Source organism: Streptomyces prunicolor NBRC 13075 (assembly GCF_000367365.1).
In the GTDB taxonomy this organism is placed as follows: Bacteria; Actinomycetota; Actinomycetes; order Streptomycetales; family Streptomycetaceae; genus Streptomyces; species Streptomyces prunicolor.
In genome coordinates, this window is the sequence record NZ_BARF01000004.1 from 1 (window position 1) to 111,383 (window position 111,383).

At 69.9% G+C, this 111,383-nt stretch carries 106 protein-coding genes and 6 pseudogenes (1 of these 112 running past the window's edge); 50 read left to right on the top strand and 62 right to left on the bottom strand.

The genetic code is table 11. From position 1 onward, the window contains the following. The 5 genes from SPR02S_RS02385 to SPR02S_RS02405 all read left to right on the top strand — a co-directional run. Positions 1–202: phosphopantetheine-binding protein (locus SPR02S_RS02385; protein WP_019055331.1), on the top strand; the 202-nt coding region annotated here is incomplete at its 5' end. After that, a complete protein-coding gene (locus SPR02S_RS02390; protein WP_019055332.1) occupies positions 202–1,437 on the top strand; it encodes a beta-ketoacyl-[acyl-carrier-protein] synthase family protein in 1,236 nt (411 codons plus the stop codon). The genes SPR02S_RS02385 and SPR02S_RS02390, both read left to right, overlap by 1 nt. An 84-nt stretch (positions 1,438–1,521) precedes the next feature. After that, positions 1,522–2,517, top strand: coding sequence for a 3-oxoacyl-ACP synthase III family protein (locus SPR02S_RS02395; protein WP_019055333.1), 996 nt, complete (start codon positions 1,522–1,524; stop codon positions 2,515–2,517). Between the two features lie 56 nt (positions 2,518–2,573). After that, complete coding sequence (locus tag SPR02S_RS02400) at positions 2,574–3,377, top strand: ferredoxin (RefSeq protein ID WP_019055334.1); 804 nt, start codon at positions 2,574–2,576, stop codon at positions 3,375–3,377. After that, positions 3,374–4,567, top strand: a complete 1,194-nt coding sequence (locus SPR02S_RS02405; protein ID WP_019055335.1) for a cytochrome P450 — start codon at positions 3,374–3,376, stop codon at positions 4,565–4,567. The genes SPR02S_RS02400 and SPR02S_RS02405 overlap by 4 nt, the downstream gene beginning before the upstream one ends. A gap of 13 nt (positions 4,568–4,580) precedes the next feature. Here SPR02S_RS02405 and SPR02S_RS02410 read toward each other — a convergent pair whose 3' ends face one another. The 4 genes from SPR02S_RS02410 to SPR02S_RS02425 are packed head-to-tail and all read right to left on the bottom strand — an operon-like array spanning position 4,581 to position 8,666. Further along, positions 4,581–5,312 carry an ANTAR domain-containing protein gene (locus SPR02S_RS02410; RefSeq protein WP_019055336.1) on the bottom strand — a complete coding sequence of 244 codons (732 nt, stop codon included), beginning with the start codon at positions 5,310–5,312 and terminating at the stop codon, positions 4,581–4,583. Positions 5,313–5,324: 12 nt separating this feature from the next. Next, complete coding sequence (locus tag SPR02S_RS02415) at positions 5,325–6,179, bottom strand: GAF and ANTAR domain-containing protein (protein WP_019055337.1); 855 nt, start codon at positions 6,177–6,179, stop codon at positions 5,325–5,327. Positions 6,180–6,201: 22 nt separating this feature from the next. Continuing rightward, complete coding sequence (locus SPR02S_RS02420) at positions 6,202–8,067, bottom strand: CheR family methyltransferase (RefSeq protein ID WP_019055338.1); 1,866 nt, start codon at positions 8,065–8,067, stop codon at positions 6,202–6,204. Further along, positions 8,067–8,666 (bottom strand): chemotaxis protein CheB, encoded by a 600-nt coding sequence (locus SPR02S_RS02425; protein ID WP_019055339.1) that lies wholly within the window; start codon positions 8,664–8,666, stop codon positions 8,067–8,069. Before SPR02S_RS02425 ends, SPR02S_RS02420 begins: the two co-directional genes overlap by 1 nt. Positions 8,667–9,003: 337 nt before the next feature. On the opposite strand from SPR02S_RS02425, the gene SPR02S_RS02430 reads away from it, so the two are divergent. Then, complete coding sequence (locus tag SPR02S_RS02430) at positions 9,004–9,375, top strand: STAS domain-containing protein (RefSeq protein ID WP_019055340.1); 372 nt, start codon at positions 9,004–9,006, stop codon at positions 9,373–9,375. Positions 9,376–9,461: 86 nt separating this feature from the next. Here the strand turns inward: SPR02S_RS02430 and SPR02S_RS65635 are convergent. After that, positions 9,462–9,749 (bottom strand): annotated as a pseudogene (locus SPR02S_RS65635) (GMC oxidoreductase); the annotation flags it as partial. Between the two features lie 69 nt (positions 9,750–9,818). Here SPR02S_RS65635 and SPR02S_RS02435 point away from each other — a divergent pair. Beyond that, positions 9,819–11,768, top strand: coding sequence for a serine/threonine-protein kinase (locus tag SPR02S_RS02435; RefSeq protein WP_019055342.1), 1,950 nt, complete (start codon positions 9,819–9,821; stop codon positions 11,766–11,768). Position 11,769: 1 nt separating this feature from the next. After that, the gene (locus SPR02S_RS02440) at positions 11,770–12,636 is read left to right on the top strand and encodes an FHA domain-containing protein (RefSeq protein ID WP_019055343.1); all 867 of its coding nucleotides are present in this window, start codon (positions 11,770–11,772) and stop codon (positions 12,634–12,636) included. A gap of 190 nt (positions 12,637–12,826) precedes the next feature. Here the strand turns inward: SPR02S_RS02440 and SPR02S_RS02445 are convergent, their stop codons facing one another. Both SPR02S_RS02445 and SPR02S_RS64480 read right to left on the bottom strand, forming a co-directional pair. Beyond that, positions 12,827–14,167 (bottom strand): alpha/beta fold hydrolase, encoded by a 1,341-nt coding sequence (locus SPR02S_RS02445; protein WP_026150139.1) that lies wholly within the window; start codon positions 14,165–14,167, stop codon positions 12,827–12,829. A gap of 159 nt (positions 14,168–14,326) precedes the next feature. After that, positions 14,327–14,479, bottom strand: a complete 153-nt coding sequence (locus SPR02S_RS64480) for a hypothetical protein (RefSeq protein ID WP_019055345.1) — start codon at positions 14,477–14,479, stop codon at positions 14,327–14,329. Positions 14,480–14,577: 98 nt separating this feature from the next. On the opposite strand from SPR02S_RS64480, the gene SPR02S_RS02455 reads away from it, so the two are divergent. Further along, complete coding sequence (locus SPR02S_RS02455; RefSeq protein WP_019055346.1) at positions 14,578–15,573, top strand: alpha/beta fold hydrolase; 996 nt, start codon at positions 14,578–14,580, stop codon at positions 15,571–15,573. A 68-nt stretch (positions 15,574–15,641) separates the two neighbouring features. Continuing rightward, complete coding sequence (locus SPR02S_RS02460) at positions 15,642–16,193, top strand: hypothetical protein (RefSeq protein WP_245607480.1); 552 nt, start codon at positions 15,642–15,644, stop codon at positions 16,191–16,193. Positions 16,194–16,372: 179 nt separating this feature from the next. Here SPR02S_RS02460 and SPR02S_RS64650 read toward each other — a convergent pair whose 3' ends face one another. Together SPR02S_RS64650 and SPR02S_RS65930 are read right to left on the bottom strand one after the other, a co-directional pair. After that, on the bottom strand, positions 16,373–16,507 hold the full coding sequence (locus tag SPR02S_RS64650) for a beta-propeller fold lactonase family protein (RefSeq protein ID WP_245607481.1): 135 nt from the start codon (positions 16,505–16,507) through the stop codon (positions 16,373–16,375). A 94-nt stretch (positions 16,508–16,601) separates the two neighbouring features. After that, positions 16,602–16,919: pseudogene (locus SPR02S_RS65930) on the bottom strand (beta-propeller fold lactonase family protein); the annotation flags it as partial. Between SPR02S_RS65930 and SPR02S_RS02475 the strand changes: the two are divergent. The 3 genes from SPR02S_RS02475 (at position 16,872) to SPR02S_RS02485 (ending at position 18,381) form a co-directional block, all read left to right on the top strand. Beyond that, entirely contained in the window at positions 16,872–17,297 is a 426-nt protein-coding gene (locus SPR02S_RS02475) for a hypothetical protein (protein WP_019055349.1), read from the top strand. The pseudogene SPR02S_RS65930 and the gene SPR02S_RS02475 overlap by 48 nt on opposite strands. A 47-nt stretch (positions 17,298–17,344) precedes the next feature. Next, positions 17,345–17,554: a hypothetical protein gene (locus tag SPR02S_RS02480; protein ID WP_019055350.1), complete on the top strand. Its 210-nt coding sequence runs from the start codon at positions 17,345–17,347 to the stop codon at positions 17,552–17,554. A gap of 170 nt (positions 17,555–17,724) precedes the next feature. Continuing rightward, entirely contained in the window at positions 17,725–18,381 is a 657-nt protein-coding gene (locus SPR02S_RS02485; RefSeq protein WP_158697764.1) for an LAETG motif-containing sortase-dependent surface protein, read from the top strand. 634 nt (positions 18,382–19,015) lie between these two features. Here the strand turns inward: SPR02S_RS02485 and kilB are convergent. Further along, complete coding sequence (gene kilB / locus SPR02S_RS02490) at positions 19,016–19,480, bottom strand: plasmid transfer protein KilB (RefSeq protein ID WP_019055352.1); 465 nt, start codon at positions 19,478–19,480, stop codon at positions 19,016–19,018. Positions 19,481–19,880: 400 nt separating this feature from the next. On the opposite strand from kilB, the gene SPR02S_RS54990 reads away from it, so the two are divergent. Next, positions 19,881–20,579 (top strand): DUF4145 domain-containing protein, encoded by a 699-nt coding sequence (locus SPR02S_RS54990; RefSeq protein ID WP_078622791.1) that lies wholly within the window; start codon positions 19,881–19,883, stop codon positions 20,577–20,579. 550 nt (positions 20,580–21,129) lie between these two features. Here SPR02S_RS54990 and SPR02S_RS62805 read toward each other — a convergent pair. The 4 genes from SPR02S_RS62805 to SPR02S_RS02505 are packed head-to-tail and all read right to left on the bottom strand — an operon-like array spanning position 21,130 to position 24,132. Then, positions 21,130–22,506, bottom strand: a complete 1,377-nt coding sequence (locus SPR02S_RS62805) for a hypothetical protein (RefSeq protein ID WP_158697765.1) — start codon at positions 22,504–22,506, stop codon at positions 21,130–21,132. 42 nt (positions 22,507–22,548) lie between these two features. Further along, entirely contained in the window at positions 22,549–23,247 is a 699-nt protein-coding gene (locus tag SPR02S_RS65935; protein ID WP_306305708.1) for a hypothetical protein, read from the bottom strand. Then, positions 23,241–23,669 (bottom strand): ATP-binding protein, encoded by a 429-nt coding sequence (locus SPR02S_RS02500; protein ID WP_019055354.1) that lies wholly within the window; start codon positions 23,667–23,669, stop codon positions 23,241–23,243. The genes SPR02S_RS65935 and SPR02S_RS02500 overlap by 7 nt, the downstream gene beginning before the upstream one ends. A 46-nt stretch (positions 23,670–23,715) precedes the next feature. Beyond that, on the bottom strand, positions 23,716–24,132 hold the full coding sequence (locus tag SPR02S_RS02505; RefSeq protein WP_019055355.1) for an NUDIX hydrolase: 417 nt from the start codon (positions 24,130–24,132) through the stop codon (positions 23,716–23,718). 110 nt (positions 24,133–24,242) lie between these two features. On the opposite strand from SPR02S_RS02505, the gene SPR02S_RS02510 reads away from it, so the two are divergent. Then, positions 24,243–25,031, top strand: a complete 789-nt coding sequence (locus SPR02S_RS02510) for a GntR family transcriptional regulator (RefSeq protein ID WP_019055356.1) — start codon at positions 24,243–24,245, stop codon at positions 25,029–25,031. Between the two features lie 264 nt (positions 25,032–25,295). On the opposite strand, the gene SPR02S_RS02515 is transcribed toward SPR02S_RS02510, so the two are convergent. After that, positions 25,296–26,411, bottom strand: coding sequence for a DUF1152 domain-containing protein (locus SPR02S_RS02515; protein WP_078622792.1), 1,116 nt, complete (start codon positions 26,409–26,411; stop codon positions 25,296–25,298). A gap of 85 nt (positions 26,412–26,496) precedes the next feature. Here SPR02S_RS02515 and SPR02S_RS02520 point away from each other — a divergent pair, with 85 nt between their 5' ends. After that, complete coding sequence (locus SPR02S_RS02520) at positions 26,497–27,237, top strand: GntR family transcriptional regulator (protein ID WP_019055358.1); 741 nt, start codon at positions 26,497–26,499, stop codon at positions 27,235–27,237. Positions 27,238–27,382: 145 nt separating this feature from the next. Then, on the top strand, positions 27,383–27,823 hold the full coding sequence (locus SPR02S_RS02525; RefSeq protein WP_019055359.1) for an ATP-binding protein: 441 nt from the start codon (positions 27,383–27,385) through the stop codon (positions 27,821–27,823). A gap of 86 nt (positions 27,824–27,909) precedes the next feature. Here the strand turns inward: SPR02S_RS02525 and SPR02S_RS02530 are convergent, their stop codons facing one another. Further along, positions 27,910–28,740 (bottom strand): alpha/beta fold hydrolase, encoded by an 831-nt coding sequence (locus SPR02S_RS02530; RefSeq protein WP_019055360.1) that lies wholly within the window; start codon positions 28,738–28,740, stop codon positions 27,910–27,912. 195 nt (positions 28,741–28,935) lie between these two features. Between SPR02S_RS02530 and SPR02S_RS54995 the strand changes: the two genes are divergently transcribed. Together SPR02S_RS54995 and SPR02S_RS02540 are read left to right on the top strand one after the other, a co-directional pair. Beyond that, positions 28,936–29,640 (top strand): RNA polymerase sigma factor, encoded by a 705-nt coding sequence (locus SPR02S_RS54995; RefSeq protein WP_245607482.1) that lies wholly within the window; start codon positions 28,936–28,938, stop codon positions 29,638–29,640. Continuing rightward, the gene (locus SPR02S_RS02540; protein ID WP_019055363.1) at positions 29,637–30,557 is read left to right on the top strand and encodes a hypothetical protein; all 921 of its coding nucleotides are present in this window, start codon (positions 29,637–29,639) and stop codon (positions 30,555–30,557) included. The genes SPR02S_RS54995 and SPR02S_RS02540 overlap by 4 nt, the downstream gene beginning before the upstream one ends. Positions 30,558–30,644: 87 nt before the next feature. On the opposite strand, the gene SPR02S_RS02545 is transcribed toward SPR02S_RS02540, so the two are convergent. The 4 genes from SPR02S_RS02545 to SPR02S_RS02560 all read right to left on the bottom strand — a co-directional run bounded on the left by SPR02S_RS02545 (position 30,645) and on the right by SPR02S_RS02560 (position 33,807). Next, a complete protein-coding gene (locus SPR02S_RS02545) occupies positions 30,645–31,268 on the bottom strand; it encodes an NADPH-dependent F420 reductase (protein ID WP_019055364.1) in 624 nt (207 codons plus the stop codon). 39 nt (positions 31,269–31,307) lie between these two features. Further along, the gene (locus tag SPR02S_RS02550) at positions 31,308–32,042 is read right to left on the bottom strand and encodes an SDR family NAD(P)-dependent oxidoreductase (RefSeq protein ID WP_019055365.1); all 735 of its coding nucleotides are present in this window, start codon (positions 32,040–32,042) and stop codon (positions 31,308–31,310) included. A 129-nt stretch (positions 32,043–32,171) separates the two neighbouring features. After that, positions 32,172–33,113: an SDR family oxidoreductase gene (locus SPR02S_RS02555; protein ID WP_019055366.1), complete on the bottom strand. Its 942-nt coding sequence runs from the start codon at positions 33,111–33,113 to the stop codon at positions 32,172–32,174. Positions 33,114–33,174: 61 nt separating this feature from the next. Continuing rightward, on the bottom strand, positions 33,175–33,807 hold the full coding sequence (locus SPR02S_RS02560) for an NADPH-dependent F420 reductase (RefSeq protein WP_019055367.1): 633 nt from the start codon (positions 33,805–33,807) through the stop codon (positions 33,175–33,177). A gap of 240 nt (positions 33,808–34,047) precedes the next feature. Here SPR02S_RS02560 and SPR02S_RS02565 point away from each other — a divergent pair, with 240 nt between their 5' ends. Then, positions 34,048–34,950: a LysR family transcriptional regulator gene (locus SPR02S_RS02565; RefSeq protein ID WP_026150142.1), complete on the top strand. Its 903-nt coding sequence runs from the start codon at positions 34,048–34,050 to the stop codon at positions 34,948–34,950. Positions 34,951–35,043: 93 nt separating this feature from the next. Here SPR02S_RS02565 and SPR02S_RS02570 read toward each other — a convergent pair whose 3' ends face one another. The 8 genes and pseudogenes from SPR02S_RS02570 to SPR02S_RS64490 form a co-directional block, all read right to left on the bottom strand. Further along, on the bottom strand, positions 35,044–35,970 hold the full coding sequence (locus SPR02S_RS02570; protein ID WP_043258022.1) for a hypothetical protein: 927 nt from the start codon (positions 35,968–35,970) through the stop codon (positions 35,044–35,046). A gap of 2 nt (positions 35,971–35,972) precedes the next feature. Next, positions 35,973–37,703 (bottom strand): diflavin oxidoreductase, encoded by a 1,731-nt coding sequence (locus SPR02S_RS02575; protein WP_043258029.1) that lies wholly within the window; start codon positions 37,701–37,703, stop codon positions 35,973–35,975. A 5-nt stretch (positions 37,704–37,708) separates the two neighbouring features. Next, positions 37,709–43,231 (bottom strand): glutamate synthase-related protein, encoded by a 5,523-nt coding sequence (locus SPR02S_RS02580; protein ID WP_019055371.1) that lies wholly within the window; start codon positions 43,229–43,231, stop codon positions 37,709–37,711. Between the two features lie 226 nt (positions 43,232–43,457). After that, positions 43,458–43,763: a PASTA domain-containing protein gene (locus SPR02S_RS55000; protein ID WP_019055372.1), complete on the bottom strand. Its 306-nt coding sequence runs from the start codon at positions 43,761–43,763 to the stop codon at positions 43,458–43,460. A 224-nt stretch (positions 43,764–43,987) separates the two neighbouring features. After that, positions 43,988–44,299 carry an Ohr family peroxiredoxin gene (locus tag SPR02S_RS55005; RefSeq protein WP_019055373.1) on the bottom strand — a complete coding sequence of 104 codons (312 nt, stop codon included), beginning with the start codon at positions 44,297–44,299 and terminating at the stop codon, positions 43,988–43,990. A 141-nt stretch (positions 44,300–44,440) separates the two neighbouring features. Further along, entirely contained in the window at positions 44,441–45,223 is a 783-nt protein-coding gene (locus SPR02S_RS66060) for an amino acid ABC transporter ATP-binding protein (protein ID WP_373283259.1), read from the bottom strand. Between the two features lie 69 nt (positions 45,224–45,292). Beyond that, positions 45,293–45,946 (bottom strand): annotated as a pseudogene (locus SPR02S_RS66065) (amino acid ABC transporter permease); the annotation flags it as partial. Between the two features lie 6 nt (positions 45,947–45,952). After that, a complete protein-coding gene (locus tag SPR02S_RS64490) occupies positions 45,953–46,786 on the bottom strand; it encodes an ABC transporter substrate-binding protein (RefSeq protein ID WP_019055375.1) in 834 nt (277 codons plus the stop codon). A 174-nt stretch (positions 46,787–46,960) separates the two neighbouring features. On the opposite strand from SPR02S_RS64490, the gene SPR02S_RS02605 reads away from it, so the two are divergent. Continuing rightward, entirely contained in the window at positions 46,961–47,683 is a 723-nt protein-coding gene (locus SPR02S_RS02605) for a GntR family transcriptional regulator (RefSeq protein WP_019055376.1), read from the top strand. Then, positions 47,680–48,591 (top strand): urea carboxylase-associated family protein, encoded by a 912-nt coding sequence (locus SPR02S_RS02610; protein ID WP_019055377.1) that lies wholly within the window; start codon positions 47,680–47,682, stop codon positions 48,589–48,591. Before SPR02S_RS02605 ends, SPR02S_RS02610 begins: the two co-directional genes overlap by 4 nt. A 54-nt stretch (positions 48,592–48,645) precedes the next feature. Here the strand turns inward: SPR02S_RS02610 and SPR02S_RS02615 are convergent, their stop codons facing one another. The 3 genes from SPR02S_RS02615 to SPR02S_RS02625 form a co-directional block, all read right to left on the bottom strand. After that, complete coding sequence (locus tag SPR02S_RS02615) at positions 48,646–49,833, bottom strand: serine hydrolase domain-containing protein (RefSeq protein ID WP_019055378.1); 1,188 nt, start codon at positions 49,831–49,833, stop codon at positions 48,646–48,648. Between the two features lie 142 nt (positions 49,834–49,975). Further along, complete coding sequence (locus SPR02S_RS02620) at positions 49,976–50,635, bottom strand: response regulator transcription factor (protein ID WP_019055379.1); 660 nt, start codon at positions 50,633–50,635, stop codon at positions 49,976–49,978. 74 nt (positions 50,636–50,709) lie between these two features. Next, entirely contained in the window at positions 50,710–51,993 is a 1,284-nt protein-coding gene (locus SPR02S_RS02625) for a sensor histidine kinase (protein WP_019055380.1), read from the bottom strand. A 194-nt stretch (positions 51,994–52,187) separates the two neighbouring features. On the opposite strand from SPR02S_RS02625, the gene SPR02S_RS02630 reads away from it, so the two are divergent. The 5 genes from SPR02S_RS02630 (at position 52,188) to SPR02S_RS02650 (ending at position 57,726) form a co-directional block, all read left to right on the top strand. Continuing rightward, positions 52,188–52,433 (top strand): hypothetical protein, encoded by a 246-nt coding sequence (locus SPR02S_RS02630; protein WP_019055381.1) that lies wholly within the window; start codon positions 52,188–52,190, stop codon positions 52,431–52,433. Next, on the top strand, positions 52,430–53,182 hold the full coding sequence (locus SPR02S_RS02635) for an ABC transporter ATP-binding protein (RefSeq protein ID WP_019055382.1): 753 nt from the start codon (positions 52,430–52,432) through the stop codon (positions 53,180–53,182). The genes SPR02S_RS02630 and SPR02S_RS02635 overlap by 4 nt, the downstream gene beginning before the upstream one ends. 3 nt (positions 53,183–53,185) lie before the next feature. Next, positions 53,186–55,729 carry an ABC transporter permease gene (locus SPR02S_RS02640; protein WP_019055383.1) on the top strand — a complete coding sequence of 848 codons (2,544 nt, stop codon included), beginning with the start codon at positions 53,186–53,188 and terminating at the stop codon, positions 55,727–55,729. A 114-nt stretch (positions 55,730–55,843) separates the two neighbouring features. Next, complete coding sequence (locus SPR02S_RS02645; RefSeq protein WP_026150145.1) at positions 55,844–57,088, top strand: hypothetical protein; 1,245 nt, start codon at positions 55,844–55,846, stop codon at positions 57,086–57,088. Continuing rightward, positions 57,085–57,726, top strand: a complete 642-nt coding sequence (locus tag SPR02S_RS02650; protein ID WP_019055385.1) for a hypothetical protein — start codon at positions 57,085–57,087, stop codon at positions 57,724–57,726. Before SPR02S_RS02645 ends, SPR02S_RS02650 begins: the two co-directional genes overlap by 4 nt. A gap of 27 nt (positions 57,727–57,753) precedes the next feature. On the opposite strand, the gene SPR02S_RS02655 is transcribed toward SPR02S_RS02650, so the two are convergent. After that, complete coding sequence (locus SPR02S_RS02655; protein ID WP_019055386.1) at positions 57,754–60,204, bottom strand: tetratricopeptide repeat protein; 2,451 nt, start codon at positions 60,202–60,204, stop codon at positions 57,754–57,756. A 178-nt stretch (positions 60,205–60,382) separates the two neighbouring features. Here SPR02S_RS02655 and SPR02S_RS02660 point away from each other — a divergent pair, with 178 nt between their 5' ends. The 4 genes from SPR02S_RS02660 (at position 60,383) to SPR02S_RS02675 (ending at position 66,635) form a co-directional block, all read left to right on the top strand. Further along, positions 60,383–63,481: an AfsR/SARP family transcriptional regulator gene (locus tag SPR02S_RS02660; protein ID WP_019055387.1), complete on the top strand. Its 3,099-nt coding sequence runs from the start codon at positions 60,383–60,385 to the stop codon at positions 63,479–63,481. A 621-nt stretch (positions 63,482–64,102) separates the two neighbouring features. Then, complete coding sequence (locus SPR02S_RS02665; RefSeq protein WP_019055388.1) at positions 64,103–65,344, top strand: serine hydrolase domain-containing protein; 1,242 nt, start codon at positions 64,103–64,105, stop codon at positions 65,342–65,344. A gap of 147 nt (positions 65,345–65,491) precedes the next feature. Continuing rightward, complete coding sequence (locus tag SPR02S_RS55010; RefSeq protein WP_019055389.1) at positions 65,492–66,166, top strand: dienelactone hydrolase family protein; 675 nt, start codon at positions 65,492–65,494, stop codon at positions 66,164–66,166. Between the two features lie 232 nt (positions 66,167–66,398). Continuing rightward, positions 66,399–66,635, top strand: a complete 237-nt coding sequence (locus SPR02S_RS02675) for a winged helix-turn-helix domain-containing protein (RefSeq protein ID WP_019055391.1) — start codon at positions 66,399–66,401, stop codon at positions 66,633–66,635. A gap of 71 nt (positions 66,636–66,706) precedes the next feature. Here SPR02S_RS02675 and tgmC read toward each other — a convergent pair whose 3' ends face one another. The 6 genes from tgmC to SPR02S_RS02705 all read right to left on the bottom strand — a co-directional run bounded on the left by tgmC (position 66,707) and on the right by SPR02S_RS02705 (position 70,268). Further along, complete coding sequence (gene tgmC / locus SPR02S_RS02680; protein ID WP_019055392.1) at positions 66,707–67,828, bottom strand: ATP-grasp peptide maturase system methyltransferase; 1,122 nt, start codon at positions 67,826–67,828, stop codon at positions 66,707–66,709. Continuing rightward, positions 67,821–68,780: an ATP-grasp ribosomal peptide maturase gene (tgmB, locus tag SPR02S_RS02685; protein WP_019055393.1), complete on the bottom strand. Its 960-nt coding sequence runs from the start codon at positions 68,778–68,780 to the stop codon at positions 67,821–67,823. Before tgmB ends, tgmC begins: the two co-directional genes overlap by 8 nt. 11 nt (positions 68,781–68,791) lie before the next feature. Further along, positions 68,792–69,064, bottom strand: coding sequence for a putative ATP-grasp-modified RiPP (tgmA, locus tag SPR02S_RS55015; RefSeq protein ID WP_043258024.1), 273 nt, complete (start codon positions 69,062–69,064; stop codon positions 68,792–68,794). Positions 69,065–69,250: 186 nt separating this feature from the next. Beyond that, positions 69,251–69,664, bottom strand: a complete 414-nt coding sequence (locus SPR02S_RS02695) for a hypothetical protein (RefSeq protein ID WP_020684154.1) — start codon at positions 69,662–69,664, stop codon at positions 69,251–69,253. A gap of 77 nt (positions 69,665–69,741) precedes the next feature. Beyond that, positions 69,742–70,017 carry a DUF7848 domain-containing protein gene (locus tag SPR02S_RS02700; protein WP_043258025.1) on the bottom strand — a complete coding sequence of 92 codons (276 nt, stop codon included), beginning with the start codon at positions 70,015–70,017 and terminating at the stop codon, positions 69,742–69,744. Then, positions 70,014–70,268, bottom strand: a complete 255-nt coding sequence (locus tag SPR02S_RS02705; protein WP_019055397.1) for a hypothetical protein — start codon at positions 70,266–70,268, stop codon at positions 70,014–70,016. Before SPR02S_RS02705 ends, SPR02S_RS02700 begins: the two co-directional genes overlap by 4 nt. 193 nt (positions 70,269–70,461) lie before the next feature. On the opposite strand from SPR02S_RS02705, the gene SPR02S_RS02710 reads away from it, so the two are divergent. The 5 genes and pseudogenes from SPR02S_RS02710 (at position 70,462) to SPR02S_RS02730 (ending at position 72,318) form a co-directional block, all read left to right on the top strand. Next, positions 70,462–71,256, top strand: coding sequence for a helix-turn-helix domain-containing protein (locus tag SPR02S_RS02710; protein ID WP_245607483.1), 795 nt, complete (start codon positions 70,462–70,464; stop codon positions 71,254–71,256). Next, positions 71,246–71,458: a DUF397 domain-containing protein gene (locus SPR02S_RS02715; RefSeq protein ID WP_019055399.1), complete on the top strand. Its 213-nt coding sequence runs from the start codon at positions 71,246–71,248 to the stop codon at positions 71,456–71,458. The genes SPR02S_RS02710 and SPR02S_RS02715 overlap by 11 nt, the downstream gene beginning before the upstream one ends. Before the next feature lie 115 nt (positions 71,459–71,573). After that, a pseudogene (locus SPR02S_RS02720) lies at positions 71,574–71,867 on the top strand (Scr1 family TA system antitoxin-like transcriptional regulator); the annotation flags it as partial. Continuing rightward, the gene (locus SPR02S_RS02725) at positions 71,864–72,073 is read left to right on the top strand and encodes a DUF397 domain-containing protein (RefSeq protein WP_019055401.1); all 210 of its coding nucleotides are present in this window, start codon (positions 71,864–71,866) and stop codon (positions 72,071–72,073) included. The pseudogene SPR02S_RS02720 and the gene SPR02S_RS02725, both read left to right, overlap by 4 nt. Positions 72,074–72,108: 35 nt before the next feature. Continuing rightward, complete coding sequence (locus tag SPR02S_RS02730; RefSeq protein ID WP_019055402.1) at positions 72,109–72,318, top strand: DUF397 domain-containing protein; 210 nt, start codon at positions 72,109–72,111, stop codon at positions 72,316–72,318. Between the two features lies 1 nt (position 72,319). Here the strand turns inward: SPR02S_RS02730 and SPR02S_RS02735 are convergent, their stop codons facing one another. The 6 genes from SPR02S_RS02735 to SPR02S_RS02755 all read right to left on the bottom strand — a co-directional run bounded on the left by SPR02S_RS02735 (position 72,320) and on the right by SPR02S_RS02755 (position 76,509). Next, positions 72,320–73,201: a YihY/virulence factor BrkB family protein gene (locus SPR02S_RS02735; protein ID WP_019055403.1), complete on the bottom strand. Its 882-nt coding sequence runs from the start codon at positions 73,199–73,201 to the stop codon at positions 72,320–72,322. Positions 73,202–73,237: 36 nt separating this feature from the next. After that, complete coding sequence (locus SPR02S_RS62810) at positions 73,238–73,438, bottom strand: hypothetical protein (protein WP_158697767.1); 201 nt, start codon at positions 73,436–73,438, stop codon at positions 73,238–73,240. Further along, positions 73,435–73,620, bottom strand: a complete 186-nt coding sequence (locus SPR02S_RS02740) for a hypothetical protein (protein ID WP_019055404.1) — start codon at positions 73,618–73,620, stop codon at positions 73,435–73,437. Before SPR02S_RS02740 ends, SPR02S_RS62810 begins: the two co-directional genes overlap by 4 nt. Before the next feature lie 164 nt (positions 73,621–73,784). Beyond that, positions 73,785–74,945, bottom strand: coding sequence for a lactonase family protein (locus SPR02S_RS02745; protein ID WP_019055405.1), 1,161 nt, complete (start codon positions 74,943–74,945; stop codon positions 73,785–73,787). A gap of 235 nt (positions 74,946–75,180) precedes the next feature. Continuing rightward, a complete protein-coding gene (locus tag SPR02S_RS02750) occupies positions 75,181–75,699 on the bottom strand; it encodes a cupin domain-containing protein (RefSeq protein ID WP_019055406.1) in 519 nt (172 codons plus the stop codon). 33 nt (positions 75,700–75,732) lie between these two features. Beyond that, on the bottom strand, positions 75,733–76,509 hold the full coding sequence (locus SPR02S_RS02755; protein ID WP_019055407.1) for an MBL fold metallo-hydrolase: 777 nt from the start codon (positions 76,507–76,509) through the stop codon (positions 75,733–75,735). 103 nt (positions 76,510–76,612) lie between these two features. On the opposite strand from SPR02S_RS02755, the gene SPR02S_RS02760 reads away from it, so the two are divergent. Next, entirely contained in the window at positions 76,613–77,248 is a 636-nt protein-coding gene (locus SPR02S_RS02760; RefSeq protein WP_019055408.1) for a TetR/AcrR family transcriptional regulator, read from the top strand. Here the strand turns inward: SPR02S_RS02760 and SPR02S_RS02765 are convergent. The 3 genes from SPR02S_RS02765 to SPR02S_RS02775 form a co-directional block, all read right to left on the bottom strand. Further along, on the bottom strand, positions 77,238–77,579 hold the full coding sequence (locus SPR02S_RS02765) for a hypothetical protein (protein ID WP_019055409.1): 342 nt from the start codon (positions 77,577–77,579) through the stop codon (positions 77,238–77,240). The two genes, SPR02S_RS02760 and SPR02S_RS02765, sit on opposite strands and share 11 nt — an antisense overlap. Before the next feature lie 170 nt (positions 77,580–77,749). Continuing rightward, positions 77,750–79,495: a transglycosylase domain-containing protein gene (locus SPR02S_RS02770; RefSeq protein WP_019055410.1), complete on the bottom strand. Its 1,746-nt coding sequence runs from the start codon at positions 79,493–79,495 to the stop codon at positions 77,750–77,752. Beyond that, entirely contained in the window at positions 79,492–80,577 is a 1,086-nt protein-coding gene (locus tag SPR02S_RS02775) for a sigma factor-like helix-turn-helix DNA-binding protein (RefSeq protein WP_019055411.1), read from the bottom strand. The genes SPR02S_RS02770 and SPR02S_RS02775 overlap by 4 nt, the downstream gene beginning before the upstream one ends. A 158-nt stretch (positions 80,578–80,735) precedes the next feature. Here SPR02S_RS02775 and SPR02S_RS02780 point away from each other — a divergent pair, with 158 nt between their 5' ends. Both SPR02S_RS02780 and SPR02S_RS02785 read left to right on the top strand, forming a co-directional pair. Further along, entirely contained in the window at positions 80,736–81,260 is a 525-nt protein-coding gene (locus SPR02S_RS02780; protein WP_019055412.1) for a SigE family RNA polymerase sigma factor, read from the top strand. Continuing rightward, a complete protein-coding gene (locus SPR02S_RS02785; RefSeq protein ID WP_019055413.1) occupies positions 81,250–81,951 on the top strand; it encodes a hypothetical protein in 702 nt (233 codons plus the stop codon). The genes SPR02S_RS02780 and SPR02S_RS02785 overlap by 11 nt, the downstream gene beginning before the upstream one ends. Positions 81,952–82,413: 462 nt before the next feature. On the opposite strand, the gene SPR02S_RS02790 is transcribed toward SPR02S_RS02785, so the two are convergent. Then, the gene (locus tag SPR02S_RS02790; protein WP_019055414.1) at positions 82,414–83,379 is read right to left on the bottom strand and encodes an NADP-dependent oxidoreductase; all 966 of its coding nucleotides are present in this window, start codon (positions 83,377–83,379) and stop codon (positions 82,414–82,416) included. A gap of 38 nt (positions 83,380–83,417) precedes the next feature. After that, positions 83,418–84,197 (bottom strand): SDR family NAD(P)-dependent oxidoreductase, encoded by a 780-nt coding sequence (locus SPR02S_RS02795; RefSeq protein ID WP_019055415.1) that lies wholly within the window; start codon positions 84,195–84,197, stop codon positions 83,418–83,420. Between the two features lie 289 nt (positions 84,198–84,486). Here SPR02S_RS02795 and SPR02S_RS02800 point away from each other — a divergent pair, with 289 nt between their 5' ends. The 5 genes from SPR02S_RS02800 to SPR02S_RS02820 all read left to right on the top strand — a co-directional run bounded on the left by SPR02S_RS02800 (position 84,487) and on the right by SPR02S_RS02820 (position 89,912). Next, complete coding sequence (locus SPR02S_RS02800; RefSeq protein ID WP_026150149.1) at positions 84,487–85,863, top strand: AAA family ATPase; 1,377 nt, start codon at positions 84,487–84,489, stop codon at positions 85,861–85,863. Further along, positions 85,860–86,747, top strand: coding sequence for a DUF7192 family protein (locus tag SPR02S_RS02805; protein WP_019055417.1), 888 nt, complete (start codon positions 85,860–85,862; stop codon positions 86,745–86,747). The genes SPR02S_RS02800 and SPR02S_RS02805 overlap by 4 nt, the downstream gene beginning before the upstream one ends. 184 nt (positions 86,748–86,931) lie before the next feature. Beyond that, positions 86,932–88,098, top strand: coding sequence for an ice-binding family protein (locus SPR02S_RS55020; protein ID WP_078622793.1), 1,167 nt, complete (start codon positions 86,932–86,934; stop codon positions 88,096–88,098). A gap of 143 nt (positions 88,099–88,241) precedes the next feature. After that, positions 88,242–88,661: a DUF5819 family protein gene (locus tag SPR02S_RS55030; RefSeq protein WP_306305710.1), complete on the top strand. Its 420-nt coding sequence runs from the start codon at positions 88,242–88,244 to the stop codon at positions 88,659–88,661. Positions 88,662–88,769: 108 nt separating this feature from the next. Beyond that, a complete protein-coding gene (locus tag SPR02S_RS02820) occupies positions 88,770–89,912 on the top strand; it encodes an HTTM domain-containing protein (RefSeq protein ID WP_019055419.1) in 1,143 nt (380 codons plus the stop codon). Between the two features lie 209 nt (positions 89,913–90,121). Here the strand turns inward: SPR02S_RS02820 and SPR02S_RS02825 are convergent, their stop codons facing one another. Next, entirely contained in the window at positions 90,122–92,287 is a 2,166-nt protein-coding gene (locus SPR02S_RS02825; protein WP_019055420.1) for a serine/threonine-protein kinase, read from the bottom strand. A gap of 299 nt (positions 92,288–92,586) precedes the next feature. On the opposite strand from SPR02S_RS02825, the gene SPR02S_RS02830 reads away from it, so the two are divergent. Beyond that, a complete protein-coding gene (locus SPR02S_RS02830; RefSeq protein WP_019055421.1) occupies positions 92,587–93,039 on the top strand; it encodes a hypothetical protein in 453 nt (150 codons plus the stop codon). A gap of 45 nt (positions 93,040–93,084) precedes the next feature. After that, entirely contained in the window at positions 93,085–93,642 is a 558-nt protein-coding gene (locus SPR02S_RS02835; protein ID WP_019055422.1) for a hypothetical protein, read from the top strand. A 9-nt stretch (positions 93,643–93,651) separates the two neighbouring features. On the opposite strand, the gene SPR02S_RS02840 is transcribed toward SPR02S_RS02835, so the two are convergent. After that, positions 93,652–94,737, bottom strand: coding sequence for a sensor histidine kinase (locus tag SPR02S_RS02840; RefSeq protein WP_019055423.1), 1,086 nt, complete (start codon positions 94,735–94,737; stop codon positions 93,652–93,654). A 131-nt stretch (positions 94,738–94,868) separates the two neighbouring features. After that, positions 94,869–95,537, bottom strand: a complete 669-nt coding sequence (locus tag SPR02S_RS02845; RefSeq protein WP_019055424.1) for a response regulator — start codon at positions 95,535–95,537, stop codon at positions 94,869–94,871. Between the two features lie 232 nt (positions 95,538–95,769). Between SPR02S_RS02845 and SPR02S_RS02850 the strand changes: the two genes are divergently transcribed. Continuing rightward, complete coding sequence (locus SPR02S_RS02850) at positions 95,770–97,020, top strand: DUF418 domain-containing protein (protein ID WP_026150150.1); 1,251 nt, start codon at positions 95,770–95,772, stop codon at positions 97,018–97,020. Here SPR02S_RS02850 and SPR02S_RS62815 read toward each other — a convergent pair. From SPR02S_RS62815 to SPR02S_RS55035, 4 genes are all read right to left on the bottom strand, one after another. After that, positions 97,013–97,186, bottom strand: coding sequence for a hypothetical protein (locus tag SPR02S_RS62815; RefSeq protein WP_158697768.1), 174 nt, complete (start codon positions 97,184–97,186; stop codon positions 97,013–97,015). The two genes, SPR02S_RS02850 and SPR02S_RS62815, sit on opposite strands and share 8 nt — an antisense overlap. A 279-nt stretch (positions 97,187–97,465) precedes the next feature. After that, on the bottom strand, positions 97,466–98,206 hold the full coding sequence (locus SPR02S_RS02855; protein WP_019055426.1) for a DUF1775 domain-containing protein: 741 nt from the start codon (positions 98,204–98,206) through the stop codon (positions 97,466–97,468). A 55-nt stretch (positions 98,207–98,261) separates the two neighbouring features. Beyond that, on the bottom strand, positions 98,262–98,912 hold the full coding sequence (locus SPR02S_RS02860) for a hypothetical protein (protein WP_019055427.1): 651 nt from the start codon (positions 98,910–98,912) through the stop codon (positions 98,262–98,264). 105 nt (positions 98,913–99,017) lie between these two features. Then, complete coding sequence (locus tag SPR02S_RS55035; protein ID WP_019055428.1) at positions 99,018–99,335, bottom strand: hypothetical protein; 318 nt, start codon at positions 99,333–99,335, stop codon at positions 99,018–99,020. 238 nt (positions 99,336–99,573) lie between these two features. Here SPR02S_RS55035 and SPR02S_RS66070 point away from each other — a divergent pair. Continuing rightward, positions 99,574–99,998, top strand: a pseudogene (locus tag SPR02S_RS66070) (pentapeptide repeat-containing protein); the annotation flags it as partial. Positions 99,999–100,051: 53 nt separating this feature from the next. Then, positions 100,052–100,168, top strand: a pseudogene (locus SPR02S_RS66075) (IS5/IS1182 family transposase); the annotation flags it as partial. Positions 100,169–100,465: 297 nt separating this feature from the next. Here the strand turns inward: SPR02S_RS66075 and SPR02S_RS55040 are convergent. Genes SPR02S_RS55040 through SPR02S_RS02890 form a run of 4 tightly spaced genes read right to left on the bottom strand, consistent with a single transcriptional unit; the run spans position 100,466 to position 107,669 of the window. After that, positions 100,466–104,362, bottom strand: coding sequence for an nSTAND1 domain-containing NTPase (locus SPR02S_RS55040; RefSeq protein ID WP_052346900.1), 3,897 nt, complete (start codon positions 104,360–104,362; stop codon positions 100,466–100,468). Further along, complete coding sequence (locus tag SPR02S_RS02880; RefSeq protein WP_019055430.1) at positions 104,359–104,790, bottom strand: hypothetical protein; 432 nt, start codon at positions 104,788–104,790, stop codon at positions 104,359–104,361. Before SPR02S_RS02880 ends, SPR02S_RS55040 begins: the two co-directional genes overlap by 4 nt. A 16-nt stretch (positions 104,791–104,806) precedes the next feature. Then, positions 104,807–107,026 (bottom strand): outer membrane protein assembly factor BamB family protein, encoded by a 2,220-nt coding sequence (locus SPR02S_RS02885; RefSeq protein WP_019055431.1) that lies wholly within the window; start codon positions 107,024–107,026, stop codon positions 104,807–104,809. 10 nt (positions 107,027–107,036) lie between these two features. Then, entirely contained in the window at positions 107,037–107,669 is a 633-nt protein-coding gene (locus tag SPR02S_RS02890; RefSeq protein ID WP_043258026.1) for a toll/interleukin-1 receptor domain-containing protein, read from the bottom strand. Positions 107,670–107,793: 124 nt separating this feature from the next. On the opposite strand from SPR02S_RS02890, the gene SPR02S_RS02895 reads away from it, so the two are divergent. Then, positions 107,794–108,987 (top strand): helix-turn-helix domain-containing protein, encoded by a 1,194-nt coding sequence (locus tag SPR02S_RS02895; protein WP_026150151.1) that lies wholly within the window; start codon positions 107,794–107,796, stop codon positions 108,985–108,987. 215 nt (positions 108,988–109,202) lie between these two features. Here the strand turns inward: SPR02S_RS02895 and SPR02S_RS64295 are convergent, their stop codons facing one another. Then, positions 109,203–109,664 carry a hypothetical protein gene (locus SPR02S_RS64295; protein ID WP_158697769.1) on the bottom strand — a complete coding sequence of 154 codons (462 nt, stop codon included), beginning with the start codon at positions 109,662–109,664 and terminating at the stop codon, positions 109,203–109,205. A 79-nt stretch (positions 109,665–109,743) separates the two neighbouring features. Then, on the bottom strand, positions 109,744–111,383 hold the 3' portion of the coding sequence (locus SPR02S_RS02910) for a WD40/YVTN/BNR-like repeat-containing protein (protein WP_019055436.1). 1,036 nt of this gene lie beyond the right edge of the window; the window shows 1,640 of its 2,676 coding nt (coding positions 1,037–2,676); its start codon lies beyond the right edge, outside the window; it ends in the stop codon at positions 109,744–109,746.

The following is a 111,383-nucleotide window of genomic DNA, read 5'->3' on the forward strand; positions in this document are numbered from 1 at the left end:
ACTCACCGAGAAGTTCGAGGTCAGTGCCGAGAGCATTCGGCCGGAGGCCACCCTGGAGAGCCTCGATCTCGACTCGCTCGCGTTGGCCGAACTCGCCCTGGCGCTCCAGGAGCAGTTGGGGGTTCCGGTTGCGGAGGAAGAGACCGCCAAGCAGAGCACCGTGGGTGGACTCGTCGCTGCGCTGAACGCCAAGCGGTCGTGATGCGGGCACCCTGTACGCCCGTCTCCGTCACCGGCCTGGGGCTCATCACCCCGGCCGGGGTCGGCCGTGAGGCGACCTGGGAGGGGATGCTGAGCGGGCGGTCCGCCGCCGCCACGGATCCCGAACTCAAGGGCTGCGCCGTGGACTTGTCGTGTCGTATCCCGCTCATGACCCCGGAGCAGGCGCGGATCGGCGGCGGCAAGGCCTGGCGTATGGGCCGGTTCAGTCAGCTCGCCGTGCTCGCGGCGCGCGAGGCCGTCGCCGACGCCGGGCTGGATCCGGCCGGGTGGGACGGTGCGCGGGTCGCCGTGGTGATCGGTTCGGGGCTGGCCGGAGCCGTGCACCTGGAGGACCAGACGATCCGCCATCACCAGGGCGGTCCCGAGCTGGTGTCGCCCGCACTCGTGCCCATGCTGATCTCCAACATGGCCGCCGGGGAAGTGTCGTTGGACCTCGGCGCCCATGGCCCGTCCCTCGCGACCGAGACCGCGTGCGCGTCCGGGGCCAGCGCCCTGGCCGTCGCACGGGGGCTGCTGTCTGCCGGGCTGTGCGACATCGCGGTGGCGGGCGGCGCGGAGGCGGCCGTCACCCCGGTCATCGCGTCCGGTTTCCAGCGGATGGGCGCGCTGTCGTCCCGGGTCGACGAACCCGGCGCCGCCTCACGGCCGTTCGCGGTGGACCGGGACGGGTTCGTGATCTCCGAGGGGGCCGCGATCCTCGTCCTGGAACGGGAGGCGGACGCGCGCGCCCGTGGCCGGCGGCGGTACGCGCGGCTCGCGGGGGCCGGTCAGACCTCCGACGCGTATCACCCGACCGCCCCTGCCCCGGGAGGAGTTCATGCCGAGGCCGCGCTGCGGTCGGCGCTCGCGGAGGCGGGGCTCGGCCCGGCCGACGTCGATCACGTCAACGCGCACGGGACCTCGACCCCGCTCAACGACCTGACCGAGGCGGAGTTGATCGCTCGGGTGCTGCCGCACCGGCCAAGTGTCACCGCCGCCAAGGGAGTTCTCGGGCACAGTCTCGGCGCGGCCGGTGCGATCGAGGCGGCGCTCACCGCCCTCACCATCCATCGCTCCACCGTCCCGCCGATCGCCAACCTCACCCCGGACAACCTCCCCTTCGACCTGGACTGCGTCACGGGCGCACCCCGCGAGCAGCGCGTCCGGGCCGCCGCAAGCCACTCCTTCGGGTTCGGCGGACACAACGTGGTGCTGCTCTTCACCACCGAGGACTGACCACCGAGGACTGACGACCGAGGACTGACGACCCTGCGCACCGACCGAGCGCACCGACCGAGCGCACCGACCGAGGAGGGACCGATGACCGTTCACAGCACCATCGTTCACGCCACCGTCCACATCCCCGAGGGACGCCAGAGCGTGGCCGCCGTGGAGGACCGGTTCCGGGCGGGCAGCCCCGCCGTGCCTTTGTCGCGCGGGGTGCTCCAGCGGATGTACGGGCTGGCCGAACGCACCGTGGCCGACGACCTGGAGCAGCCCTCCGACCTGGCCGCGCACGCGGCCCGGCGCCTGTTCGAGGACACCGGTACCGATCCGGGCGAGGTGGACCTGCTCCTCTACGCCGGGATCCTCGCCGACATGGAGGAGCCGGCCACCGCCCATGTCGTCGCCGACAAACTCGGCCTGGGCTGCCCGGTGTTCGACCTGAAGAACGCCTGCAACGGAGTCCTCAACGCGCTGGAGGTCGCCGACGCGTTCATCCGCAGCGGGCAGTACCGGCGGGTGCTGGTGACCACCGCCGAGGTCAGCACCCGGGAGAGCCGCTGGCAACTGGACGACCCGGCCGACCTGTTGACCGCGCTGCCCAGTCTCAGCACCGGTGACATGGGCTCGGCGCTGCTGGTGGCGGCGGGGGAGCGGCCCGGCATCCTCGGCTCCCGGTTCTTCGCCAACTCCTGGGGCTGGCGCGCGGCAACCCTGCCCAACCCGTACGCGCAGCACCGCACACTCGGCCATCTCCGCATCGACTCCGCCCAGTTGGTGGGGTCGTTCGAGGGGCTGCCCGGCAAAGTGCGGGGCGCGATGCGGGAGTTGGGCGTCGAGGCCGGCGACCTCGACCTCGTCTGTGTGCACCAGCCCTCGGTGCCGTTCACCAAGGTCGTCTGCGACTGGGTGGGCGTGGACCCGGACCGCATCCTGGCCACCTTCCCCACCCACGGCAACGTGGCGACCAACACCATCCCGCTCCAACTCGCCGCCGCCCTCGACAGCGGACGTCTCCAACGCGGGGACCTGGTCGGCATGTTCGGCTTCGCGAGCGGGGCGAGTGCGGGGGTGGTCGTGTGCCGCTGGTGAACGCCGCCGACCCATCACGACAACTCCCCAGCCCCCGACACCGACACCGTACGAACGTGAAGGCACAAGGCACCGTGACCACGACCCGCACCCCCCACACCCCCCGCATCCCACCCCTCCCGCCCGCCCAATGGCCCCCGGTTCTCCGGTCGTTGCTCGCCGACTCCCGGCAGGACGGTCCCGGACGGGAGAACCTGTTCGGCACCCTCGCCCACCACCCCGTCCTCGCTCACGCCTGGCTCTCCCTCGCCCGGGTCCTCACCCACGAGGGCACCCTCGGCCACCGCAGACGGGAGTTGATCGTCCTGCGCGTCGCGCACCGGCTCGACGCGCCCTACGTCCACGGTCGGCACCGCACCCCGGCCGCGGACGCGGGACTGACGGCCATGGAGATCGACGCGACGGCGGCCGACCTGGCCACCGCCACCCACCCCTGGCAGCCGGAGGACCGCGCGCTCCTGGAGGCGGCCGACCTGCTGGCCGTCAACTCCTCTGTCCCCGAGAAGCTTTGGGACCGCCTGGCCCACGCCCTCACCCCCGAGCAACTCGTCGAACTCCTGGTCCTGGCCGGCCAGACCGCCACCATGTGCACCACGCTGAACACCCTCCGCACCCCCTCCGACAGTGCGGCCCGGCAGCCCTCGCTCACCGTGCTGCTGGACCGGGACCGCTGTTGCAGCGCGGGTCAGTGCGTCGGCGCCGCGCCCGAGGTGTTCGAGCAGGACGAGTCGGACGGTCGGGTCGCCCTGCTCGACCCGCACCCGGACGCGCGGTACGCCGACGAGGTGCGCTTCGCCGCCGACCTGTGCCCCGGCGGAGCCATCACGCTCCTCGACCCCGAGGAGACACCCCACCCATGACCGTCACCACCAGCACCATTAACCTCCCTTCCCCTTACGGCAGTTGCCCCTTCACTCCACCGCCCGCCTACACCGCCGCCGCCCGCGAGGCCGCCGTCATCCGTGCCGTGCTGCCGGACGGCACCGCGTGCTGGCTGGTCACCGGGTACGACGAGGTGCGGGCGGTGCTGGCCGACGCCCGCTTCAGCGCGGACGCGCGCACGCCGGGGTTCCCGTTCCTCTCCGCCGGGCAGCGCGAACTGGCCACCGCCAAGCCGAGTTTCATCCGCATGGACGACCCCGAGCACGCCCGGCTGCGCCGGATGGTCACCAAGGACTTCCTGGTCAAGCGGATCGAGGAACTGCGCCCCGGCATCCAGGACATCGTGGACCGGGCCGTGGACCGCATGACCGAGGGCCGCAGCTCGGCCGACCTGGTGGCGGACTTCGCGCTGCCGATCCCCTCGCTGGTCATCTGCCTGATGCTCGGGGTGCCGTACGAGGACCACGAGCTGTTCCAGTCGCTCAGCCGCACGCTCCTCGACAACCGCACCACCCGACCGGAGGCGGAGCGGGCGCACGCCCAACTCATGGGCTATCTGGCGGAGTTGGCGGAGCGCAAACGGCAGCATCCCGGTGACGACATCCTCAGCAGGCTCGCCGCGCGCGAGGATCTGACCGACCAGGAGACCGCATCGCTCGGCTTCCTGCTGCTGGTCACCGGGCACGAGTCCACCGCGAACATGACGGCCGTCAGCGTGCTCGCCCTGCTGCGCCGCCCCGACCAGGCCGAACTCCTGCGCCGGGACTCGGAGTTGGCGCGCGGTGCCGTGGACGAACTCCTGCGCCACCTCACGATCATCCACCTGGGCCTCGGCCGTGCGGCGACCGAGGCCGTGCGGGTGGGCGAGGTGACCGTCGAGGTCGGCGAGGGCGTGATCTGCATGCTGTCCACGGCCAACCGCGACGAGCAACTCTTCGGCGCCGAGCCCGACTTGGACCTCACCCGGGACGCCCGCCGCCATGTCGCCTTCGGCTACGGCGTCCACCAGTGCCTGGGCCAGACCCTGGCCCGCGTGGAACTCCAGATCGTCCTCACCACGCTGCTGCGCCGCTTGCCCGCCCTGCGCCTCGTGGTCCCTGCGGACCAACTCACCTACAACCGGGACAACATCGTCTACGGCCTGCGGGAGCTTCCGGTGACCTGGTAGCGGCGTGGCCGGTTCACTCCCCGGTCAGACCGGGATCGGCGTGCCCTTCGACCACCTCACGTGCCACGACGCTCACCAGCCGCTGACGTGAGCGCGCATGCGTGCGCAGGAGGGCGAAGGCGTCGTCCACGGTCATCTCCAGCCGAGCCGCGAGCACTCCCTTGGCCTGCTCGATGACGATGCGGCTGCTCAGGGCGAGTTCCAGCTGGGCCGCCAGGGTCCGGCTGCGGTCGGCCTCGCGCGCACGTTCCAGGGTGACGGCGGTGAAGTCCGCCATCGACTGGCCGAGCGTCAGTGTTCCCGGAGTGAGGACGCTCTGCCGGGCGTGGGAGAACAGCACGAGCGCACCGCTGATCCCGGTGTGTCCGCGCAGGGGGAGGGCCACCACGCGGGCGTAGCCGAGACCGAGGGCTCTGGGGGCGTAGTGCGGCCAGCGCTGCCTGGCCGACCGGCCGTCGAGCGCCGCCTGGGTCGGGGGCGTGCGGGTACGGCGACAGTCGTTGCCGGGACCTTCGCGCCAGCCGACGGCGTCGTGTTCCAGCCGGGACACCGAAGGGTCGGAGCCCGCCACCTGCGCCGCCTCGTACTCGTCGGGGGCGAACACCACGGCCGCGGCTCCGACGCCGAGCAGGGACGGGCTGCCGTGCGCGAGGACCTCAAGGGTTCCGGCAACGTCCGGGGGGCCGTCCGTCGTACAGCCGGCCAGGGCCACGAAGACGTCGGCCAGCCGCTGTTCGGGCGTCATGGTGCCTCTTCCTCAGTCGAGTTCCGGGTCTCCGCGCAGGATCCGCAGGGAGACCGCGTCGAGAGACAGCTCCCCGGCGAACGCCCGGGCCTTGATGAGCGCCAGCGCGTCGTCGACGGGACAACCGAGCCGTGCGGAGAGCATGCCCGCCGCCTGCTGCACGGTCGCCCGGTGGTCGGTGCCGCCGTAGAGGTCCGGGTCGGCGTCGGGGCCGAGCAGCACGATACGGGTGAGGGCTTCGGCGACCGCCGCGAGATCGGCCGGTTCGGCGAGGACGGGCCGCGGGTCGAACACCGCCAGTGCGCCGATGCAACCGGCCGCCGTCCCCAGGGGAACGGCGGCCACGGAGGTGATGCCCAGGGACGCGAGGGCACGTCCGTAACCGGGCCAGCGTGTCTCGATCGCCGGGCCGGACGCGTGGACCGGGCGGTGTGCCGACGCTGCGTCCCGGGACGGCCCTTCGCCCAGGACGTACTCCAACTCCTGGGCGGCCCGGGACTGTTCGTCGGACACGGCGACCGCGAGCTGGTTCCGGCCGGAGTCGACCAGGGTGAGCGCCGCGCTGTCCGTACCGCACGCCTCCGCGACACCGGTCATGAACCTGGGCTCGGCCCCCTGCCCCGGAGTCCATTCCGCCGTGCGACGGGCGAATGCCTCCTGGAGGCTTGCCGAGGAGCGATGGCACGCGGCCGATCGCCGGTGCGTGGCCGCGATCCGCGCGTGGAACTCGCGTCCGGGCTTCGCCGCCAGAAGTTCGTGATGGTCGGCGGCGGCTTCGGCACGCTCCGCGCGCTCGAGCGCCCGGGCGGCACGGCCCAGTGCCACCGCTGCCAGACCGAGGGCTTCTTCGTGCCCCTGCGGGTTCATGTCCGAAGCGTACGCCGCGGGGTCAGTCGGAGTCGCGGCTTCGACCTTCCTCCATCAGCAGGACGACGCCTCCGTTGTGGCTGTCGAACGGCGAGCAGAACACATCGCAGGTAATGGACCGGCCGATGCGGCTCAGGGCCTCCAGCGTGATCGGCCCGGTGCGTTCACGGGTCTCCATGCAGGTGCGCACTATGGGCAGCAGCACATCGGTGGGCAGTCCGAAGTCCAGCGCGAAGAACTCCTCGTCGAGGACCTCGTCCATCCGCAGCCCCCACAGGTCGACCGCGCCCCGGTTCCAGCTCTTGACCTTCAGGTCGTGGTCCAGGACCACCACACCGGCCTCGATGCTGGTCAGGACGGCCGTCAGGAAGGCCCTGGCCTCGTTCAGGTCCTCGGTGCGGATGCGCATCTCGTCGTTCATGGTCTCCAGTTCCTCGTTGCCGGACTGGAGTTCTTCGTTGGTGGTCTCCAACTCCTCGTTGGTCGACTGGAGTTCCTCGTTGGTGGTCTCCAGTTCCTCGACGCTGGACTGGAGTTCTTCGTTGGTGGTCTCCAACTCCTCGTTGGTCGACTGGAGTTCCTCGTAGGCCGTCTCCAGATCCTCGCGCACCCGCTTGACCTCGGCCTTCAACTGCGTGGCCACGGTGACGTCGATGAAGGAGACGCTGGTGGCGACATGCAGGCTGTTGGGCCCGGTCAGGGGCTGGACGAGGATGTCGAAGTACTGGAGGTCCTCGCCCACCCTGCGCTCGACCCTGTTGACCCGGAGGGTCCGGCGCTCATGCGTGGACTGGTCGATCAGGGAGCGGAGTTCGACCGGCCGGTAGGAGATCTCCAGGTCCTGGAGGGGGCGGCCGATGTCGGTGGGGGTGAGGGAGAACTGGACCCTCGCCTGACTGTTGATCACCACGACGACTCCGTCGTCGTCGACGGCGATCGACGGGGTCGGGCCCGCGTCGAGGACCAGGTCGCGCAGTTGGCGGCTGCGCGCGACCGAGTGCGCCACGACGCCCACGCCGGCTCTGATCTTCGCCGGAGCCGGATGGTACGGCAGCCCGGCGTCGCCCGGGCGGCGCCGGAAGACCCGCTGCCGCATGTTGACCACGTCGAACCGGTCGGCGTCGTTCAGCAGCATCTCCGCCTTGCCGAGGAACAGGAAGGCGTTCTTGCGCAGCGCGAAGTGGAACCGGTCGATGATCTGGGTCTGGGCCTCGACGTTGAAGTACATCAGTGTGTTGCGGCAGATCAGCAGGTCGAGCCGGGAGATCGGGGCGTCGCGGGTGATGTCGTGCCGCCCGAAGATCACCCGGCGTCGCAGGTCGGGGCGGAAACCGAACACCGCGCCGTTCTGCTCGAAGTACTTCTCGCGCAGCTCCGCGGGGATGGCCTCCAGGGACCTCTCCGGGTACTGGCCCGACCGGGCCTGGCGCAACGCCTCCTCGTCGATGTCCGTGGCGTAGATCTTGACGCGGCGCAGACACTCCTCCAGGCCGAGCGCCTCCGCGAACATGACGGCCAGGGAGTACGCCTCCTCGCCGCTGGAACAGCCGGCGCTCCACACCCTGATCTCCTGGTCGGGTGCGACGTCCGCGATCAGTTCTGGGACCACTTCCCGCTGCAGGAAGGTCCAGGCGTCCGGATCGCGGAAGAACGACGTGACGTTGATCAGGATCGTGTTGAAGAGGGCGTCGAACTCGCCCGCGCTGGTTTCGAGGAGATCCGGGTATTCGGTGTAGGTGTGGATGCCCACGTCGTTCATCCGCTTGTTGATGCGCCGGCTCAGGGTGGAGCGTTTGTAGCCCGTGAAGTCGAAGCCGCGGGCGTCCCTGATGAAGACGAGCAGCTCCTCCAGTGCCTCGTCGGTGGCGGTGTTCTGGGATTCGCTCATCACTGCCTCGCGGCCCCGACGAGTCCGCGGACGACCGTGGCGATCTCCGCGAGGGGAAGGACGTAGTCCGCCGCTCCCGTGTCCACCGCCGCCTGGGGCATTCCCTTGAACTCCGCCGACAGCGGGTCCTCGACGATCACCGTGCCCCCGCGCGACTTGACGACGTCGACCCCCGTCGCGCCGTCGCTGCCGGTCCCGGTGAGCACGCAGGCGATCGCCCGCGGTCCGTAGGCCCCGGCGACCGATTCGAAGAGGAGGTCGGCGGAGGGCCGTACGAAGTGGACGAGCTTGGTGTCGGACAGTGTCATCACGCCGTCGGAGTCGATGAGGAGATGCCGGTCGGGCGGGGCGATGTACACGGTGCCGGGCAGCGCGCGCTCCTCGGCCTCCGCGAGCTTGACCGGCATGTCGGTACGGCGGGAGAGGACGTCGGCGATCACCGTCCGGTGCCGTGGGTCGAGGTGCTGGACCACCAGGACCGGTACCGGGAGGTCGGGGTCCAGCATTCCGAGCAGCACGATCAGTCCGTGGATGCCGCCCGCGGATGACGCGACAGCGACGATCGCGTATTGGTCCTCGTGGGACTGGTCGGCTGTCACGCGACGAGCCTAGCGGAGGCGCCACCAGGTGGCGGGGCCGTGAGGGGGTCGGCGGACGGACGGGAGAAGGGTTCCCGTCTCCTTTCTTTCAGCCGCCTCAGAGGCGTGTGCATATATGCGAGAAAGGCGTGTGCATTCAACGTCAAGACCTCATCCCGAATATCACTCCAACGGGGCATCCTGCCCTATGAATAAGGGCATACGTCCTTATTCATGATCTGCACTCGATCTAGGATTCCCTTGTCTCGTCACCCCTGCTCCCGGTGGCCGTGAACCCCTGTCGTCATCCGCCCGGGGACCGGTGCGGACAGCCCGCTGAATTCACGGTGATGTCTCCATGCCCCGGGAAACCCCTCCGCCCATTCGATACGTCCGCGTCTACCGGACACCAGGGCGCACCGTCGTCGAACTCCACGGCGCGATCGACATCGCCGCCGCCCTTCACCTCACTCCGGAACTCGACGCGGCGACGGACGGCCCGAATCCCTCGGTGGTGATCGACCTGACCCCCGTCGAGTTCATGGACTGCTCCGGGCTGAGGCTGCTGTGCCGTGCTCGGCTGCGCGTCGAGGAACGGGAGGGGCAACTGACGCTCGTCTGCCCCCAGCCCATGATCCGCAAGATGCTTCGGATCACGGACCTCAGCCGGCTCTTCACCCTGGCGGCCGGCCTGGACGAGGCGCTCGGCCGGCATGCGTCCGCGAGCTGACGCACCTTTCCTGCCGGTCGGGACACCCGCCCGAGGTCCTGCCGCACGATCGTCCGCATGCTGTGTTCCGCCGGTGCGGCGATCGTCCTGGACGGATCGCACGCGCCGGTGGAGCCCGGGATGAGGGCGCCGTCCAGGACGTAGAGGCCCTTCTGGCCGAGGGCGCGGCCGGTGAGGTCGACGGCGTCTCCGAACGGAACACCGCCCGTCGAGTGCCGGGTGGACTCCGCCTGCGCGAGACAGGTGACGTCGATGAAGTGCTTGCCGCCGCGCCGAGTGCGGTCGCGGCGAGCGGTCTGCGGCGGCTGAGGCCGGGCGTGGGGATGCGGCTGGGTGTGGCGGTTCGGGGTGAGTCCGCCTGATGTCCCGTGAATCCGATCACCCCCAAGTGCCGGATCTGTACACTCCGTTACCCGTCAGAACCGTGATCGAGGGGTGGGACGGTGCCGGTGACACCAGCGGCCGGGGACAGAGTCGACGGCCGGTATCTCCTGCACGAGCCCATCGGCACCGGCGGCATGGGCGTCGTGTGGCGGGCGTGGGACGAGCGGCTGCAACGGTGGGTCGCGGTCAAGTGCGCGCGCCTGGACGACGATCGGGCCACCCGACGGCTCATGGGTGAGGCGCGCAACGCGGGGCGGCTGCACCACCCGAACATCGTCGCCGTCTTCGACTTCGTCGACGAGGGTGCCATCTGCTGGATCGTCATGGAGTACGTCCCCTCCCGCAGCCTCGCCCAACTCATGGCGGAGCGCGGCCCGTTGGCGCCCGAGGAGGCCGGGTCGATCGGCTGCCAGATCGCGGACGCGCTGGTGAAGTCGCATCACGCGGGCGTGGTGCACGGCGATGTGACCCCGGAGAACATCCTCGTCACCGACGAAGGCGTCGCCAGGCTCACCGACTTCGGGATCTCCCGTGCCCTGTGGAACGACGTCACGCAGAGCACGACGGGCAGCGTGCGCGGCAAACCCCGTTATCTGGCCCCCGAGGTGGCCAAGGGGCAGCCGCTCGGGCAGAAGGCGGACGTGTTCTCCCTGGGCGCCTCGCTGTTCGCGGCGGTCGAGGGGCAGTCGCCGTACGGCGAGGCCGAGCACCTGATGACGTATCTGACCCGGGCCGTCCAGGGCCAGCTGGAGACCGCGCACCGGGCCGGGCAACTGACCGAGCCGCTGGCCGCGTTGCTGGAGGTGGAGCCCCGGAACAGACCCGAGGCCACGCGGGCGCTCGAACTGCTGCGGCAGGCCACCCCGCCGCCCGCGCACGTCCAGGACCGGCTCGACCGCAGCACGCTCGAACTCACCTCCCGGACCATGCGGTTGGGAGGCGTCGTACGCGCTGCCAAGGACGGCCTCACGGTCCCGGTGCCCCGCCGTCGCGCCCTGGCGATCGCGGCCGTGGCGGTGGTCACGGGCGGTGCGCTCGCGGCCGGGCTCGTCCTCCTCGCCCCCTGGGACTCGCGGGGCGCGGACGGCAAGGACACCGTCGGCTCCGACGCGAAGCCCTCGGCCACGGCATCGGCGCGGGCCGGAACCATCGGCGACGAACGTACCGCCGACCCCTGCGGACTGATCGACGCCGCCTCGCTGAGCCGCTTCGGTACCACCGTGCTGGACCCGGACTACGGCGACATCGACCGGTGCGACGTCATCCTGCTCAACAACGGCGGCAAGGACAACGCCGGCGTGCAGGTCAACCTCGACTCCGACAGGGACAAGTTCGACGACATCGAGTCCACCCAGCTGGTCCCCGACACCGACCTCACGCGGGTGGCGATCAAGCGGAACGGGGTGTTCTGCGAACGGGCCGTCCTGACCCCCGACGGCAAGCAGATCCGCGTCATCGGGCAGCAGTTCGACACGAAGACGGCGCCCGACCCGTGCCAGATGGCCGACACCGCCACCGATCACGTGGTCAGCGTGCTGGCCCACGGTCCGGTGCCCCGGCGCACGGTGGCGTGGCCCAAGTGGTCCCTGGCCAACCTCAATGCCTGCTCGCTGCTCGACGCCGACGAACTCAAGCGGCTGCCCGGCGTCCAATTCGACAACGAGGACCACGGGTTCGGCTCCTGGAACTGCGACTGGTCCAGCGACGGCGACGGCGACCGCGAGGTGGAGATCCGGTTCACCCGGGACAGCTCGCTGGACAGCGACGACGGAACGGTGGTGAACGTCGCCGGCACCAAGAGCTACTACCAACCGAACGACGAAGAGGACGACAGCTGCACCGTACGGACCCCACACCGCGTCTACACGGACTCCGTCGGCGAGCGGACCGTCGAGATCCTCCAGCTGATCGTCTACGCGCCGGAGTCGAGCAAGCAACTGTGCGACAGCGCGGCGGAGTTCGCGGCCGTTGTCGTGAAGAACATCGCGAAGGAACAGGCGGAGCGGTGACATGACGCCACCGGGAAACCCCGACACCCCGCCGGGAACCCCCGACACCCCGCCGGGAACCCCCGACGCCCCGCGGGGAGCATCCGATCCCCTGGAGGGCGGCCGACGCCTGCCCGCCTCCCACGGCAGCCTCGCCCGGGGCGCGTCCGCGCCGCTGCCCGGCACGCTCTTCGCGCTCGCGCTGACCGGCGGCATGACGCTGGGTCCCGGCGACGGCCGCGAGGTCCTGTTCGGCCGCAACCGGCCCGAGGTACATGTCTGCGTCGGCGAGGACGACCCCCAAGTCAGCCGCCACCAGGGCACGTTGACCCACCGAGCCGGCCGCTGGTGGGTGAGCAACGTCGGACGGCTGCCGCTCCGCAGCGCCGGCGGCCGACTGCTGTTCCGGAACGAGGATCCCCTGCCGCTGGACACCGGCTACACTCCGCTGTTCGCCGGTGGTTCCCGTGGCCGCGAGCACCTGCTGGAGGTCTTCGTCACCGGCCCCGAGGGGCTACGGCCGCAGCCCCGGCACGAGGACGTCACCCGGCCGCCCCGGGTGTGGGTGCTCACCGAACAGGAGAAGCTCGCCCTCGTCGTCCTCGGCCGACGCTATCTGCTGCACGAACCCCGGCCGCAGCCGCTCACCTGGCGGCAGACCGCCGCCGAACTCGGCGAGGTGCAGCCCGGCGCCGGCTGGACCGACAAGCGCGTCGAGCACCTGGTCAACGGCGTGCGCACCCGCCTCTCCCGCGACGGCGTGCCCTGGCTGACCCGCGAGGAACTCGGCGAACCGGTCGGCAACGCCCTCAACGACCATCTGATCCGGGCCCTGTTGGCGTCGACGACGCTCGTCCCGATGGACCTGGCACTGATCGACGCCGCTTGACGTCCGGTCCGGGCGGGGGCGGGCGGGGACGGGGGGCGGCGGCCGGTCCCCCGATCCGGCCGCCTGGTCTCTTCTCGCTCGTCCCCGCCATCGGCTGCTCCTCCCCGTCGTACCGGCAGCCGTCAGCTTGGTACGACCGGCCCGGGACCCCTCCCGAGAGCAGGGGGCAGGGTGGGAGGGGAGGGGAGGGTCAAGGCTGTACGGGCATGGTCCAGCAGTTGGAGCGGGTCGGCTTGCCCGCGAGGCGGTCGGTGAGCCAGGAGATGGCGGCGCCCTGGTCGGTGAGGAGCGGCGCGAAGTGGTTGAGGAGCGCGCTGCCGACACCGGGCAGGACGACGGCCTTGTACGTGACGTCGGCGCCCTTCGCGCACCAGTCGAGGGCGAGTTGGCGGGCTTGGGCGTGCGGGACGAGGTTGTCGCTGACGCCGGTGGCGAGGCGGACGGGGCCGGACGGTTTCAGCGTGCCGATGCGCTGCTCGTCAAGGAAGGCCCGTAGCGCGGGAGTTGAGGCGATGATGTCGCTGATGGACTCCCCGTCGGTGGTCCAACTGCTGCTCTGTGTATAGCCGTAGCCGAACAGTGCGTCGCCGACGCACATCGTCGACAGGTCGGTGAGCGCGGCCTTCCCGGCGTCGTTGAGATGCGCCTCGGCGAGTGGCTTCAGGGCCGGGTCGGACTGCAGGAACCCGTTGAGGGACCAGCCCAGCGCGCCCGCGAGTTCGCTGCCGTCGATGGCCTTGGTGACGGAGGTGAGATCGGCGGGCGGGGCTCCGGCGTAGGTCCCGGCGAGGGTGACGTCGGGGGCGTAGGAGGCCTGGAGTTCGGCGGCCGCGGCGGTGGCTCCGCCGCCCTGGCTGTACCCGTAGAGCCCGACGGGGGAGTCGGCGGTGACCGAGGCGCCGGTCACCGAACGGGCCGCGCGTACGGCGTCCAGCACCGCGTGCGCCTCGTCGATCCGGTTGACGTAGGTGTGCAGCCGGTCCGTGGCGCCGAGTCCGACGTAGTCGGTGACGACGACGGCGACGCCCTTGGCGAGGAGGCGGTAGATCGCCAGATCCTCGTAACCGACGGAAAGCGTCTGGCTGTTGAGGGACAGCGGATGCTCAAGCCCCATGGACGCGGAGCACTGGTCGCCCTGTCCGAGGGTGCCGGGGGCGAGGGCGACGAGGGGGCGCGGGCCGTCGCCGGTCCAGTCGGCGGACGGCTCGATGTAGGCACCGGTGACGGCGACGGGCTGCCCGTTCGAGTCGGTGGACTTGTACATCAGCCGGGTCGCGGTACCGGGCAGGGTGCTGCCGTCGAGTCCGGGCAGGCTCAGGGCGAGGGGGAGGGGCTCGCTGCGGATGAGGGTGCCGTCGGAGGTGGGGAGGGAGGTGGGCGAGTTGTAGAACTCGGGGATGGTGACGCCTCTGGAGACGATCTCGTCCGAGGCGGTTGCGGCGGTGGCGGTCGTGAGGGCGAGGCACTGGGCGCCGAGACAGGCGGTGGCGGTGAGTGCGGCGGCGAGCAGGCTTCGTTTGCGTGCGGGCATGCGTGCGGGCATGGCGAACCTCCTGTGGAGCGGCCGTCCGGAGAATGGTTCGCCTGGAACTTACCTGCGGGTAAGTTACTCGTGATACCTGTCGGTAGGTTACGTTTCGGTAATGTGACGGACTGTCGGCTGATTCTGTGAGTCGCTACCGGTCGGCCATCAGTCCGCCGCCGTTGCCACCGCCACCGCCACCGCCACCGCCACCGCCACCGCCACCGCCACCGCCACCGCCACCGCCACCAGCTCCAGGAACCCGGCGACGGCCTGCGGCTCGCTCACCATCAGGTCGTGGCCGGTGTCGATGTCCCACAACCGCCCGGCCGCGCGCGCCGGTTCGAGGTCCGCCGGATCGCGGTACGGCAGCGTCGAGGTGCAGACGATCTGGGATCGGTCGTCGTTACGGTGGGGGCATGACCGACGCCGCCATCCCCCCGAACGGCTCGCCCGACGACCAGAACCGCATCGCCGACCCCGACCGTGACCCCGACCCTGACCACGTCCCCGGGCTACCACTGCGCGACCTCCCCGGCTTCACCCACCGCTGGGTCGACGCGGACGGAATCCGGCTGCACGCCGTGGAAGGCGGACAGCCGAGCGCTCCTACGGTCGTGCTGCTCGCCGGATTCCCGCAGACCTGGTGGGCCTGGCACAAGGTGATGCCGCGCCTCGCCGAGCGCTTCCACGTGATCGCGGTCGACCTGCCGGGACAGGGCCACTCCGACCGACCCCAGCAGGGCTACGACACCCACACCCTCGCCTCGCGCGTCCAGGCCGCGCTGACCGCGCTCGACGTGCCGAAGTACTGGCTCGCCGCCCATGACATCGGAGCCTGCGTCGCCTTCTCGCTCGCCGTGAAGTACCAGGACCGCCTGCACGGCGTCGCCCTGCTCGACGCCGGCATCCCCGGGATCACCCTCCCGGACAGCATCCCCACGGACCCCGAACGAGCCTGGAAAACCTGGCACTTGGCGTTCCACCTGGTGCCCGACCTGCCCGAGACCCTGATCACCGGCCGCGAACGGGACTACGTGGGCTGGTTCTTGAGGGCCAAGACGCTGTCCCCGGACACGTTCGACAGCGCCGACATCGACCACTACGCCGCGTCGATCGCAGCTGAGGGAGGCCTCCGAGCAGCCCTCGGCTACTTCCGCGAAGCCGAGGAATCGGGCCGCAAGAACCGTGCCGCCCTCACCTCCGCGGACGGGCAGGGCCACTTGACCCTCCCGGTCCTGGGGATCTCCAGCTCCCACGGCTCGATCCCCGACATGGCCGCCTCCCTCAGCCCCTGGGCGGACAACGTCACCGGCGTCGTCATCCCGCAGGCCGGCCACTTCATCCCCGATGAGCAACCTGACGCGGTCGCGGGGGCGTTGAGCGCGTTCATCGATCATGTGGGGGGAGAGTAGAAGGGGTTCCAGCGCGGCACGGCTCTCGGTCCGCCGGTTTGTCAGTGGCGTCGAATACGTTGTTGAGCATGACTAGTTGGATCCGCTACGGCGTCATGGCATGGATGGCAGAGGACCGGTACGGGGAAGACGAAACGGTCCTGGTCTACTTCAAGGGGACCGACCGGGCCGCCCTGGCCGAAGGACTGACCGCGCAACACCGCCCGCCCTTCGCCTACGGCAACGCCACGGCACCCGGCGACTGGGGCGTGATCGTGCACCACATGTTCAACCCCGCCCGCAACGACTACGAAGGCGTCGACTACCGCAAACTCTGCCCCCAGGGCACGGAGTTGATGGTGTTCGTCCCCAACCCGTCCATCGCCAAGGGCCACGGACCGCACGCGTACCACTACAAGGACGGCGAGACCTCGTCCTGCATCGACTACGAGGATCCCGGCTACGTCGGGGAGTTCTGGCCCAACAAGATGGCCCCCGTCATCACGGCGGCCGGACTGGACCACAGGAGCGAGACCTACGAGGAGCAGCTGACCCAGCTGATCAGTGACCACCTGGGGCTGCCCGCGCTGGACCGCGCCACCTTCACGGTGTTCCGCGACCTGATGGACTCCTACTTCTAGAGATCCCGGCCACACGGCCACGCTCGTCCGCTCAACCCGTCAGACCGTAAGCGCACACACCACCGACGCCACGGCGACCACCACCTCCGCCTCCACCAACGACCCGTCCTCCGAAACCCCCAACGCCGCGACAGTCCCGCTGTGTTGGTTGGCCACCAGCAGACACCCCGGCGCCGGAGTCAGCCCGCGAGGCCAGTTCCCCCGCTCGGAACCTCACCGAGCGGTTCAAGCTCCGTGCCCGCGATCCGGAACGCCGCCACCGTGTCCGCACCCCGGTTGGTGACCCAGACGTAGCGTCCGCACTCCGAAGTCACGATCTCGCCCGGCTGGTTGGGGATGTCCGTTACGGCTGTCGCCCGGCTTCAACTTGCCCGCATCGCTGTCGAGTTGGTACGTGAACACCGTGTCCGCGCCCAGGTCGGTGGCCAGGACGCAACGGCCGGCCGGGTCCGAGATGACCTGGTGGGCGTGGGTGCCCTCCTGGCGGCCGACCACCGGGCCCGAACCCTTGTGCTCGACCACGTCCGTCAGGTCCGCGAGCCTGCCGTCGCCGTCCAGGCGGTGTACCGCCAGCCGCGCCTCGTGCGGGCCCGCGAACACACCAGGTCGCTGTCCCGCAGGAGAGGCAGGACGGCCTCCCTCGCCTCGCCCTCGTTCCACAGCAGGGAACGGAAGTTGATGTCGAGCGAGACCAACACCCCCGCGCTCCTCTTCTACGGCAACCACCCGTCCCGCGAGCCCGCGGACGCGGCCAAGGTGACGACGGACCCGGAGTTCCGCAACGCGGGCAACGCCAACACGTCCTCGTCGCACACCGGCAAGAACACGTACCAGGTCCACCCGTCGTCCCCGGTGATCAGGGCGGGCGCGGTCGTAGCCTCCAACGGCGGCTACGACGCATACGGCAACACGGTGTCGGCTACGGCGGCCCCCAACATCGGCGCGTACAAGGGCACCGGCGGCAACCTGCTGTCCAACGCGGGCTTCGAGACGGGCAGTTTGTCCCCGTGGACGCAGGCGAGCGGTACGGCGTCCTCGGTGACGGCGTCCAACTCCCGTACGGGAGCTGACACGTTGACGACAGCGGCGCGAACCAGGCGCTGACCGGCCTGACGCCGTCGACGACGTACCTGCTGACGGGCTGGGGCAAGGTGGCCACGGCCGGCGAGACCCTCGCCATCGGCGTGAAGAGCTTCGGCGGCACGGAGATGTACCTGCGGGGCTCGACGACGACGTACGCACAGCAGCCGATCTTCTTCACGACGGGCGTCTTCAACACCTCGGCGTCGGTGTACTGCTACAAGAACTCCGGTTCGGCGGCGGGGTATTGCGACGACTTCACGGTGGTGAAGCTGCCCTGATCCCTGCACTTCAGCATGGGCTCCCGGGTCATGGACCCGGGGGTTCGTGGTGCAGTCCCTCCGCGTCGGGCAGAGGGGAGCCGGGGTGAAGCGCGCTCGGCCCGGCTTGTACTGTTCCGCCTGCGCAACGCCCAGACGGGCCACAGAACCTGAACCTCTCCGGAGAAACCGTGCAGACGCAGATATCGACCCGACGCTCCCCTTCTTCCTGGCGCAGACCGTCCGCCATCGCGACGACGGCCGCCGTGACGCTGCTCGGGCTCGGTACGGCGGCCGCCCCGGCCTCGGCCTCGACGTACGACTGGTCGGTGTCGTGCTCGCAGGTGACCGTCGATCTCACGGGCTACAACGTGATTGTCGTGCAGTCCGTCGACGTGACGGCGGACGGCACGGCGCTGGGAACGAGGCTGAATTTCCGCGACGACTTCCACCACACGTACACCATCCCGAGCCACAGCAAGCCGGTCTCGATCCGTCTCGTGGTGACGCCGGGCAGCGAGGACGGCCAGGCTGTCGACGAGACGAAGACGTCTCCGGTGTGCGGGGAGGAGAGTGCGTCGCCGACTCCGTCCGCTACGCCTACGGGTGCTACGGGTACGGGTACGGCCGAGCCGACCCCTACCGCGTCGAGTGGAACGCCGTCGGACGCGTCCTCCGCGTCCACGCTGTCGTCGCCGAGTGCATCGCCCTCCGTCTCCGCACCTCCGCTCGCCGAGACGGGTGCCTCCGGCTCCACCCCGCTGATCGCCGGGACGGCCGGTGCGGTTGTTCTGGCCGGCGCCGCCCTGCTGGTCGTCACACGGCGACGCCGGTCCGCCCAGCACTGACCCGGACGCACGCACCGACTTGGCGGAGACCGGGGCGCGACAAGTGCCCTGTATGCGCTGCCCACATGACGAGCGACCAGGACGGCCGGTACCCGGGCCGTCCTGGCGCGATGATCCGGATCCTGGGTCTGGGTCTGGGTCTGGGGCTAGGTCTGAGGGGGGAGCTGCCTCGTACCCAAGGCAGCTGCGCTGCGGGCGTTCAGAGCAGCACTCCCTGTGAGGCGACGCCTGGGGCCGGGAAGGGGAACCAGCCGGTGAGGGAAACCGCCCTGAGAGGGCCTTCGCCCTGCGCCCCCGCTGGGACACGAACGTCAGGACTCGAACCTGCGATACCCGTTTGTGGGAGCCCGGTGAGAGTCCGAGAGGAGTTCGATTCAAGCCCGCTCCGACGGCAGCTTCTTACGGCTTCTTACCGCTTCCTGCGCGGCGGCGCAGTCCGGTTCGGGGACTCAAGTGCGTTGGTATCCGCAGCCGTTGATGCCATCGGTGGATGCCACCCGGGCTAGCGCTTCTTACGTATCTTGCACTTCTTCGCCGTGGTTCCCCGGCCCCTTCTGGTGCTCTTGTGGCGCGGTCTCGTTGGTGCGCGCCCTGTGATGGACCTCCTGTGCCAACAAGTCCATCGGGATGCGTCTCAGAGGTGGTGTTTTGATGCTTTCACCAGTCGGCTGACGTCGTCGCGAGTGGTGACTCTGCGCTGGTCAAGATCGGTTCTGGTATCAGACTTGGACAGTGCCGTGATGTCCGTGAGTACGGTTTCCGCAGTCTGGGCCAGGGTTTCGTCATCTGTGAGCATCTGCACCCGGAACAGTGCCTCTTGGGCGTTGGAGCGCAGATCGTAGGCGCGGATCCGCACAGCGTCGGGGTTCTCCGGCGGCGGCTGTTCGTGCTCGCAGAACCAGAGGTGTACCAGGCAGCGGCGGTAGTTGATGAGCGCGCCGGCGTAGGCGGAGTAGGCATCCAGTCGCTCCTGCCGGAGCTTCTCGCGGCGGGTGAACTGGTGCCCCTTGTCGGTGGTGCGCTGCTGAAACGCCAGGGTGAGCCCCGAACCGAGCAGGGTTCCCAGAACGGCTATGGCACTGGCGATGATGGTCTCCACGTTCCCAGCTGATCACGTGTCGTGGATCCCGGTGTGGCGCCCACCCAACTCGACCGTCACCAACACGCTTTCCAACTGTGGGGGTGGGGTGTCGAGGTTCGTACGAGGGCGTTCACCTGGGGTCATGAGCGGATGGGCTATGTCTATGAAGCGACGCTCGGTCTCGCCTGAACGCCATGAACGGCGCTGAATGAGACGGAAACGTAGACGGCCTCGAAGACGGTGTTGCGTCTCCCCTGCTCCAGGGAACGGATGTTGATCACGCCTATTGAATCGTTCCGACTCTGTGGGTGACCCTGAAGATCGCAGAATGGTTCACAGAGAGTGCTGGTGTGCACCCTCGGGCACGCTGCGGCATATCCAGTACAGGACGACCGTCGTGTTGCGTATCGTCTGACCCATGGCAAGCACAGTCTGCGGTTGGTGTGGCCACCTCACACACATGACGCTCGTGGCTCCGGTCGTAGAGCTTCCCAACGAACACACGGCGTCCGGGCACTCAGTGTTCACTGCTGCGTTTCGGTGCGACAACGAGCACTGTCACCAACTGTCCATTGCGCAGGCGGAGATGTACGTCAGCTCTGCACCCAGGAACCAGACAGATTTGGGCAGCAGGTTGCAGCAGCAGCCGGATCTGGTGTGGACACCCAGCAAGGTGAGTCGACCGGAGTTTCCGGACGTCCCTCAACAGATCGCAGACACAGCTAGCGAGGCTCACGCCTGCCTATCTATTCATGCCTACCGCGGCGCTGTAGGGCTCGCGCGGGCTGTGGTAGAGGCGACGGCCAAGGACCAGGGCATCAGCCGTGGCCCGCTGGTACAGAAGATCGATGATCTTCATAGCCAGGGCCTGATCAGAGATATCACTCGTGAGCTGGCGCATGAGATCCGTGAGGGCGGTAACGAAATTGCGCACGGCGACCTGGCGGATGAGCTGATGCCGTCAGAGGACGCGAACGCCATCGTAGCCCTGATGGATGAGATCTTGGAGGAGGTGTACCAGGGGCCGGCTCGCATGATGGCGCTCAAGAAGAGCCGCCTAGACCGCCAGCAGCGCAATGCGACGGAAAAGGTCGGAGCGCAGGCAGCCTCTTCGTAGGATTACCCGTTGCTTCTGCTCCATCAGCCCCGCTAGGACGTGTGGGTACTGGACCATCAGCTTGGGTTTCTTGACGGCGGTTGCTGCACTGACCTGGAGCGGAGTGGGGTTGGAGCCCTGATCGCACTTGGGGTTGGCCCCCGTGGTTCCCCGCTGGATCTGGCAGGCGAATGGCACGGCTCCTGCGTCGAACTGTCCGGGCGGGGGCTATGCCTTGGAACGTTTGAGCCTCAGCCCACGACAGTCAGCCACGATGGCGGGTGCAGTGACGGATCAGGCGCGCGTGTGCCAGGGCACCCCTCCCGGGCCTCAGCCACGCTGCTCGGTGGTATCCATCAGAGCAAGATCCGACGGCCGAAGCGCAGCGGTAGGACTTCGGATGATGTCCTCTTTGTCCTGCAGCAACTTGAGCAAGTGCCAGGTATTGTCCCAATGTGGGTTTTACCTGCTGCGATGGTCCAGCAGGTGTGCTCGCACGCCCGGTATTGTTTGCCGCGATTGTCACGCAGTTAGACAATCAGGCCATCGCGAGGGTCGAAGCAGGCTACGCCTATGAAGCCTGGCTATCGACGATGACTTCGGAAGCGAGAAGTCTTGCAAGAGCAATGTCTGGCCCTAGCGCGTCGGCTTCCTCGCTTTGCGGCAAGAGTGCTGGTACGTCCTCAAATCTCGGATCATCCTTGGCGTGAACAATTCGGTTTCTGATCTTGTAAATGCGATCGGCGACTTGGGTAGCCAACGGAGTTTGCGTATTCTTTGGATTTACGATGCCTACCCCTTGAATTGGGCCGCCTTTGGCGAAATGATCGCCCCAGCCCCCCTTCTGGAAGAAATCCTCGATCCTCTCATGTCGCACGCATTCTGTGATTAGAGTGCGCAACTGACTTGACTCTGTCGCGTTCAGGGAACGCTCGCCAATTTTCAGAACGCGTAGCAGATCCTCTCTGTCTGACCTGCTGAATCTCGGGTCTGAGAGTTCTTTGCCGAGTTGCCTGAGCGCGGTTCGCTTGACCGCTGCCGGGAAATAGAACTCAAGGACCTGATAGTAGGACAGGAAAGAGAGTGGCGGATTTTCAAGGACGCTTCCAGCGAATCCAAATAGTGTCGACATCTCTGCGTTGACGCGAGTTTCAGGATAACGTGCAAAGCTGTCCAAGTCTTCGCGCGCGAGGCCTTGGTTTCGATTATTTGAAGGCCACCTTACGGTTCTCAATCTCACGCCATTGCGGACATCGAGCTCATAAAAGAATGAGCTGGTAATTTCCCTCGCTTGATCTTCCATGGATTGCTGATCTAGCGGGCTGGGAAAATGCAATTTAAGACTATATGGCGTGTTGAAAGTTGCGATGTTTGGTCGAGCACGGCCTGGTGTGATCCACAGTAATGCAGCTGGAGACACGCTCGACAACTCAAGGCAAGGTGCGCTCGCTGTTCCCTGGATGTGCAGAACTGCCCGTGCTGCCCTGGGGCCCAGGTCGCATCGAGGTAGGGTTACTTCGCCATTCGAATGTCGACAGTCTGGAACACCCTCAGGCGACAGGCCCGAGATGGCGTTTGACAGGCTTGTCGCGTACAGCCCGTTGACTTGCGTTAAGATTTCCAAATATCCGAGACTGGGAATTGCGATGCCGAGGATTTCAGGATGTGGTTGAATTCCCTCTTCGAGCTGGGATCGCAGCTCGCGCACCTCTGAGCGAGGGAGGAAAACTCCACGGCTTCCCGGAGGCTGGCGCCGACTGGTGATGAATTTTGGATTAGCGGAGAACTTCAGGGAGTCACCAGATATCTCAATGAATCGAATCCCGGATTCGGATAGGCTCTTTGCAATGCTCTTTTCTTCGTCTGTTAGTACGGCGGCTTGGATTTCGCCTTCTGTTTTCTCTTGAATCTCTCCTTCGAATACCTCAAAGGATTCCTCTTCTTCCATCGCGCTGCCCTCATCCTCCCTGACGACCTGTTTCGGAGGATCTCATGAAGGGGTGGCTCGCGGTGGCGTTTTCGTGAACCTGGGAACTTGACGCTCGAAGGCCGCTAGAACGGCTTTGGGGTCATGATCTTCGAGGTGCGCGCCAAAGTGGCTGCGTAAAGCTGTGGAGGCGACAACCCCAGCCACGGCGGGCCGCTTCTCTTGCATCAGGTGGCTGATTGCCATATGCGCGGTCCGGGCGCCGGGCGGGCTGGAGCGGAGCGGAGACGGGAGCGCAGGCCTGGCCGGCACCCGGACCGCGCGCGGGGAGCGGAGCGAGCCGCCTTGAACCAGTAGAGAAAGTTGTAACTCACTCGATCGGTTGGGGCGGTGGGGCTTGAAGTCGTACGCGCATGTGGGGAGTTCTGCGGCCTGACGGTGCGCCAGCGGCAGGAAGGTCACTGGGCTTACGGTCCAGGTGATGAGTGTGCGGGCGTGGATGACGGACACCGTCCAGGGCACGCGGCGCAACAGGGCCCGTCGGGTGTTGATGCGGTGGTCGTAGAGCCGTTCCCATGCCTCTTGGGAGGCGTCGGAGTCGAGTGCCGGTGCGATGGTGCGCAGGATCTCGGAGACCCAGTTGTTCGCCTCGGTCTCTGTGTAGGCGTCGTAGGAGCCGAAGAGCGTTGGCGGCTGGCCGTCGTCCAAGTGTCGAGTCCAGCATTCGCACCAAAAGCCTGGGTCGATCGTCGTGCTCAGCACGGGTGCCCTCCTTGTCGTACGTCCGTGAAGAGCTCCGCGGTGACTGTGTGACCGCCGTCGCTGTCGTGGACCACGACCCGGTGCGCGATGGCGCTGACCATGCCCAACCCCCGGCCGTGTTCCGCCTCCTGGTCCTGGTGCTCGACCTTCGGAGCCGTACCGGCGCCCCCGCCATCCGTCACCGACAGAGCGACCACCTGCGACGACACCGCAAGCGCCAGATGGAAACTGCCGGCCTCCCGCCCACTCGCCGTGTGCAGGATCGCGTTCGCGCTCAACTCGCTCACGATCAGTTCCGCGTCCTCGGCCAACGGCGACCCGCGCAGGATGTCCCGCGTCCAGCGCCGCGCCCTGCTGACCTCTTCCGGGAAACCTGGGCAAGTGAGCCCCCAGACCCGCGCAGTGCTCGTATACTCGTGCATACAAGTTCCTTCGTGCTGGTAGGCCGCCATGTGCAGCGGGTTCGGGCTAGACGAGTTTCACGCCGTCGTGGGCGCGGATGGCCGGCGGAGATGTCCCGTCGGCGGAGTCGAGTGCGTCGGTGACGCGGATCGCGTATGCCTCGTCGGCGAGTTCGGATACTTCTTCGCGGGTGGCCCAGCGCAGTGCGCGGGTCTCGTCCCCGGTGGTGGGTGTGCCGTTGGCGGCCTGGCAGCGGAAGACCAGGGAGACGATCAGCCCGGTCATGTTCTTGTAGACGCCGGTGAGGGTCGCGGGGAGTGCGATCTTGATGCCGGTTTCTTCGAGGACTTCGCGCTGGAGGGCCTCGGGGAGGGTTTCGTCTCGCTCGACGACGCCACCCGGGGGTTCCCACTTGCCGTTGTCGCGGCGCTTGATCAGGAGGGCGCGGCCGTGGTCGTCGACGATGACTCCGGCGACGCTCACGGAGTGCGGACGGTCAGTGCTCACGTTCCTCGGCCCTCCCGGCTGGCTAGGCTCTCCACCGTAGCAACAACACTCGCCCACTCGTCTAGATACCTAAAGGAGTACTCGACGTGAGCCCTCTCCGTTCCGGCCTGCTCGGCGATCTCGACCCCACGAGTGATCGTGCGGTCTTCCGGCAGATCGCCGACCAACTGCGCGAGGCCATCGACCGTGGGCGGTTCAAGGAGGGCGAGAAGCTGCCCTCCGAAGCTGACCTGGTCGAGCACTACGGGGTTTCCCGGATGACCGTCCGCAACTCCTTCTCCGTCCTCCAGGGCGAGGGCCTGGTGCATGCCGAGCACGGCAAGGGCGTCTTTGTCCGGCCCCGGCCGCCCGTCCGGCGGCTCGCCTCCGACCGGTTCGCCCGCCGTCACCGCGAGCAGGGCAAGTCCGCGTTCATCGTCGAGGCCGACGCCGCCGGCAGTCATCCCCAGGTCGACAGTCTGGAGGTCAAGGAGGAGAAGGCCAGTCAGGACATCTCCACCCGGCTCGGCTCCGTGCGGAGGGTGCTCGCCCGCAGGCGCCGGTATCTCCTCGACGGGAAGCCGGTCGAGTTCGCCACCTCCTACCTGCCCCTCGACATCGCCCGCGGGACACCGATCGCCGAACCCAACCCGGGCCCCGGCGGCATCTACGCCCGCCTTGAAGAACTCGGTCACCACCTCGACCACTTCGAGGAGGAGATCCGCGCCCGGATGCCCTCGCCCACCGAGGTCAAGACGCTCCGGCTGGCCTCCGGCGTGCCCGTGATCCACCTCATCCGCACCGCGTACGACACCGAAGGGCGGGCCGTGGAAGTCTGCGACACCGTCATGGCAGCTGACGCTTACGTTCTTGCTTATCAGCTTCCGGCGACGTGAACGTGGGCCGTGCCGTGTCTGGTGGGAGCGTGGGTGGGGGATGGCTGCGCGCACGGCGGGCCGACTCCATGGTTCGGGATTCCGCTGCTGCTCGCTGAAGGGCCTGGGCCACCTGCTCGGCGTCCTCCGGGGAGAGTTGCATCTCCTGGGTCCAGAGGATCGACAGCCTGATGTTGCCGGTCATTAGGTTCAGGGCAACGTCGGCTTCGGCTCCGGTGCCGGTGGCGTCCTGTACGGCCAAGTCGAGATCGCTTCTGAACACGCTCATGGTGAGGAGGTCCCAGGGTCGGTGGCGGTGAGATCCCACAGCGGAGCCGCGTACTGCTCTGGCGTGGTCTCCATGAGCAGGGTCCGTAGGGTTTCGCGCTGGCTGCCGGGAAGGTTCAGGGCTTCGGTTAGGCGGCGGAACGTCGTGTGAGTGATTCCGCGACTGCGTGCTTCGTCCTCGAACTTGTCGAGTTGGGACAGCACGATGCCGGGCTCTAGTTCCTCCGCCAGCTGGTCCTCGAGTTGCGCGGCCTTGTTCCGTTCGTAGTCGATTTCCGAGTAGCCGCAGACTTCGCGGCTGTGAGTCTCCGCCTCGGTCAGAGTCGTCGTGGACAGGATGGCGCCGGCCAACTCGTTGCGCCTCAGGGCGGTTTCCAAGTCGACCTCGTGGGCTGTCGGGCTGTCGTTCGTGAGGGAGATGGGGAGCCCTGCGTCCCGTACTTCGCAGATGCCTCTTACCCCTCGTGCAGTTGCGGCGAGCATCCCGGTTGCCTCGGAGGGGTGCCATTCCAGGATCGCGCTGACGGGTTCCACGTCCTTCTCCGTGAAGGTGTGGACCAGAGGGCCGAGGACGCTGAGTACCTCATTGACGGGGAGTTCGCCGTCCAGGCCGGGGCCGGCGACCAGGAGGCGGATCGGTGCGTTCACTTGGCAGCATGCGGCCAGGGTCAGGGCGTCGGCGAGTGGGCTCTTCAGTGTTGGTTCGTTGCCTCGCGCGAGGATGTCGCCGCCTACATCCAGGAGGTCGATCGACGTCGGCTCCAAGTGGCTTACCAGCTCTTCGAGTTGGCGAACCAGGCCCTCGACACCGTTGTACGGGTTGATCAGTGCGAAGGTGTGTGGGAGTTCTGCCGCGAGTCGGGGGAGCGTCGAGCCTGCCGGAGCGATCGGGTGGGCCTCCGGCGGCACTGACCACACCGACCGAGTGAGTGGTTCGAGGCCCGTGAAGTCGGAGGGGCTTCGGGGGCCCGGGACGGGGTCGACCAGCAGGCGGTCCCAGGCGTACGTGAGGATCACCGCCGCCCGGGTCTCGTCGCCGTACAGCGCTGCGGCAAGCATCGCGGCGGCGACCGCGTCGCCGCCTCCTCCTGCTGCGACGATCAACCTCGTCATGCGCCCAAGACTACGAGGTCGGGCAGGGGGCCGCTCACCCTATAGTGGCTAGAGGCCATAGCCACTTGGGGCGAGGAGGGTGCACATGCCGCAGATCGAAGAGGCCCAGCCGAAGTATCTGCAGATCGCTCACTACATCCGGGATCAGATTCTTCGGGGCGACCTGAGGCCCGGGGACGAGGTGCCCTCGGAACGGCAGCTGGCGGCGAACTGGAAGGTGTCCAGGCCGACCGCCGCGCGGTCGTTGGAGGCGCTGAGTCATCAGGGGCTCGTCGAGAAGCGGCAGGGGTCGGGCACGTATGTGCGCAGCCTTGAAGTCAACCGGCGGGCGCGGGAGTTGTACGGGCGGGCGCGGCAGACCGGGAAGATCTACACCCCTGGTGAGTACGCGGTGATCACCTCGGCCGGTTGGCGGGAAGCTCCTGGTTATGTCGCTGAGGCGCTTGGTCTGGTGAGGGAACGCCGAGCCGTGCAGCGGCGGCGCGTGACCAACAACCAGGACGGGCCCCTCAGTCTGTCCATTTCGTGGTTCGCGCCGGACGTGGGCGAGCGGGCGCCGAAGTTGCTGGAGCCGGAGCGGATCCAAGAGGGCACCTTGATGTACGTCGAGAACATGACGGGTCGGCAAGGGAGTTACGCCGAAGACCGCATGTGTGCTCGGCAGGGGACCGAGGAGGAGGCTGCTGATCTCCAACTGGAGCCCGGATCAGCCGTCTTGGTCGTGCATCACGTCGTATTCGATCTCCAGGACCGGCCGTTGGAGTTCGCTGAAGCCACTTATCCGCCGCACCGTTGGGCGTTCGAGCAGGGGTACCCGCTCACCTGATGGGTCGGTGTTTCGGCGAACCGGTTGCATAGCGTAAGTGGCTAATGCCACTATCCAGTAAGTGGCTAAGGCCACTTGGGAGGGATGTGCCGTACCGCGACGGTGCTGCCTCTTCTGCGACGGCAACGGCAAGGAGTGAGCACGGATGATCTGCACGATCGACCGCCATCCTTCTGAGGACTCACCACGACTCGGAGCGATGACCCTGCATCCCTTACCTGAGTCGGTGGGGATCGCGCGGCGCTGGTTCCGGAAGTTCATCGCTCCGTACGACCCTGCCTGTTCGGTCGACGACTGCGTGCTGATGATCTCGGAGTTGGTCACCAACGCCATCGTCTACGGGTGGTCGGAGGACCCATGGGTCGTGCGAGTGGAATGGTTCCGTGAGGGGACTTCGCTCCGGGTCGATGTGCACAACCCAGGGTTCCCGGCGGGTGTGTTGCTGCGGTGCCCCGACGCCGACGATGCGCACGGGCGCGGGTTGCTCCTCGTCGACTCCATCGCCGAGTCCTGGCATTCCGGGCCCAGTTGTTTTGGTGGGACGGTTGTTTCCTTTGTGGTGGCCGATGCTTGGGGAGCGGACTGATCTCGGTACGTCGCCGATCATCGGGTACGGCAGTCAGGGCCCAGGTCGATGACCCGGGCCCTGACTGCGTTGTGGTTGAAGCAGCCTCAGTCCGTCTCCCCCGGCTTCACCACCGTGCTCACGAAGTCGCCGATCGCCCCCAGCGTCGCCCCCAGCGCCTCGATCTGCGGGAAGTGGGCCGCGTTCGCGATCGGGGCGAAGTGGCCGTTGGGGAAGGCGTCGGCGTAGCCGCGGCCGTACTTGAGGGGGGCTATGCCGTCCTCCTCGCCCCAGACGACCAGGACCGGAACCGTGACCCGGTGGAGGCGGCCGCGGAGCTTCGGGTCGTAGGTGAAGTGGTCGCCGCCGTAGATCGCGAGGGTCTTCTGGTTGGCGCCGGCCGCGGCTCGCTGTTCGTCAGTGAAGGAGGCGAAGTCGGGGCGGAACTTGGCGTTGGCGAAGGAGAGTTGGCTGATGTCGGAGGGGGCCATGGTGCGCGGGTCTACGACGCGGTTCTCGACCATGTGGGCGTGGATGCCTACCGCGTTCAGGAGGGTCAGGGCGCCGATGCGGTTCTGGTTGTCGCGGAGGGCCATCTCTGCCGCGATCCAGCCGCCGACCGAGTTGCCGATCACCATGACGCCCTTGAGGTCCAGCGTGTCGAGCAGGTCCAGGTAGGCGATGGCCAGGTCGGCGACCGTGTCGAAGTGCTCCGGGCGGGGCGTGCCGTCGAAGCCGGGGTGGGTCGGTGTGACGACGTATGCGTGCTCGGAGAGGGCGGAGGAAATGCCCGCGACCGTGCGCGGGCCGGCGCCGCCGTGCAGTACCAGTACGCCCGTGCCCTCGGTGTTCTCGCCGAACTCCTGGACGGTGACGGTGAGTCCGCCGGGGAGGGCGATGGTGCGAGCGGGGGTGGGGGTGGAGACAGGGGTGGTCATGGTGAGGAGTCCTTGTCGCTTGTTCTCGCTTGCTGAGAGCTGGCTCTCATTAAGGTAGGGGGTGGACTCTCTTTATGCAAGTTCACTCTCATGATGAGGGTTGTGTAGTGGTGAGGGTGGGTGCGCGAACGCTCTTGGGGTTCGATGACAAGTACTGGGTGAGACCGTCGTCCGGCGGTCGGAAACGGAGACTCGGTGAAACCGGATGAACCAGCTGAACCGGGTGACCGGCGACGTGGCGGACTCCGCCGTCGCCACCGTCGCGACAACGACCAGCGCGGCACCACTGCCGAACGCGGTCACGACGCCGCCGAATACGGCCACGATGCCCAACACGGTGACAGCGACGCCCAGTTGACCCGGTCCGCGCACGGCGACTCTGCGGCCTTCACCCACCTCGTGAAGACCCACTCCTCCGCCCTGCACGGCTACTTCGCCCGGCGTATGCCCGCCGTGTCGGAGGATCTGCTCGCCGAGACCTGGTTGCAGGCGTTCGCCGCGCGGCGCACGTTCGACCCCGCGCGGGGTTCGGCCCGGGGCTGGCTGTTCGGGGTGGCCCACAACGTGCTCGCCCAGCATCTGCGGCGGGCGGGGCGGACGGAGCCTGTGCCGGGGCCGGATGTCACCGACCCCTGGCAGGTGGTGGACCAGCGGTTGGATGCCGCCGCGATGGCCCCCGCGCTACGCCGGGCGCTCGCCGAACTGCCTGTCGAGGAACGGGAGTTGCTGCTCCTGATCAGTTGGGAGCAGCTCACCCCGAGTGAGGCCGCCGCTGTGGTGGGCATACCGGCGGGCACCGCCCGTTCGCGGCTGCACCGGGCCCGCGGCCGACTGCGCGACCGGCTCACGCTGCCCCGCCCGGCGGGACGGAACCTGACCGCGACAGGAGACCTCGCATGACCACGTACGACGACACGGAGGCGAACGGTATGAACGAGCGAGGCGCACTGCTGGACTTCCCCGGTGCCGATGAACTGGCGACGGCGGGTCACGTCGAGCCGCTGTCGGAGCGGGCGTTGGCCAGGGTGCTGGCGGAGGTCGAGGCGGCGGTGGCCACGGAGGGGACGACGGCCGGCGTTGCCACCGTGACGCCGATCCGGCGGCTGACCGGGCGCCGCCGGGCCCTGATCGGGCTGCTGACCACAGCCGCGGTGGCGACCGGCGTGGTGACGTACGCGAACAACGGCACGACCTCGGCGAGCACCGGCACGCACAGCGAGGCGCGTGCGAACACCGCGTCCGTCTTCCTGGACGACATCTCCACGGTGGCCGCCAGCCAGTCGGCTTCCTCGGGGAAGTACTGGAAGATGCGGACGACGGTCGGGGACGAGTACATCTCGCAGTCCATGGACGAGTACGTCGTCAGCGGTGGCAAGGCCGCCAAGAAGGGGCGGCACCCCGACTGGCAGCTCGGGCCGAAGGACCTCGACTGGAACGGGCTGAACCAACTCACCACCGACCCGGCGAAGTTGCTCGCGCTGCTGCAGACTCCGCCGCGGCCCAAGAGCATCTCGCCCTTCGACCAGGCGAGCAGCCTGCTCACCGAGTCCCCGGCGAGCCCGAAACTGCGGGCCGGACTCTTCAAGGCGATGGCCGGACTGAAGGGCGTCAAGCTGGTCGGCCAGGTCAAGGACAGTACTGGGCGCGGTGGTACGGCAGTTGAGTTCGCCGAGGCCAAGAGCGTCGGCCGGGTGATCGTCGACCCGAAGACCAGCGCGATCCTGGAGTACACCTTCACGTGGACCGCGGGGCCCAGCAAGGGCAAGGTCACCCACCACACGGTCCTGTCGGCGGGCTTCACCGACAAGATCGGCTGATGCGGAACGGGTGGGCGGGGGCGTCTTCTCCTCGCCCACCCGTGTCGGTTGGCATGGTCGCCTACATGTTCCGACTGCTCCGAGGGCTCAGCCGGTGAATTCGTCGACGCCGAGGGCGAAGTCCCAGTGGCCGACCCCGTTGTTGGCGAGGCTCACCGTGACCAGGCCCATTCCTTCCAGCCAGTGCGCCATCTTCAGGCCGCCGGCGTCCAGCGGGCGCAGCCCGAGGCTCTCGATGAATGCCGCCACGTCCGTCTTGGCCTGGGCGTTGTCACCGGCGATGAAGACGCTGGGCCGGCCCTTCTCCAGGACATTGCGGAAGATGGTGTTGAACCCCTTCACCACGCTGGCGCCGGCCGGGGCCACCTTGGCGACCTCCTGCGCGATCGAGGTCTCCTCGCTGTGGGCCAGCCCGTCGAACGTGGCGTTGAAGGGGTTGCTGATGTCGACGATGACCTTGCCCGCGAGGGCGTCCCCGTACTCGGTGACGACCGGGACGACACCGTCGGCCAACAGGGCCGTGATGACGATGTCCCCGGCCGGGACGGCGCCCCACTTGCCCGTCGTCGCGCCGCCGCCCAGGGCCTTGGCCAGGTCGGCGGCCTTGGACTGATCGCGTCCCATGACCTCGACGGTGTTGCCGCCCGCCACCGCGAGCGTGCCGATGGCACGGGCCATGTTCCCCGTACCGATGAGGGTGATGCTGCTCATGAGGTGTGCTCTCTTCCTGTTGCGTTCCCGGTGTGTGGTTCAGATGGCGGTGGTGCCGCCGTCGGTGACCAGTTCCAGGCCGTTGACGTAGCTGGAGTCGTCGGAGGCGAGGAAGAGGGCGACGGTGGCGATTTCTTCGGGGCGGCCCATCTCTCCGCGGGGGATGAGGGACTCGAACGCGGCCCTGGTCGCCTCGTCGAACAGTTCTTCCTGCTTGGCGGTGGCGACCTGGCCGGGGGTCAGGACGTTGACCCGGATCTTGCGGTCGCGCAGTTCGTTGAGCCAGACGCGGGCCCAGGCCTGCTGGACGGCCTTGCTTCCCGCGTAGAGGCTCCAGCCGGGGAAGGCGCCGAGGGAGGCGTTGGATCCGGTCATGAGGATCGAGCCGTTGTCGTTCATCAGCGGCAGTGCCTTCTGCACGGTGAACAGGGTGCCGCGGGCGTTGAGCCAGAAGGCGCGGTGGAACTGCTCTTCGGTGATCTCGCCGAGGGTGGCGGGTTCGCCCATCCCGGCGCTGGCCCACAGCACGTCGATCGAGCCCTTTTCCCGCTTGACGGTGTCGAACAGGCGGTCCAGGTCCTCCAGATCGGCCGCGTCACCCTGGACGGCGGTGACGTTGCGGCCGATCAGCTTGACGGCGTCGTCCAGTGCTTCCTGCCGCCGGGCCTGGATGAAGACGTGCGCTCCTTCCTCGACGAACAGCTTGGCGCCGGCCAGTGCCATGCCGGTGGATCCACCGGTGATCACCGCTACCTTGCCATCGAGCTTTCCCATGACCACTCCATTGAATTGATAGGTATCCGAATCGGCTATCCGAATGAATTGACGATGGTCCGAAACGATAAACCGGTGTAATTTGAACCCTTGTCATTTCCCGACTCGTTGCGATTCGGGTCCCAGAAGTCAGCCGGCGGGGAAATAATGGCCGTTGTCCAAATCGGCGAGCAGGCCGGGCTGAGCGGGTTCCCAGCCGAGGGTCCGGCGGGTGATGAGATTCGACGCCGGGTAGCTCTGCGTGACTATGTTCGCGAGGAATCCGAAATATCCCGGCACCATCAGGATGTCCGCGGGAACGCTTACGACGGGCAGGCCCAGACGGCTGCCGATGGCCTCGGCGATCTCGCGGAACGGGATGCCCCCGTCCCCGTCCCCGACTGCGTGCCAGTACTTGCCGGCCGGCCCCTTCTCCAGCGCCAAGCGGAACAAGGAGGCGACATCGCGGATGTGCACGGCGTTCCACAGGTTCGCGCCGTCGCCGGGGTAGCCGACGTAACCCTTCTCCTTCGCGAGCGCGATCAGTACGGGGAGGAAGCCGGCACGGTCGGTCGTGCCGTGCGCGATGTTGGCGATCCGCACGATCGAGGACCGCACCCCCTGCTCGGCGAGGCCGATCACGGTGGTTTCCACGATGTTGCGAATCCGCAGGGTGCCCTTGTACTCGTCGCCGCTGGGAAGGGCCGGGTCCTCCTCGGTGACCGGCCGGCCCAGGTCCCCGCCCGAGCCTATGCTTCCCGCTGCGACCAGCGGCTTTCCGGTTCCCGCGAGTGCCTCGCCGTACGCGAGCATGATCGGGAGTTCCGCCGCGGCCACGGCGTCGAGCCCGCCGGAGGGAAGCAGGTCCTGCCGGTGCGCGACGTGGATGACGCCGTCGGAGTCCGCGGCCGCTTCCTTGAGTCCGTCGAGATCCTGGAGGCTGCCGCGACGCACCTTCGCGCCGAGCGCGGACAGCGCCGCCGCGGCGGTGTCCGACCGGGCCAGGCCGGTGACCTCGTGCCCGGCGGCGATGAGTTCGGGGACGATGTGCGAACCGGAATGGCCGGTCCCGCCAGTGACGAAAACGCGCATGGTGCTGCTCCTTGTGGGTGCGGTCAGTTGAGGCGAGGGCGGTCAGTTGAAGCGAGCGCGGTCAGCTGAGAATGCTGACGCCGAGGGAGAAGTCGGTGTGCTTGACGGAGTGGGCGACGAGGCCCAGTTGCAACAGGGCGACGTTCTCCAGCGCCCGCGCCATCGGCAGTTCCCCGGTGTCCATCGGGCGTAGCCCCAGGCTCTCGATGAACGCCGACACGCGTGCTTTTGCCTGTGCGTCGTCGCCGGCGATGAACACGTCCAAGGTGCGACCCTCGGCCGGGCCGGCCGCCAGAACATGGGAGAACAGGGCGTTGAACGCCTTGACGACCTGCGCGCCGACGGGGGCCGCCTTGGCGATCTCCTGCGCGCCGGAAGTGCCGGTGGGGGTGACGAAGCTCTGGAAATCGGGGGTGATGGGGTTGGTGATGTCGATGATGACCTTGCCGCGCAGGGTGTCCCCGTACTCGCTCACCACCGCCGCCGCGGCGCCGTACGGCACGGCGAGGACCACGAAGTCGCCGGCCGGGGCGGCGCCGGCCGGCCCGACAATGGCGCCGTCGAGCGCGACGGCCAATTCCTTGGCCTTGGCCGGGTCGCGGCCGATGATCTCGACGGCGTTGCCGCCGGCCAGCGCCCGGCCGGCCAGGGCGCTGGCCATGTTCCCCAGGCCGATAATGCTGATGCTGCTCATTGGTGTGCCTGCTTTCCGGAACTGGACAGGACGCTGTGCCCACCCCGCTATTGCTTACGGTTGTGTCGTCGACGCCGCCGAATTCTTGTGCCAAATTCCTGTGCCGAATTTCTGTGCCGAATTCGCTTCGGTCTCATCAGGTACTTATTCAGGCTGCCACTGGCCCGAGTCGGTGTCCAAGACTTCTTTTAGGCATGGTGATACCCTGAATGCATCACCGGACCGGGAGGCGCTATGGATCTGGATCTGGACCTGCGCAAACTGCGTTACTTCGTCGCCGTGGCCGACCGGTTGCACTTCGGCCGCGCCGCCGATGAGCTGCACATCGCGCAGCCGGTGCTCAGCCGGCAGATCCGTGCGCTGGAGCAGGATCTCGGCGCCTCGCTGTTCATCAGGGATCGGCACGGCGTGGCGCTGACCGACGCGGGCCGACAGCTGCTGGCCGACGCCGGTCCGCTGCTCGCCTCCACGCACGCGGTCCGCCGCCGGGTGTCCGTGGCCGCTCGCGGCAGCCGGCGGCTGATGGTCGGTTTCCGGGCCGGTATCCCGGTCATCCCGGCGGCGCGGGCGTTCGAGGCCCGGCACCCGGATGTGATCGTGGACGTGCAGCGGATCGAAGGGGACGAGCAGGCCCCGATGCTGCTCGACGGCCGCATCGACGTCGCCTATGTACGGCTGCCCATCGACGAGACCGGCCTGCGCGTCACCCCGCTGTACACCGAGCCGCGGGTGGCGGTGCTGCCCGCCGGCCACCGGTTGGCCGGCAAGGAGGAGCTCACCGAGGCCGACCTGGCCGGCGAACCGCTGGTCTGGCATGCCGACCCGAGCACGCAGCCCACCAGGCGCCCGCACCCCAACGCCGGGTATCTGGTGCGCGGGGTGGACGAGACGCTCGAGCATGTCGCGGCCGGCCGGGGCATCTCGTTCCTGGCCCGTTCGGCGTCCGTGTTCTCCTCACATCCGGACGTCGTCTATGTGCCCATCCCGGATCTGGCGCCCGACCAGGTGTGCCTCGCGGCGGCGGCCTCGCGCACCTCGCCGGTGGTCGATGACTTCTTCAGCGCGGCTCAGTCGACGGCCGAGATCACGGCAGAGTGCGGGAACTATGAAATGTGGCAGCTCGGAGGCGATGCCGTTTCCTAGTGCCAGGCGTCTTTCATGGTGCCAGGCGTCAGGGAGCGAAGTCGCCAGATCCTCGCGCCAGGCGTCAGGGAGCGAAGCCGCCAGATCCCCGCGCTAGGCGTCCGGCAGCGAAGCCGCCAGATCCTCCCACGCCGCGTGCACGTCCTCCCCGACCATCCCGAACTGCGTGATGACAGCCACGCATTGACCGTCCGCGTCGTCGAGTTCGAGCGCCGAGGTCGGACCGTGCGCCGCCATCGAGCGGACGAGATGGCACGCCCGGACACCCGCCAGGTCGATCTCCACCGAACTCTCCGCGAGCGCCGCGAACACCCGCCCGCCCACGGTCCGATCGGTGACGTGGACGCGGCCGGCGCACGCCTGCATGGCCGCCGGGGCGAACACCGCCACCCCGATGGGCAGTCCGACGGAGCAGACGTGGTCGAGCACCGACGCCACCACGTCGATCTCGAGCGGCCGGTGTTCACCACCGCGATAGCGGTGGAACGCAGCGCGCCGGGCCACCCCGCCGTCCGTCAACACCGCGTCCAGCTGGGCGAGTTGATCACCGTCCTCCCACGCCGGAACCTCGGGAGGCGCGGACTCTACGGCGGTCCGCGCGCCGGCGTGGACCGTGGGCGCCAGGCCGACCAGCAGCCGGTCACCCTCGGACAGCAACCGCCCCTGATGTACGGTCCGGCCCGACGCGTCGAGCAGGCGCAGCGTGACCGAGTCCGTGTCGCCGTCCCGCGCGACCACCGCCGTGTCGATCCCGGCGCCGTCGATCCGCAGCGCGATCGAACCCGGCCGGACGGCGAACGCCTCGCCGCGCAGGCTCGGTTGGGCGTAGCTGCCCGCCTGGTCGATCCGGGCGACCGGCCCGCCGGTGACCGCCTGGACGTACTGGAACAGCGTCAGGCAGCGCGCCAACTCCGGCATCCGCGCGTCGATCAACCGCGAACTGCCGCTACGGCCACCGCTGTTGTTGCCGCCCCGCCGCCCGCAGCATCCCTCGAACCTACAGCCCTGCTGGTCGGTCATCCTCAGTACACGTCCCGTACATAGCGCTTGGCCCGCCGCAGATCCGCGAGGTACTCCGCCGCGTCGTCGTCGCCTCGCCCGCGCTGCTCGGCCACGACACCCAACAGCGCCGTCTCCACGTCCTTCGCCATCCGCGAGGCGTCGCCGCAGACGTACACATGCGCGCCGTCCTCCAGCCAGCCGTACAACTCCCTTGAGCGTTCCCGCATTCGGGTCTGTACGTACACCTTCTCGGCCTGGTCGCGGGAGAACGCGAGGTCGAGTTCGGTGAGCACGCCGCGCGTCCGGAGTTCGCTCAGCTCGTCCTCGTAGACGAAGTCCGTCTCGCGGTTGCGGTCGCCGAAGAACAGCCAGTTGCGGCCGGACGCGCCCCGTGCGGCGCGCTCGTGCAGGAAGCCGCGGAACGGTGCGATGCCCGTGCCGGGGCCGATCATCACCATCGGGGCGTCGTCGTCCGCCGGGACGCCGAACGAGGCGTTGGGCTGCACATATATGCCTACGGTCGCGTCCTCGCCGCCGACCCGATCCGCGAGGTACGTCGACGCGACGCCCTCGTACCGGCGCTGCCCGGCGCCGTAGCGCACCGACGCGACCGTGAGGTGGATGCGGTCCGGGTGGGCGAGCGGGCTCGACGAGATCGAGTACTGGCGGGCCTGCAACGGCCGTAGAAGAGGGAGGAGTTCGGGCAGGGTTGGTGCGGTGGCGGGGTCGGTGGTGCGGAGGAGGTCGAGGACGTCTCGGCCCCACAGCCAGGAGTCCAGGTCGGAGCGGGTACCTTGCGCCACCACCGCCGCCAGTTCGCCGGACGGGGCGCGTTCGGCCAGCTCGGCTATCAACTCCTTTGACGGGGTGCGGATTTCGCGTTCCGTGCGCAGGAGCCGCGCAGCCTCCTCGTCGCCGGTCGCGCCGAGGTGCTCCAGCAGGGCGCCGACCAATTCCTCGTCGTTCAGCGGTACGACGGCCAGCGCGTCCCCCGCCTCGTACGTGATGCCGCTGTCGCCGAGGTCGAACTCGTAGTGGCGGATCTCCTTCGCGCTGTGCGGGGCGGAGAGGAGCCGGTTCACCGCGAGGCGGGAGCGGTACGGGTTGCGCTTGTTCCATGGGGAACGGGTCGGGGCGGCGGCCGTATCCACCTCCACGTCCGTGCTCTTCGCGCCGGTCTCCGCCACCAGTCGGTCCAGGACTGTCGTCGTCCATTCCGCCGCCGGGTCCTCGAAGTCGACGTCGCAGTCGACGCGTTCGTGGAGTCGGCCCGCCCCGAGTTGTTCGAGGCGGGTGTCGATGAGTTTCGCCGCCTGGCAGAAGTCGTCGTAGCCGCGGTCGCCGAGGCCGAGGACGGCGTAGCGCACTCCTTCGAGGCGCGGGGCCGTGTCGGACTGGAGGGATTCCCAGAACAGGGCCGCGTTGTCCGGGAGCTCGCCCTCGCCGTAGGTCGAGGTGATCACCAACACGTGGGACATGGCGGCCAGTTGGTCGGGGGTGACCTCGTCGAGCGCGGTGGCGGTGCCGCCGAGGCCGCGGGTGCGGGCAGCGGCGACCAACTCACCTGCCAGGAACTCCGCGTTGCCGGTCTGGGTGCCGAACAGGACGTCGATCGTGGCCGTGGGCGCGGTGGCCGACGCGCTCTCCCGGCGGCCCGCGGCCGCGATGCCGGCGATGAACCCGGCCAGCCAGGACTCCTGTTGGGCGGAGAACGGTGCGTCGGCCGGGATGAGGGCACCGGTCGGGGGCATGAGGGTCACGCGGTCACCGTCTCGGTCGGGGCCTGCGGGATGCGGGTGTGGCGGGCGGCGAGGTCGTCGAGCGCCGCCGTGGCGAGCAACTCGTCGAAGCGGGCGGCGCGTACGCGGTCGGCGTTCTTCGTGTGCTGGTGGATGATCCAGCCGTAGGTGCCGGGGGCGTCGACGCTGAGGTTGTTGCGCTGGCGGAGGGCGCGCTTGTAGTCGTCGAGGCGCTTGCTCGCGATCAGGGTCGCCAACTCGCCGTCGTCGAACCGCTCCAGCGTGCCGCGCAGGTACTTCACCACCCGCTGCTTGACGAAGAAGTCCTCGGTGAGGACGAGGTTGCGGACGGCCTCGGTGACCCGTGGATCATCCGGTCCGCTCGCGCCCGGCACCCGCTGGAGCGCCAGGTCCTGTGCGACGCCGAGCACCGTGTACGACGACAGGAGCGAGAACATGTCGTCGCTGCCCTGGTCGCCGAACGCCGGTGCACGGCCGCCGAGTACGGTCCGGTGGTCGCGGTAATCGACCTTGAACGCACGGAGTTTGTCGGTGGCGATCGAGGTCGCCAGCTCGTCGAGCAACTCGTTGCGGGTCGCGGCGGCGAGGATCTCACCGGCGTCCTGGTAGAGGAGCAGCGACCTGGGCATCCCGCAGTACACGTACTGCCGTTGAGCCTCCCAGTCCTCCAACAGGCGCGCCGCGAGGGGGGAGTTGGTCGCCTCGACGTGCCACGCCAGGAGCAGTCGTACGGCCTCCTCGTGGAAGGCGCCGTGCGCGGTGTCGGTCACCGGGAACACGAGCAGGGAGTCGGCGCTGACGCGGTCGGCCAGTTCGCCCGACGGGTCGTACTGGTACAGGAATCCGCCGCTCATGCCGTTGCCCAGGCCCTTGCCGAAGCCGCCGAGGTTGAGGACCGTACCGCCGGTCATGTACTCGCAGCCGAAGTCGCCCAGGCCCTCAACCACCGCCGTGGCACCGGAGTTTCGGACAGCGAAGCGGTCACCGGCCTCTCCCTGTACGAAGGTTCGCCCGCCCGTCGCGCCGAACAGCGCGAAGTTCCCGACGAGGACGTTGCCGCCGCGCTCGGTGCTGCCGCCGCCGGGGGCGCGGACCACGATCCGGCCGCCGCTCTGGCTCTTGCCGACGCCGTCGTTCGCGGTGCCGGTGTGTTCGAGGGTGATGCCGTCGTTGCAGAAGACGCCGTACGACTGTCCGGCGGAGCCGGTGGTGCGGATGCGGACCGCGTCGTCGACGAGGCGGCGCCGGCCCCGGTCGTCGGTCGTGAACGCGGGTGAATCGGGGGCCTGTTGGTGGTTGAGCAGGCGTTCGACGTCGATGGAGAGCTGGCCGCCGACCGACTTGTCGCTGTTGCGGAGGTGGATGTTCTCGACGAGGAGGGCCGGTTCGCGGCGGTCGACGAGTGCGGTGCGGACGCGTTCGATCAGGGCGTCGTCCGTGGTGAAGTCCTTCTCCAGGTACTCCGGTTCGGCTATGACCTTCTCGGGCACGCGGGCGAGCAGGTGCCGTACGTCGAGGCGGCCGACGCTCGCCGGGTGGTCGAGGAGTTGGAGCAGGTCGGTGCGGCCCCGGGCCTCGCGCAGGGAGCGCAGGCCGAGGCGGGCGAGGATCTGGCGGACGTCGTGCGCGATGTTGAGCAGGTACTGCGCAAGGGCTCGCGGATCGCCCTCGAACGCCTCGGAGTTGGTGGTGAGACCGGCCGGGCACTTCACGTTGCAGTTCTTCGCCATGACGCAGCCGAGCATCATGAGTGCCGTCGTACCGAACTCGAAGCTGTCACCGCCGAGGAGCGCGGACGTGACGACGTCGCTGCCCGTCTGGTGGGCGCCGGAGCAGCGCAGGACGACCTTCTGCCGCAACCCGTTCGCTACGAGGGCCTGGTGGACCTCGGCGACGCCGATCTCGGCCGAACGGCCCGCGTACTTGAGGCTGGTGACGGCCGCCGCACCCGTACCGCCGGTGTTTCCGGCGACGTTGATGACGTCCGCGCCCGCCTTCGCGACACCGACCGCGATGGTGCCGATGCCCTCCGAGGACACCAGCTTCACGATGACCCGGACGCGCGCGGCCTTGCAGTCGTGGATGAGCTGGGCCAAGTCCTCGATGGAGTACGTGTCGTGGTGCGGGGGAGGGGAGATGAGCTCGATGCCGGGGGTGCCGCCGCGGGCCGCCGCGATGTCGACGGTGACCTTCGGCGCGGGCAACTGGCCGCCCTCGCCCGGCTTCGCGCCCTGCCCGATCTTGATCTCCAGCTCCTGGAGCATCGGGTCGGCGAGATAGCCCGCCCAGATCCCGAACCGTCCCGACGCGAACTGCTTGATCCGGGAGCCGCGGATGGTGCCGTAGCGGGAGCGATGCTCGCCGCCCTCACCGCTGTTGGACATCGCGCCGACCATGTTGGTGCCGTGCGCGACGGCCTCGTGCGCGGTCGCGACGAGCGCGCCGTGACTCATCGCGCCGGAGGCGAGGGCGCGGGTGATCTCGTGCGCCGGTTGGACGTCGGGGAGTTGGCGGCTGGGGGGTGCGCCGCGGAGGAGGGTGAGGAGGCGGGCGGCGGTGCCGGTGGCGGTGACCTCGATGCCTTCAGTACTTACGGCGACCGTCTCGACCTCGCCCAGGTGCGCGAGCCCCTCGGCGAGGGCGGCATGACGCCCGGCGCCGTCGGGACCCGGTGTGGTGAGGCGCAGCCGGAAGGTCGAGTTGGCAACGGCCTCCGCGGTGACCCCGCGAACTGTGATGCTGGCGTTGCCCGTTGTGGAGAACCGGCCCAGCTCGCGCGCGAACTCCTCCGCCGTACGCAGCCCCGTCACATCGGCCGGCAGCGCGAGCACGTCACGCAGTGCGGACGGGCGGCGCGAGCGCTCTTCGTACGTGGTCCGGAGGAAGGCGCGGTACCCGGGCGTGATCCGGAACGCGTCGATCTCGGCGTCGCTGAGCGCGTCGTAGCCCGTGTTGCGATAGGCGGCGTCGGTGATGCCGAAGGCGTCGTCGAGCTGGCCCAGGGTGAGGAGGCGGAGGCCCTCCGGGTCGCTCTCGCGCCCGAACTCCGGGCGCTCCTCGGCCATGTCGCCGAAGCCGCGCACCGCCGAGACCCCGAAGGAGTGCCCGGCGCCGTCCGACCGTTCCTTGAACAGGCCCAGCAGCGGCACCTGTTGCTCGGTCTCGTCGGCGCGGGCCCGCTCGTGCCACTCGGTCGCGGCCTGCGCGATCCGCGTGAACCCGACCCCGCCGACCGGGGCGTCCATGTGCGGGAAGGCCCGTGCGAAGACGTCGTCGCGGGTGTCGAGGTAGTTCGGTTCGAAGAACGCGCCGCCGATGTAACTCTCGGCCGTGCACAGCCCGACCCGCCCCATGGTCTTGGCGAGCGCCTTCTCGGCGGCCTTGCGGAACCGTGCCAACGCCCGGTCGGTCCCGGTGACTTCGCCCGCGGGCGCCGGTGCGCTGGGGTGCTTCTCCTCGGCGCGCAGTCGCGCGCTGAGGCTGTAGACGGCGGAGGCGCCGAAGCCGAGCGCGGTGGCGACATGGTGCGAGGACGGCAGCTGCCCGCTCTCCGCGACGATCGAGACGCGCAGCCGCAGCCCGGTCTCGATGAGCCGCTGGTTCACGGCGGCGACGGCGAGGACGACGGGGAGGGGCGCGCGAGTGGAGGAGATCGCCCGGTCGGTGAGGACGGCGATGCCGCCCTGCCGGGTCGCGAACTGCTCGACGTCGTCGCAGAGTTGGGTGAGCGCGGTGCGCAAGGCGTCGGCGTTGGCGGTCTCGTCGCCGACGACCGGGTCGTAGAGCATGTCGAACCGTTCCAGCGGGACGATGCGCTGGTCCCGTAGCCGCACCATGTCGAGGTGGCCCAACACGGGCGAGGACACGACGAGTTGGCGTCCGCCGACGCTGTCGGCACTCCCCGTGCCGTCGGGCTTGGGACCGAGGGCGACGCGCATGCTCATGCCGTCGGCCTCGCGGATGCTGTCGAGCGGTGGGTTGGTGACCTGGGCGAAGCGCTGCGAGAAGTACTTCGCCATGCCGCCCTCGGTGTCGCTGAGCGCGTTGATGGCGTTGCCGTAGCCCATCGCGGAGATGCGTTCCGAGCCGTTGGCGAGCATCGGGTCGAGCAGGAAGCGGAAGCTCTCCTGGTTCAGCGAGTACGCCACGTACCGTCCGGCGAGGGCGAGATCGCCGTCGTAGCCGAGGGTGGTCGTGCCGCGGTAGTAGTCGGGGGCGGGCAGGTCGTCGAGGTTCACCCGTGCGGCGTCGAGGAGTTGGGAGTACGGGCGGCGGGTGGCGAGGGCGTCGAGGACCTCGCGGGTCCGCATCCGGCGCCCGGTGCGGTGGTCGACGACGAGCATGCCGCCGGCCTCGATGCGCCCGCGGTGCACAACTTCGCTGTCGGGGAAGGCGACTTGACCGGCCTCCGAGGCCACCATCAGGTACTCGGCGGTCTCGACGGTACGGAGTGGGCGCAGCCCGAGCCGGTCGAGGCGGGCGCCGATGACGTCGCCGTCGCTGAAGATGACAGCGGCGGGCCCGTCGTTCTTCTCCTCGTAGAGGGAGAAGTACTCGAGCATGTCCCGTACGGCGGCGGGCAGGTTGCGATCGTTCTCCCAGGCGGGCGGCATGAGCGACACGACGGCCTCGACAAGGTCCAGGCCGTCGTCGAACACCCGGCTCTGGAGCGTCTGATCGAGCCGACTGGAGTCTGATTGCCCGGGTGGCCGCACGATGCTCCGGGTCCGGGCGCGCGCGAGGGCCTCGTCGCTGAGGCGGTTCTTGCGGTCGGTGTTGAGCTCGCCGTTGTGCGCCATGAGGCGGAAGGGCTGCGCCATGGTGGGGTGCGGCTCGGTGTTGGTGGAGAACCGGGTGTGGAAGTAGAGGGAGCGGACGGAGTGCCGGGGGTCGAGCAGATCGCGGAAGTACCCAACGATCTCACCGGAGTTGAGGCGCCCCTTGAGCACCTGGGTACGAGCGCTCAGTGACAGCGGGTACAACCCTGCGTAGGTGTCGTCGGCGTAGGCGACGGCCTCGATCGCGAGCAGGGCGCGGTGGGCGGCGGCGTCGACGTCGGCGCGTGTCCAGTCGTCCGGGGCGCGGAACACCCACTGCACGATGGGTAGTTGATGCGGCTCGGCGGCGGGGCGGGCGACGCTGTGGTCCACGGGTACGTCGCGGACGAGTAGTACGTCGAAGCCCTGGTCGGCGATGCTGCGGCCGACGAGGTGCAGGGCGGCTTCGGGACGGTCGGCGTCGGTCGGCACGAAGCAGTTGGCGACGCCGAAGTGCCCGGCGCGCAGCGCCTTTCCGGTGAGCGCGCTGAAGAACTCCACCGACAGGTCGACGCTCACCCCCGCGCCGTCGCCGACGCCCTCGGCGGATTTCCCGCCCCGGTGCGGGATGGCGCGGAGTGCCTCGTCGCCCTTGACGATGACGTCGTGGCTCGGCACACCGTCGAGACGGGTGAGGAAGCCGACGCCGCAGTCGCTGTGGTCGCGGGCAGGGTCGTACAGACCGAAGGTGGAGTGATTCACGGGCCCGTCCTGTGAGCGGTTTCGGCGGAGGACGGCCAGGCTGCGTCGGTGGAGCGCTTGCCGCGGGCGGGCCGGTGAGGTGGTCTGGGCCCTGGGTGGTGCGAGGGTCTACGGTAAGGGTTACCTAACTTACTCTGCAAGTGTGCAGCCTGCACATATCTGGCGGCCGAGCCCGGCGGCCGGGGCCGGTCTCGGCATCCTTCGGAGCTCTGGCACCCCTCGGAGCTCAGGCGCGGGGACACCGTTCGCCGCTCTTCACCACGGTCACCGCGACAAGGGCGGTCACGGCATGCGTTCCGGGCCCCGGTATCTGGGAGCACACCGTCCAGTCGCCGGCGAGCAACTGGGGCCGGTCTTCAGGGCCGGCGTCCTGGGACTCGACGCGGTTGAAGCCCTGGGCGCGGGCCCGGTCCAGCGCGTGGGACAGCGTGAGGCCGCGCAGGTCGGGCAGGGCGGCCCGTTGGCGCTTGCTGTGGTTCGACAGGGCCAGCAGAGCGGCGATGATCACGACCGCGACGAGAAACTTGCGCATCGGGCGCTCTCCCGGTGTTCATCCGGCGGGTGACTTCGACACTACGAGTCGGGCGGGCCGGATCTCTGGGTCCGAGGGCGGCACTTCGCGGTGCTCACCGGTACCGCGGTACCGGTGACTCTCATCCTTGAGGACATACGACAGCGCCCGGCGGCGGGAGACACCGTCGGGCACCGGCTCTGCGGGGCGACTCCGCAAGTCGCTCAAGGGACCGAAGTCCCTTGTCACACCGTGGTTTTGAGGGTCACCTCGATGTTGCCCCGGGTGGCGTTGGAGTACGGGCACACCTCGTGTGTGGCCTTGACCAGCTGGCCGGCGGTGGACCAGTCGAGGCCGGGGAGGTGGACGGCCAGGGTCACGGCGAGGGTGAAGGCGCCGGTGTCCACGGCGAGGAGGGTGACCTTCGACCGGACTGTGGAGGCGCCGGGTCGGACGCCCTGCTGCGCGGCGACGAGGCGGAGGCCGTTGTGGAAGCAGGCCGCGTATCCGGCGGCGAAGAGCTGCTCGGGGTTGGTCCTGTAGCCGCCGGGCAGCATCCGGATTCCCCGCTGGCCGCACTCATCGGCCCGGTACGGCGTCGGAGGCGGCGCTGCGACTTCTCGTACAGGTGGCTGCCGAGACCGAACACCGAAGAACAGAACCCATCGACAGAACAGAACCCATCGACGTCGCCGAACTCACGCGGCGCTGATCGCCGCGAAGAACCGTTCCAGGCGCGGTTCCCCCGAGTTGTCGAAGACGGTCTCGGGCGGGCCCTGGACGACGACGCGGCCCTGGTCCATGAAGACCACCCAGTCCGCGACCTCCCGTGCGAAGCGCATCTCGTGGGTGACGACGACCATCGTCGTGCCGTCGGCGGCGAGTTCGCTCATCACCGAGAGGACCTCGCCGACGAGTTCGGGGTCGAGGGCCGAGGTCGGTTCGTCGAAGAGGAGGACGCTGGGGTCCATCGCCAACGCGCGGGCGATGGCGACCCGTTGCTGCTGACCCCCGGAGAGCTGGTGGGGGTACTTGTGCGCGTGGGCGTCCATGCCGACCTTCCGGAGCAGTTCCCGCGCCCGGCCTTCGGCCGCCAACCGGCCGTCGTACAGCCGTTGTTGGAGTGGGGCGAGGGTGATGTTCTGGAGGGCTGTCCTGTGCGGGAAGAGGTTGAAGCGCTGGAAGACCATGCCCACGCGGCGGCGCTGGGCGGTGAGTTCGCGGTCCCGGCCGCCCATCGGCCGGCCGTCGATCTCCACGCTGCCGGCGTCGGGCTGTTCGAGGTGGTTGAGGGTGCGGACGAGGGTCGTCTTGCCCGAGCCGGAGGGGCCGATGACGGCGACCACCTCGCCGCGGTGCACATCGAGGTCCACGCCGTTCAGGACGGACACCGTGCCGAACGACTTCCGCAGGCCCCGGGCGCGTACGACCGCCTCGCCCTCGTGCGGGGTGCGGGGGCGGGTCCGCCTCGGTGCGGCCAGGACCTCGCCGCCCTCGGGGGTGGTGTCAACTGCCGCTTTCGTACGGCGTTTTCGCACGTCGAGGCGGCGTTCGAGCAGGGCCCTGAGCCGGTCGAAGAGGGTGACCAGGAGGACGTAGTAGACCGCTACGGCCAGCAGGGTCTCCAGGACCAGGAAGTTCTGGGTGTAGAGGCGTTGGCCGACCAGCAGGAGTTCGGCGAGCGAGATGGAGCTGACCAGGGAGGTCAGTTTGAGGATGCTGATGAACTCGTTGCCCAGCGCGGGGAGCGCGACGCGGAACGCCTGCGGCACCACCACATGGCGTTGGACTCCCGCGTAGGGGATGCCCAGTGCCTGCGCCGCCTCGCCCTGGTCCTTGCCCACGGCGAGCAGGCCGCCGCGGTGGATCTCGGCGATGTACGCGGTCTCGCTGAGCACGAGCGCGACCAGGCCGGCGGCGAAGGGGCTGGAGAGCAGGGGCCTCAAGTCGGGGAAGAGTTGCGGGGAGTTGTAGACGAAGATCAGCAGAACCAGCAGCGGCAGGCTGCGGAAGAACCAGACGTATCCGGCGGCGAACAGGCGTAGCGGACGTAGGCGGGACTGTTGGGCGAGGGCCACCAGGAGGCCCAGTGCCGTGGAGATCACCCAGGCGGAGACGGCCAGTTCGACGACGAGCAGGGCCGCCCGCCACAGGTCGGCGTCCGCGAACAGACCGAACGTGTAACTCCAGTCGAAGCTGCCCATCGTCCGTCAACTCCCCTGAGCCTGGCCGAGGTTGTACTTCTTCAGCAGCTCGGCGTACGTGCCGTCCTTCTTGAGCTCCGCGAGCGCGGTGGTGAGGGTCTTCTTCAGGGCGGTGTCGCCGCGCTTGACCGCCAACCCGGACTGGACCGGGTAGATCAGGGACGTGGAGGAGATGGCGAGCCGGCCGTTCGTCTTGTCGGCGGCGGCCTTCGCCACGGCGCCGTCGGTGACCTGGGCGTCGACCTGGCCGGACAGCAGCGCCTGAGTTCCCTCGGGGTCGGTGCCGAACTCCCTTACGTCCACGGCCTTTTCACCCTTGGCCTTGCACTGGGTGCTCGCCTCGCCGCGCAGCTTCTCGACGATCTGGCCGCCCTTGATCACCGCGACGGACTTCCCGCACAGGTCGGTGACCACGGTCGGCCGGTAGCTGCCCGAGCTCTGCACCACGATCGAGTTGCCGGTGGTGAAGTACGGGATGAAGTCGACCTGCTTCTTGCGCGCGTCGGTGATGTACAGGTCGGACGCGATCACGTCGAAGTGACCGGTCCCGAGCCCGGCGATGAGCTGCTCGAAGCGGGTGTCGACGAACGTGGACTTCAGCCCCGACGCCTTCGCCAGGGCGCGCGAGATGTCCGGGTCGAAGCCCGCCGGGGTCTTGCCGTCGAGATAGGCGTACGGCGGATAGGTCAGGTCCGATCCCACGGTCAGGGTGCCGGCGGTCATCGTGCCCGAGCCGTCCGTCCCGCCGGCCGAGGAGGAACCGCTCGAACAGCCGGAGAGGGCGAGGAGCAGGCCTGCGGCGCCGAGGGCGGTGGTGGAGCGGAAGAGGGTCACGTGCATGAGGAGGCCTCTCGACCGGGAGACTGAGACGGGCAGCAAAACTGTTGAACAATCTGGCTGCTGATGATGGTGACGGGTTGGTGTTTCAGTCAAGTAAAAGGTCGGAATTTCCTGGATATCGCAGATGAGGCACGCTCCTGTTTTGTTCAACAGATCGTGCGCTAGGGTGGGGGCATGTCGACTCTGAACGGCGCGGCGGCAGCCGCCGGACGGCCTGTCCTGGTGACCGATGTGCTGCGTGAACGCATCGTCGAGGGTGAGCTGCCGCCCGGCACCCCACTGCGGGACGTGGCGCTCTCCGCCGAGCTGGGGGTGTCCCGCAACACCCTGCGGGAGGCCCTGCGCACCCTGCACGACGAGGGTCTCGTGGTGCAGCAGCTGCACAAGGGCACCGCGGTGAAGACGCTGGCCGCCGAGGACGTGACGGACATCTACCTCGCCCGCCGCACGCTCGAACTCAGCGCCGTCGACGCGAGCCCGCTCGCCCCGGAACCCCTGCTCGACGCGATGGAGGCCAAGGTCGCCGCCGCCGAACTCGCCGTCGACGCCGAGGCGTGGGACAAGGTCGGCACCGCGTCCCTGCGCTTCCACCAGTCGCTGGTGGCCCTGCTGGGCAGCGCCCGCCTCGACGGCTTCTTCCGGGTGACGATCGCCCAACTCCGCCTGGCCTTCGCGGTGATGGCGGACCAGGGCGCCTTCCAGGCACCGTGGGTCGCCCGCGACCGCGAGATCTGCGACCTGATCCGCGGCGGCCGGCGTATGGATGCCACGGCCGCGCTGCGGCTCTACCTCGACGAATCCGAGCGGATGGTGCTGGATGCCGTACGCGCCGGCTCCCGTACGACTTCTACGACCCGTACAACCCCTACGACCACGGCAGCGAAAGGCAAGCGATGACCTCCCGCACAGCGCCCCCCGCGACCGCCGCGCCCCCCGCGCCCGCGACCGCCGCGACCGCCCCGTCCAAGGCGGCGGCCGCATACCAGGCCACCCAGGGCGGAGCCCTCGACGTCGACCGCGCCTTCTACGACCGTTTCGCCGGGGTGCGCCACGAACTCGTGGACTCCTTCGAGATACCGATCCGCTCCGGCCGCGCCTGGACCGTCCCCGAGGGACACCTGTGCCGGATCGTCACCGTCGAGGGCCCCCAGGTCGGCGACCTCAACGTGTGGAACCTGCACGACCCGCGCGAGCGCATGTGGGCCGCCCGCACCCGCCAGTTGCAGCGCGCGCACATCTCCACCTACGACCGGATCTGGTCCACCCTGCCATTCCTGCGCCCCCTGCTGACAGTCACCGACGACACCCTCTCCGACTACGGTGTGGACGGCGACGGCGGACGCGTGCACGACCTGCTGGGCACCCGCTGCGACCCGTACGTCAACCGCATGCTCACCGGCGAGGACTTCGACTTCCACTGCCACTCGAACCTGGTCCGGGCCGTACTGCCGTACGGGCTCACGGAGTTCGACGTGCACGACGTGCTCAACGTGTTCCAGTGCACCGGTCTCAACGACGACGACCAGTACTTCATGAAGGACTGCCCGGCGCGCGTGGGCGACCACTTCGAGTTCTTCGCCGAGACCGACCTGCTGTGCGCGCTGTCCACCTGCCCCGGCGGCGATCTATCTGTCCCGCTCTGGGGCCCGGACGCCCGCGATCCGTTGGACGTCTGCCGTCCGCTGGGTGTCGAGGTGTACCGGCCCGATCCCGCGCTGCTGGAGGGCTGGAGCTCGCCGGGGAGGGCCGCGTACCAGGGGCTGCACGGCATGCGGCGCCCCGATTCCGTGGACGCCGCCGGCTGAGCCTGTTCCTCTGTTTCCCGGTACTTCCCTCTGCTTCCTTCTACCTGCTTCCTTCTACTTCCTTGCCCCGGCGCAGAGTTCGGTGTCGATCAGGGCGTTCTGCGTCATCTCCGTCGACAGGTCGGGCGCGCCGTCGCCCGTCGCCTCCAGGACCACGGTCCGGCGGCCGTCCGCGCTGACTCCGTCGCGGGTGGTGTAGCCCATCAGGTCGCCGGCGTGGCTGTAGTAGACGCCGCCGCAGGACAGGGGGATCTCCATTAGGCCGAGGCCGTAACGGGCGCCGGGCCAGACGGGGTCGAGGGAGGCGGCTCGCACCGTCGTCTTCATCTCGGCGAGTTGGGCCGGGCGCAGGAGCTTGCCGCCCAGGAGGGCCGAGAAGAAGCGGGTGAGGTCGCCGGTCGTGCTGATCATCGCGCCGGCCGAACCGGCGGCCGTCGGGTTGAGGTCGGTGACGTCGATGGTCGGGCCGCTGTCGCCGAAGTCCGAGTAGCCGTGCAGGTGTTGGCCGGGGATACGGGCCGAGGTGTCGGGCGCGGAGGTGTCACGCAGGCCCAGCGGGCGGATGATGCGCCGGGTCACCTCCTGCTGCCAGGTGTGGCCGGTGGCCTTCTGGACGATCATTCCGGCCAGGATGTAGTTGGTGTTGGAGTACTCCCACTCGGTGCCCGGCGCGAAGTCCGGGGCGTGCCGCATCGCGATGCCGACCAGCTGTTGTGGGGTCCAGGTGGTGTAGCGGTCCGCCTCGAAGTCCGCCACCGAGCTGATCGCGGGGAAGTCGGCGGTGTAGTTGAAGAGTCCGCTGGTGTGGTTCAGCAACTGCCTTACGGTGATGGCGTTTCCGTCGTTGCCGTTCCCGGACACCACGCCGGGCAGCCAGTGTTCGACCGTGTCATCCAGGGATACCCGTCCCTCGCCCACCAGTTGGAGCATCACCGTCGACACGAAGGTCTTGGTGCTGCTCGCGATCCGGAACTTGTCGGTGACCCGGGCCGCGCGGCCGGTCGTGGTGTCGGAGACTCCGGTGGCGGCGTAACGCCGTCCGCCCGGGCCCGTCGATTGGGCCACGACAGCGACGGTTCCCGTCTTCTGGATGGCGTCCACGCTCCGCTGGAGCGTCGTGGTGCGCTGCCGGGATTCCGTGGTGCGCTGTCGGGACTCCGTGGCGCTCGCCATGGGCGTCGCGAGGCCGAGGCCTACGGCGGCCAGTGCGGCCGCGGCGGTGAGCTGACGGAACGTCATCATGGGCTGTCTCCCGGGGAGTTGGTGATCGCTCGCACCGGCTTGCGGTGTGTTCACCAACCTAGGGAGACGGCACGCGGTGATCGATCCAGCCCGCAGGCCGGTCCGCCGTACAGCCAGCTGTACCAAGGGTCGGGGGAGAGCCTCAGGTCAGCCGCCGTAAATCCTCCAAGTACCGCAGGACCGCCGCGACCCGGCGGTCCACCTGGTCGGTCGGGGACAGGTCGAGCTTGGCGAAGATGCTGCGGATGTGTTTGTGGACGGCGCCGTCGGTGACGACGAGCTTCTCGGCGATGGCGGAGTTGCCCAAGCCCTCGGCCATCAGGGCGAGTACGTCGCGTTCGCGGGGGCTGAGCCGTTCCAGGCGGGTGTCCTGGCGGGAGCGGGTGAAGAGTTGGGCGACGACCTCCGGGTCGATGGCGGTGCCGCCCGCCGCCACGCGGTGCAGCGCGTCGAGGAACTCCTCGACGCGGCCCACCCGTTCCTTGAGCAGATAGCCGAGACCGCTCACCCCGCCGCCGAGCAGTTCGGTCGCGAAGCTCTGCTCCACGTATGCCGACAGCACGAGCACCGCCAGGTCGGGGCGCCGACGCCGGGCCTCGACCGCGGCGACGATCCCCTCGTCGGTGTGGGTCGGCGGCATCCGTACGTCGAGGATGGCGACGTCCGGCTTGTGTACGTCGATGGCGTCCAGGGCCTCGTCCGGGGTGCCCGCGGTGGCCACCACGTCCAGCCCCTCGGCACGCAGCAGCAGGGCGAGCCCCTCGCGCAGCAACGCGTCGTCCTCGGCGATCACGATCCGCATCGCAGTCACGCTCCACAGCTCAAGTAGCTCAAGTTCCGCATTGCAGGCTCCGGTTGCTCGTCACGATCCCCAACTCACCGACCACAGGGGAGATCCACCGTCAGGACGGTCGGTCCGCCGGGCGGGCTGGTCAGGGTGAGGTCGCCGTCGTGGGCCGCGATCCGGCGGCGGATGCCGGTGAGCCCGGAGCCGCCGTCCGCGTCGGCACCGCCCCGGCCGTCGTCTTCCACGGACAGCACCAGCCGCCCGCCACTGCCGCGTGCCGTGACGACGGCGTGCTCGGCCCCGCTGTGCTTGGCGATGTTGGTCAGGGCCTCGGCGACGACGAAGTAGGCGGTCGCCTCGACGGAGGCGGCGCAGCGTTCGGGTACGTCCACGTCGATCCGGCACGGCACCGCGCAGTCCGCCGCGAGACCGGAGAGCGCGCCCGCGAGCCCCCGGTCGGCCAGCACCGGCGGCAGGATGCCGCGCGCGACCGTCCGCAGCTCGGCCAGCGCCGTCTCGGCGGCGGACTGGGCGCGTTCGAGGAGTTCGTCGGCGCCGGCCGGGTCGCGGGCCACCATGCGGCGGGCCGCGCCGAGCAACACGGCCACGGAGACGAGCCGGTTCTGCGCACCGTCGTGCAACGAGCGCTCGATACGCCGTAGTTCGGTGGCGTGAGCGTCGAGGGCGGCGGCGCGGGTGGCGGTCAACTCCGCCACGCGCAGGGAGAGATCGACGTCCGGACCGGCCGCGAGGAGCCGCCGTCCGGGGCCCGACTGGAGCCGCGCCATGCCGGGTGCCAGCCCCAGGATGATGGCGATCCAGCCCACGCCCAGCAGCGCCACGGCGAGGGCGTCCGGCCAGGTCTGCGCGTTGCCGATGCCCAGGGACGTGGCCGTCGTGTTCTCCGGCATGAACGTCCAGTACAGCGGGAACGCGGTGTCCCGTACGGCGGTGATCGGCAGCAGCACGCCGAGCAGGCCGAGCAGCAGCCCGAGGGTGGAGTGCCGTACCAGCCAGCGCAGTTCGCGGTGGGTGGTGGCGTCGACGAGGGCGGCCCGCAGCCGGGTGGGCGGGGGCTGCGGGGCGACGACCTCGGGGCCCCGGCGAGCGAGCCGGGCGCGTTCCCGGCCGGCCAGGGCGTGCAGGGCGCGCAGCGGCGCGGGTGCCATCAGCAGCCCCACCCCGACCACGCTCGTCACGGCGGTGAGGGCCAGCCACAGCAGCAACAGCGCTGCGAGCACAGCTGTGTTGAGGCCGGAGGCGAGCTGGGCGATGGCCTGGCCGGCGGTGCTCAGGGTCCGTAGCGCGATGTCCTTGAAGCTCTCGCGTTGGACGGCCGCTCCACCGCCCGCCTCGCTCGCGCTCGTTGTCATGCGAACGACCCTATGCCGTACGGGAGTTCTTCATGCCGTACGGGAGTTCTCCGTGAGCGGAGGAAGCGGGGAGTACAGCCTGCTGTACCCCGAACCGGGTGGGCTGCGGGATCGGCCGCGAGGGGTGCCGATCCATAGCGTCGGTGACGACAGCAGGAACGGCACCAGACCCACCTGACCTCGGGAGACACCCCATGCCGCAGCCGACGATCCATCCGACGACCCATCCGATGACCGAGCCGACGGCCACCGATCCCGACCGCCTCACCCCCGGGGACATCGCCCGCACCCTGCTCTGGATCGTGGTGGTGGCCAGCGCGCTCACCAACATGGCGGCCTCCTTCGGCGGCGCCGACACCTGGGTGCACCTGGTGTGCGGCGCGGTCACCGTCCTGTGCGCGGGCACCCTCGTCGTACGCAACCTGCGGGGCCGACGATGAACACCACAGCCACCACAGCCACAGCCACGACCACCGCCGCCATCGCCCTGGAGGGCGTCGGCAAGGCCTACCCCGGAGGCGTACGCGCCCTGGACGACGTGTCGTTGACCGTGGAACGCGGCACCTTCCTCGCCGTGATGGGCCCCTCGGGCTCCGGCAAGAGCACGCTGATGCACTGTGCCGCCGGGCTCGACTCCCCGACGTCGGGCAGTGTCCGTATCGACGGGCACGAGATCGCCGGGCTGAACGAGACCAAGCGCACCCAACTGCGCCGCGAGCGCGTCGGGTTCGTGTTCCAGGCGTACAACCTGATCCCCTCCCTCTCCATCGAGGACAACATCACCCTGCCGCTCCGGCTGGCGGGCCGCACCGCCGACCGCGACTGGCTGCGCACGCTGGTGGAGCGGGTGGGTCTGGCCGACCGGCTGACCCACCGCCCGGCCGAGCTCTCCGGCGGGCAGCAGCAACGGGCCGCCGTGGTACGGGCGTTGGTGGCCCGCCCGGCGGTCGTGTTCGCCGACGAACCGACCGGCGCGCTCGATCTGCGCAGCGCCCACGAGGTCCTGGACCTCCTCCGCGACCTCGTGAACGACCTGCGCCAGACGGTCGTGATGGTCACCCACGACCCGGCAGCCGCCGCCCGCGCGCACCACGTGCTGGTGATGGCCGACGGCCGCGTGGTCGACGCCCTCAAGGCCCCGACCGCCGACGAACTCGCCGCCCGTCTCGTCGAGTTGGGAAGGGTCTGAGCCATGTTCCGTCTCGCGATACAGATGGTCGGACACCGCGTCACCGCGCTGATCGCCGTGGCCTGCGCGGTCCTCGGCGGCGCGGCCCTGATCACCGGCACCGGCGTCCTCGCCGAGTCCGGCCTCCGTTCCCACCTGCCCGCCGGCCGCCTCGCCGGAGCGTCGGTCGTGGTCGCCGCCGACCAGGAGTTCCACCCGCCCGGCGACCTTCCGCTCGCGCTCCCGGAACGCCGTCGGGTCGCGGCTCAACTGGTAGGTGAACTGGGCCGGTTGCCGGGCGTGACCGCGTCGGTCGGCGACATCAGCTTCCCGGCCGCGCTCGTCGACGCACACGGTCGGGTCGTGGCGTCGCCGTCCGGAGACCCTCAGGTGTCGGGGCACGGGTGGTCCTCGACGAAGCTGCTGGCAACGGGTGCGCAGGTCACCGGCAGCGCGCCGACCTCTTCCGGCGAGGTCGCGGTGGACAGCGCGACCGCCGCCGCGGCCGGTGTCAAGCCGGGCGACCGCGTCCAGGTCGTCGTCAACTCCCGCCCCGCGAGCGGCTATCGCGTGTCGGCCGTGGTCAACGCACCGGGCGCCGGTGTCTACTTCGCCGACAAGACGGCCGTAGAAATATCAGATCTGGCCGCCCACTCCGGCCGTGTCGACCTGGTCGGCCTCCGCACCGCGCCCCGTGCCGAGGAGCGGGTGGCCGCCGAAGCCCGTACGAAGCTGAAGGGCACCGGACTTCTGGCCGTCACCGGAGCCGAGCGGGGCGACACCGCCGCACCCGGCGCCGGAGCCTCGCGCTCGCTGCTGGTGCTGCTCGCCGGTTCGCTGTCCGGGATCGTGCTGCTGATCACCGGGTTCGTGATGGCGAGCGCGTTGGCCGTGGCGATCGGCGGGCAGCGACGGGACCTGGCGTTGATGCGGGCCGTCGGGGCAACTCCCAAGCAGATCCGGCGGTTGGCCGCCGCGCAGTCCACCGTCGTCGCGGCGGTGGCCGTGGCACCCGGGGTGGGACTCGGCTATCTGCTGGCCGGACAGTTCCGCGGACTGCTCGCGGACCGGGGCGTCATCCCGGCCGAACTGCCCCTGACCTTCAGCCCGTTGCCCGCGCTCGCGGCCGTCGTGCTGATGCTCCTCGCCGTTCAGGCGTCGGCCCGCTGCTCGGCCTGGCGCACCTCGCGGATGCCGGCCACCGAGGCGGTCGCCGAGTCGCGCAGCGAGCCGCGTGATCCGTCGCGGGCCCGGACCCGTATCGGCGTGGCCGTGATGGTCGTAGCGACTGTGATGTCGGCCCTGCCGCTCTTCTCCCGCACGGTCATCGGCGCCACGGCCACCTCGCTCGCCGGGATCATCGGGGCGATCGGCCTGGCCTTGGCGGGCCCTGCGCTGGTGCGGGGCGTCGGCGGTGCGGCGGCACGAGTGACGAGGTCGGGGGCTTCCGCGCCGACCTGGCTGGCGATGGCCAACCTGCGCGCCTACGCCCTGCGCAACGCGGGGATCGTCTCCACGCTGGCCATGGCGGTCGTGTTCGTGCTGACGTACACCTTCACCCAGACCACCGTGCTGGCCGCGACCGCGCAGGACACCAGTACCGGGACTCTCGCTCAACTGCGCCTGAGCGCACCGGGGTTGGGTGGGCTGCCCGACGACACGCTCGGGGCCGTACGGAAGACGGCCGGAGTGCAGGCCGCCGCTCCTGTCGGGACGACCACTGTGGTGTGGGAGTACAAGCAGTTCGGTGACCCGGCGGCCGATTCGGGTTCGGCGACGATCCTCACGCCGGACGCGGCGGGCGTTCTCGATCTCGACGTGCGGGACGGCAGCCTGAGTCGGCTGTCCGGTAGGACAGTTGCTGTCAGCAGTGAGGTGGCGCGGACGCGTTCCGCGACGGTGGGGCACACGGTGAATCTGGTCCTCGGGGACGGAACTCGCCTCGCTGCCAAGGTTGTTGCCGTATACGGGCGGGGGCTCGGCTTCGGCGCGGTGGTGCTGTCCCACGACCTGGCCGCCGGGCACACGACCACGGCCCTCGACCAGTCCCTCCTGATCCGTACGGACGGCTCGGCGAAGGCCCGGCAAAACCTCACGACCCTCGCCGCCGCCCGCCCCGGGCTGACCCTCGGACCCGCCAACTCCCCTTCCACCGGCGGACTTAAGAACGCCCCACCCGAGGTGTGGATCAACCTCGCGACGATCGTGGTCCTGCTCGTCTATCTGCTGCTCAGCATCGCCAACAAGCTGGTCGCGGCCACCGCGCAGAGGCGGGTCGAATTGGGCGCCCTGCGCCTCAACGGCACGACCCCGCGCCAGATCCGCGCGATGATGCGCCGCGAGGCGGCGATGACGGCGGCCACCGCGCTCACCACCGCCCTGCTGCTCTCCGCGATCCCGCTCGCCCTCCTGGGCCAGGCCTTCCTCGGCCACCCCTGGCCGGCGGGGCCGGTCTGGCTGCTGCCGGGGCTTGCGGCGACGGTCACCGGTATCGCCTTCCTCACCATCGAACTGCCCACGCGGCAGGCGTTGCGGACCTCGCCGGCGGATGCGATTCGGGCGCAGTGAGGGAGCTGCTCGGCAGCGGGGCAAGGGTGTTGCAAGACGCCTGCAAGGAAAGCGCCGTGCGCACCGGGAACCCCCCTTCTCGTCTGAACGAAACGACGAACGACGGGGGATCACGTGTCTGTCGGAACGACGAGACCAGCACTGATCGAACAGGGACACTGGCTGACCGTCCGGGACTGCAAACGAGTCCTGGTGGTCGTGCACACGGTGACCTTCGCCCAACGCCTGCGCGAGGTCTTCGAGTTGCTGGAGACCGACCTGCGCGTCCAACTGGTCTTCACGATCGCGCCTCATGCCTTCGGCACCGGAGTGAGCGAGTACCTGCACACCCTGGGCATCACCACGGTGCCCTGGGAAGAGGCCCTGCGCGCCGAGTTCGACCTCGCCCTCGCTGCGGGCTTGCGCGGAGTGCACGAACTCCGGGCTCCGATCGTCCGCATCTCGCACGGGGCGGGACACATCAAACTGCTCACCGACGTCAGCCTGTTGGCGCCGGGAGAGCGGAGGTCACCGGGGATGCTCAGCCGCCAACACCTGTTGAACGAGGGGCGGCTGGTCCCGGCGGCGATCGTCTACGCCCATGACCAGGCGCTGGAGGAACTCGCCCTGTCCTGCCCGGAGGCGCTCCCGGTGGCTCACGTGGTGGGCGATCCGTGCGTCGACCGGATCCTGGCCGACCGGCCGAGGCGCGATGCCCACCGCCGTGCGCTGGGGATCGAGGACGGACAGCGGCTCGTGGTCGTCACGTCCACCTGGGGACCGACCTCGACGTTCGGGCGGCTCGACTCCCTGCTGCCGCAACTGCTGAGCCAACTCCCCGGCGACGACTACCGCGTCGCGATCCTGGTCCACCCCAATGTGTTCGCGGGGCACGGCACCCGACAGGTGCACGGCTGGCTGTCCGGCTGCCAGAGCCGGGGCATCGCGGTCGTCCCGCCGGAGGCCGACTGGCAGACGCTGCTGATCGCCGCCGACGTCATCGTCGGTGACCACGGGTCACTGACCGCGTACGGCACGCTCACGGACGCGGCGATGCTGCTGACGGCCGGATCCCGCCGTGAGGTGTCGGCCACCTCCCCCGCGGCCCTGCTGTCCGCCGTAGCACCCGTGCTCTCTCCGGTGTACCCGCTGGCGGAGCAACTCGACTACGCGGCACAGCTGCACCGCCCCGGTCAGTACGACCAGGTCGCCGCCTCGCTGTCGTCGGCGCCGGGCCAGTTCCACCGGCGGATGCGGTCGGTCGTCTACCGGATGCTCGGGCTGGGCGAACCGGCCCGTCCGCCGTTCGTCGCGCCGCTCCCGCTGCCACCGGCACTGACGCGCTGGCAGATCGCCGCCGGAAGCGGGGCGGCTCGGTGAGCGAGGGGATCGCGGCCCCGGCCCCGGCCCCGGGACCGGACGCAGCGTGGGCCACCGTGTGCTTCTCCGCGCAACCGCCCTGTGCGGCACTGCGGGGTGGCGGGCCGGCCGACCGGGTGTCCTTCGTCGGCTGGCGTTCGGACGCGGCGGACGGTTCGGCTCTCGTACGATCCGACCCGCTGCCCTCGCCCGCGGACTCGTCCGTGGAGCGGCACGGGTATCGGCATCCGTATCCGTATCCGGCGCCCTGCCCGCACGCGGACGGCCCGCTCGGCTGCGATGTGCACCTGTGGGTGGACGCGGACAGCCCGGAACGGACCGGGCTCATGGAACACGCCGATGTGCTCGTGAGCCGTGTGCCGCTGCCGCTCGCGTCGGCTCAACGGCGGGTGCGCTGGCTGCTGTTGGGCCATCCCGGATGTCGTGCGGCCGCCGTGCCCGACACGGCCTCGACGTGTGTCGTCGGCATACGGGAACGGACCGGTGCCGTGTCGTTCGTGTCGTTCGCACGGCTGGAGCGGGGCGGGTCCGACGACCCGCTCCCCGCGCACGTCGTCGTGTCGGTCGTCCACGCCTGGCTGGTGAACGGAGGATCGCCGGGCGCGCTGTGTTCCCTCGTACCGATGCCGCGTAGTTGACGGAGGGAGGACCGGCCGCGGTGGCTGTCACGGCTGCCGCAGCCGGTCGTCCAGACGCTGAGCGTCCTCGGGGCTCAGCCGGCGGAAGAGCTCCCGGGCGGCCTCGTAGTGCCGTATCGATTCCGCATGATCACCACGTGACTCGGCGGCCTCGCCGAGCCACTCCAGACAGCGCGCCTCCCAGTGCTCGGACCGGGCGTCACCCGCGCGGAAGCGCGTGAGGCACTCCCGCAACAGCTCGACGCCGCCGGCACCGTCCCCGGCGCGGTCCAGGACATGGCCGAGCAGCGCCAGGACGCGGGTCGCCTCGTACGTCTCGCCCAGCGCGTCCAGTTCGGTGCCGGCCCGGCGCAAGTGCTCGGTGGCCGTGGCCAGGTCGTCGGCGGCCAGCGCGGTCTCGCCGAGGCGTCGCCGGGAGAGGGCGGCCCCGCGCCGGTAACCGATCGACTCCCGCAGCCGCAGGGCGTGTTCGAAGTGATCGCGGGCGTCGTCGAGTTGGTGGTCCAGGAGACCGACGTGCCCCAACCCGCTGAGCGCCTGCGCCTGTTGGCGTATGTCGTGGTCGGCGATGGCCAGCTCCAGCGCCTGCCGGTACCAGTCGGCCGCTTCCGGATACCGCCCGGCGTTGCGCAGACCGATCGCGCCGGAGGTGAGCATGCGGCCCTCGCCCTGTCTCGATCCGCTCCGGCGCGCCGCGTCGAGACCGAGACGGTGCGCCTCGATCCCCATCTCGGACGGCCGTAATCGTAGGAAAAGCGGCCATATGAGGTCCGTCAAACGCCAACAGGAGAAGTCCCAGCCGACCTCGGCCGAGTGCCGTACGGCGCCCATCAGGCCGTTGCGGTACGTGTCCAGCCAGACGAGCGCCTCCTCGGCACCGTCCAACGGGGCCGGGGCCACGGTCCCCGCCGGGAGGTCGTGCCCCGGCAGCCGGTGGCTGGGGGTGAGGATGTGCTCCGCCGCAGCCGCGCTGACCAGGCACCAGTCTACGAAACAGCGCAGCGTGCGCTCCTGCCGCCCCGGATCCTCCAACTCCTCGCCGAGCCGACGGGCATGCGGCCGCACCAGGTCGTGGAAGCGGTAGGTGGTCGGTCCCGTCTCCTCCAGCAGATTCGCCTCCACGAGAGCGTGCACCGCGATGTCGGAGGCGGGCCCGCTGCCACGCGCTCCCTCCACGTCGGCCGCGAGGGCGGTCAGCAACGAGAGGTCGTGACGATCCGCGGGCAGCAGCCCCATCCGCCGGTACAGCGCCCGGCTCTCGTCCGGCAGGATCTCGTACGACAGGTCGAGCGCGGTACGCATCACGGCCTCGCCGTCTACGCGGAGGCCGTCGACGGCACCCTGCCCCAGGGAGAGGCTCTCGGCCAGGGCGGACACGGAGCGGTGCGGGCGCAGGGCGAGTTGGGCCGAGGCCAGCGCCACCGTCAGCGGCAGCCGTCCGCACAGTCTGACCACCTCGCGCGCGGCGGCCGGCTCCCGCGCCACGCGCGTCCCACCGCCGACGGCGAGAAGCTCGACGGCCGACTCCGCGGAGAGCCCCTCCAGCCGGTGGACGGACGCGCCGTCGACGCGCAGCCCGGTCAGGTTGGTCCGGCTGGTCACCACGGTGAGACCGGTCGGCGCCCCGATCAGGAGCGGGCGTACCTGAGCGGCCGTGAACGCGCTGTCCAGGAGGACGGCCAGGCGCAGCCCCGAGGTCATCGAACGCCACAGCGCGCTCCGTTGCGCGATCCCGGCCGGTACCGAGGAGGCGCCGAGCGCGACCAGGAACGCTTCCAGGACGACGGCCGGGGAGGTGGGACCCGGTTCCCCGTCGGTGGCCCGTCCGCCCAGGTCGGCGTAGAGCTGGCCGTCGGGAAAGCTGTCGGCGTGCTCGTACAGCCAGTGGGTGGCCAGGGTGGTCTTGCCGACGCCCGCGAGCCCGCTGACCACCAGGACCTGCGCCGAGTGCGCCGCACGTCCGGCGCGCAGCAGGTTCAGGCCCCGCCGGTCCGCCTCCCGGCCGATGAACCGGGCTGCCACCGGGGGCAGTTGACGGGGCACGGGGTGGCGTGACGCGGGCGCCGGTGCGGGCGGGTGGAAGTGGACGCCCCCGTGGATGTCCCGGGCCTGCACGGTGGGCCCGTGGAGTACGGAATCGCCGCCGATGACGTTGGAGGTCTCCGCCGCCGCCGGGTCGGGCGGTGTGCGGGCGGGGCCGGGATGGCGGCGCAGCCACGCGGCCAGCGCGTCCCGGGTCGCCGTGTCGTGCGCGGCCAACGTGCACAACTCCAGGGCCAGTTGGCGCCGGATCGCCGCCTCGACAGGGTGCTCGCCCGGTGCGTTCGGAGGCCAGAGCCGGATCACCGCGGGGTCGGCACGGGCCGCCGTGTCCAGTACCCGGGCCAGATCGCGCCACGCGGGGGATTCCGGGTCGGCGCCGCAGACGGTGATGGCCGACAGTAATGCTTCCTGTCCGTCCGAGGAGAAAGCGCGCACGTGGCAACTCCTTTCGATCCTGCCGGAGTTACTCCCCACTGCGGACAAGAAGCGAACTAATGCAGATGTTTATCGGTCAATTTTGAGCTCATAGTGTCCTGTCGTGCTCGATTCTGCGGTGTCCATGACATTCTCGAATGCTCGGCAATCGCAGGCCCTACCGGCGGGGAGGACGCTGGTGGACTTCGAGATCAGGCTTTCGGGATCGGTGGAGATTCGGGCAGCGAGTCGCCGTAGCGATCTCGGCTCGACAAAAACCAGGACGGCGCTCGCCTGCCTAGCCTGGGATGCGGGTCGCACGGTGAGCGTGGACGCCCTGATCCACCGTATCTGGGACGACCATCCGCCGGGCAAGCCGCGGGAAGCGCTGCACGTCCACATCTCCCGCATACGGAGCTCGCTGCGGATCGCCGGGGGTGACGCGCCCGCGATCGTCAGCCGTACGAACTCGTACTCCCTGGAGGTCGATCCGGACCGGGTGGACCTGCGCTGTTACACCGGCTGCGTCGAGCGAGCCCGGTCCCTGGGGGAGCGCGGGGACGAGGAAGCCGCCCTGCGCCAGCTGGACCGCGCGGACGGCCTCTGGCACGGCGAGCCGCTGGCCGGGATCACCGGGTCCTGGGCCGAGCATCTGCGGGCCTCGGTCGAGGAGACCGGTCTCGCGGCGGCGATGACCCGGGCCGAGATCCTGCTCCGCGGCGGCAGGTTCACCGACGCCGTTCCGGTGCTCCTGCCCTTGGCCGAGGCGCATCCGGTGGACGAGGCCCTGGCCGAACGGCTGGCCATCGCCCTCTACGGCAGCAACCGGACGGCCGAGGCGACCCGACTGCTGCAGCGGACGCGGCAACGGGTCGTCCGGGACATCGGTCTCGACGCGGGCCGAGGGCTGCACCGGGTCCACCAGGGAATCCTGGCGGGGACGCCCGCGGAGGAACTGTCCCCCCGCGCCGGGGCCGGGGCCAGGGCCGGTGCCGGGGCCGGGAAGAAGGCGTCCCACCGGCCGCCGCGCCGGGTGCCGGACAATCTGCCCCGCGATGTTCCGTGGGCCGGCCGGCGCGATGAGGTGCGGCGGCTCACCGCGGCGCTCTGCGAGGGACAGGGATCCTCGGACGTGGTCACCGTCGAAGCGATCCACGGCATGGGAGGCGTGGGCAAATCGAGCCTCGCCGTCCACCTGGCGCATCGATTACGGGACCGGTTCCCGGACGGCAGGATTTTTCTGCATCTGGGTGGATATGCCGCCGACCGGACGCCACCGACCGCCACCCGGGCACTGACCGAACTGCTGCGGCTGGTCGGTATGGCCAGCAAGGAACTACCGCCTGAGCTGGACGAGTTGGTCGCGCTGTGGCGCTCGGTGACGCATGACCGCCGGATGCTGGTGATCCTCGACGACGCGACCTCCTCGGACCAGATCCGCCCGCTGCTGCCGGGCTCCTCCCCGACAGCGGTCATCGTGACCAGCCGCCGTCGGCTGCCGGGACTGCCCGGAGTACGGCCCGTCTCCCTGGACGTGCTGCCGGCCGAGGACGCGGCGGCGCTCTTCGCTCAGCGACTGGGGAGGGAGCGGGACACCGACCCGGCCGAGGTGGCCGAGATTGTCCGGATTTGCGGTTACCTTCCGCTGGCCATCGAGATCGCTGCGAGCCGACTGCTCGCCCGCCCTTCGTGGGCCACGTCGGACCTGTTGCGCCAGCTGAGCGGTACGGGCGGGCATCTTGCCCAACTTCGTGACGTGGACCGGACGTTGACACATGTCTTCGCCGTCTCGTACGACGCACTGAATATCGAACAGCGGCTGGTCTTCCGCCGTATCGGACTGCATGTGGGGGTGGAGTTCAGGCCGCCGGCGATTGCCGCGCTCACAGGATTCTCCTTGGAAACGGCCGAACGCGTACTCGAGGAGCTACTCGCTCACTATCTTGTGACAGAGCCTGTTCCGCTTCGTTTCGCCATGCATGATCTGTTGCGCGACTATGCGCGATCTTTGATCGAAGCCGGTGGTGGCGATTCGGATGACGATGTTCGGCAGGCCGGACAAAGGTTGGTGGATCACTACGTCCGGACCGCGGATCGGGCGGACCGGCTGGCCTATCCCTTTCGTTCGCGCACAGATCTCGACGTCGGCGATTCGGCCACTCGGCCGTCTCCGGAAATCGTCGACCCGCAGTTGGCTGAACAGTGGTTGATTGCCGAGTCGGCCAATCTTCTCGACACGCTGGACTGGCTTGAAAAGCATGGTACGGAACGTCAACTAGCCCTTTCTGTCCATGTGTTGGCGGGATTCCTGGACATGGAGGGGCACCTCGTCGAGGCCGAGCCGCTGCTGCGCCGCGCCGCCGCCCACTGGGACGCCGCAGGTGACAGCGTGGCCAGGGCGCGAGCGCTGCTCGACCTCTGCGCCGTGCACACCCACGGCTCCCGCTACGACGAGGCGATCGCGGCCGGGCGTGAGGCGCGGGACATCGCGCGGTCTCTCGGGGACAGGGAACTGGAGGGCGAGTGCGTTCACCAGATCTCGATCTCGCTGTGGCAGACGGGGCAGTACACGCTGGCCCGATCACTCCAGAAAGAATCTCTGGATTCTCTCCTGCAAACAGGCAATCGTCTCCGGATCGCGCGCTGTCGAAACCTGCTCGGCATCATCCATCTGCATCTGGCGGAGTATGACGAAGCATGGGCATGCTTCACTTCGGCCCTCGCTGATTTCACGGCAATAGAGTCTGAGCGCGGAAGGTATAGCGCGCTCAATAATTTGGCGGAAGTGAGTAAGAAAACCGGGCATCCAGAAGATGCCGAAATGGCTTATCGTCAGGCGATGGTCGTCGCGGATCGGATGGGTAATCCGAGGGACAAAGCGACGATCCGAATGAATATTGCTTCCGTCATGGACGAGCTCGGCAGAACCGATGAGGCTCTTGCCGTGTACGGAATGGCGCTGCCGATACTGCGAGACGTCAAAGACCGGCGGGCGGAGGCCATCGCCCTCACTCGAATCGGCAGGGCGCACCGTGCGGCAGGCCGTGTTGACGAGGCCCTGCGACACCATGTCGCCGCACTTGAAGTGGCACGTGCCATCCATGCGGCGGGCGAAGAGGTGGACGTCCTCTTCGACCTCGCCCTCGCGGAGCGGGACGCTGGGCTCGTGGCCCAGGCCGTGGCCCACCTTGAGGAGAGCCTCGCCGGCAGCAGAAACGTATCGGCCCCGGCCGAAGAGGCCCGGGCCACAGCGGCATTGTCCGCTCTTCGGGGCGACGTTACTGACGAGTCCAATTAGAGCGGCCCGATGCGCTGATCAACTCGTGCCGCCTCAAGGCTTCCATTCAGTCGCGGCATCGGTATTGTTGCTCCCCCGCGGAGGCGCTGGGTCCGTCACCTTGGACCGGAGCCCCACCTCTCCCCACCTCGCCTGCGCATCAGACGTTGTCCGAGCTAGCTGAGAGAATGTAATGCCAGTAATTATCGCGAAATGCATTCTGGGTATTCACGCGCTCACTTGCATTGCGTACGTAATAATATCCGGGCTGAGTGCAAACGGCTTGACGCTGTAAGGGACCCGGTGTCCGGTGCCTACCGCCGACGTGCGGTCGGGTGCCGGACATCGGCCCCGGACGCGGCCGCCGGGCGGTAACTCCGGGTGGCGCTGCATGGGTTGGTACGGAGGAGCCCGCCGGTTGACTCGACCGTTGATCGACTCGTTACGCGAGAGCCGGCGCCCGCGTCGAGAACATCGCCCGCATCGAGGTCGCGTGCCGCAGGCGAACATCGGTCCGAACGAGTGGACTCGCCGGGAGGCTTATCGCAGGAGAGGAGGACCTCCCACCGGATTCCGGATGGTGGCGTGGCGGCCCTGGAAACGGCCCCACCCCCAGCCCCGATCCGGAAGAAGCGCCCCCACATGCGACGTACCCCCACCCGACGCCTCCTGGCAGCCGCGCTGCTGGTCGCGTCCGTACTGGCCGCCCCGGTGGTGGCGACCTCCGCCACCGCCGCCGGCACCCCCACCGGTGTGGTCCACCCCCTGGGCATCGACCCGCACGACGGGCACGACCACGCCCCCTGCTCCTCCAACGGCCTAGGCCACGGCGTAACCGCCCGCCTCGACAAGGCCATCGCGGACGTCCGTAAGCAGGCCGCCATCCCCGGTGTCGCCGTCGGGCTGTGGATGCCGGGCAAGGGGTGTTACGTCCGGGCGACCGGTGTCGCCGACAAGGTCACGCGGCAGCCGATGAGCACCGACTTCTACTCGCGGATCGGCAGCGAGACCAAGACCTTCACGGTCACCGCGCTGCTCCAGCTCGTCGACGAGCGGCGGATCGGGCTCGACGACCCGATCTCGCGCTACGTCCACGGCGTACCGAACGGCCGTCACATCACCCTGCGCCACCTGGCCGAGATGCGCAGCGGGCTGTTCCCGTACAGCGCGGACGCCGACTTCGCGCACGACCTGCTGAGCGATCCGACCCGCTCGTTCACCCCGCGGGAGCTGCTCGCGTACGGCTACAAGCACCGCAACACCGCCGCGCCGGGCAAGGTGTTCGTCTACAACAACAGCAACCTGGTCCTGCTCGGCCTGGTGATCGAGAAGGTCACCGGCCACCACGTCGCCGACGTCATCAACCGGCGGGTGCTGCGCCCCGCCCACCTGGACCAGACGCTGTTCCCCGACGGCCCGAACGTCCGCGAGTTCCCCGAGCCGCACGCCCACGGCTACACCAACCAGACGCTGACCGGCGCGGTCGCCGACTCCACTGACTGGAACCCGAGTTGGGCCTGGTCGGCCGGCGCGATGATCTCGACCATGCACGACCTGCGCAGCTGGGCGAAGACCGTCGCCACCGGGGAACTGCTCAGCCCCGAGACCCAGAAGCAGCGCCTGAAGACGCTGCCGACCGGATTCCCCGGCCTCACCTACGGCCTCGGCATCTTCGAGACCGGCGGCTGGATCGGGCACAACGGTTCCATCCCGGGCTACGAGTCCGTGACCGTCTACCTCCCCGCCCTCAAGGCGACCCTGGTCGTGCTGATCAACACCGACATCACCACCGGGGGCCAGGAGCCGTCCACCCTGCTCGCCCGCGCGATCACGCAGATCGCCACCCCCGGTCACGTCTACGACGGCTCGACCCCCACGCGCTAGAGACGTCCCGCCCTGAACGACACTGAAACCCCGGGTCGACACGACCCGGGGTTTCGCATGAGCGGGCAGTGGGTGACTGTGGCAGCCGAACCAACCGAACCAACCGAACCAACCGGATCAACAGAACGGACCGACCACCACGTTCCGTTGACGCTACGACGGCGCCCCTCGCACCCGAACGCCGCAGTCCTGGTCCTGCACGGCGGCGAGGAGAAGAGTGAACGCCCCGCCCGCCCCTGGCAGTTGGCCGCGTTGCGCATGGGCCCGGTCGTACGCGCGGTGATCGCCGCGCTCCCGGGCGAGCAGGACGTCCTGGTCGCCCAGGCCCGTTACCGCCTCCGCGGCTGGAACGGCGACCGTGCCGACCCGGCCCGGGACACCCTCCGCGCGCTGGACGCCCTCGCCGAACTCGCCGGCCCCGTGCCGACCGTGCTGCTCGGCCACTCCATGGGCGGCCGGGCCGCGCTGTACGCCGCCGGTCATCCACTGGTGCGAGGCGTGGTCGCCCTCGCCCCGTGGTGGCCACCGGCCGAACCGGTCGACCAGACGGCGGGCCGCCACATCATCGCCCTGCACGGCGAACGCGACCACGTCACCTCGCCCACCGAGACGGCCGAGTGCGTACGGCGGGCTCGGGACGAGGGGGCGGCGGCGCGGGCCGGCATGGCGGTCATCGGCGGCGGCGACCACGGGATGCTGCGCCGCCACGGCCTCTGGCATCACACGACTGCTGCGCTGGTCGCCCATCTGCTCGACCCCGGGTCTGCCCCGGACCCCTTGCCTGAGGGGTGTTACGGGGTGGGGGAGTTTCCGGTGCTCTGAGCCTCGGCCTGATTTCCTATCGGTTGACCGGTCAGGGAACAGCTCCTCGGGACTCATGCCGACAGTCCCAACTGCTCGAAGTGGTCACCGGGATACCGGTAGTCGTAGTCGACGCCGCGCGCTGCGAACTCGGCAGCCCGGCGTCGTTCACGCTGTACGGGGGTGAGTCGCATGGTCTCTGCGGCTCGGAAGATCTCGCGGGCCGGATGACGCGATCGTCCACGGCGGGCCAGTGCCGGTATACGTGCAGATCGCCGGAGTACTGCGCGCCCGCATCAAGCGCGGCGACTGGCAGCCCATGCGGCCCCTGCCAGGCGAGCAGCGCCTCGCCGACGAATTCGGCGTCGCCCGCATGACCGCCCGGAAAGCCGTCCGCGTGCTCGCCGACGAGGGGACCGTGTTCGTCGTCCCCCAGCGCGGCGCGTTCGTCTCCGCCGAGCCGGCCAGCAGCGAGGGCGGGGGCGCGTAGCAGAGCGCCCCGCCCGTCCGCCACGGGGGAACGACGGACAGACGGGGCAGTGTGGGGGCGTCAGCTCGCGGCTACGCCCAGGTGAGCCGTTGACCGTCAGGGCCGACGTGCAGCCGCATCCGGTCGGCCGATGGTCGCCCGTCCGCCTGCCACTGCGTGACGCGTTCGGCGATCTGATCCCACAGGCTCGCTGGGCCGCCCTGCCGGACCATCCACCGCGCGCCGTCCCGGAAGACGACCGCCCACGATTCGGCGTCCACGTCGATCACGACGTGTTCCGTCCGGCCGTCCCGTTCCAGCGTGAGGCGCTGCGCGCGGGGCGCGGCGAACTGCGCGACGAACCGGGCCGTCCAGTCGTCGAGCACGTCCGCGCCGAATTCCGTGGGTATGGCGTCGCCCTCGCTGAGATTCGGCAGCATCCCGAACGGGGGCGGAAGGTGCGGGCGGGCCAGCATGAACGAGACCTGCCCGCCGAGAACCGGACCGCTGGCCGTGCCGTCGTCGGCGACCGTCAGCCGTACGAGTTCGGATGCGTGCATCCATCCGCCGACCGTGACCAGGACCTCACCGTCGGGTCGGGTCTGCGCGAGCCAGTCGGCCGGCACGGTGTGCACGCCGCATGTCACGATCACCCGGTCATACGGGCCGCTCTCCTTGCAGCCCGCCAGGCCGTCACCGACTACGCGAACAGGCCAGTACCCGGCGCCCGCGAGCGCCATTCCTGCGCGGGCGGACACCTCCGCGTCAACCTCGACCGTGGTCACGTTGTCCTCGCCGACGACGTGGGAGAGCAGCGCGGTTGAGTAGCCCGTGCCCGTGCCGATTTCCAGAACGCGCGTCCCTTCGGTCGCCCGCAGCTCTTCGAGCATTCGCACGACCAGACTCGGCAGGGTGGACGACGAGGAGGGGGCCGCCGCGATGCGCCCCTCGACCTGGTCGGGGAAGACGCCCCCGGCCACCTGTGTCACGAGGGTGTCGTCTTCGTAGATCCGCGTGAGACCGGCCGCAGAGTCGCCGGACGCGGGCCGGTACCAGCCGCCGTCTTCGTACTCGAACCAGCCGCGCGCGAGGAACGCCTCGCGGGGCACGGACAACACGGCCGCTTCCCATTCGGGGCTGCGTAGTGCGCCCGCCTTGGTCAGGTGCCGCGCGAGGTCGGCGCGTAGGTGTTCCGAGGGCAGGGGGTCAGTCATGATGGCTCGCTCCGTTCTCCAACAGGTCTGCGATTGCGCTTGTGATCGGCAGTCCGGCCACGTCTTCGAGCCACGCCCATTGGCCGTTGGGGTTGCACTCCAGAAACCACCATGCGCCGTCCGGGGTCACGGCGAAGTCGAAGGCGCCGAAGCTCAGCCCGAAGTCTGCGAGGAACCGCACCAGAGCGCCGCGTATCCAGTCCGGGCAGGCGACCGGCTCATAGGCGAGGCTCTGATATTCCGCTCGCCAGTCGACGACGCCGGGCGGCGCCGTTATAAGGGCGCTGAACACCTGCTCGCCGACGACGACCGCGCGCACGTCGGCCACCTTGGGCACCTGGGCTTGGAACAGGTGCGCACTGTGGCTCACCGCGCCGTCGATCTCGCCCGCCTCGACGGGCGCGGCCCAGATTCCGGCAGGCTCGCCCTCGATGTCGTACGCCCCGGCGTGCAAAGGCTTGTAGATGGTCGGCTGCTCGGCGCAGAACGCCTTGGCCTCCATCGGGTCGTTCGTGATCAGGGTGGCGGGGAGCGTGAGCCCTACCCGTGTCGCCGCGTCCAACTGCGCGGGCTTGTACTCGGCCCGCGCGATGGCCTGCGGGTGGCTCAGGTACAGACACCCCGGCAGCGCGCCCAGCACGCCGCCCAGGCCGCGCCGGTTCTCCTGCGCGGCGAACCGGGCGGACTGCTCGCCGCTGTCCGTCGGGTAGACGTTGGGGCGACGGTGGTACAGGGAGCGCACGGCGGATAAGTCGGCCGTACGCTCCCCAACCGTGAGCCGTCCGCCCCATCCGCCCGCCCCGGCACGTGCGGCGAGCACCGCCGGGGCGGGAAAGTCCCGTCCGGGATCGAACCGGAGGACGGACACCCGGCGCCGGTTCAATTCCGCGATGACCAGATCAGCGGTTGCGTCCTCATACTGCGTACAGACCAGTACCGGGCGTCCGTCCATGGCTCTACCCCCTAGTCCTGTGTCGCATCGTGGCCGGAGTCGGCGTCTACCTTGCCGTCCTTGCCGACCTGCGTGGGCGGGTAGGTGTTCACGCTCGTACCGTGCTTGCCGAGTTCAGCCGGCGTCATCGCTCCGTCCTCCCCGACCCATCGGCCGGTCTGCGTTGCCGGGTCGACGCCCGCGTACTGCCACGACGAGGGGGAACCGTTGCGCAGCGGGGCCATACGGCGCAGCCCCCACGGGGCTTGGGTGGCCGTCTGCGTACCTGCGGGGCTTGTCTGCAAGTCTCCTCCTTGATTGCTTCGAACGGTGCTTGTGGTGCAGGACCCGCCCCGGCAGGCGCTCGACCTGTCCAAGGGTTGCGGGCGGATGATCCGCCGGGGCGGGAGTCTTCGGGGGGTGACCGCTCCTCTGCCGGGGGTGTGTGGGAGAACCGGTTGACGGGTCACCCCCGGCAGGGGGCGGAGTCTTCACAGGTAGAGCTGTCGCTTGCATTCCCGGCAGTACGTCTTGCCGTCGCGCCTCTCGGTCTGCCGGTGCTCGCACGTCTTGGTCCCGGTTCCGGTCATCGCGTCGTCCCGACCGGAAGGGCCGCAGGGTGCGGGTTCCGCGTACGGCGCGGTAGCCGGTGACGGCCGCCCGAACCGTCCGCAGGCAGCGCGCGGCGGGGGCATGTGGGCGGGAACGGCGAGGGTGGCGGACTGCGCGGCGCGGTTGGTGATCCCGTCCCGCCCGTGCGCCAGGGCCCGCACCATGTGGTCAAGCTCCGCGAGGCACGGGCCACACGCGTACACGTCGCCCGTCGCGCCGGGCGTGGTCACCGAGCCGACCCACAGCACGGCCACGCCCTCACGGCGGCAGTACAGCCAACACGCCCCCGTCACCCACGGGTTCCCGTCGCCCGTCTGCGCGACTAACGGCCACGCATCGCGCCACGGGCGCTCAACAGCCGGAGCGAACATCACGCCGCACCCCCGTTCACCCGCGCGAGTTCGGCCACTTCCGCCGGGGGCCGCATGACCGCGTAGTCGCCGAAGTCCCGCCGGTATCGCCGGTGGCCGGTCTCCTGCGTGTGCTTACGCTGACACTCCTCGACCGGCCCCGGGTCACGGTGCGTGCCAGACTGCGCGCCGCACTCCGATTCGTCGCCGGACACGCAGCGCGCTTCATACTCCGGTTCTGCCGTCTGGTCCTGCTCGATGGTGAACGGGACGTAGCGGAACACGCGCCGCTTCATGCCGTCGCCCCCTGCCGGCGCGCGTCCCCGTCGGGCTGGAGAGCGGCGGCGAGCGCGCGGGCCGTCTTCACGTTGCAGCGCCCCAAGTCGATCAGCGCGAGCGGGGCAGGCCCGGCGCAGGAAGCAGCGTCAAGCCCGAGGGACGGCAGTTGCACCCCCGCCGCCTTGAGCGCGTCGCGCAGTTCATCGCGCGCCCGCTCGGCGTCTCTGACCTTCTCGCCTGCCGTCTGCCGCTTGCCTGCCGTAGTCATGCCAGCTCCGAACCTTGGCCGTTGCGTCCCCGTGGGAGCGGGAGTCTCTGGTATCTCCACCATTGCCAAGAGAACGAGTCAGGTATACGGACCGCTCGTAACCAAATACCCTCAGTGGACAAGCTCTTGAGGGGGGGTCAGTGCGATGGAGCTAGAGCCAGAAGAAGACGCAATGCCCGCTACACCTGCGGGGATGCTGGCCACACGTGCGGCACGTGCACGGGCCAAGGCAGGTCTTTCGCTGCGTGCGCTCGCTGAGAAGCTCGGGTACCCACACACGTACCTGAGCCGGGTCGAACGGGGAGAGCAACTCCCGTCCGAGGCGCTGGCGGAAGCCCTCGATGACTTCTACGAGACGGACGGGTTGTTCACCGACTTACTCGTTGTGGCCGTCGCGGCTGAGGTCCCGGTGTACGGGCGCAAGGTGCTTGAGGAGGAGAAGCGAGCCGCACGCATCCAGACGTTCAACAGCAGTGTTGTTCCTGGCCTGTTGCAGACGGAGCCCTACACGTCTGCCCTCTTCACCGAGTCCATGCCGGGCAAGGATGCCGAGAAGGTCGCGCTTCAGGTGGCCATGCGCTCACACCGCCGGGCGGTGCTGGACTCTGCCGCGCCCCCGCTGTACTGGGCCATCATGGACGAAGCGGCCCTACGTCGGCCGGTGGGCGGTCCAGCGATCATGGCCGAGCAGATCCGGCACATACTCGACGTGATCGAAAAGAACAGTGCAGTCCGGGTACAGGCGCTTCCCTTCTCCCGTGGAGTGCATCCCCTGTTGGGCGGTAGCTTGAGCTTGCTCACCCTTCGGGATGGCGTGACCTTCGCTTACGTCGAGTCGTTCGCGTCTGGCACGTCGGTGGACACCCCGGCCGATGTACTGGAGTTGACGACGCTCCTGGACATTGCCCGGTCGAAGGCCCTTGACAGCGGGGAGAGCGTGTCTCTGTTCCATAAGTACCTGAAAGAGTATGAAGATGATGACTCCTGATGAGAACGCGCCGTCTCTGGTCTGGGTGAAGAGCAGCTACAGCAACGGCCAGGGGGCCGAGTGCATTGAATGGGCACCGGAGCACGCAGCGGCCACGGGTGAGTTCCTGGTCCGTGACAGCAAGGACCCGAACGGCCCGCGTCTGGCCCTGACCCGTGAGGGGTTCGCCGGCCTCGTTGAGTTCGCCAAGCACCACGGGTGACCCGCGCCCCTACCTGCCCCGAGTGACCGGCCCTCGCCACGCGGCGGGGGCCGTTGTCGTGTCAGCACAGGGCACCATCCCGGCACCTGCCTGCGCGGATCATCGCCAGTGCCGAATGGAGGCTCAGCTCGCGCGTCTGGTCGAGTTCGCCGGACAGCCGAACACACTGCTTCAGATCGCGCCGTACGAGATCGGCGAGCGCCGCACGTTCGACCTGCCCGTGAACCTCTTGACGCTGCCGGATCGATCAGTCGTCTGTTACGCCGAGTCCCAAGCTCAGGGTCATCTGGACCGCGAGAGCATCTCCGTGATGCCCATGCTGACGGCCTACCATCAACTACAGGGGGAAGCGTTGTCCCAGACGGCGTCTGTGGCCATGATCAATCAGTTACGAAAGGGCACCCCGTGACGACCGAGACCCCCCGCTGGTTCAAGTCCTCGTACAGCAACAACGGCGGTGACTGCGTTGAGGCCGCTGCCAACCTCGTCGCCTCGCGCGGCATGGTTCCCGTCCGTGATTCCAAGAACCCGGGCGGTCCGGTACTCGGCTTCCCGGCCGACGCCTTCACCTCCTTCATAGCGGGCGTCAAGGCGGGCACGTTCGGCACCGTCTGAGTCACGCTGATCGAACAGGTACGAAAGGGCATCTCGTGACGACCGAAACCCCTCGCTGGTTCAAGTCCTCGTACAGCGACAACGGCGGCGCTTGCATCGAGGTCGCCGCCAGCCTCGTCGCCTCGCGCGGCATCGTTCCCGTCCGTGACTCCAAGAATCCGACTGGTCCCGTTCTTGGTTTCCAGGCCGGTGCCTTCACCTCCTTCATAGCGGGCGTCAAGGCGGGCACGTTCGGCACCGTCTGAGTCACGCCTCGCGGGTCTTCGCCAGCTCCGCCGCGAACTGCGCCCCGCTCAGCAGCGCGAGGTTCGACAGCCACAGCCACACCAGAAAGACGACGCTGCCCGAGAGCGAGCCGTACAGCCTGCTGTAAGCGCCGAGCGTCGTCGCGTACGTCGAGAAGCCCGCGGAGACGGTCAGCCACAACGCGGCGGCCAGCACCCCGCCAGGCAGGCTGTGCCCGCGTCGCCGGGCCCCCACCGGGCCGGTGTGGAAGACGACCACGACCAGCAGCGCCACCAGACACAGCAGCACCGGCCAGCGCAGCAGGTCCCACGCCCACGCGGCGGTCTCGTCCACGCCGGCCATCCGCCCGACCGCTTCCGCGAGCGGGCCGGTCAGCAGCAGTGTGAGTGAGCCGACCAGGAGCAGGCCGAGCAGCGCGAGCGCGGTGAGTACGATGCGCGGCGCCTTGCGCCAGGGGGAACGCCGGTCGTGGGTGCCGTGCATGCGGTGCAGGGCGCGGCGGAACACGGCGAGGTAGCTCGTGGACGACCACAGCGCGCTGACGCCGCCCGCCACCAGCAGGGGCCATGCCGTGCGGTCCGTGCGGAGTACGTGGGTGAGGGCTGCGTGCAGTTCGGTACCGGAGTCGGCGGGGGCGTAGGCCGTGACGTGGGTGACGAACTCCTCGGCCGTCTCCGGGCTGATCATGCCGAACGCGATGACCGTCGCCAGCATCGCGGGAAGCACCGCGAGGATCGCGTAGTACGTCAGCGCCGCCGCGTAGTCCGAGATGTCGTCGTTCCACAAGGACACCGGGGTGCGGCGCAGCGCCGGCCACCAGGCCGCCGGCGGCCGGACCCCGGCGATCCGGCGCACCCGGCCGACGTACGACTCAGCGGACATGGGGGGTGGGGTGTGAGATCGCGCGGGCCGTGCGCATCACTGGCCAACTCCCTTGACTGCTACGGCCGTTACGGCTATTGCGGTTGCTACGGGCTTCATGGCGGCGTCGGCTCGTCCGGCCGCCGTATGGACGGTGGTCCGGCGACGGAGACCCGGAGTGACGGCGAGCACGACCATCCAGACGCCGAGCAGAGCCGTCAGCCCGCCCGCGACGCTCGCGGCGGCCGTGGTGGTCATCGACGGCCCCGTCCGAACGCGTCCCGTACGTCCTGGACCGTACCGCCCCGCTCGTACCACCGGCCCAGCGCCCAGCCCAGGCCGCCGAGCGCGGCCACGAGCAGGAAGGCGCCGAAGCCGCCGAACCAGCCGGCGAACGCCAGGGCCATGCCCGCGATCATCCCGACGAACGGTGTGCCCATGCCCGTCCACCTCCACCTCGTCGCCCGATCCTCCACTCCTGCCCGTGCCCCTGACCGGCCGGTCTACTCCACGTGGGCCGCACCGGTGTGCGCGAGCACACCCAGTGCTTCCGGACCTGGACCTCTCTGCCTGCCGGTATTCGTCAGTCGCCAGTCGCTGTCCGTCAGCCCGCCGCGATGCCCTCGCCGCCGACCCCGCCCGGCACCTCGACCGAGCCGATCGCGGTGAGCGAGCCGTTCGCGCCGACCCGGAACTCGTCCACCAGGCCCTTGATGCCGGTCTGGACGTACAGGTACCGCCCGTCCGACGAGGCGGCCGCGTCGACCGTGCCGGCGTCGGTGGCCGTGTTGCCCAGGGAGGTCAACTCGCCCTGGGCGCCCACCCGGTAGCCGGACAGGGTGCCGCTGGCGGCGTTGGAGACGTAGAGGTGGTTGCCCGCGGTCACCGCCCAGCAGGTGGCGGTCTGGCCCGTCGGGACGGTGCCCTTGGCCGTCAGTCTGCCGTCGCGGCCGACCGTGAAGGTGCCGACGGAGTTGGTACCGGCCTCCGTCACGCGGAGCCGTCCGGCGGCGTCGAAGGCGAAACCGAACGGCACGGCGCCGGGGGTGGAGGTCACCACGGGATGCGCGGACGGTCCGCTGTGCGCGCCGACCGGGAAGACGTCGATGCTCTGCCCCGAGGCCTTGGTGGTGACGACGAGCTTCGAGCCGTCCGGGGTGAAGGAGATCTGCCCGACGGCCGAAGTCGCCTTGTCCAGACCGAGGTTGCGGTTCCAGGAGGGGACCTTGACCAGTCGGTCGCCGGTCCGCACGAAGCCCTGTACGGAACCGCCGCCGAGCGTGTTGGCGACGTACACCCGGTCGCCGTGGAACGTGACGCTGACCGGGAAACTCCCGCCGCTGGAGATCTCCTGGACCCGCCGCAGGTGCGTGCCGTGCACGGCGAAGACGGTCACGGTGTCGCTGCCCGCGTTCACGGCGTAGAGGAGGTGGTGGTGGCGGTCGTAGGCGAGCGAGCCCTGCGAGGCGAGGTGGTCGGCGACGGTGCCGGGCAGTATGCCGCCCTTGCCGCCGGTGGCGTAGACACCCTGCTGGGCGAGGGTGCCGTCGGCGGCGCGGGCGTAGGCGACGACGGTGTTCGCGGTCGTGTCGTCGCTCTGCACGAACACCGTTGAGCCGCCGCCCTGTTGGGCACGGGAGCCGGGGGTGTGGTGTGCGTCGGCGGCGACGGCGGCGGGCGCGGCGAAGAGGGCCGCCGCGGCGAGGGCGGCGCCTGTGGCGATGGTGCGGGTGATCCGGGAGGCGCGGGCCTTGGCGAGGGTCATGCGTGCGTACTCCTCTTGCGGGAAGGGGAATTGAGGCCCGGCGGGGCGCTCACGCTCGGCGCCGGACGATTCGCAACGCTAGACCGAGATCAGGGGGATGAAACGGATATAGGGCGCACTTTGGGTTGATGTCCCGGGTTCGTAAGAATCATGTCCAACTCGGCGCCGGGGGCGTCGAGTTGGACATGACCCCAGGTTCTGCTCGGGTTCTGCTCGGGTTCTGCCCAGGCTCTGGTCAGGCCTTGTCGGCGGGCCTGCCGAAGTCCGCCTCCTCGGGCAGGATCTCCATGTCTATGTCCTCGCGTCCGAGGAGCGGGCCCAGGGCCAGGCCGCGTTCCGGCGGCCAGAACTCGGGCCGCTTGCCGGGAACGGGGTCGTCCCCGCCGTCCAGCCACAGCGCCTCGCCGCCGCCGGGGGTGAAGAAGGCCACCATGTGCGCCTGTTCGTCGGTGAGGTTGCGGAACCGGTGCCGGGTGCCCCTCGGTACGAAGACGAAGTCACCGGTGTGCGCCACGAAGGTCTGGTCGCCGTTCAGGAATTCCAGCTCACCCGAGATGACGTAGAAGGATTCGTCGGCGCTCTTGTGGACGTGCGCCACCGGGCCGCCGCCCGGCGGCACCCAGCAGACGGTGAAGCCGACCGCGCCGCCGGTGGAGTCGGCCGTGGCCAGGGTCTCGTAGACGTCACCGGACATCCACTTGACGACGCCCTTCTCGGTGGGGACGTGCAGGACGCGGGGAGTGTAGTAACTCAAGTCGTTTCCCGGGGAGTTGGAAGTGGTCGGGGGTCAGTGGGCGCCGAACCGCCGGGCCTGGCGGGCGGCGGCCGCGATGCCTCCGGCGAAGGGCTCGCCGTGGCCGGGCAGCAGCAGGTCCGCGTCCAGCTCGGTCAGTTCGGTGAGGCGGTCCAGTGCGCGCAGCGCGGCCTCGCTGTCATGGGTGAAACAGCGGCTCACGATCGTGGGCCCGGTGCGGTCGCTGAAGCCGTCGGCGGTGACCAGGGCGTCGCCGGTGAAGAGCAGCCCGCGGTCGGCGAAGGCGTACGCGGCGCTGCCGGGCGTGTGGCCGGGCAGGGCGACGGCCCGCGGGGCGCCGGGAACGTCCTTCAGCACATGGTCGCCGTAGAACACCCGGGCGCCCGGCACTCCGGGAGCCGTGAAGGCCCCGTCGCGGGCCAGCCGTAGCGGAACGGCGAGAGCGGACGGCCTGCGCAGCAGATAGGGGAGCATCGAACGCTCGGGCTTGGCGTGGCGCATCCCGCTGCGTGGGCCGTCGCGCAGGATGACGTCGTCCCGCTCGTGGATCCACAGCTCGGCGCCGGCTTCCCGCAGCGGGCGGGCCAGTCCGGTGTGGTCGGCGTGGCCATGGGTCAGGAGTACGGCGCGGACGTCGCCCAGCGAGCGGTCGAGGCCGGCCAGCAGCGTGCGCAGTTGCTCCAGGTGCGCGGGGGTTCCCGCGTCGACCAGGACGAGACCGTCCGGGTCCTCGATCAGGTAGAAGTTGACGACATGGTCGCCGAGACGATGGACGCCGGGTGCGACCTGCGTGGGCGCGGGACGGGACATGCGAGCCTCCGGCAACCGGGCAGTATTCGACGTAACGGGCTGTATTCGATGCAGCAAACTGCATTCGATACAGTCGACTGTAACAGAATGGGAGAGTGCGCCGATGCCGGACGGGACGCCTCGTCGGTCCTACAACTCCGAGGGCCGCCGCGAGGCCGCGCGCCGCAACCGGGCCGCGGTCCTCGCGGCCTGCCGTGAGCTGCTCTTCCAGGACGGCTACCACGCCACGACCGTGCGGGCCGTGGCCGAGCGCGCGGGTGTCTCCCCCGAGACGGTCTACAAGTCGTTCGGCGGCAAACCGGGCCTGGTCAAGGCCCTGTGGGACATCACGCTGGCCGGGGACGACGAACCGGTTCCCATGGGGGACCGCCCCCAGATCCAGGAGATCCTGCGGACCGGCGAACTGACCACCAAGCTCCGGCTCTACGGCGCGTACGTCCGGGGAATCCATGAACGGATCACCCCGCTGTTCGCCCTGCTCACCCAGGCGGGCCCGGACGTCGGCGAGGTTCTAGAGCTCGGCGAGGAGGAGCGGCTCACCGGCGTGACCGCCTTCGTCACCCACCTCGACGAGACCGGCGCGCTGGGCCCGAAGGCCGATCCGGCCCACGTCGCGGACGCCGTCTGGGCGCTGGCGGGACCGCAGTTGTACACCCAGCTCACGGCGGGACGGGGCTGGTCCGCCGACACGTACGAGAAGTGGCTGGCGGACACCCTCACCGCCACGCTCAGGCCGTAGGCCGAGGGGTCGGGGCCGGGGCGGCCGTGTCGGTGGTGTGCTCATGCTCGGGGTCGTCCTCGGCGCCCCCGCGGCTGTCCTTGCCGAAGAAGAAGCTCAGGACGACCGTGACGGTGGAGGTGACGGCGAGCCGCAGGGCCCACGCGGCGGCGGAACCGTCCTCGATGGCGGAGGTGAAGTCGGGTCCGTGGAGCAGCGCACTGCTCAGCGGGAACGAGCCCACGCAGCTCAACCCGTAGACCCACAGCGGAGGTTCGTTGAAGGCGATGAGGACCGAGGCCGAGACGACGACGATCACACTGAGTACGACGGTGAGCGAAGTGATGTCCATGGCCGTAAGCATTCCGCCGCCCGGACGACGAGTCGTCGGCGCGACGGAGGACCGGAGCCTCTACCTGAGGGCAGAGACGCGCCCCCGACCTGAGGCCGGAGACGCACCCCCGTGACGCCGCGGGAGCCGAGCCCGGCAGGCGTCGTAGGCCTGCTCGTCGCCGCCCCCTTCTATCCCGTCCCCCCGGTAGCCAGCCGCCAGATCTGTGCCGCTGTCTCCTCCGCGGACTCGACCGGCGACGGATCGTTCGGGAGTTGGGCGGGCACCGTTGTGTTCTTCTGCTCGCCGGGGCGGTCGGCGAACAGGACGACTGTCAGGGTGAGTTGGGAGTCCTGGGTGGTGGACCAGAGGGTTCGGCGGGTGATTCCGCCGCCCGCTCCGGCGGTGAAGAAGGTCTGGGGAGCCTTCTGGGCGGTGGGGGTCGAAGGGATCGCCTCTTTGTCCGGCGCCCTGTCCGTCGCCTTGTCCGGTGTCTGGTCCTGTGTCTGGTCCGGCGTCCCGGTCTTGGACATCTGCATGTCCACCATGAACGCTTCCTTCTCGTCCAGTGCCCGCCGCGTGTCAGGGTGCGCGGTGTACACCTGGCGGCCGTCCCGGGTGATCTTCGTGATCGTGTACGGGGTCGCGTACAGGCCGTTCGCTGCCGCGGTCGCGTAGGCCGAGGCCAGTTTCAGGGGGGTGGGGGCGGCGGTTTTCCGGAGTTCGGTCAGGGGGCCGTCGAGCCGGACCTTGCCGAAGGGGGCCAGGGCCTCTCCCGCCTCGACCGCGCCGCCCACCGCGTCGTTGAACGGCTGCCGGGCGTAGTCCGACCCTCCGTAGAGCAGCCGGACCGCTCCGTCGCCGGGTTTGATCGCCACGACCGCCGTGTGCAGCGTCGTGCCCTTGCTGTCCTTGCCGCTCTTACCGGCCTTGAGGTTCTTCACCGCCTCCGTGGTGGCGTCCTGGAGAGCCAGGTCGAACGTGGTGTGGACGGTGTAGCCGCCGCGGGCCAACTGGTCCTCGGTGATGCCGAGTCGGTCGGCGGCCTCCTTCGCCGCCACGTCGATCATGTACTGCCGCTGCCCCTCGGTCGTGCCCGGCGGATAGAAACGGAAGGCCGGGAAGGTGGCGTCGGCGCGCTGCTTCGCCGTGATGGCGCCGCTGGTCGCCATCGCGTCGAGCACCCATGTCCAGCGGGACTTGAGCGTCGCGGTCACCTCGGGGTCCGAGCCCGCCTTCTCGTAGTACGACGGGATGTTGACGATCGATGCGAGCGCCGCGCCCTGGGAGACGGTCAGGTTCCGGGTGTCCACGCCGAAGTAGTTGCGCGAGGCTGCCTGGATGCCGGCCGAACCCCGGCCGAAGTAGACCGTGTTGAGATAGCCCGCCAGGATGTCGTCCTTGGACCGGGTGCGGTCGAGTTTGATCGCGATCAGGGCCTCGCGGGCCTTGCGGGACAGGGACTGTTCCGGGGTCAGCAGGGCGTTCTTCACGTACTGCTGGGTGATGGTCGAACCGCCCTGCCGTTCGCCGCCGGTCAGTGAGGCCAGTACCGCGCGGGCGATGGCCCGTGGCGAGACGCCGTCATCGGTGCGGAACGAGCGGTTCTCGGCCGCGATCACCGCGTCCTGGACGTATCGCGGGACCTGCGAGAGCGGCACCTCCTGGCGGTCGACCGGGCCGCGTCGGCCCAGGTAGGAGCCCTTGTCGTCGACGAACACCGTGCTCTGCGTGACGGTCTCCGGGTGCGGGTCGGGGATGTCCGTCAGGCGGTACGCGACGACCGCTGCCGTGCAGAGTGTCGCGATCAGTGCGAGAAGGGCCAGGAGCAGGCGGCGCAGCAGGCGGCCCCGGGTGCGGCGGAGGCGCAGGCGGAGCGGGATGCGCCGTAGCTGGGCGCGGACGCGGGCGCGGTGTGAACCGGACGGGGGCTTCATTCGTCCGCTCCGCCCCGTGCGACGACCTTGCCGGCCGCGTCGTACACCGTGACGGTCGGGCCGCCGTCGACGGAGCTCGACTTCAACTCCTCCGGCGTCAGCGGTGTGCGCGCGTACCAGACGCCCCAGCCGGGGCTGCCCGCCAGCGTGAGGACCGTACCGGTGATCCTTCGGTCGTCGACGGTGACCTCGACACGAGCCGGGTCGGCGGACAGGCCGCGGTACAGGCCCGACAGGAAAAACCCGCTCTTCATGGGATCGAGTTGAGCCGAGACACTCGGCTTCAGCCTTTCCTCCTTCCTGTCACTGTCACCGGTCAGGGCGCGGAACTGGTTGGGCCGTTCCGGAGTCGACCAGTGCTTGCCGTCGGTGGTCAGCCAGACCTGAACTCCCGGTACGGCGTCCACCCGTTCGCCGGGTGCGACGATCCGGGTCGGGCTCTGCGCCACGTCGCTCGCCCTGCCGCCCGACCCGTCGTCCGCCGAACCGGCACCCATGAACCCGCCCGCGCCGAACACGACCGCCGGCACGAGCAGCAGCGCACAGCCGGCCACGACCACACCTCTACGACGGCGCCGTAGCGCCCGCCCCCGTTGCTCGACGGCATCGAGCGGAACGTCGAACGGGACCCCTCCGGAGGCGGACTCGGCGGACTTGGCGGACTCTGCGGCCTCCGTGAAGAGTCCCCGCAGCCGCTCGGCATCACCCCCGTAGACCGCCAGCCCGCGCCGGGCCCGGCTCCTGACCGCACCGGTCGAGCAGCCGAGCAACTGGGCGATCTCGGCCTCGCCCAGGCACTCCCAGTGCAGCAACACGAGCACGGCCCGCTGCCGTGCGGACCGGGTCCTTCTGCGGCGCGCCCGGCGCAGATACTCCTTGACCAGGGACCGTCGTACATAGAAGTCCACGTCGTCCCGAGGTATTCGGCGCCACCGAGCGCACACCTTCACCAGGGTTCTCCGCACCAACTCGGTCGCCTCTCGGGGGTCGCCCGGACCGCCGGAGAGCAGGTGGGCGGTGGTGAGCAGCTCGGGCAGGCGCGCGTGTGCGTACGTGGCGAAGTCATCGGGGGAGTGCGGCACTTCGGGGGTCCTCCGGTACGACTGTGGGGGAAGTGGATCCAGGGACGCGTGTTTGTCGTCTCTCCTCTGGGGCGGGTGTCGACGGACGCGGCCTTCGGGACCTGTACGCACCGCGAGGGCGGCAGGTTGCACGGGAATTCCAAGACTCCGGTGAGGTCATGACCGAGGACGAGTTCGACGCTTTCTACGCGGCCACGTTTCCCCGACTGACCGGCCAGCTCGCGGCGTTCACCGGAGACAGGGAGGAGGCGCAGGACGTGGTCCAGGAGGCGTTCGTACGGGCCTGGGACCGGCGCCGGGACTTCCTCGCGGACGAGGCGCCCGAGGCGTGGATCCGGACCGTCGCCATGCGGCTCGCGGTCAGCCGGTGGCGCCGGGCCAGGCGCTGGCTGGAGCTGGTCCGCCGTACTCCACCGCCCGATTCCACGCCCGGACCGGGCCCTGATCACACGGCACTTGTCGCCGCGCTGCGCCAACTGCCCAAGGCCCAGCGGATGGTGATCGTCCTGCACCATCTGTGTGATGTGAGTGTCGAGCGGATAGCCTCCGAGACGGGTGCGCCCGTGGGGACGGTCAAGGCCAGGCTGTACCGGGGAAGGGCGGCACTGGCGAAGCATCTGGCTCCGGACGGCGAGGCGGACGGCCCGGTCCGGAAGCGGAAGGAGAGCGGCCGTGTCGGATGAACTCTCCATAGAGCTCACTTCAGAACTCTCCGCAGAACTGCGTGAGTTGGCCGCGCGACAGGAGAGCCGTCCGGTCCTCACCGGCGCCGAGGTCCGCGGGCGTGCCGTGCGCCGGGGGCGGCGCCGGGTGGTGGGCGGGCTGGGCGCGGGTGCGGTGGCTTTCGCCGTGACCGCCTTCGCGCTGACCGTGGGCTTCACGCACTCCGACGACGACGGGAACGGGCGTCAACTCCCGGCCGCCACACACGCCGACCCCGTCCCGTCACCCCGCGTCACCTCCACCGATGCGTCAACTCCCGTACCGCGCGCGCCCGTCACCGGCACGGTCGTCCTCGGCAAGCGCGTCCTGATCGTCGGCGGCCGGGTCATGCCGATGACCTCCGGCCTCCCCGACAGCCCCGAGTTGGCAGGGCCGTTGACCGTCTACAAGAAGCACGAGACCAAGGTCGTGACCGTCACCGACCTGGCCGGCGGAGTCGCCTACACCACGGAGGTCTCGCTCGCGGTCGAACTACGCGACGCCAACGACGACCCGGTCTACGTCGGCATCGCCTTCTCGTCGAAAGAGAAGAGCACCGGCGAGCAGGACACCGGGGCCGGGTGGATCGGCCTGGACCCGGCCGACGCCAAGTGGTTCTACGAGGACGCGAAGATCGGCAGCGTCTTCTCGGTCAGTCGGGCCGTGTCCTGAAGCAGAGTCGGGCAGCGTCACCGGCGTTCCGGGGATCAGCTGACGGGACCGTCCCTCCGTATGGCGGGCAGGGTGGCGGTGATCGCCCGGGGAAGTCGGCGAGGCAGGCGGTCACGCTGCTCAGCTCTTCCGAGAGGCGGTCGAACTCGGTGTTCTGGGCGGAGGTCCAAGGACCGTCGTCGTCCTCCATCTCCGCGAGGCGCTGCCCCGCGGAAACCCCTCGGACCACTGCCCCAAGGGTGGTGCGCAGGCGTTCCGCGGCATGTTCCGGCGTCCGGGCGAGGAGAAGGTCCCACTCCTGCGGCTCGGGGAGAGCCGGGATGCGGTGCGTGATCCAGTAGTCGCCCAGAGGCGCTGTCGCCTGGACTCCGGCACGTCGTCGGGCAGGAGCGGGGTCGCGCCTGTTGGGCCGGGGCGCTGCCTCGGGCTTGTTGCGACGGTGGCCGTGGTCCCCCGCCGGCGTCAGGCGCCGTCTCCCACGTGCAGCACGATCTTGCCGCGCCGGTGCTCCTTGGCGAGCGCCTCGTACGCGTCCCGGGTCTCCGACAGGGGGACGACCCGGTCCACCACCGGGGTGAGACGGCCGTCGTCGATCAGTTCGGTGAGGGACTCCAGGCCGGCGCGGTCGGGCTCGACGACGAAGAAGACGCCCCGGCCCTTGGCGGCCGAGGCCGCTTCCGGGTTCGGGGGCTGCACGATGCTGACGAGGGTGCCGCCCGGGCGCAGTACGGCCCATGAGCGGGCCTGGGTCGCGCCGCCGACCGCGTCGAACACGACGTCCACATCGACGACTTGGTCCTCGAAGCGCTCGGTGCTGTAGTCGACGACCCGGTCGGCGCCGAGCCGGGTGACGAAGTCCCGGTCCTGCGGCAGGGCGGTGGTCGTCACCCGGGCGCCCTGGGATTTGGCGATCTGGATCGCGAAGGAACCGACGCCTCCGGCGCCGCCCTGGACCAGCACATGCTGCCCAGGCGTCAGCGCCGCATGCCCGATGAGCCCCTGCCAGGCCGTGAGTGCCGCGAGGGGTACGGCCGCCGCGTCGTCGTGGTCCAGCCGGGCGGGCTTGGCGGCGAGGACGTCCGCGGGGACGGTGACGTACTCGGCGGCGGCTCCGTCGCGGGTGAAGGGGATCAGACCGTAGACCTCGTCCCCTACGGCGAGGCCGGTGACGCCGGTACCGAGCGCGGCCACGACCCCCGAGACCTCGTGGGAGGGCACGACCGGAGTGCGGTCGCGTCCCGTCCCGTCGAGGCTGTCGGTCCAGCTGGCGTCCCAGTCGAGTTCGCCGGAGGTGATGGACGCGGCGCGCACCGCGACCAGGACCTCGCCGGGGGCCGGTTCGGGACGCGGAGCCGACTCGTACGTCAACTGCTCGGGCCCGCCGCGCTCGTGGGCTCGTACGGCACGCATGGTGTTCGTGGTGCTCATGTTCCGTCCCTCCTCGGATGGGGCGCCCGGAGTCGTGCTCACCAGGTGGGGATGAAGCCTCCGTCGACGGTGATGTCGGCGCCGGTGACGTTCGCCGTACGGTCCGCGGCCAGCAGCAGGACCACGTCGGCGATCTCGGCGGGCCGGGAGAAACGGCCGGTGACCGTGGTCCGCGTGGCGTTGTCGATGACGTCCTGGGGTTTCATGCCGGTCGCCTCGGAGACCGTCGCGGCGACGCCTCCGTCCCCGAGCCAGAGATCGGTCTCGACCGGCCCCGGGCTGACGGTGTTGACCCGGATCCCCTTCGGGCCGACCTCCTTGGACAGGGCCTTGGAGAAGCCCGCGAGGGCCGCCTTGGAGGCGCTGTAGTCGATGACCGCCGGGTCGGGGAGCGCCGCGTTGACCGAGCAGATGCTCACGATCGACCCGCGTCCCCGGGCGAGCATCACCGGCAGCGCGCTACGGGTCGTACGGACGGCCGCCAAGAGGTTCAGATTGAGGGTGGTGAGCCACTCCTCGTCGGTGACCGCGAGGAATCCTCCGGTACGGGCCGGAGCCGATCCCACGTTGTTGACAAGGATGTCGATCCGGTCACCCGCGGCCTCGACGAGCCGCGCGGGTCCCGACGCCTCACCCAGGTCGACCGGTACGACCCGCACGCTCCCCTTCGCGGCCAGTTGCTCCAGCCCGGCCGAGGAGTTCCGGGCCCCGGCATACACCGTGACTCCCTCCGCGACCAGCGCCCGCACGATCGCCAGCCCGATCCCCCTGCTGGCGCCGGTGACCACGGCCACCTGCCCGTTCAGTCCGAGATCCATGGTGTGTCCTCTCATCGCTTCGGTACATCGGTACATCACAGATGCCGGTCGGCCGGAGCGCCTGACGGCACCGAACACGACCCGTGCGACACCGTGTGCGGCGAGCCGACGGTCTCGACACGAGCATGCGCCACCCCGCCATGAACCGCTGGCCTACGGGCGGAATGGCCGTGGTTCAACCGGTGATTCCGAGTGACCGACGGTGGTTGTCCGGCCCTGGCGGTCGCGCGCCGCGCTGGACGCCGTAGATCCGGGAGGGGTCCCGCGCGGCCCCGCCCAGAATCCCGGCATGCGGAAGAGCACCCGGACAGAAGTCCGCCAGACAGCAGAAGCCATGGCGACCGAGACCGTCATGCGCTGTGCCGACGCGCTCGCCAGATCGCCCTATGCCGAGCGGACCATGGAGACCACGTCGCGGCGCGTCGCCGCCGAGGTCGCCCGGACGATCGCCGACGAACGGGTCGCGCACGCCGACGAGATAGTCCGGGCCGCCGCTGCGGCGGCGAAGGACACGGCCACCGAAACCGCGCGGCAGGTCGCGGAGGAGACGTCCGCGAGCCTCGCGGCCGAGGCGGCGGCCAGGACGCTGAAGGAGTCCCGCGAGGCCGTGGCGGAGGCGCTCGGGGAGTCTCGCGAGGCGGTGCGGGAGACGCTCGGAACGGAGCGGCGAAAGGTGGAGGAGGAGCTGGCCCGGACTCGGGCCGAACTGGACGATACGCAGGGGCAGTTGACTGAGGCGCTGGGCAGGACCCGGCGGGAGTTGGCGGAGGCGCGGGAGGAAGTGGTGCTGTCCGCCGGGCGGTTCGCCCGGGACGAGGCCGTCCGTGTGGTCGCCGAGGCCGTCGCGGAGCAGGTGCCGCCCGTCGTGGAGGTCAGGGTGGCCGAGGCCGATCCGGTCCGGGTCGGCGGCCACAGTCACGTCGTACTGCCGGACGTGCTCCTCGCGCTCGGCGCCGGCTGCCATGTGCTGCTGGTGGGGCCGGCCGGTACCGGGAAGTCGATGATGGCCCGGCAGACGGCGGAGGCGTTCGGGCAGGAGTTCCACGCCCTCTCGCTGGGGCCGACGACGCCGATGAGCAAGATCTTCGGCTACTACGACGCGCACGGTCAGTACCACGGAACACCCTTCCGCAGCGCCTTCGAACACGGCGGCCTGATGCTTCTCGACGAACTGGACAGCGGCCATCCCGGACTGCTGGCGGAGCTCAACCAGGCCCTGTCCATCCGGTCCTGCGCCTTCGCCGACGGCATGGTCGCCGCGCACCCGGAGTTCCGCCTCATCGCCACCGCGAACACGTACGGCACCGGCGGCGACCGGCAGTACGTGGGCCGCCAGGCGCTGGACGCGGCGACGCTGGACCGCTTCGTCGTCATCGACGTACCGGTGGACGAGGACCTGGAGGAGCGCATCGCGCTCGCGCACGCGCCCTCGCGGCCGGAGGACACCCTGCGGGTGATCGAGGAGGTACGGCGGCTGCGCGCCACGGCCGCCGAGAAGCGGCTGCCGGTGATGTTCTCGCCCCGGGCCGGCATCGACGCGGCGAAGCTGCTCCAGGCGGGGGCGAGCGTGGAACAGGCCATCCGGTGGCGGGTGGTGCGCGGTATGTCGGCGGCCCACCGTTCCGCCCTCGGGCTGGCGGCGGACGGCGGGGAGGGCGCGGAATGAGCGAGACGGACCCGCGGCCCGGGGACACCGTCCAGGCGCTGCCCCCGATGTGGTCCTGGCAGGAGTTCGTCGACCGGGCCCGCGCGCCCGACAGCATCGACGACGGAGGGGGGCGCCGCGAGCGAGGCGACGGCCAGGGAGGTGACGCATGGGCCGGCGGGTCGTGGGAGGAGGCGCTGCGGCTGGCCGAGGACGGCTGGACCGCCGTGCTCCCCGCGGTGGAGGCCGAGGTGGCCGTGCTGCGCGAACGGGCCGGGAGCGAGGTGCTGACCACCGCCCTGGTACCGGCCTGGGACGTGACCGGCAGCGAGGTGGACGTCGGTGCCTATCTGAGCGGCGCGCCGGAGTGCATGGTGGACGCGGTGCCGCAGCGGATCTCGACGCGCGGCCGGGTGGTGGCGTTCCTGGTGCCGACCGCGTACGCCAACACCACGGCGCACTCGGCCGTACGCCATCGGGGGGTGGCGCTGGCCGCGTTGTGCTCGGCCATCATCGCCTCGGGGCACAGCGTCGAGATCTGGTCGGGCTACTGCGGTTACCTGAGCGCGACGGACCGGTTCGCGTCGGTCGCGCGGGTGGTCTCGGCGGCGGAGCCGCTGGACATCGGGCGGCTGATGTTCGTGATGGCGCATCCGGCGATGCTGCGCCGTCTGTGGTTCGCGGTGTGGGACAGCGCCCCGGAGCCTGCGGCCCGCCGCGTGCACGGGAACAGCTACGGGTACCCGTCGTTCGACTGTTTCCCGGAGGACCTTCCGGAGGGCGTCGAGGATGCCTACGTCCTCCCGTACCTGTCGGCGGAGGACCGCCAGTGGGAGACGGCGGACACGGCGCTGGCGTGGTGCCGGACGATGTTCACCAGCCTGGGCCTGTTGCGCGAGTCGTGAGGACGGGGGCGGCTCGGCCACGATCGGAATCCGACGGCGCCTGACGGCCTGCTCCCCATCCGGGCGGTTGCACGTGAGAGTGCATAAACCCGCGATCAATATTCAGGGATCGAGGCCATTCGGGCCAGTAAGTATTTCTATGCATTTTGCGAATTACTCGCATGCCGGCGGCAGGTAACAGGAGATTCCCCGCGACCGAGAACCACAGGTCACCAACACCGGGCCCTCGTCGATCACCGGTGATCTCGGTGTGTCGCCGGGAACGGCCATCACCGGATTTCCGCCCGGCACGGTGATGGGGGCCCAGCACTCCGCGGACGCGGTGGCGCTCCAGGCCAAGAACGACCTGGTCACGGGGTACAACAACGCCGCCGGTCAGGCGCCGGACGTCACCTACCCCACCGCTCCCGACCCCGTGGAGCTCGGTGGCAGGACGCTGGACCCGGGCGTCTACAAGGCACCCATCTCGGCGGGTATCACCGGCACGCTCACGCTCGACGCACACGGCGACCCCAATGCCGTATGGGTCTTCCAGATCGGTTCGACCCTGACGACGGCGTCCGGCAGCAACGTGTCGCTCGTCAACGGTGCCTCGCCGTGCAACGTGTACTGGCAGATCGGCAGTTCGGCCACCCTCGGCACCAACTCCGCGTTCGTGGGCACGATCATGGCCCAGGAGTCGATCACCGTCACGACGGGAACGACCATCGCCGGCCGGGCACTGGCCCGTACCGGCGCCGTGACGCTGGACAACAACACCATCAACCGCGGTACGTGTGCCGCCGGCGGAACCACCGGTGGTCTGATCACGGGTGGTGTCGTGGCCGGTGCGACGTCGGGCGGCGCCACGGCGGGCACGGCGGGCACGACGGGAAGCACCACGGTCGGCGTCATCGGCGGTGTGCCGACGGGCGGCGGAACGGGCGGCCTGCTCGGCGGTGTCCTGACCTCGGGCGGAACCACCGGCGGCGTGCTGGGCGGTGTCATCGCGGGCGCGACCACCAGCGGTACGACGGGTGGCACGAGCGGCACCACGGGCGGTACGAACGGTGGTGCGACGGCCGGCTCGACGGGCGGCTCGACCGGTGGGAACGGCCATCACGATCACAATCACGATCACGGCCACAAGCCCGGCGGCCACGACCACGGCGGGAAGCCCGAAGAGCACGGCGGCTACGGCCAGGATCACGGCAAGCCCGCCAAGCCCGAGGGCTACGGCAACGATCACGAAGGTCACCACAAGAAGTCTGCCCAGCTCCAGCTCCCCTTGAGCGAGCAGGACGAGCGGCGCGCGACGGATCGCTGTCGATTCCGTCGCGCGCCGTTGGCGAAATCTCAGGAGAGACAGTGAGAGAAGCCAGGACGGAAAGCCCGGGTGGGGCTGCCACCCTTCCCCGCCAAGGGAGTTCGAAGCCTCCGCCGCTCCTGCTGAGGGCGGGGACGAACGCCGCCGTGGCCCTGTGTCTGGCGACGGCCCTGGTCCACGTTCTCCTCGTGTTTCTGCACGTGGCGCCCCCGAACCCCCTCTCCCGGCAGTACAGCCGCCAGGTCAACGCGTGGGTCTTCCCCCTGTTCGAGCAGAACTGGCGGCTCTTCGCGCCGGATCCGGAGTCGGTCAACCGGCAGATCTCGGCACGGACCCTGCACACCGCCCCGGACGGCACGGTGCACGTGATCGGCTGGTTCGACCTGAGCGGCGTCGACAACTCGGCGGTGAGGCACGACGTCTTCCCGAGCCACACCGCGCAGAACACGCTGCGCCGGGCCTGGAGTTCGTACCTCGAAACACATGGTGGCGACGACCGGCCCCGCTCGGAACGGGCGCTGATGATGCAGAAATACCTGACCGACATCGCGGCGGACCGCATCACCGGCCACCGCGGCGGCACGTTCGAGTCCGCCAGCTGCGGGTGATCACCGTGCCCATCGTCGCGCCGGCCGAGGGGCCCGGCCCCGGCTCGTCCGCTGCCGCGCCGAAGTCTGTCGAGACGCGGTATCTGCCCTGGTGGAAGGTGACCTCCGATGGAAACTGAGCAGGCACTCGTTCCGCACCGAGGTGTCCCCCGTACTCCCGACGGGGCGGACGCGGGCCCGCCGCGCCCCGGACCGGAGCGGGTCGGTGCGTTCCTCGCCGTCCTGACCGAGCGGCCGGTCTCCCTCTACGCCGCGGCCGTTCTGCGCATCGGCTACGGATTCCTCTACCTCGTCTTCCTGCTGCGCGAGTTCCCGCACCGCGACGAGATCTGGGGGCCCGGGTCACCGTGGACGCCCGAGCTGGCCAGGCAGCTGTTCGACCAGACCGGGTGGGCCGGCATCCTCACCCTGTCCGACAGCCGGCCCTACTTCGAGACGTGCTACGCGCTGGCCCTCGTCACGTCCGCACTGTTCATGCTGGGCTGGCGGACGAGAGCGGTGTCCGTGCTGTTCGCGGTCGTGGTGGCGTCGTTCCACACCAGGGCGATCTTCATGACCGACGGAGGAGACAACCTCATCCTCCTGATGGCCCTCTACCTCACTCTCACCGCATGCGGCCGACGCTGGTCCCTGGACGCGCGCAGAACCCGTCGCCGAGCCTCCGCGGGGAAGGGGGAGAGCGGCTCGACGGACTCAGGAGCGGACGACCTCCGGCATCAACTGGCCACATCCCGCCGGACCTTGACGGCAGTACTCCACAACTGCGGCATGTTCGTCATCGCGGCCCAGGTCTGCTTCCTCTACGGATCCGCGGGCCTCTACAAGGTGCAGGGCGGCTCCTGGGGCAACGGCACCGCCCTCCACTACGTCCTGAACCTCGACCTGTTCCGGCCCTGGCCCGAGCTCTCCCTCCTGGCGGACGAGCACGACGTGCTGATCGCCGTCGCCTGCTACCTGACCGTGCTGGTGCAGGTCGCCTTCCCGTTCGTCCTGTTCGGACGGCTCAAGTACCCGGTCCTGACCGTGCTGTTGGGCATGCACCTGGGCATCGCCGTCCTCATGGGACTGCCGCTCTTCTCCGGCGCGATGATCATCGCGGACGCCGCGTTCCTGCCGGACCGCTTCTACCGGTCGCTGGGACGACTCCGGCAGCGCACCGGCGCCGAGGAGACCGGGGCTCCGTCTCACGGCGAAAGGGCGCTCGTGCCCCCACAGTCCGCACCGGCCGGCCGGGGCTCCTCGGCGGGGTGATACGGCAATTCCAGGACCGCTTCCGGAGTGGCCGCCCATCCCCTCAGCCACCTTGCGCCTCGACGAGACGGTACGTACCTGAACGGCCTGCCCAAGCCCCTCCGACTCGGCGAGATGTGCGCGGATTCCCTCTCGGCCCGTACGCGGATCGCCACGAACTGGCAGAGCTACGAACGTACGCGGAGATTGCCCCGGCCGGGGTGGGCCGGTCAGGTGGGTCCGGCGGGGCTTCGGGAGAAGGCCGTGTCGCCGGCCGTCGCCACGATCGCGTCCTTGACGAGCAGCACGCGTGGCGGATAGCTCTGCACTTTGTCCCCGGGGTCGTCCAGCGCCGAGGTGCGCCAGACCTCCGCTCCGGTGCGGCTGTCCAGCGCCAGCAGACGGCCGAAGCGGTTGGCGAAATAGACCCGCTTGTACGTCGCCGACACCGCGGGCGCGGACAGACTCTCCACGTCCGTCGCCTTCTGCCAGAGCTGTCTGCCGTTGTCCGCCGACACCGCGGTGACCGTCCCGTCGGACCGGACGAAGTAGACGACGCCGTCCACGAGGGTGGCCGCGCCGGTCAGCGCATGCGCCAGCGGTATCCGTGTGACCTGCCGTGTTGCGGGGGACACCCGCAGCAGCGCGTTGTACGGCCGCTCGTACCCGGCTTCGTACACGTCCTTCGCGGTCTGGGGGGCGAGGAACAGGGGCTGCCCGCCGACGGCGCCGAGCGCTTCCGCCTTCCGGGGCAGCGTGGCCGTTTCGGCCAGGCTGTCGGGACCGAGTCTCATCAGCTCGACCGGGGCCTGGCCGGGCTCGTCGCCCTTCGAGCACAGGGCGTAGGGGGCGCCTCCCAGTGCCGCCGGAGTGCAGTACTCGTCCAGCGAGGGCGCCTGCCACAGTTCCTTGCCGGACGGCCCGTAGGCCACGAACGACGCGTAGTCGGGAGACATGGTCAGCAGCCCGCCGTCGTACAGGACCGCGTCCTCGGACTTGTTGATGTCGCGCTGCCACCGCCGCTGCCCGGTCGTGGCGTCGACGGCCACCACGCGCCGGGTGCTGTCGTCCGGATCCTCGTACACATAGACCAGCCCGTCGCGGACGCCGATCGGCTGCGCCCCCTGAGGGCGGGTGCCGGTCCGCCACCGAGTGCGGCCGGAGGCCGCGTCGATCCTGGCGGCCGTGAAACCCGTACCGCCGCAGAACAGGGCGCTTCCCTCCGCCACGCATCCAGGGCCGTTGTAGTCGAGGGGGATGCCTTTCACGTCGTACCGCAACGGCGTCTGCCACGGCCGCCAGCCGGCGGGCAGTGCCGCGGCCTGGGTGGTGGCCCGGGTGGTGGCCGTGGCGGTGGTGGTGGCGGTGTCCGAACGGGACACGAAGACACCCACTCCGATACACAGCCCCGTGACGGCCAGCAGCGCACCGAGGCCGGTGAGCAGCGTCCGGGCCCGGCGTCGCCCGCCGGTGCCGATGCCGGTCGTGGCGCCCGCAGGGGTGGGGGCCGCGCTCGGAGAAGCGGGACCGCGCGGGGGTTTCGCGGACTGTGCGGACTGTCCGGTCCGCGGGGATCCGGTGGCGTCGGATTCCGGCAGCGCCTGGAGCATGCGGTGGATGTCCGTCAGTTCCGGCCGTGCGGCCGGGTCCTTGTCCAGGCAGCGCTCGACGATGCCGAGGAGCGCTTCGGGTACGCCGCCGAGGTCCGGGGTCCCGAACACCACCTGATAGCCGGTTATGTACGGGCTGTCGGCGTCGAACGGTCCCGTGCCGACGGCCGCGAACACCAGCAGCGACCCCAGCGAGAACACGTCCGAGGCCGGGGTGACGTCCCGGGGAGAGGCCACCTGCTCCGGTGACATGAAGGGCGGGGTGCCGATCATCCGCCCGGTCGTGGTGAGGCTCTGGTGGTCGGAAGCCCGCGAGATGCCGAAGTCGATGACGCGCGGCCCGTCCTCGGTCATCAGGACGTTGCCCGGTTTGAGGTCCCGGTGCACCAGGCCCGCCCGCCGGATGTCACGCAGCGCCTCGGTGAGCCCCAGCCCCAGCGCGCGCAGTTCCCGCAGGCTCAACGGGCCGTCCTTCTGCACGACTTCGGCAAGGTTGAGCCCCGGCACGTAGAGCGTCGCCATCCACGGCTGCTCGGCGTCCGGGTCGGCGTCCACGACAGGCGCGGTGAAGGCGCCGCTCACTCTGCGCGCCGCCTCGATCTCCTGCCGGAAGCGCGTCCGGAACTCCTCCTCCTGGGCGTACGGCCCGCGCACGACCTTGACCGCGACCCGCCGCCCCGAGGGGGAGACTCCCAGGTAGACGACCCCCATGCCGCCCGCCCCGAGCCGACCGAGAAGGGCATAGCCGCCTATGGTCTCCGGGTCCCCGGTGCTCAGGGGCGTCATCGCCGATCATCCTTCCCAGGGCCTGCCTGCCTCACGGGGATCAGAGTATGGCCTGGAGACTGATCGAACGTCAGGCCGGTGCGGGGAGGCTCTGTCCGGCCGGCTGGTGCGCACCCCGCCCACTGGTCCGGACAGGCTCACCGTAAGTACGAGCACAAGTCCGGCTTTTGGGCGGGAGGGCCTGCGGCTCGCGGGACCGGTCCCCGGATGCTCGTCCTAGCATCCGGCATCAGGTGCGGGCAGCACCACGGCCAGCCTCCATCGGATGCGGTGGGTGCTGGAGACACCGGTGAAGGGGGATGACCGTGGGGCAGGCACGCGAGGGTGCACGGTTGGCGGCTTGGGCCGTCGCCGGGGTGATCGGCCTGGCGCTGGTGTACGTGATCGGGGTGTTCGCCTTCGGCGCCGCGGGGTGGATCACGGCCCCGTTCCGCGGTGCGGAGGACGAGCGCGACAACACCGTCGGCTCGGGCGAGTTCCGGCAGACCACGTACGAGGAGTTCTTCGATCTGTGCGAGGCCGTGCAGAACGCCGAAGGGACGATCCAGGCGCTCCAGGAGGAGCGGAAGGGCGCTTCGGAGACGCGTACGACGCAGATCGACCAGTCGATCACCGCACTGAAGGCCGGCCGGATCGAGTCGGTCGACGACTACAACGCGAAGGCCGCCCAGGAACACCGCGCGCCCTTCCGCGACAAGGATCTGCCGTACCGGCTGGACGCCACGGCCAAGCGCACGAAGTGCGCCAACTGATCCCCATCTCATCCCCATCTCATCCCGGGAAGAGGGCAGCACCGCATGAAGAAGTCCGTACGCATGGCCCTGGCCACCGCCATCGCGCTCGTTGTGGGCCTGGCCCTGACGTCCTGCACCAGCGACTCCAGCCAGGACAAGGAGAACCAGCGCAAGCAGGACAACTACGACCACCTCGTGGTCGAGCAGCCGGCGGGCCGCATGGAGTACTCACCGACCCGTGACGCGATCAACCAGTGGATCAGGACGTGGGGGAAGCGGGGCAAACTCTCGTACGTCTACATCCAGAACGCCAAGGGCGAGTACGGGTACTTCATCATGAAGGGCCTGCCCGTGCCGCGCTGCAAGATGCTCACTCCGACGGAGAAGGTGGAGTCCTCCGACAACGGCATCGCGGTCCTCGCGCAGCCCGGCATGGACGGCACGTACTCGTCGGGTTCCACCTGCGACGCCTACTACGGTTTCGACGCCACGACGGGCGCGTACATGGAGTTCACGGTCGGCACGAACCAGTCGTTCTTCCTGTTCGACAAGCCCATGACGATGCCGGAGTACGCCACTGCCAAGCAGTTGGGGCCGACCTCGGTGAAGGACGTCGGGTAGGCCGTTCGGTCACGGCGGGTCGTCGGACGGCAGTTTCAGGCGGAGTTGGTAGCCGCCGTCGGTCGTCGGGCCGGAGGTGATGGTGCCGCCGAGGAGTTCGGCGCGCTGGCGCAGGCCGACGAGGCCGTGGTGGGCGCCGGGGAGGGGGAGTGCGGGGCGGGTGGCGGTGGTGTTGGTGACGGTGGTCCAAAGGGCGCCGTCCCGGTGGTGGATGCGGACGGTCGCGGTGGCGCCGGGGGCGTGTTTGCGGACGTTGGTGAGTGCCTCCTGGACTGTGCGGTAGACGGCGCGTTGGAGGGTGGGCGGGAGTCCGTCGGGCAGGTCGGTCTCCAGTTCCGTCTCGATGCCGCTGACCGCGATCAGCTGGTGCAGGTCGGTGAGGGAGGGCTGGGGTGTGAGTTCGGTGGGGCGGGTGCCGGAGGCGCGCAGGACGCCGACCATGTGGCGCAGCTCTTCCAGGGTCTGCACGCTGAGCCGGCGGATCGTGGCCCCGGCCGCTCTGGCCTCGGCGTCCGGGCTGCCGACCTGGAGTGCGCCGGCGGTCACGGCGATGAGGCTGACCTGGTGGGAGACCACGTCGTGCATCTCGCGGGCGAGTTGGGCGCGTTCCTTCGCCAGCACCGCCTGGGCGCTGAGCAGTTGCTCCTGCTCGCGGGCCTCCGTGATCTCGGCGAGCCGGAGCGTCAACTCCCGTCGGGCCTGGACGAGTTGGCCGAGGAAGACCGGGGCGGCGGCCGTGGCGAGGGTGTAGGTGAGGTGGACCAGGCTGTAGGTCTCGTCGAGTTCGTCGACATCGAGGGACGTCCACGGCCAGGGCATGAAGTCGACGGTGGCGAAGGCCAGAGCGCAGCCGATGAGCAGCGTGCGGTGGCGGCAGAGCGAGGAGAGCGTGTACAGCGCGGCCATCGTGGCGAACGCCGCGTCGCCGATCAGCGCGGAGGGGAGCGTGAGGGCGAAGGCGAGCAGCGGCCGGTGGCGGCGCAGGGTGAGAGCGAGGGCGGCGAGCAGGCCGTAGGCGGTGGCCGGGTGGTTCTCGCTGTCGAGGTTCACCCACAGGTCCAGCAGCGCGACGCAGACCAGCAGGGCGTCCAGCAACAGGGCAGACGGGCGACGGGAGTTCGGCCGGGGAATCGGATGTGTCGGCCGGGGAATCGGATGTGTCAGCCCGGGATTCGGGTGTGTCAGCCGGGGATTCGGGTGTGTCGGCCGGGGATTCGGACGCGGGTTCATCGGGCGACTCCGTTTCCGGGCGGCCGGAGCAGGCCCGCCCGTTCGGCGACCAGTGCGGCCTGCACGCGGTTGTCGACCTTCAACTTCTCGAATACGGCGCTGACATGGCCTTTGACGGTGCCGGTGCTCAGGTGCAGCCGGTCGCCGATGTCGGTGTTGGAGAGGCCCTCGGCCATCAGCGCGAGGACGGCACGCTCGCGACCGCTCAGCCGGGCGACGAGCTGGACGGCGTAGGGCTCGCGCCCGCCCTGGTCGAGGAAGCTGTCCACCACCGTGCGTACGACCTGCGACGACAGCACGGTTCTACCCTCGGCCAATGCGCGTATCAGAGCGGGCAGTTGCTCGGGGTCGGTGTCCTTGAGGAGGAAACCGGCGGCACCGGAGCGCAGCGCCGCCTCGACGTACTCGTCGGTGTCGAACGTCGTCAGCATCGCCACCACGGGCGGGTCCGGCAGCCGGCGGAGTTCGGCCAGGACGGTCAGCCCGTCCACGTCGGGCATCCGGATGTCGAGCAGGACGACGTCGGGCCCCAACTCCCGTACGGCCAGGACGGCTTGGCCGCCGGGAACGGCCGCCACGGCTCCGATGCCGTCCGCGGCGTTGAGGATGTGGGTGAAGCCCGTACGGACGAGAGCCTCGTCGTCGACCACCAGTACACGGATCATGCGCGCTCCGCTCCTCAACTGCCCGTAATACGAGAACTGCCTGCAATGCGAGAACCGTCTGTAATACGAGGGGTAGCACGCAGACCCGCGCCCGCCCGCGGGAACCGGTTCGGCTCCGGCCTGTCGTCGGCAGGGACCGTCCGGTCGGCCGGTGCGGTTCCGGCCGGTCGGCGGGCCGGCTCCGGACGGTTGCCGGGTGTGCGGGCCCCCGCGGCCCGCGAATCCTGAGGGCATGACACACGACGCATCGCCGTCCGCACCGGCAGCCGCGTTACCCGAGCGGCACCCGGTCCCCACCGACGCTCCAACGACCGTGCGGCTGATCGGTATTGACCTGGCGCGTGGACTCGCCGTCCTCGGCATGTACTCCGCCCACGTCGGCCCCGACGTCACGGTCGGCGGACCCGTCGGCTTCCTCCTGGAGACCGCACGCGGCCGCTCCTCCGCCCTGTTCGCGGTACTCGCCGGGTTCTCGCTGATCATCATCACGGGCCGCCCCCACCCCCGGCCCGGCCGCGCCGGACGCCAGGCGGTGACGAGGGTCGCGATCCGCGCCGTAGCCCTGCTGGCACTCGGCTACGCCCTGACCGCCCTGGACACCGAGGTCGAGGTGATCCTCAGCTGCTACGGCCTGCTCTTCCTGACCGTCCTCCCCCTGCACCGGCTGCGCGCCGCGACCCTCGCGCAGATCGCCGCCGCCGGCGCGCTGATCCTGCCCCAAGTCCTCTACGCCATAAGGAAGTCCATCGAGGAGGGCGGCTGGGCGGACACCGTCGTCCAGGCGGACCCGCTGGCCCGGATCAGCGGCACGGACGGCGTCGTAGAGCTGCTGTTCACCGGCGACTACCCGGCCCTGACCTGGGCGCCGTTCCTGATCGCGGGCATGGCGGTGGCCCGCCTCGACCTCACCCGGCCCGGAATCCGGTCCCGGCTCGCCCTGACCGGCGGTGCGCTCACGGTCATCGGCTACGGCGGCTCCTGGCTCGCCCTGCACCTCGTCCCGCACGCGCTGAGCGTCATCTCGTCGGCCACGGGCGGCGGTTCGGCGTCGTCGGCCTGGTGGTCCGACACGGTCGGCGAACCCGAGAACGGCACACCGCTCGCCTGGCTCCTGGTGGCAGCGCCGCACAGCCAGACCACCCTCTCCGTCCTCGGCAACACGGGCGTCGCGTTCGTGGTGATCGCCGGGTGCCTGACGGTCGCCGACCGGATGCCGCGCCTGACCCGGTTGACGAGGCCCGTCTCCGCGGTCGGCGTGATGGCGCTGACCGCCTATGTCCTGCACATCGTCGCCCTCTGGCTCCTGACCGACGTCTGGCCTGTGGCCGCCGTGGAGGACGAGACGATGTCCGGACTGCCGGCGCTGCTCGCCTTCATCGCCGCCACCACGCTGCTGGCCACCGCGTGGACCCGTCACTTCAGGCGCGGTCCCCTGGAACACCTGCTGCACACGGCCACCCGGCCCGCGCGGTACGTCAGGTAGCTTCCGGGTGCAGTGCCCGCAGTGCCCGCAGTGCCCGCAGTGCCCTCCGCCGCACCGGCAGCCGGACACGGGGCTGGGCCGGTCCTGGGGGCCGTACGGCGTCGTCCACCATGCGGCGGCGGCCGGTGGAGCGGGTGCTGGGGCCGTTCGGCTCCTGGCGGCTCAAGCCTCGCTCGGAGGGCGTCGTGCCCGTCCACGTCGGGGGGCGAGCTGGGGCAGGTCGCCCTGGCCCGTCCGCCCAACTCCCGTGATTCTGGGACAGGTTGATGCCACCGCCGTACAGACGCCACCGCCGTACAGCTGTCTTCGCAGGGCGGGCTCCGTGCTCCACCGGCGCGGATTCCCGCGACGGCGACAGGCACACCGCGATGAGCCCGGCGGCCCGCAGCCGTGTGCTGTCGGGTCGGCCGGGCCCAGCGCGGGACTACGCGGGGACTACGCGGGACTACGCGGAAGCGGCGCCCCGGCGGCGAACGAGACAGACGGCGCCGCCCGCCACGACAACCACCGTGAGACCGATACCGACCCAGGCGCCGGTCGACAACCCGTCGTTGTCCTTCTCCACGGCCTGGGCGGCAGGGGAGGACGACGGCTCGGTCTCCTCGGGCGTGGGCGACGGAGAGGTCGCTGTCCCGGTTCCGGTTTCGGTCCCGGTTCCGGTCTTGGTCGGGGACGGGCTGACCGGCTTCGCTCCCGGCGCGGCGGCCTTCAACTTCAGGACGGGCGCCGGGTTCTCACCGCTCTCGTCGAGTTCGATCCAGCGGTCGGTACGGCCGTCGCTGTACGTCTGCAAGGTCTTGAACGCCAACTCCTCGGTGTCCGGGAGCTGTTTGACGACGACGGAGTACTCGGCGTTGGCACCGGCCTGCACCGCGGGGCCCCCGACGGTGTAGCCGTCGGCGGCTGCCGTGAACTTCCAGCCCTTGGGGCCCTCGCCGTAGGCCACGTCGGCAGGTGCGATGCCCGCGGGCAGGACCACCCGGATCTTGGTGACTCCGGCGGTGGAGGACTCCGACTCGGCGTCGAAGGCGATCTCGACGTTCTCGGCGAGGGCCTGGGCCTTGTCCGACTCGACCTCCACGTGGGCGGAGGCCGGGCCCGCGGTGAGGAGGACGGCGGTGGCGGTCGCGGCGGTCACCAGGATCAGGCGGCGGGCGGTGCGGTGCGTGCTTGCGGCACGGAACATGGGTGTCTCCAGGCATGGGGGCGCGCGGGGAGCCTCAACGGCGTTCCCGGCAAGGTCAGTTGGCGTGAGCGAGCCCTGCCTGGGGAGGGCCCCGCCGTACCACCACGTCTGCGAGTACCGCCCCTTGGAGAGGCGGACGTTCCAGCCAGGCGTGGACAAGGGCGGGCAGCCTGGTGTCCGGCGCCGCCGTCCGCTCGCCGAGCAGGGTCCACGCCAGGTCGATGCGTGCGCGGGCGGCCTCGACGGCGGTGGCCAGTCCGCGCGCCAGAGACCAGCAGACGGTGTCCGCGCGGTGCAGGAGCACGGCGACGAGTACGGCGGCCGCCGCGTGCACGGCGGTCATCGCCGGCGAGCCGTGCGCCTGGTCGTGCCAGGCCGTGTGGGCGTCCATGCCGTGATCCATGTGCGTGGGCATGGCCATGGCCGCCGAACCGTCCGGATGTTCCGCCATGAGCCACAGGTGCAGCCCCGCCTGCGCGGCACCGCACACCGCCACCACCGTGGCGAGCGAGCGGGGACGCCGCGTACCGATCAGTCCGACCAGGAAAAGCACCGCCGCCGCCCATCCGGACTGCCGCCACGGCATCGGCCCTTCGGCGACCAGATGGTGCGCGCTCACCCCGAACACCGTCCCGACGAGAGCGAACACGGCAGCCCGCGGAACGGGCAGCGGCGCGTGGCGCGTCGTCGTACGGAGCTTGGTCATGGCCCGCCCATCATCGGGCATCGTCAGGTCCGCACGGACCCGGATCCCTAAAGAGGCCGTGGTTCCCCGCTGTTCCCCGCTGGATCTGGTGCGGTTGTGGTGCAGTCAGTCGATTCGGTCAAGGTTGCGAACCCTGAGGCCCCACATCTCCTCGCCGGCATCATTTTCGAAGCGCAGTGCGCCGGCACGAACCAGCAGTTGCCGGAGCTCGTCATCCTGGAACCCGCCTATGCGGCGCTTGATCTTCTCGAAGCTACGCAGAGACCAGCGCTGATGGAGAAGCAGTTGAGAGATGGCTGCTTCTGCCATGAACTCTGTACGAAGCTCCGTCTGGAGCTTGGAAGTCTGCAGCCTCCATGTAGCTGCGGCGCTGACGATCGACACTGCGAGCGCTACGGCGGCAGCGATGAGTGCTTCTGTCATGCGGGCATCGTAGGCGCCAACGGCCAGGACTGGCAGGGGCGTTCGGGGCACCTTCCTGAAAGGAAGGACGGCTCATCAAAGCGAGGGAGGCCTGTGCACGCTTTCCAACTGTGGTGGTCGGGCTCGGGGTGTGTGCGGTGGCGTTCACCTGGGTTCATGGGCGGCTGGTTGTCGGAGCCGGAAGGGTCGCGGGTCTCGCCCGAACGGTCGTGAACGGGGCTGAATGAGACGGGGGAGTGACCATGTCGAGCGGCCTGGAGCTTTGAGCCGTAGCTCCGCCTACTACGGCGAGATGGAGATGCGCCGTCAGGACCTGAAGCGGCCCCGCGCCGAGCGCGTGCTTCTCTCCCTCTACTGGGCTGTGTCGGGCTACGGCTTGCGCGCGTCCCGGGCGCTGGTCTGGCTGCTGGGGGCCATGGTCGCCGCCGTGCTCGTGATGATGCTGTGGGGCCTGCCGAAGGAAGACGCGAAGCCCGCGCCCGGCGCAGGACGTCCGAGCGGTTCGAGAAATCCGTGCGCGTGGTGATCAATTCAGTCGTGTTCCGCTCAGCACCTCAATCGTTGACCACTTCCGGCACCTACACCGAAATGCTCTCCCGACTCGTCGAACCCGCCCTGCTAGGCCTCGCCGCCCTTGCACTCCACGGCCGGGTAAAGCGCTAGCAAGTGACTTGGCCGACTTGGAACGGCTGACCAGCCCAACAATCGGTTCTCGGGCGAACATGCAGGTCATTGCGGACGCAGATACGCGTCTGGTAGCGGGCACCACCGCGGACGCGCATGCCTGGCCCGCGTCCGGTCTGAGCCGGCACGGCCAGGGTGTGACGTGCCTCCTGGCGGCTGACGAACCACCGAACTCCGGGAACGAGCACTGGCCGGAAGGGCGCGGTTGCGGGTGCACGCGTTGCAGGGGCTCAACGGCGGCCGAACATCGGCCGGCTTTCCCAGAAGACCCACGTGCTCGTTGGGACGGCCGGCGACCTCAAGGGTTCTGAAGTCGCGCTTGCGGAGGCCGTGGACGTATGTACGGCCCGACGCCCGGCCACCGGCTATGAGGCACTTGGAGCCGCTGCACCCAGCGGTGCTCCGGCGCAGGAACTGCTCGCCCGCGAGCCGTTTGAAGACGGGTCCTAGGTGGTCACACAGGGTGGGTCGTACGGCAGTTGGGGAACGTATCGGCTCCATTGCTGTCGGCTCAGGGCGCCGGAACTCCCGGCGCAGATACGGCTGATGGCGGACTCGACGTTCAGGTCCCAGAGCGTGGCCACGCCGTCGTCGGTGGTGGCGGCCAGGGTGTGACCGTCCGGGCTGAACGCGAGAACGGCGACGAATCCGGTCTCCACGGTCAGCGGTTGGCCGATGAGGGTGGGGTGGTCGGGATCGGTGACGTTCCACAGGTTGATGGTGCCGTTGTCGGTGTGGCCGGCCGCTGCGAGGGTGTGCCCGTCCGGGCTGAACGCCACCGACCACAGGCTGCCGCCGGGCACCGTCAGGGAACTGCCCCTGCGCGTCAGGTGGTTGGGGTCCGTGGCATTCCACAGGGTGACGGTGCCGCGGCTGTTCCCGGTGGCGAGCGTGCGGCCGTCCGGGCTGAACGCCACCCAGGTGCTGGTGCCGTCCGGCTGGTCGATCGGCTCCCCGATGCGGACCCCGGGGGCCGTCGTACTCCACAGGCCGACCCTGCGGTTGCTGTCGTCGCCGCCGGCCGCCAGCATCGTGCCGTCGCGGCTGTACGCCAGGGAGAAGACGGACGTCGTGTCGGAATTGGAGATGGTGGTGGCAAACGACTCGGGGTTCGCGGGGTCGCTGACGTCCCACAGGGCGATGCTGCCGAGCTTGTCGTCGCCGGCCGCGGCCAGCGTGTGGCCGTCCGGGCTGAACGCCAGGGAGAAGACGGCCCCGCGCGCTCCGGTGAGGGTGTCGCGGAGGCGAACGGGATGGCTGGGGTCGGCGGTGTTCCACAGCGTGACGGTGCCGCCGCCGTCGCCCGCGGCCAGGGTGTGCCCGTCCGGGCTGAACGCCACGGCGTCGACCGGGTGCTTGGGACCGGTGAGCGGATCACCGCGGGGAACGGGGTGGTCGGGGTCGGCGGTGTTCCACAGGGAGACGGTGTCGTTCTGGTTTCCGGCGGCCAGGGTGTGCCCGTCGGGGCTGAACGCCACGGCTGCCACATTGCCGCCGCCGCCGATGATCCTGGTCGGCGGCAGATTCCACAGATCGACGTTGCCGTCGCTGTTCCCGGCGGCGAGGGTGCGGCTGTCCGGGCTGAACGCCAGGTCGGTCACCTTGTCGCCGGGACCGGTCAGCGGCCGGCCCAGCGGGACGATGGCCCTGGGGTGGGCGACGTTCCACAGATGGATGGTGTGGTCGGAGCTGCCGGCGGCCAGGGTGTGCCCGTCCGGGCTGAACGCCACCGACATGACGGGCTCGGTGGGTCCTGTCAGTGGCTTGCCCAGGGGGACGGGGTTGCCGGGGTCCGCGACCTGCCACAGGTGGACCTTGCTGTCTTTGGAACCGGCGGCCAGGGTGCGGCTGTCGGGGCTGAACGCCAGGGAGAGGACGAGATACCCGGCCTTCAGGGAGCGGCCGCGGCCGGGGTGGGCCGGGTCGGTGGCGTTCCACAGCCTAATGGTGCCGGCGTCGTCGTCGCACGCGGTGGCCAGGGTGCGGCCGTCGGGGCTGAACGCGATGCGATAGGAGTAGACGTCGGGGCAGTCGAGGTTCAGGGGTGCCTTGGCGGGGGCGACGTCGTCGGGGCGGGTGACGTTCCACAGGCTGACGAGTCCGGCGTGCCATCCGGCGGCCAGGGTACGGCCGTCGGGGCTGAACGCCAGCGATTCGATGGAGCTCGCGGCGTCCCAGTCCTGAATGGCGGGACTCTTCAGCCGGCCGAGCAGGACCGGGTGGCTGGGGCTGGTCAGGCTCCACAGGTCGACGAATCCGCCGGAACCGTTGTCGCCGTTGTGGCTGGTGTGGCCGCCGACGGCCAGCACCCGGCCGTCCGGGCTGAACGCGAGCGACAGGATCGAGTTCACGGAACGGTCCACGGGCACGGGTTTGCCCAGCGCCAGCGGACGGCTGGGATCGGAGACGTCCCACAGCCGGACGAGGTTCCGGTAGACGTTCCCGGCCGCCAGCATGTGCCCGTCGGGGCTGTAGGCCACTGTGTACACCGCGCCGCGCGGGCCGGGCAGCCGGGTGTCCAGCGGTGTGTTCTCGGTCGAGATGAGCCGGGACGCCGCCTCCGGGGTCGGGTCCATGCGGTAGGCGGTCAGCGCGAGTTGAGCGGACAGTGAGGGATCGGTCGGCGCCAGTTGCACGGACGCGGAGGTGACGGCGGCGGTGATGGCCTTGTCGCGGGATTGCAGGGCCCGGGCGGCGGCGGTCCGGGCGTTGGACTCCTGCCGGAAGGCGAACACCGCGGCCAGCGAGGCGACCACGGCCAGGGCGGTGATGGCGGCGACCGCGCCGCGCCGGAGCCGTTGCCCGCGCCGCTGGTGGTGGCGGGCGGCTGCCAGGAACGCCCGGGCGGCGCCGCTGAGTTCCGGCCCGTGCGTCTCGGCCCAGGCGAGGGCGGCATCCAGGCGGTTGCCGCGGTACAGCGCGGCTGCCTCCCGGCCGGCCTGTTCCCAGAGCCCGGCCGCCTCCTCCAGATCCTGTCGTACGAGGTTCCCGCTGCGGTCGTGCTCGATCCAGTCCCGCAGCCGGGGCCAGGCACGGATGAGCACCTCGTGTGTCATCACCACCACCGTGTCCTGGTCCCGGGTCAGGAGCCGGCCACGGGTGAAGTCGTCCAGGACTCTGACGGCCGCTTCCCGGTCCGGCGCGTGCCGCAGCAGCTCGTCGTACCGGACGCGCCGGCGGCTGTCGTCGGCATCGCGCCCCACGATGACGAGCCGCAGGAACACCCACCGTGCGGCCTCTTGGCAGGGCGGCGGCAGGATGTCGTAGAGCCTGTTCGCCGTGGTGGCGATGGCGCCCTGGATGCCGCCGGTGACGCGGTATCCGTCCACGGTGAGGGTGTGGCCGTGGCGCTGCTGCCAGGTGGCCCGCAACGCGTGTGCGAGCAGCGGCAGCCGGCCCGTGGTGCTCGTGCCGACCGGTCCCCCGACCGCGCCCAGGTCCGCCAACAGCAGCTCCACCAGGCCGTCTTCGACGTCGAGTCCCACATTGGCGGCCGGGCGGCGGATCGCCTCCTTGAGTTCGTCCTCCGTCATCGGCTCCAGCAGGACCGGTCCGGCCTGGAGCGCCGCCCGGAGCTGCGGATGGGCCGTGCACGCGGCATAGAAGTCCGCCCGCACTCCCAGCACCACGACCGCACCGCCCGCGGGCCCGGCCAGCCGGTCCAGTACGTCGATGAACCACTGCCGTTCGGTCTCGTCGCCGCAGGCCGTGAAGACCTCCTCGAACTGGTCGACCACGACGACCAGGCCCGCGGCGGGGGACTCCCCGGTGGGCGCCGGATCGCCGGCTCCGGTGATCTCGCGCAGCTCGGCAAGGCACTGTGCGGGATCGGCCCGCCACTTCGGTGCCGTGCGCCGGGCGGTCTCGGCGTCCAGCCTGGCGGCGGCCGCCAGTGCCAGGGCCGGGGACGCCGTCGGGGTCAGCAGCAGCCGGGGCCAGGTGCTCGAACCCGCCACCGGAAGTCGGCCGTCCTTCAGGGCCGGCAGTACCCCGGCCGCGAGCAGGGACGACTTCCCGGCTCCCGAGGGGCCGATCAGCACCAGTGGGCCGCCCTCACGCAGCCGGGCGTCCATCCGCTCGCACACGAGGTGAACCATGCGGTCACGGCCGTAGAACCACTGCTTGTGCCGCGCGTCGAACGGGGCCAAGCCCGGGTACGGGCACAGCACTTGGTCGGCGCCGGGGCCGGGCACGGTTCTGCGCCCCTCGTCGCCGACACGAACGTGCATGTCGCGGCCGGCTTGGAAGGAGCTGCCACCTCCCGTCACGGTCGCCTCCAGCCGTTTCGGCTGCCAGGGGGGCGGCCCGTCGGGGGGCGTGGCGTCGGTGTCGCGTTCCGTCACGCCTGGCCGCCTCTGGTGACGGTCATGTCCCGGCCGGCCAGGAACGCGTCGCCGCCGGAGACGTGTGCCTCCAGCGTCATCGAGCCCGTGATCTGCGCTTCCGGGGCCTGGGCAGCGCGCAGTTCCCCGCCCAGCAGAGCGCGCAGCTCGTCGACGGCGTCCGGCCGCGTGGCTATCAGCCGGATGATGCGGGCCTGCCACTCGGCGACCAGCAGCCCCTGGAGCTCCTGGCTCTCGCCCGGGTGCCGTGCCTGAAGCAACTCGCCGCGCGCGTCGGCGAGTTCCTCCTCGACGCGCTCCGGGTGCGCGGACCGCCACAGCGACAGGACCGAGGACTTGACCGCGGCCCAGCCGTCCGTCGCCAGCAGATCGATCAGGCGCGCCGCGGCCGCCGATGCCAGGCCGGCGAGTTCCACACTCGTCTCCATGCCTTCTCCTTGTCGCTTACCGTGCGTGGGCCGCGATCGCGGTCAATGTCAGGTGGGAGGCGATGAACACGTGGTCGCCGCCCACCGTCCACAGGAACCCCACGTCCGGCTGCCCGGGGTCGCGATATTTCCACCGGGCCCTGCCGGTGGCCGCGTCGATGGCCCACAGTGTCTTCGCGGTGTCTGTGGCGAAGACGGTGTCGGCCGAACACTGCGCGCTCCTGCCGGAAAGCCGGGAGGAGGCGTTGAACGCGTTGGAAATGCCGATGTCGCTGGCCCCGTCGAGCGTCGCGACCCACTGGATCGTGCCGTCGGCCGTGGCCAGGGCGGCCAGGTCGCTGCCGACCGGTACGTAGACGGTCGCGCCGTCCAGACTGGAGAACGGGGCGCCGATCCGGACCTGGTCCCCGTTCTTCGCGTCGAAGCGCTGATACCACTTCTCGCTGCCCGTGGCCGCGTCGACGGCGAACAGCGTGTCGCCGTTGCCGCCGCCGAACAGGAACAGCCCGGCGGCGTAGCACGTCAGCGGCCAGCCGGTGGAGAAGTAGGACGAGGCGTCCCGGACGGAGACCTTCCAGCCGCGGGCGCCTCTCCTGCCGGCGTCGATCATCTGGACGCGGCCCGGTTTGCCCGGAACGGACGAGGTGGCCAGCAGGTGAGAACCGGTGGGCGGCACGAGCACGTTGTTGATGTCCGTGCCCTTGACCTGCCAGCGTCGCTTGCCGGTGGCGGCGTTGTACGCACGGATGTAGCCGGAGGTCGGAGACTCGGAGGAGTACGACCTGGATGTGTCGAGCAGACCCCCGCATACGTAGACCGTGTTCCCCGCGACTGCCACGTAGTCGCTGATGTACATCGGCGCGTCCGAGCCGCCGCCGGGATCGACGACGGCCATCACAGTCGCCCACTTCACCTTCCCGCTGGAGGCGTCGAACGCCGCCAGCAAGCCTGACTGACTCGGTGTGTCGCAGAGCAGGTAGAACACACCGTCCGCGTACGCCGTCGGGTACCTGTCGCCGCTCGTGCCCAAGAAAACGGTCGGGTTCAGCGGGGAGAACACGGATTTTCCGGTCGTGGCGTCCAGGAAGGACGTGGCGGTGTCCGTGACCACCATGACCACCTTGTCGGACGCTTCCAGGCATTTGGGGGCGTGCTTTCCGGCGCCCGACCATGCCTTGGCGGCGTCGGGTCCGGCCAGCACGATCGCTTCCGGTCCGTCCGTCGAGGACGGCGACGCGGAGGAGGCCGACGTGGATCGCCCGCCTGACGAAGAGGCCGGCCGCGCGGTGGACCCGGACCCGCCGGCCCGGCCGTCGGATGCCGGCGACGAGTCGCCGGAAAAGGCGAGTGCCGCCGCGGATCCGCCGAGTACGGCCGCGCCCCCGGCCAGACCGAGGATCAGCTTCCGGCGGCTGACACCCGTCCCGGCAGCGATCGCCGGCGGCGGAAAGGGGTCCCGGCCGCCGCCCCCGGCGGACGCCGACCCCATCGCCGCGGCCGCGGCGGCCATGTCGGCGGTCACCGTCGGCGGCAGCCAACTGCCCTTCAGGGCCGGCAGGTTCTGCTGCCTCAGGTAGTCGACGAGTTGCTCCGCGGTGGGACGGTCCGGCGCGTCCGGGTACAGGCAGCCGCCGATCACCTCGCGCAGCGACACGGGGAGGGCGTCCGTGTCCGGCTCGCCCCCGGAAGCCGCGTACCGCACGGTCGCCCCGAGGTCGAACATGTCGTCCGTCGGTGCGGGCGCCGCACTGCCGGTGGCTCCCACGATCCCCAGGGCGGTGATGCGGGGTCCGTCCATGGTCAGCAGCACCGAGTCCGGGCTCACCTCGCCGTGGACCGTCCCGGCCGCGTGGAGTGCGGCCAGCGCCCGGGCGAGGCCGTCGGCGAGCATCCGCAGAGCCGGTTCGGACAGCGGGCCGTGCCGGTCCACCGCCTGCTGGAGCGGCAGTCCGGCGGTGAACTCGGTGGCCAGCCAGGGAACCGACGCGTCGGCGTCGGCATCCACCACCGGTGCGAGGAAGGCACCGGACAGCGTCCGTGCCGCCTCGACGGCGACTCGGAACCGGTCCCGGAACCCCGGGTCCGCGGCGAGTTCGGGCCGCACGACCGTGACCGTGACGAGTCGCCCCTCATCCGTGCGGGCTGCGAAGACTTCGCCCCCGCCGACCGTGCTCTGTCTTCCGAGCAGCGCATACGGCCCGATCCGATGAGCACCGTCTGCTCCGGGATGATCCATCGTCCGCCCCTCACGCCAGCCTGATCGTCTGATCACGGGCCGCCTGGTAGGCGCTGCCACCGCCGGACACATGGGCCGTCATGGTCACTGACGGCTCCGGATCGGAGGCAGGCGCCGTGCCGTCCCCGGGTTCGGCAGCGGGGTCGGTATCGGCATCGGTATCGGCTTCGGCTTCGGCATCGGACAGGAGAGCGGTCACCGCGTCGCCCAACTGCCGCAGCCCGTCCGGCAGATGGGTCTCCGGCACGCGGAGGAACTGCAGGCGCGCCAGCTGTGCGATCTCGGCCGGCAGCGCCGAGGCGTCGGGCAGCATCGTCGCGTCACCCAGAAGGACCGGGACGACGCGGTTTCCCGCCCGCAGAGCTGTCGCGATCTCCACGCGCACCCAGTCGTGAGCCCGGTCCAGGAGCCGCACACCGTCCTCGCTCCGCGCATCGAGCCACCCTGGCCCGATCAGTACGCACATGAGCTCGCACTCGGCGGCCTGCCGCCGCAGGATCTCGGCGAAATCGGCCCCGGGCGGTATCGACCGGCCCGACTTGAAGATCTCGTCGGCACCCAAGCGGTCGGACAGCGCGCGGTAGACGCGGTCTCGCATCCACCGGGAGTCCGGTTTGCGAAAGCTGAGGAAGATACGCGGCACAACTGTCCCCTGTCTGGGAGGCTTTGACCTCAGGAATCGTGCTCACCCTAGGGGTGGAGTACACGCTCGGTGGCTATTCGCCAGGGATTGAATAGCGGTTGCAAGGCTCCGTACGCTGGCCGGTATGGACTCGGCGGACAGCGCGGCGGAGACGGTCCCGGCAGGGAGAACGACCGGTATGTGCCTGCCGCCGGGCGACTTCGGCGTCGTCCTGGCCACACTCCGGGCACGTCGGGGGTGGAGCGTGCGCGAGTTCGCCCGGCGGGCGAACGTGTCCGAAGGGCAGATCTGCAATCTGGAGAGCGGGTTGCGCAACCCGACGCCCGCTGTGGCGGCGGCATGCGACGCGGCCTTGGGCACCGGCGGGGAACTCGTCGAGCTGGCCGGGGCCGGCCGCGGCGGCGCCCGGGCCGAGGGCGTCGTCGACGCCGGCCCCGTGGCCGCCGGATACGAGCGGGTCCTGTGGGAGCTGAAGGACATCGGCAGATCCACCGGACCGAGGTTCGTCACCGCTTCGATGAAGTCGATCACGCGGATCCTGACGGACGCCGGTCCGCACGCCGTCGGCGAGCAGCGTGCCGAGATCTGGCTGCTGGCCTCGAGGTTCGCCGAATACACCGGGTGGATGGCACAAGAGGCGGGAAATCCCGCGGAGGCGTTGCGCTGGACGAATCTCGCGGTCCGCTGGGGCGCACGGGGCGGGGACGAGACGGTGGCCGCGTATGCCCTGGTCCGCAAGGCGTTCATCGCCCAGCACCGCGGTGACACCGATGCGGCGATCGCATTCGCCGACCAGGCGGCCGGACACCCGGCGGCCAACCCGGTGATCCGCGCGCATGCCGCCCGCCGCGCGGCCCAGGGGCATGCGCGCCGTGGCGATGCGGGGGCCTGCCGGGAGGCACTGGAGCGGTTCGGAAGCCACGCCGCCGAGGCCATCGGCGACCCGACCCCTCAATGGGGCCCGCGCATCGAGAACGGCAACCCTCGGCTCATCGAGGCGTCCTGCATGCTCGGCCTCCGTCACTTCGAGCCGGCCGCCGACCTTTTCGCCGCCGAGCTCCGGCACCGGCCGGCCGTCCCGGCGGACAGCAACTCCCAGGCCCGCTTCGCGGTGCGGCAGGCGACAGCCCTCGCCGGTGTCGGCCGCCTCGACGACGCCTGCCAGATCGTCGAGGCCACGCTGCCCGCGATCAAGCGCATCGACTCGGCCACCGTCCGTGCGGAGCTGGGCCGGTTCGTGGAACAGGCCCGGACCCGGAGAGCCGGCCCGGGCCAACTCGCCCTCATCGACGCATCGGCCGCCCTCGCGATCGGCTGACAGCCGCGATCGGCCGGCGACGGACAGATCCAGGGTCCGTCTTGACCTGTCGGAACGCCACAGCCCATGGCAGACCGTCCACGCCCGCTTCCGCCGTTACGCCCCGCACCGCCGTCGGGGCATGCTGGTGGTCCTGCACGTGGTCCGGGAGGTGTTGGGATGCGGTGGTGGGCCGGAGGATGGATGGTCGCCGTGACGGTTGTCCTGGCGGGGTGTCACGCGTCGGAAGGCGGTGGATCGGTGGGAGGGCCGTCGCGCGGCGGCGACTCGGCGGGGCCGTCGGCCAGTGCGTCGACGCGGACGCCGGCAGCGCCGTCCGCCGGTGCGACCGGGGAAAGCCCGTCGGGGTCGGCCACCGGCTCCTCCGCTTCGCCGGCGAGCTGTGCCGCTGGGCACGCGGAGGTCACCGTCAGTCCTGGCGACGCGGTCGTACGGCGGTTGTGTGTGCGGCCCGGGACCGTGGTGTCGCTCGTCCTGCTGCCTCGCCCGGACGACAAGCGGTGGACGGCCGTGCGGAGTTCCGCGCCGGCTCTCGTTCTGACGTCCGGGTGGCGGGTGGACGCGGACGGTACGGCCCACGCCTCGCTGCGGTGTGCCGGGACAAGGGGCGGTACGGCGGACGTCACCGCGTCGGCGAAGGCGCCGGATGTGGCGGGTGCGGCGCGCGTCGTCCTCACGCTGCACGTGAGTGTGGTGCCGTACACGACGCAGGGGTGACCCCGGCGAGCCGGGACCACCCCTCCGACTGCCGCCGCGTCAGCGGCGGTTGCGTACGTCGATCGTGTAGATCCCGCGGCCGTGGGTGGCCGCGTACAGCGTCCGGCCGTCCGGGCTCAGCTTCAACTGGAGTACGGCGACTGCCGGGAGGTTCCCGACGCGCTCCCAGGTCGTACGGCCCGGCGCGCGGTAGACGACGCCGAGGTCGGTGGCGACGGCGAGGCCGCCGTTCGGGGTGACGACCGCGGAGTTGGTCGGCACGTCGGGGAGGTTCTTCGAGATGTCCTTCCAGGTGGTGCCGCCGTCGGTGGACTCGAAGACGTGGCCGACACCGGCGCCGGGGCCCTCGGTCCAGTGCCGGGAGAAGCCGTTGACCGCGAGGTAGACGTGGTCGGCGTTCTTGGGGTCGACGGCGAAGCCGGCGAGGTAGCGGTTGGGTACGGTGCCGTCCGCGCCGGTGGCCGGGAGGGCGATGTCGTGCCAGCCGGTGCCGTCCGCGTTGCCGACGGAGATGCCGCGGGCGAAGCCCTGGTTGTTGCAGGGGCCGCACCAGGCCGCGTACACCTTGCCGCCCGAGGCCGCGACGGCGGTCGCCGTACGGCCCTCGCCGAGGTCGTACACGCTGGTCCACTCGTCGCCGCTGCGGATGGCGTAGCCGTGGGTCTGGACCCAGATGTGGCGGCCGCCCGCGATCCAGGTCGAGCTGTTCTTCATGTCGGCCGTGATCGGGGCGATGAAGCGGGCCTCACCGGTGGCGTTGTCGGCGGGGGCGACGTTGTACGACGTGATCTTGCTGGGGTCGGTGACCCAACTCCCGTCGTTGATCGCGCAGTTCTGGGTCACCTGGATGGCGAGGTAGACGTACTCCTCGGCGATGTTGCAGCCGTTGGCCGGGTCGGTGAGGGTGTCGCCGCCGTCGCCGCCGAAGTCGGATCCCATCACCGTGTCGTTGCTGCGCAGGATGGACTGGCCGTTGTCCTGGAGACCGCCGGTGACGGAGACGCCGCCGTAGGTCAGGTCCTTGCCGACGCCGACCGAGTAGTACTGGAGGGTGTCGATGGTGCCGTCGTTGAGCGAGGTCCAGTCGGTGGCGTGCCCGGAGGCGTCCTGGGAGCCGTCGAGCGGGCGCTTGTAGACGCCGCCGTCGTTGCCGACGTAGACGAAGCTCTTGCCGTGGTAGCTGCCGATCGCGACGCCGTGCTGGTCGGAGTGGGTGGTCGGGCTGCAGTCGCCGGTCTGCTTGGCGGGGTCGATGCTCCAGCAGGGGAAGCCGAAGTTCCAATACGGGCCTACGGTCGACCAGTTGGTGCCGCCGTCCTTGGTCTCGTAGACCTCCTCCAGGCCCGCGTACACGTGCTCCGCGTTCGCCGGGTCGACGGTCAGGAACTGGTTGTACCAGGCCTGCACGCCGGGCATGTAGCCGCTGGAGGTCAGCGCCGAACCGTCGGCGGCCAGACCCTTGTAGTCGGCGATCTTCGTCCAAGGGCCGGTCGGGGAACCGGACTTGGAGACGTAGATGCCCTCCAGACCGCTGTCCGGGTTGGTGTTGAGCTGCTCCGGGGACTGGTCGACGGCGTAGTAGCGGGAGCCGTCGGCGGAGCGGGCGAAGGTGACGTTGCCGACGTCGTCCGCGTCGGCGGGCAGGTCGCCCAGGCCGCTGGTGATCCGGGTCCAGGTGC

What these genes read in the sequence shown, in the direction of transcription:
- SPR02S_RS02820 (WP_019055419.1), top strand. Translation starts at nt 88,770, where the DNA reads ATGGAAACTGAGCAGGCACTCGTTCCGCACCGAGGTGTCCCCCGTACT.
- SPR02S_RS02555 (WP_019055366.1), bottom strand. Translation starts at nt 33,113, where the DNA reads ATGCGCGTTTTCGTCACTGGCGGGACCGGCCATTCCGGTTCGCACATC.
- SPR02S_RS02615 (WP_019055378.1), bottom strand. Translation starts at nt 49,833, where the DNA reads ATGATGACGTTCCGTCAGCTCACCGCCGCGGCCGCACTGGCCGCCGTA.
- SPR02S_RS55005 (WP_019055373.1), bottom strand. Translation starts at nt 44,299, where the DNA reads ATGCTGCCCGGCGGCTACAGGACCAACCCCGAGCAGCTCTTCGCCGCC.
- SPR02S_RS02540 (WP_019055363.1), top strand. Translation starts at nt 29,637, where the DNA reads ATGACCACGTACGACGACACGGAGGCGAACGGTATGAACGAGCGAGGC.
- SPR02S_RS02570 (WP_043258022.1), bottom strand. Translation starts at nt 35,970, where the DNA reads ATGACCGACCAGCAGGGCTGTAGGTTCGAGGGATGCTGCGGGCGGCGG.
- SPR02S_RS02605 (WP_019055376.1), top strand. Translation starts at nt 46,961, where the DNA reads ATGTCGACTCTGAACGGCGCGGCGGCAGCCGCCGGACGGCCTGTCCTG.
- SPR02S_RS02390 (WP_019055332.1), top strand. Translation starts at nt 202, where the DNA reads ATGCGGGCACCCTGTACGCCCGTCTCCGTCACCGGCCTGGGGCTCATC.
- SPR02S_RS02715 (WP_019055399.1), top strand. Translation starts at nt 71,246, where the DNA reads ATGACTCCTGATGAGAACGCGCCGTCTCTGGTCTGGGTGAAGAGCAGC.
- SPR02S_RS55000 (WP_019055372.1), bottom strand. Translation starts at nt 43,763, where the DNA reads ATGCGCAAGTTTCTCGTCGCGGTCGTGATCATCGCCGCTCTGCTGGCC.
- SPR02S_RS02745 (WP_019055405.1), bottom strand. Translation starts at nt 74,945, where the DNA reads ATGACCCTCGCCAAGGCCCGCGCCTCCCGGATCACCCGCACCATCGCC.
- SPR02S_RS02800 (WP_026150149.1), top strand. Translation starts at nt 84,487, where the DNA reads ATGCGGAAGAGCACCCGGACAGAAGTCCGCCAGACAGCAGAAGCCATG.
- SPR02S_RS02665 (WP_019055388.1), top strand. Translation starts at nt 64,103, where the DNA reads ATGCGACGTACCCCCACCCGACGCCTCCTGGCAGCCGCGCTGCTGGTC.
- SPR02S_RS62810 (WP_158697767.1), bottom strand. Translation starts at nt 73,438, where the DNA reads ATGACCACCACGGCCGCCGCGAGCGTCGCGGGCGGGCTGACGGCTCTG.
- SPR02S_RS02705 (WP_019055397.1), bottom strand. Translation starts at nt 70,268, where the DNA reads ATGACTACGGCAGGCAAGCGGCAGACGGCAGGCGAGAAGGTCAGAGAC.
- SPR02S_RS02625 (WP_019055380.1), bottom strand. Translation starts at nt 51,993, where the DNA reads ATGACAACGAGCGCGAGCGAGGCGGGCGGTGGAGCGGCCGTCCAACGC.
- SPR02S_RS02850 (WP_026150150.1), top strand. Translation starts at nt 95,770, where the DNA reads ATGACACACGACGCATCGCCGTCCGCACCGGCAGCCGCGTTACCCGAG.
- SPR02S_RS02575 (WP_043258029.1), bottom strand. Translation starts at nt 37,703, where the DNA reads ATGCCCCCGACCGGTGCCCTCATCCCGGCCGACGCACCGTTCTCCGCC.
- SPR02S_RS02445 (WP_026150139.1), bottom strand. Translation starts at nt 14,167, where the DNA reads ATGCCCGCACGCAAACGAAGCCTGCTCGCCGCCGCACTCACCGCCACC.
- SPR02S_RS02835 (WP_019055422.1), top strand. Translation starts at nt 93,085, where the DNA reads ATGAAGAAGTCCGTACGCATGGCCCTGGCCACCGCCATCGCGCTCGTT.
- SPR02S_RS02700 (WP_043258025.1), bottom strand. Translation starts at nt 70,017, where the DNA reads ATGAAGCGGCGCGTGTTCCGCTACGTCCCGTTCACCATCGAGCAGGAC.
- SPR02S_RS02790 (WP_019055414.1), bottom strand. Translation starts at nt 83,379, where the DNA reads ATGAGCACCACGAACACCATGCGTGCCGTACGAGCCCACGAGCGCGGC.
- SPR02S_RS02620 (WP_019055379.1), bottom strand. Translation starts at nt 50,635, where the DNA reads ATGCGGATCGTGATCGCCGAGGACGACGCGTTGCTGCGCGAGGGGCTC.
- SPR02S_RS02530 (WP_019055360.1), bottom strand. Translation starts at nt 28,740, where the DNA reads ATGACCACCCCTGTCTCCACCCCCACCCCCGCTCGCACCATCGCCCTC.
- tgmB (WP_019055393.1), bottom strand. Translation starts at nt 68,780, where the DNA reads ATGGACGGACGCCCGGTACTGGTCTGTACGCAGTATGAGGACGCAACC.
- SPR02S_RS02735 (WP_019055403.1), bottom strand. Translation starts at nt 73,201, where the DNA reads ATGTCCGCTGAGTCGTACGTCGGCCGGGTGCGCCGGATCGCCGGGGTC.
- SPR02S_RS02770 (WP_019055410.1), bottom strand. Translation starts at nt 79,495, where the DNA reads ATGAAGCCCCCGTCCGGTTCACACCGCGCCCGCGTCCGCGCCCAGCTA.
- SPR02S_RS02795 (WP_019055415.1), bottom strand. Translation starts at nt 84,197, where the DNA reads ATGGATCTCGGACTGAACGGGCAGGTGGCCGTGGTCACCGGCGCCAGC.
- tgmC (WP_019055392.1), bottom strand. Translation starts at nt 67,828, where the DNA reads ATGACTGACCCCCTGCCCTCGGAACACCTACGCGCCGACCTCGCGCGG.
- SPR02S_RS02635 (WP_019055382.1), top strand. Translation starts at nt 52,430, where the DNA reads ATGAACACCACAGCCACCACAGCCACAGCCACGACCACCGCCGCCATC.
- SPR02S_RS02630 (WP_019055381.1), top strand. Translation starts at nt 52,188, where the DNA reads ATGCCGCAGCCGACGATCCATCCGACGACCCATCCGATGACCGAGCCG.
- SPR02S_RS02420 (WP_019055338.1), bottom strand. Translation starts at nt 8,067, where the DNA reads ATGAGCGAATCCCAGAACACCGCCACCGACGAGGCACTGGAGGAGCTG.
- SPR02S_RS02515 (WP_078622792.1), bottom strand. Translation starts at nt 26,411, where the DNA reads ATGACGAGGTTGATCGTCGCAGCAGGAGGAGGCGGCGACGCGGTCGCC.
- SPR02S_RS02895 (WP_026150151.1), top strand. Translation starts at nt 107,794, where the DNA reads ATGGACTCGGCGGACAGCGCGGCGGAGACGGTCCCGGCAGGGAGAACG.
- SPR02S_RS02855 (WP_019055426.1), bottom strand. Translation starts at nt 98,206, where the DNA reads ATGTTCCGTGCCGCAAGCACGCACCGCACCGCCCGCCGCCTGATCCTG.
- SPR02S_RS02710 (WP_245607483.1), top strand. Translation starts at nt 70,462, where the DNA reads ATGCTGGCCACACGTGCGGCACGTGCACGGGCCAAGGCAGGTCTTTCG.
- SPR02S_RS02520 (WP_019055358.1), top strand. Translation starts at nt 26,497, where the DNA reads ATGCCGCAGATCGAAGAGGCCCAGCCGAAGTATCTGCAGATCGCTCAC.
- SPR02S_RS02885 (WP_019055431.1), bottom strand. Translation starts at nt 107,026, where the DNA reads ATGGATCATCCCGGAGCAGACGGTGCTCATCGGATCGGGCCGTATGCG.
- SPR02S_RS02755 (WP_019055407.1), bottom strand. Translation starts at nt 76,509, where the DNA reads ATGTCCCGTCCCGCGCCCACGCAGGTCGCACCCGGCGTCCATCGTCTC.
- SPR02S_RS02395 (WP_019055333.1), top strand. Translation starts at nt 1,522, where the DNA reads ATGACCGTTCACAGCACCATCGTTCACGCCACCGTCCACATCCCCGAG.
- SPR02S_RS02545 (WP_019055364.1), bottom strand. Translation starts at nt 31,268, where the DNA reads ATGAGCAGCATCACCCTCATCGGTACGGGGAACATGGCCCGTGCCATC.
- SPR02S_RS02765 (WP_019055409.1), bottom strand. Translation starts at nt 77,579, where the DNA reads ATGGACATCACTTCGCTCACCGTCGTACTCAGTGTGATCGTCGTCGTC.
- SPR02S_RS02845 (WP_019055424.1), bottom strand. Translation starts at nt 95,537, where the DNA reads ATGATCCGTGTACTGGTGGTCGACGACGAGGCTCTCGTCCGTACGGGC.
- SPR02S_RS02500 (WP_019055354.1), bottom strand. Translation starts at nt 23,669, where the DNA reads ATGCACGAGTATACGAGCACTGCGCGGGTCTGGGGGCTCACTTGCCCA.
- SPR02S_RS02410 (WP_019055336.1), bottom strand. Translation starts at nt 5,312, where the DNA reads ATGACGCCCGAACAGCGGCTGGCCGACGTCTTCGTGGCCCTGGCCGGC.
- SPR02S_RS02415 (WP_019055337.1), bottom strand. Translation starts at nt 6,179, where the DNA reads ATGAACCCGCAGGGGCACGAAGAAGCCCTCGGTCTGGCAGCGGTGGCA.
- SPR02S_RS64490 (WP_019055375.1), bottom strand. Translation starts at nt 46,786, where the DNA reads ATGCACGTGACCCTCTTCCGCTCCACCACCGCCCTCGGCGCCGCAGGC.
- SPR02S_RS62805 (WP_158697765.1), bottom strand. Translation starts at nt 22,506, where the DNA reads ATGGAAGAAGAGGAATCCTTTGAGGTATTCGAAGGAGAGATTCAAGAG.
- SPR02S_RS02860 (WP_019055427.1), bottom strand. Translation starts at nt 98,912, where the DNA reads ATGACCAAGCTCCGTACGACGACGCGCCACGCGCCGCTGCCCGTTCCG.
- SPR02S_RS02475 (WP_019055349.1), top strand. Translation starts at nt 16,872, where the DNA reads ATGTCGAGCGAGACCAACACCCCCGCGCTCCTCTTCTACGGCAACCAC.
- SPR02S_RS02430 (WP_019055340.1), top strand. Translation starts at nt 9,004, where the DNA reads ATGCCCCGGGAAACCCCTCCGCCCATTCGATACGTCCGCGTCTACCGG.
- SPR02S_RS02740 (WP_019055404.1), bottom strand. Translation starts at nt 73,620, where the DNA reads ATGGGCACACCGTTCGTCGGGATGATCGCGGGCATGGCCCTGGCGTTC.
- SPR02S_RS02550 (WP_019055365.1), bottom strand. Translation starts at nt 32,042, where the DNA reads ATGGGAAAGCTCGATGGCAAGGTAGCGGTGATCACCGGTGGATCCACC.
- SPR02S_RS02640 (WP_019055383.1), top strand. Translation starts at nt 53,186, where the DNA reads ATGTTCCGTCTCGCGATACAGATGGTCGGACACCGCGTCACCGCGCTG.
- SPR02S_RS02880 (WP_019055430.1), bottom strand. Translation starts at nt 104,790, where the DNA reads ATGGAGACGAGTGTGGAACTCGCCGGCCTGGCATCGGCGGCCGCGGCG.
- SPR02S_RS54990 (WP_078622791.1), top strand. Translation starts at nt 19,881, where the DNA reads ATGGCAAGCACAGTCTGCGGTTGGTGTGGCCACCTCACACACATGACG.
- SPR02S_RS02830 (WP_019055421.1), top strand. Translation starts at nt 92,587, where the DNA reads ATGACCGTGGGGCAGGCACGCGAGGGTGCACGGTTGGCGGCTTGGGCC.
- SPR02S_RS55035 (WP_019055428.1), bottom strand. Translation starts at nt 99,335, where the DNA reads ATGACAGAAGCACTCATCGCTGCCGCCGTAGCGCTCGCAGTGTCGATC.
- SPR02S_RS02805 (WP_019055417.1), top strand. Translation starts at nt 85,860, where the DNA reads ATGAGCGAGACGGACCCGCGGCCCGGGGACACCGTCCAGGCGCTGCCC.
- SPR02S_RS02525 (WP_019055359.1), top strand. Translation starts at nt 27,383, where the DNA reads ATGATCTGCACGATCGACCGCCATCCTTCTGAGGACTCACCACGACTC.
- SPR02S_RS02780 (WP_019055412.1), top strand. Translation starts at nt 80,736, where the DNA reads ATGACCGAGGACGAGTTCGACGCTTTCTACGCGGCCACGTTTCCCCGA.
- SPR02S_RS02760 (WP_019055408.1), top strand. Translation starts at nt 76,613, where the DNA reads ATGCCGGACGGGACGCCTCGTCGGTCCTACAACTCCGAGGGCCGCCGC.
- SPR02S_RS02405 (WP_019055335.1), top strand. Translation starts at nt 3,374, where the DNA reads ATGACCGTCACCACCAGCACCATTAACCTCCCTTCCCCTTACGGCAGT.
- SPR02S_RS02460 (WP_245607480.1), top strand. Translation starts at nt 15,642, where the DNA reads ATGACTAGTTGGATCCGCTACGGCGTCATGGCATGGATGGCAGAGGAC.
- SPR02S_RS02825 (WP_019055420.1), bottom strand. Translation starts at nt 92,287, where the DNA reads ATGACGCCCCTGAGCACCGGGGACCCGGAGACCATAGGCGGCTATGCC.
- SPR02S_RS02440 (WP_019055343.1), top strand. Translation starts at nt 11,770, where the DNA reads ATGACGCCACCGGGAAACCCCGACACCCCGCCGGGAACCCCCGACACC.
- SPR02S_RS02455 (WP_019055346.1), top strand. Translation starts at nt 14,578, where the DNA reads ATGACCGACGCCGCCATCCCCCCGAACGGCTCGCCCGACGACCAGAAC.
- SPR02S_RS02610 (WP_019055377.1), top strand. Translation starts at nt 47,680, where the DNA reads ATGACCTCCCGCACAGCGCCCCCCGCGACCGCCGCGCCCCCCGCGCCC.
- SPR02S_RS02560 (WP_019055367.1), bottom strand. Translation starts at nt 33,807, where the DNA reads ATGAGCAGCATCAGCATTATCGGCCTGGGGAACATGGCCAGCGCCCTG.